We start from the raw sequence: 115343 nt of genomic DNA on the forward strand, positions 1-115343 counted from the left end.
GAAAACTTATTGATTTAACATCAATATTTCCCAATCAGGTTAATTTTAAAGTATAAGAACAATATCCCAATTAAAAGTAATTTTAACTGGTTAAAATACGTTTAAATTTATATAAGTTAAAATACAACTATATTTTAAAAATATAGACTGAAAATTAATCGAATAAGAGGCATTACAACATTGACAAATGTCAATATTCTCTTATTACTAAGTAATAAGGAGGTACTCTTATGTTTTATCGAAATTTATCTATAATTCATATAATTATATGTTTTTTCATAATTTTAATTCTTGAAAAAATATTATAATCAATAATATAGATTAAGAGAATTGAAATTGGTTTTTTATCTCTGCTAAATCCCCAATTTAGCACAGTCTAATCATTTTTTCCAATTTAATTCTCAAAATAATAATCATAACTATAAAAAAATAATTAAAAATAGAACTATGCTGTTATGATTATAAATTTATATTTATAATCCCCCAATAACAGCATTTTAATCGAATAAAAGATTTCACATCTTACAAACTATACGAAATTAAGCAAACACCTTTGGCTTTGCTTATTAATTAGTAGTCAATAATAATATATATAATTTCTGTTTAAACAAAAGAAAAATTGATAATACCTTAAAAAATTGCTTTAGATGTGAAATATTTAATTAAAATAGCTAAAAATAGAAAAAAGTAGATAATAATTTATCTATCATCTACTACAACATCTAATTTACCTGTAACAATGTCCATCATAAGACCATGAATTGGTACATCTGGAATAAGAGGATGATTTCTAATTTTTTCAACTGTGTCTATAACATTTTCCTCTTCATCTTCAAATCCGCCAATCCAAGATTTTAAATCAACTTTGTCAATTTCTTCTTGAGGGATTCCTCTCTCAATCATAGCATTTCTTAATTTTTCAGGGTCAGAACCAGCCATTCCACATTCAGTGTGGCCAATAACCAAAACTTCCTCAGCACCAAGTGAGAAAATTGCAGCAGCTATTGAACGAATAGCGTCCTCACCTACAATTGTATTTCCTGCATTTTTGATTATCTTAGCATCACCCCTTCCAATACCAAGTGCTGGTTCTAAAAATCCAGTTAATCTACAATCCATACAAGTTAAGATAGCTAACTTTTTTTGGGGATGGTGGGATAATTCCTCACCTTCAAATTCATCTACAAATTTCTTATTATTCTCCAAAATTTCATTAAGAATCATCATGAACGAAATCCACGGGACATTGCAGTAAGACCAGTACGTGAAATCTTTTTAATACCATATCCTTTTAAAAGGGATAGGAATGCATCTATCTTTTCAATGTCTCCGGTAATTTCAATAATTAAAGCTTCTTCACAAACATCTACAATTTTAGCTCTAAAGATGTTTACATACTGCATTATTTCTGCTCTAGCTTTTTCATTTGGAATATTAACTTTAACTAGACATAACTCTCTTTTAACAGCATTTTCAGTAATATCTTTTATTTTAATAACATCTACAAGCTTATTCAGTTGTTTTGTAACTTGCTCCAATAATTTTTGGTCTGCTTTAACAGTAATAATCATACGGGCCAATCCTTCAACTTCAGATTCTCCAACTGTAATACTGTCAATGTTAAAACCTCTTCTTGTAAATAGGCCAGCAACTTTTTGCAATACTCCCGGCTTATCTTCAACTAATGCATTTATAACATGATACTCTAAAGCCATTTAACTCACCTATACATCTTTTTCAAGTTTATATTCACCAATCATTTCATCAATAGCTGCACCTGGCGGCACCATAGGTAAAGTTTCATCTTTATCTATTATAACATCAAGCAAAATAGGTTCATTATCCTTAATAGCTGATTTTAATGCCTCTTTAGTTTCTCCAGGTTTTGTAATTCTGGTTGCATTAACTCCAAAACTTTCAGCTAATTTAACAAAATCAGGACTTGCTCCTAATTTAGTTTCAGAATATCTTCCATTATATAATAAGTTTTGCCATTGATAAACCATTCCAAGAGTCCTATTTTCTAAAACAACTGCAATAACAGGAATATCATAATCTCTAATAGTAGCCAACTCCTGACAAACCATTAAAAATCCTCCGTCACCGTTAATAGATACAACAGGATCTTCAGGACATGCTACTTTAGCACCAATAGCTGCAGGCAATCCGAATCCCATAGTTCCCAAACCCCCGGAAGATATGAATTTACGTGGCTTTTGAGTATCATAGAAATGAGCCGCCCACATTTGATTTTGACCTACATCAGTTGTTAAAATAGAATCAGGAGTTAAAACTTCACTGATTTCTCGTATAACACTTTGTGGTTTTAATGGAATATCATCATAAGTAACTCTAGGGAGACATTCTTTTTTACGTTCTATAAGAAGTTTAACCCATTTTTTTGCATCTTCATTACTTTCATAATCTTTTAAAACATTAATTAATGAAGATAAAACATTTTTAGCATCACCTACAATAGGCAAATCAACATCTACATTTTTACCTATTTCAGCAGGATCAATGTCTATATGGATAATTTTAGAATTAGGTGCAAAACTGTCTAATCTTCCTGTTGCCCTGTCTGAAAATCTTATACCTACAGCTATAATCAAATCACTATCATTTATTGAATCATTAGCTACTTTTCTTCCATGCATTCCAAGCATACCTAATGCCATATCATCTGTTTCATCAATAGCTCCTTTACCAAGTAATGATGTCATGACCGGAGCATTTATTAAATAAGATAATTCTTTTAACTCCTGTGAAGCATTAGCTAATATAACTCCTGCACCTGCAAGGATAATCGGTTTTTTAGATTCCCTTATCAAATCACGGGCTTTTCTAACTTGTTTAATGTTTCCTTTTAAAGTTGGATTATAACCTGGTGTTGAAATTAATGAATCATCAAAAGAATCCAATTCTCCTTCCTGAATTTCTTTTGGAACATCAATTAAAACCGGACCGGGCCTTCCACTTTCAGCTATTTCAAAGCTTGTTTTAACAATGGAAGGTATTAAATTAGGATCTTTTGGCTGGAAACTGTGTTTAGTAATAGGCATGGTAATTCCTATAATATCAGCTTCTTGAAAAGCGTCATTACCTATTAAATGTGTTGGTACTTGACCAGTAATAGCTATGATTGGAGAAGAATCCATATAAGCAGTAGCAATACCGGTTACAAGATTAGTTGCACCGGGGCCAGAAGTAGCCAAACACACACCCACTTTACCGGAAGCTCTTGCAAATCCATCTGCTGCATGAGCTGCACACTGTTCATGTCTAACCAATATATGATCCATGTCTGCATCATATAACATGTCATAAAACGGTATGGTTTGTCCTCCAGGATAACCAAAGATTGTATTTACCCCCATTCTTTTTAGGGATTCAATTATTGCTTCTCCGCCTCTCATTATAAAAACCTTAATTTTTTTTATTTAATAATTAAAGTTTATTAATGAAAATATATAAAAGTATCTTAGTTTTTTTAAGAAAAATAGTGAAAATTAAAATTTGAAAAAAAGTTATTTTAAAAAGTGATAAAGAACCGCTTTTTGTGCATGAAGTCTGTTTTCAGCTTCATCAAAGACCACTGATTGGGGACCGTCAATAACTTCACCGCTAACTTCCTGACCACGAATAGCCGGTAAGCAATGCATAAAAATAGCCCCATCATTAGCTAAACTCATTAAATCTGAATTAACTTGATAAGGTGCAAAATCTTTTTGTCTTTGTTCTGCTTCTTTTTCATCACCCATGCTTACCCAAACATCAGTATAGACTACATCCACATTATCAAGAGCGACTTTTAAATCAGAACTGATAGTAATTTCCTTATTATGATCTTTCGCTAATTTTTTAGCCGTATTAACAATGTCTTCGTTAGGTTCATAACCTTCAGGGCATGCTACAGACATATCCATTCCAACAAGAGGTGCCATTAAAAGCAAAGAATTACATACATTATTTCCGTCACCAACAAAACAAAGTTTTTTGCCTTCCAATTTACCTAAATGTTCCTTAATAGTTAACATATCAGCTAAAGCCTGACAGGGATGTTCCAAGTTAGTTAAACCACTGATAACCGGAACATCAGAATATTTAGCTAATTCCACAACATCATCATGTTCAATAGCACGTATCATTATTCCGTCTACAAAACGACTTAAAACTTTTGCAGTATCCGGAATAGGTTCTCCTCTACCCATTTGTAATTCTGAAGAGGATAAAAACAAAGCCTGACCACCTAACTGATACATACCTACATCAAAAGATACCCTAGTCCTTGTAGATGATTTTTGAAATATCATAGCTAATGATTTACCTGCTAAAGGTTTTTCTTCCATTTTTCCTTCTTTGAAATTTTTAGCTAATTCTAAAATATCCAGTACTTCATCTTTGATGTCACAAACAGACAATAAATTGCTCATAGTTTAACCCTTCTTTAATCTTAACAAAATAAAATATATATAATTATTATATATTAAAGTTTTCTATAGCATTTAATATAACAAACAGAAATAAAAGCATATTATAAAGCTAAAAGGATTTTTAAGGTTTAACTCTGAAAAATAAAGCGAAAGTTTTAAAAAAAGGATTGAAAAAGAATTTAAAAATCTTTTTTACCTATTTTTTAAAAAATAATAATCCTAAAATTTAATTTAGGATTTCTTTCATGTGTTCTACTCTTTTATTAACAAGGTCCGTAGTTCCCACATCACTTCTGTGATATACATTACCTTTTATACAAGCACATGCTTTTTCAGCTATTTTTTCAGCTTCTTCAATACTGTCACCATCAGCTACAATACCTAATGCCCTGGAACCTGAAAGGTGAATACCGTCATCTTCAAGACCGACTGCTGCATAAAATACTTTAGCTCCCAACTCTTCAATAGCTTTTTCATCCACTTCAATGAGTTCTCCGCCATGAGAAGTTTCCGGATATCCCTCAGGAACTATATATTTACATACACTAGCTTTGTCATTGAATTCCACTTTATCTAAACTGCCATCTACAATAGCCTGACATACATCCGTTAATGGAGTTTTAAGTAATGGTAAAACATTCATAGCTTCAGGATCTCCAAATCTTGCATTATATTCTATTAATTTAGGCCCATCTGCAGTTAACATGAACTGACCATAAAGAATTCCTTTATAAGGTTCTGCTTCTTTTGCAATAGCTTCCAAAGTAGCTTCCATTATTTTTACTGCTTTATCATAATCATCCTGAGATAAAAATGGTAATAATCCTCCTTTATCAGAGTAAGAACCCATTCCACCAGTAATTGCACCTACATCTCCTTCAAAAGCATGAGGATGATCCTGTGCTGCAGGCATTGGTGCAAGGTGGGTTCCATCACAAAAAGCCTGAATAGTAAATTCTTCACCGATTAACCTTTCTTCAATGATAACTTGAGTAAAGCCACCCATTGCATTGTCAATTACTTCTTTGGAATATTCTTTAGCTTCATGATTATCTTTTAAGTGGTCACCTACGATTTTAACTCCTTTTCCACCAGTTAAACCTACAGGTTTTACTACAACATCCCTGTCAAAGTCATCTAAAAATGCACTAACATCATCATAATTGTCAAATACTTTGTAAACAAGAGATCCTTCAATATTATAATCTTCAAATAATTTTCTCATGAAAGATTTGTCAGTTTCTATTCTGGCTGCACTTTGAGATGGTCCGACACAGCTAATTCCATTTTTTTCAAGTTCATCAACTATTCCTTTTCCTAAAGGAGCTTCAGGACCAATAAATGCTATGTCAATATTGTTATCCACAGCAAACTTGGCTACTTTTTCAATTTCTCCTTCATCACCTTGTGCAAATTCGGCTATTTTTGAAATGCCTGGATTTACTTTACTCATATAACAATATAACTCAACATCATCTTTAAGTGCATCAGCTATTGCATGTTCACGAGCACCAGTTCCAACTACTAAGACCTTCATAATAATTCACCAATTTCTTAATATATTATAAATTTATATAAATTGACATTAAAATATATTACCTATATTTTAAGGGGAAATCTAATGGAACTAAATAATAATATGAAAGATATTACCGGAGATCCTAAAAAAGCTGTTAAAAAACTGGCTTATCCTATTATAATAAGTATGCTTCTTATAATGAGCAATAATCTCATAGATAGTATTTGGGTTGCGGGATTAGGTCCCGGACCACTAGCTGCAATCGGTTTTGTAACTCCATTGTTTCTTATTTTAGTCGGAATTGGAACAGGCATTGGTGCAGGTGTAAATTCATTAATTTCCCGATATGTCGGAAGCAAAAATCAAACTAAAGCAAATGAGGCAGCTGTTCAGTCAGTAGTTTTAGGTATTATTGTTTCCATAATAGTTACAGTTATTTTTGTAGTGATTCTGGAACCGACACTTTACATTATGGGAGCTAAAGATGTATTTAGCTATGCAATTGACTATGGTAGGCCATTATTTATATTTTCAATTGTTACAATACTTCCGGTAGCTTATGCAGGAATATTCAGAGCTGAAGGAGATATTAAAAGAGCAACCCTTCCAATGTGTATTTCAGCTATTCTAAACATGATTTTAGACCCTATTTTTATTTATACTTTAAATTTAGGAATAAGTGGTGCGGCAATAGCTACATTACTTAGTATTTTTATTGAACTGCTGATAATTCTTTATTGGATGTTTATAAAAAAAGATACTTACTTCAAATACACATTTAAAAACTTTAAAATCAATTTAGGAATGTATAAAGAGATTTTAAATGTAGGAATCCCAGCAGGACTTGAAGAACTTCTAATGGCAGTTGTTGCAATTGCAGTTAATTTAATCTTTGAAATAGTTGGAGGAACATCAGCTGTAGCTACCTATACAATTGTAATGAGATTAATAAGTATTGCAATAATGCCAACTATCGGAATTGCAACTTCAACTATTACAGTTGTCGGAATAGCTTATGGAGCAAAGAATTATAAAAATATCAAAATAGCTACAAGATATTCAATTAAATTAGGACTTATATTTTCAATTGTAACTTCACTGATATTTATTGTATTTTCCAATCAAATTGCATTCCTCTTTTCATATTCTGCAAACAGCAGTTCACTTGCTCCAACAATCAGCTACATCTTAAATTTTGTATGGCTATTTATAATTCCAGTAGCTTTCGGTGCAACAGCGAGTTATGCATTCCAGGGAATGGGTAAAGGAATAACAAGTTTTCTTTTAACAATGCAAAGAGAGGCTATTTTAGTGATTATATTTACATTTATCCTTGGAATCTGCCTGTCATTAGGAGTTCATGGAGTTTATTACGGATTAGTTATCGGTAATGCTATCGGATCTGCTGTAGGACTTTTATGTATTGAAATATTTATTAGCCGCTTACTTAAAAAAGCAAATAGTTAATTGTATTTAACACCCCCCTCTACTCCCATTTTAACTTAGCTATATGGTAATCAAAATAATCCGTCAAATACCTGGCATAACTTATTTTTGGAAGATTTTTAAGTTCTGAAGCCATGGAAGACTTACTAAAATTAGTTTCCTTGCTATTTGCAACATAACCTACTTTATCACTACCTACATAGACAGCTATTGCATCCTTATCGTAAGAATTATCCGGTTCCTTAACTAATTTTAATTTCATTCCTTCTTTAAATTGTACCTGTTTTTGAAAAGAAGTCCCAACTATTGTAATTAAATCTTTTTTTGAGTGTTGATTAATAGTTATTAGTTGCCTTACTTTTTTTCTAGCTTCTGTCTCCCTTTTTTTTAGTAAATCATCATCAATATTTAGTTTTATTTCTTTTTTAATTTCTGTCCAGTATTTTCTTGGTGAATAATCATCTAATAATTCAAGTATTACCCAACCAGAATCAGGCACATAATTATATCTTCCAGGATATCTGCAAAAATACTTGGCATATGATACTTTTGGAAGATTTGTAAGCTCACTAACTGATGAATAACATATTTCATGACCCCCATTTTCTGAAACATAACCTATTTTCATGTCACCATAACATACGTTAATAAATCCGCTCTTTTCTTTTACCAATCTAAAAACTAAATCATTGGAATTAAACGTGCGGTCATATCCGCACATATGAACTAATTTATCCCTACCTTTCCTTTTTAAAATACCTTCATAACGTTTATCGGCAGCAACATCCTCCATGTCTCCCTTAATTTCGGATTTTAAAGACAATGCCCATTGTTTTAAATCATTTAATTCACTATAACTACCAATTTCATCAATAGCACTATTAACTAATCTCATAGCCTCTTTTAAATTATGATTAGCCCTTGTTTCAAACATTGCAGATTCTAATTTTTCGTCTGCACTGTACCTTATTGCCTCTAAATCCACATAAGGATCATCATATACCTCTTCATCACCTTCATCATATTCATCATATCCTCCATATTCAACCTCTCTGACTCCACCACAAGATCTGCATACATCTCCTTCATCAACCCAACTACCGCATCTTGGACAAATTCCCATTATATCACATCTTCAATTTTATCTATTAATCCATGTTTTTTCATCATCCAATATTGGAACTTCTATTTCATCACTATAGTGACCTTTTCCAAGAGCTAAAAGGTCTGCTTCTATGTGTGTAGGACATATGCATAAATCATATGCATAATGAATAAGATTTGCTGCACCACTATTTTTATTCCTATAAAAGAATTCGAAAAACTCCTCTTTTCCACTACCTATATTTAAACTAACATCTCCAAAACTATCTGCTTCATAATCAATTTCAGGAAATTCTCCCCTTATTATTTCTTCATAAACATCATCGTCATGTAATGCTATTATCGGATCATAGCCTTCCAGTTGTATGCAATACAGCCATCCTGTTTTTCCATCATCATTTTTGTACTTTATAGCTGAAGCAACAGTTGTATGAGGGCCACAACAATCGAAACATGTATCATATCCACATTTAACATCTTCAATAAAATATCTGCTCATTTTTGAATTTCTCCTTTTTTAATGTCTATGTATATAACTTGTGTATTTAATATATTTAAAATTTTCCATTACTTAATAGAATTGTTAATAGCCAATGTAAAAATAATTAAAAAAAAGTACAGATAATAAACCAATTCAGAATATATTTTTATAATGTAAAGATGTAAAAAGAATCTAAAAGCATTAAGAAGTGAAAATGGAATGTTTCTAATTGTTTGGAAAGTAATTTTTTTAAAAAAGGATAATCAAACAATTATAAATCAATTTTCCACTAACTGCCACAACATTTATATACTAACAGTTGCATATGCAAGAGTAATACTTGCACATGCAAGAGTCGAGGTGGAAAATGTCAGAAAATGCAAATGTGGAATTATTAAGAGGAGACCCAAAAAAAGCAATAAACAAATTAGCTTACCCAATTATAGGAAGTTTGCTTCTGGTGATGCTAAATAACATTATAGACAGTGTATGGGTTGCAGGTTTAGGTTCAGACCCTCTAGCTGCAATAGGTTATATTACTCCATTATTTATGATTTTAGTAGGAGTAGGAAATGGTATAGGAGCAGGGGCAAACTCTCTTATTTCAAGATTCATCGGAGCAAAGGATAAAAAAGGAGCAGACAGTGCAACAGCACATTCATTAATACTGAGTATAGTTATCTCAATAGCATTTATGGTAATTTTCCTTATAATTTTAGATCCTATATTAAAAATTATGGGAGCTGCTGAGGTATTGGATTACTGCAAACAATATGGAGTAGTACTGTTTATCTGGACTTTTGCATTAGTAATGCCTACAATCATCGGAGGAATATTTAGAGCAGAAGGAGATGTAAATAGAGCAACAATCCCCCTTGCAGTTACAGCTATTGCAAATATGATTTTAGACCCAATATTCATCTACACATTAAATCAAGGAATTGCCGGTGCAGCTATGGCAACAGGAATAGCTGGATTTATCGGTCTTTTAATGCAAATTTACTGGATTTATGTTAAAAAGAACACATACCTTTCATACTCTCTTAAAAACTTTAAAAACAATATGAAAATGTATTTGGATATTTTAACTGTAGGAATTCCAGCTAGTTTAGAACAGCTTATAATGTCTGTACTAGCTATTGTTGTTAACTTCTTACTAACTATCGTAGCTGGAACAACAGCAGTTGCAGTATATACAGCAGGCTGGAGAATTATTTCAGTTGGAATCATACCAGCAGTAGGAGTAGGAACAGCAGCAGTTACAGTAGCAGGAGTAGCTTATGGTGCTCGAAATTATGATAAAATAAAAACAACAGTAAGATATGCTGTTAAAATCGGATTTATCGTTTCATTAATTACATGTTTATTAATCCATTTCTTTGCCGGTCAAATTGCATATATATTCTCATATTCATCAACAAGTGCTGCATTAGCTCCATTAATCACAGATTTCTTAAAAATAATGTGCTTATTTGTATTGTTTGTACCATTTGGTGCAACTGCAGGAAATGTATTCCAGGGACTTGGAAAAGGAACAATCTCCCTTGTACTAACAACATTCAGAGAATTGATATTAGTTTTAATATTTGCATGTCTCCTAGGACTTGTATTTAATATGGGTGAAATTGGAGTGTATATTGGAATGCTTATAGGAGGACTAATCGGTTCCATAATAGCTTACGGAATTATTGAAATCTATGTCAAACGCCTAATCAGGAGAAATCAAAATGGGAATTGAAGACGAAAAAGACATTCCCACAATCCCCCTTGTTGGAACAATACACAGAAAATATGGGATATACATAAATAATAAAATGAAAAAGTACAATTTAAGTTTCGGACAGTACCCTCTTTTAATAAAACTTTATAAAGACGGACCATCTACACAACAGGGACTAGCTGTATTTTACCAGATTAATGAAAGTACTGTAACAAGAGCACTGAACAAACTAGAAGAAAAAGAATATATTGAAAAACACCCCAACTATGAAAACAAAAGAAAAAATTATGTCAAAGTTACTTCCAAAGGTGCCGAAATAGCTAAAGAAGTTATGGACTACGATGAACAGTGGGATAAAATTTGCAGTGAAAATTTAAGCGAAAAAGAGTTTGAAGAATTTAAAACCACACTTAAAAAAATATATTCAACTATAGTAAAAAGAGAAGAAAAATGAGTTTTTCAACTCATTTACATTTTTTGAGGAGCTGGAACTCCTAAAATATCTAAAGCATTTTTTAAAGTAGTTTTAGCTCTATCAACTAAAACAAGTCTTGTATCTTCTACATCTGAACCAATAACTTGTTCAGCTTTATAGAATTTATTAAATGCACCAGCTAAATCCTGACAATATTGTGTAATATTGTGAATCCTTTTTTTATTAGCACAGTCTTCAATAACCTGTGGAAATTTAGCTATTGTTCTAATTAAATCTTTTTCATTTTCATCAGGAACCCAATCATCAGCTACACTTAAAGAAGAGATGTCTTTACCGGATTTTTTAAGTAATTTGCATGCTCTTGCATGAGCATACTGAATAGAAGCACATCCTCGCTCAAAGCTTAATGCCTCATCCCATTTAAAGGTTAAGTGTTTTTCAGGGGATAATTTAGCTATAAAGAATCTGATAGCTCCAACACCAATATCTTCAGCCATAGGTTTAATTTCTTCATCAGTTAAATCAGGATTTCTGGATTTAATTTCATCAGCTGCTCTTTTTACAGCTTCATCAACCAGTTCATCTACTGAAACAAATACTCCTTTTCTTGTAGACATGGATCCTGAAGGAAGTGTAATAAATTCATAGAATATAACTTCCGGAGGAATTTCTCTTAAAATTTCTTTAAAGATTACATTAATCTGTTGAGCTGCTAATTTGTGGTCTGAACCTAAAATATCTAAAACCACATCCCCCTGAGTGGCTTTGTATCTGTGATAAGCTAAATCTCTTGTTGAGTAAAGTGAAGTACCGTCAGACCTTCTAAGTACAAATTCTTTTTCGATTTGGAAGCAGGTTAAATCAATATAAGTTACATCACCATATGAGACAAATCCTTCATGGTCAAAGTATTTAATCATATCATCCACTTCACCACTTCTTACAAACTGACCTTCCCATACAAAATCATCGTGATTTATATTGATTCTATGAAGTGTTTCCTTAATTCCTAAAAGACAGCTTTCAACTACTTCTTCGAATATTTTATTTAATTCAGGTTCTGCTCCACCTTCATATCTTTCAATCAGATTATCTACATGTGAAACTAAACTTTCATCTTCGTTTAATTTTTGATTGGCTTTGAAATATAATCTTCCAATCTTATGGTCGATTTTATCCCCTTCCTGATCTTCAATTTTTAAACCAAGTTCAGTAATTCCAAATACAATAATAGCTATCTGTCTTCCCATATCATTTACATAATACTGTGTTTCAACTTCCCTACCAGCTACTTTTAAAAGACGATTTAATGAATCACCAAAAATAGAATTCCTTACATGTCCAATATGTAACGGACCATTAGGATTAGCTGAAGTGTGTTCCAATATTATTTTTTCATCTGCCTTTGGAAGCTGACCATAATCTTTTCCGACATACTCTAAAAGCTTTTTAGAAAAAGCTGAGTAATCAATGAAAAAATTAACATATGGACCGATAGCTTCCACTTTTTCAAATATTTCGGGAATTTCAAGTTTTTCTACAATTTCAGAAGCTATAAGATTCGGAGCTTTTCTTAATTTTTTAGCAAGTGAAAATGCAATAGTACTAGCTAAATCTCCCATGTCCGGATTTGGGGGAAATTCCAATCTAAAATTCTTTTCATCTTCAACCTGAAAATTTTCTAAAGTATCATCTACTTCAAACTTGTCTAAAGCATCACTTATAGCATCAATCGCCTGTTTTTCTATCTCAAAATACATTAACTCACCTTTAAACTACAAACCTCTTAACCAAAGAGAAATATTTCCAATATATGGAATAACAATAGGATGGCCATCCCAAGTCAATACCCTTTCATTTATTTGATCTGCTGTTGCATAATATGGGTCAGGATGACTGTTATGGTCTCCTTTAATCATATAATACGTTGTCCCATTTATTTCTGTAATATTAATTACCCTATGAATTACAGGTTCATTATACCATGTTGCATCATAAACAACAATATCTCCTACCTGTACATCATTAGGATCAAATTCATGAATTCCTAAAAAATCAGCTTTTTCAACAGCTACAATATCTCCCCTATAGAAAACAGGTTCCATACTTCCTGAAACAACTACATTTAAGTGTTGGGCAGCTATTAAAACTACTGCAAGAATAACGATGTAAGATATGATTTCTTTATAATCTGTCACGCTAACACCTTAATAATTAAATATATATTAATAATTATAAATAATTTAGCTAAAACTTATAAAATATTTTTAAACATGAAATTGGATTGACGGTTAAATTACTGATAAAATAAAATAAAAAATAATGTCAAACAGATGACACTATCCTTTTTTCTTAAAAGCTACTTCCAAAGCCATTTCAATAGCTTCTGCAGTCTGTGTTAAGTCCTCCATAGTGTGAGCACTTGAAATAAAGTTACATTCAAACTGACTTGGAGGAATGAAAACCCCTTCTTTCAGTAATGCTCTGAAGTATCTCAAGAATCTTTTTGCATCAGAATTATGGGCATCTTCATTATTGTAAACTGGAGCAGGGTTGAAATATATCTGAAACATTGATCCGCAGCCTACAGGAGTAATATTATATCCCTGTTCATCAATTACTGATTGAATATTGCTTCTTAAAAAGTTTCCTTTTCTTTCCAAATCTTTGTAAAATTTATCATCAAGCTGTTTTAAGGTAGATATTCCTGCCTGAACAGAAATTGGATTACCGCTAAAAGTACCGGCCTGATAAACTGGACCGTTAGGGGCTATCAATTCCATTATTTCTTTTTTACCTGCAAAGGCACCCATAGGCAAACCACCACCTACAATTTTACCCATGGTAGTTAAATCAGGAGTTACACCATAATATTCCTGAGCACCACCTCTGGCTAATCTAAAACCTGTTATAACCTCATCAAATATTAATAAAATATTATTTTCTTCGGTGATTTTTCTTACAAATTCCAAAAATCCTTTTTTAGGTTCAATACATCCAATATTACCCATAACTACTTCCATAATAAGACATGCTATGTTATCTCCATCTTTTTGGATTAAATCACTTAAAGCTTCTTCATCATTGAAAGGTACAGAATAAGTGTTTTTAGCTGTATCAAGAGGAATTCCTTTAGTATCCGGAACACAAGCCTCACCAGGTTTTCCCTTAACCAATGTATAATCATGAGCGCCATGGTAAGCACCATCAAATTTAATGATTTTATCCTTACCAGTAAAACCACGGGCTAATCTAATAGCACTCATAGTAGCTTCCCCACCACTATTTACAAATCTTACCATTTCAGCACTAGGTATTCTGTCAACAACTTCTTTTGCTAAAATAATTTCATTTTCAGTTGGAGCGCCATAAGCAGAACCAATTGTTAATTGATTAGAAACTTCCCTAACTACTTTCGGATCTGCATGTCCAAGTATTAAAGGACCATAAGCCAAACAGTGGTCAATATACTTATTTCCATCAACATCATATATTTTTGAACCGCTAGCTTTTTTAACAAAAAAAGGATACGGTTCAAATGCACGAACTGGAGAACTAACTCCTCCAGGAATGAATTTTTTAGATTCTTGGAACAAATCTTTGGAAAACATATTATCACATTATAAATTTTGAATTAAAGAGTTTACACAGGCCACAGCTATTGGTGTTCCACCTTTAGGGCCTTCAACAATAATATTTGGAATATTTGAATTTCTCAAAGCTTCTTTTGAATCAGCAGCACCAACAAAACCAACAGGAACTCCAACAATAGCTTTAAGGTTCATTTCGCCTTTTTCATATAAGTCCATAGCTTCAAAAACAGCTGTTGGAGCATTACCAGAAACAACAATTCCTTCAAAATCATTTTCTGCAGCATACCTCATAGCAGCAGCAGCTCTTGTAATCTGATTTTCTTTAGCTATTTTTTTAACTTCCTCATTTTTAATAAAGCATTCAACTTCTCCATCATATTGAGTTATACCATATTTAACCATATTAATATCAGTTAAAATTGTTTCTTTATTCCTTAAAGAAGTCATAGCTGCTTCAACAAAATCAGCACTCATATGTACAAGTTTAGCATATTCTGGATCAGCTGTAGAGTGAACAATACGTTCAACAATATCTCTTTCAGCCGGAGCCAAATCTTTAATGTCATCACCAATAAGATTACGAATAATTTCCCTACTTTTAGTAGCTATATCATAACCCTGTTTAGTTGATGCACCCATAAACATCTGATTTTTCATAATATAATATATAATGTTAATATATTTATAATTTTAAAAATGCAATTATTTACCGTTAAAAATGTTATTTTAAGCTGTATGAATCAAATACTCCTATAAAACAATAATATTGCTTTTATTCTCTTAAAATGAAAATAAGCTTCACTTATATAATACTAAAAAGAATATATTTCTGATTCAGGTTTTTTAAAAAACAAATCATGTTACAATATTGTTTTGCTTAAACCAAAGTGATTGATTACAAGATTAATAATAGCTGTAGCTTTAAAATACTAGTAATATCTCTAAAAAACAAAGACGGTGATGAAGCTAAAAATATTATTGAAAATAAAATAAAAAATAAACCGGACTGAAATTGATAAACCTTGCATTATCACCATTAATGAGTTTTGAATGCACTATAGAAAAACAGCTAGAAAAAACTGTGCAGACACTAAATAAATTAATAAAATCAATACACCACAAGTCAGAATTTGTATTAGGCATAACTTGACTATTAGTAGATAAATTTATTGAAAATAAAGAAACACGAATAAAATTAAGCAATATACTAAGTGATAATATGAGATTATTAGAAGAATTTGGTCAGTCCAGATTTGAAGCTGGAGAAAAAAAGGCATAGAAAAAAATAAAGTAGAAACAGCTGAAAAATTATTAAAAAGAGATTTGCCAATGAAATTTGTATCAGAGATAACAGACATCCCAACAAGAGAATTAGAAACAATATACAAAAAGTAAGGTCATAATATGTTTACATTAGAAGAAGAATATGGAGAACAAAAATACAACGAAGGATTCGAAAAAGGAATAAAAGAATCCAGCTTTGAAATAGCTGAGGAACTGATAAAAAAAGAAATGGATTTATATGACGTATCCTATGTAACCAATATTGGAATGGCAACTCTTGGTGAACTAAAGGAATCCATGAAAAATAATAAATCATCTAAATTATCTGCAAAAAATGAATAGCTAAAATAATTCTATTTTATTTTTTAGATGCAGATAAACCTGCCAAATATCCTGTAGAAAATGCTATTTTGAGATTATATCCACCTGTAGGGCCGACAGGTTCTAAAACTTCACCTGCAAAATATAAATCTTCAGTTATTGTTGATTCCATAGTTTTAGGATTAATATTCTCAATAGCTATCCCACCTAAAGTAACATGACTTAAATCTTTATTGAAAGCGGATATTTCAAATTTAAAATTTTTTAAAGCTTCAACTAACTTATTTTTTTGTTTTTTATTAATTCTGCTTAATTGAGTTTCCCCTTCAATTTCAACAGATTCTAAAAAGAATGGAATAAAATTATTAGTTAAAAAGTATTTTAAGTAGTTTTTAATGTATGTTTTTCCTTTATCCTGAAAATCATTAGTGAATTTAGTTTTTAATTCTTCCTGATTAAAATCAGGGCATAAATCAACAGACAAGACTTCATCTAATTTAACATCAGCATTATCCAAAATATTATAATCCACATTTCTGGAAATTTCACTACTTATATTTAAAATTCCGGGACCTGTTAATCCAACATGACTTATTAGAACATTATCTTTAATTTTGAAGTTTTTATATTTTATAACAACATCATATAAGGTAATTCCTGCAATATCTGACAAGTCTTTTTTAGTTATTAAAGGAACCAGCCCATATTTAATATCTGTAACCGGATTATCTGTCAGACAATATCCGTCTCCTGCAGAACCTGTTTTTGGAAATGTAGCTCCCCCAGTAGCTATTATGACTTTTTTAGCAATAATGTCATTATTTATTACAAAATTATTTTCTTTTTTAATATCTGAAACTTTATAATTGTATTTTATAGTTATATCTTTTAAGTAATCTTTTAAAATAGCTAATATATCTTGAGATTTCTCAGTTTCTGGAAATACTCTATTATTATCTTCAATTATAAAATCAAGACCTCTGTTTCTAAATAAGTCCAGTAGCATTTCATTTGTAAAAGTGTAAAAAGAGTGTTTTAAAAAGTTTTTATCATGAAAAGAATTTAATAGCTTTTTAATTGGCTTTTCATTGGTTATATTGCATCTGCCTCCTCCAGTAATAAGAAGTTTATGACCTAAAGAGGAGTTTTTTTCAAGCAATACAACATTTGAATCTGCAGAAGCAGCTATTGCAGCCATTATTCCTGCAGGACCCCCGCCAATTACAGCTATATCAAATTCTTCCATAACAATCAAAATTTAAGGAGTTAATCTGTGTCTGTCTCTTGGGAAGAGAACTGTTTCACGAATATTTTCAACACCAGTAAGTACCATAGCTAATCTGTCAGCACCTACACCCCAGCCAGCGTGAGGAGGCATACCATATTCGAAAGCTTTTAAGTAGCTACCAAATGAAGCTACATTCAATCCTTTATCTTCAATTTGTTTTACTAAAACATCGTATTGGTGTACACGGGTAGCACCAGAAGATAATTCCAAGTTATTATACATTAAATCAAATGCATGTGCTTTAGTAGGATCTTTAGAATTAGGCATTACATAAAACGGTTTAATTTCAGAAGGCCATTCAGTTAAGAAGTAGAATCCTCCCATTACATCACCTAATGCTTTTTCACCTGCACGGGATAAATCTTCACCCCAGCTCATTTCAACATCTCTGGAGTTTACAATATCTACTGCTTCATCATAAGTTACAACAGGGAAAGGGCCGTCTGGAACAGGCATTTCATGTTCCAATATGTTTAATTCTTCTTTACAGTCTTCATTGATGTCAATAATAACCTGTTCAATCATATTGTTGAGTATTTTCATTACATCAACATCATCCATAAAAGAAGCTTCTGCATCAATAGAAACAGCTTCGTTTAAATGTCTTAAAGTATCATGTTCTTCAGCTCTGAAAATTTGGCCGATTTCAAATACCCTATCCATTCCACTAGACATCATCATCTGTTTGTATAATTGTGGAGATTGGCCTAAGAATGCTTCTTTTTCGAAATATGTAATTGGGAAAAGTTCAGTTCCTCCTTCAGTAGCAGAAGCTACAAGTTTTGGAGTGTTAATTTCCATAAATCCATTTTCATAGAAGAAATCCCTTACAGTATGGAACATTCTATTTTTAATTTTGAAAATAGCGCTGACATTATCTCTTCTTAAATCAATGAATCTTGAATCTAATCTTGTATCAATTTCAGCTTTAACTTTATCAGTAGGATCCATAGGAAGTGGCTGATTAGCTAAATTTAAAAGATTAATTTCTTTAGGAATAATTTCAACGCCAGTAGGTGCTTGGTTAGCTTCTTGAACTGTACCTTTAATAGCTACAACAGATTCTTTTCTAAGTTTTCTGATATCTTCAAGTATTTCTGCATCCACTTTTTTACTTGGTGCGGTAATTTGTACTTTACCTTCTCTATCTCTAATAATAACAAAGATGATTCCACCTAAATCACGGATTTCATGTACCCAACCCATGACGATGACATCTTGTCCAGTTAAATCAGGAGTAACATTTTTAGTATAATTTGTTCTTCTCCATTCGTTTAATAAACCTTGCATTGGTTCACCTCTAGGTTTTTTAAAAAAATAATTATAATAAAATTAAGTTTTCATTATATTAAGAAATTTAATTTTTATATTTAATAAAGTATTTGATTAACAGGCCAAAATCCATTTTTTATAAGTTAATTCAATAAAATCAGAAGCTCTAAAAAGATTAATTATCAAAAGTTACAGACTAAAATCAGCTAATAATTAATAAAAAAGAATATAAATCATGTATAAAATCAGTTAAATTATTAAACTTCATTAAATCATGAATAAATCAACAGATTAAATTATTCCCTTTTAAAATAAGTAACATAGCTTTTATTTATTATTAAATATTATATATTAAAATACTAAAGACTAAATTGTGTGATTAGATGAAAAGTGACAATATTAAAAAAGGAATTCAAAGAGCACCACATAGGTCTTTACTTAGAGCATGCGGTCTTGGAGATAATGATTTTGATAAACCTTTTATTGGAATAGCTAACAGTTTTACAGAAATTGTTCCCGGACATATTCATCTCAGAAAACTTGTTGAATTTGTAAAAGAAGGAATAATAGCTGCTGGAGGTATTCCATTTGAATTTAACACTATGGCTATTTGTGACGGAATAAGTATGAATCACGAAGGAATGAAATATTCCCTTCCTTCCAGAGAAATTATAGCTGCTACTGTTGAAAGTATGGCTAAAGGACATAGTTTTGACGGATTAGTACTTATGCCTAGCTGTGATAAAGTAGTTCCAGGTATGATTATGGGTGCAGCCAGAGTAAATGTTCCGGCAATCGTAGTTACCGGTGGGCCAATGGCTGCCGGACAATATAAAGGTAAAAATGCAGATTTGATTACTGTATTTGAAGCTGTCGGTCAGGAATCTGCAGGCAAAATATCAGAAGAGGAAGTTTACGAAATTGAAAAATGCGCCTGTCCAGGTGCAGGGAGCTGTTCCGGATTATTTACTGCAAATACTATGGCATGTGTAACAGAAACTTTAGGATTATCCCTGCCATTTTGTGCTACAACTCATGCAGCAGATAAAGCTAATGAAGAAATGGCTTACAATTCAGGTAAACAAATCATTAAATTAGTAGAAGCTGATTTGAAACCGTCAGACATTTTAACACAGGAAGCATTTAACAATGCAATTACAGTAGATATGGCTCTTGGCGGATCAAGTAACACTGCACTTCATATACCTGCAATAGCTAATGAAGTTGAAGGTGTTGAAGTTACTCTTGATTTATTTGACAAAATCAGCAGAGTAGTTCCCCATATTTGTCTAATTTCTCCAGCAGGTACAGATACAATGATGGACTTACATAAAGCTGGAGGAATTCCTGGAGTATTAAAAACACTTGGAGATAAAATTGATACATCTGCTGTTACTGTTACAACAAAAACATTAGGAGAAAACATTGAAGATGTTGAAGTTACAAATACTGATGTTATCCATCCGTTAGATAATCCTATACATAAAGATGGTGGAATAGCTATATTAAAAGGAAATATTGCACCTAACGGATCAGTTGTTAAAAAAGGTGCAGTTTCACCAGATTTAATGCATCTTAAAGGACCTGCAAAAGTATTTGATAGTGAAGAGGAAGTTACCCAAGCTATCTTTGATCATAAAGTAGAAGAGGGAGACATTTTAGTAATCAGATATGAAGGCCCTAAAGGCGGTCCCGGAATGAGGGAAATGTTAAATCCTACTTCTGCACTTGCAGGTATGGAAATCAAAGATGTAGGTCTTATTACAGATGGAAGATTCTCTGGAGGAACAAGGGGTCCCTGTATTGGACATGTATCACCTGAAGCAATGTCTGACGGTCCTATTGGAGCTATTGAAGATGGAGACATAATAGAAATTGATATTGAAAACAGATTTATAAATGTGGAATTGTCTGATGAGGAAATATCAAATAGATTAGCCAATAGAAAGAATCCAAAAAGAGATGTTGACGGATGGTTATCAATATACAGCAAAGTTGTTCAATCAGCAGATACTGGAGCTATATTGAGGTAATTTAGATGGAACTTTTAAGATATGATGATATTGATTTATCACAAACTGTTAAAAGATCAGAAGAAGATGTAAACAATGTTTTAGATGCTGTATCTGATATTCTAAAAAATGTCAGACAAAACAAAGATCAGGCATTGAAAGATTATACACAAAAATTCGACAAAGTCACAATAGATAATTTAAAAGTTACAGATGAAGAAATAAAAGAAGCTTATGATACAATAGATGATACTTTATTGGAAGCTCTAAAAAAAGCAGCTGCAAATATTGAAAAATTTCATAAAAAAGAAATTCCTGAAGAATGGAATATTGAAGTTAGGGAAGGAATAACTGCCGGACAGATTGTAAGGCCAATAAACAGTGTTGGATGTTATATTCCCGGAGGAAGAGCAGCTTATCCGTCTACAATTTTAATGACTGTAATTCCTGCAAAAATAGCTGGAGTTAAAAAAATTATCTGCTGTTCACCACCACAAAAAGACGGTAAAATAGGTAATGCAATTTTAGTAGCTGCTCATTTAGCTGGAGCAGATGAAATATATAAAGTAGGAGGAGCTCAGGCTATTGGAGCTATGGCTTATAGTACTGAAAGTGTCCCTAAAGTTGAAAAAATTGTAGGTCCTGGAAATATTTTCGTAACAGCTGCTAAAAAATTAGTATTTGGTCAAGTAGATATTGAGTTTCCAGCAGGACCATCTGAAGTGCTGATACTTGCAGATAAAACAGCTAATGCAGAATATATTGCTACAGACATATTATCACAAGCAGAACACGACCCTAAAGCGTCATGTTTTTTTGTAACAGATGATGAAAAATTAGCTGAAGATGTTTCAGAAATTGTAGATAAAAAAACCGAAGATGCTCCAAGATCTGAAATCATAAAAGAAGCTCTAGCTAACAGTGGAAAAATTATTCTTACTGAAAACTTTGAAGATGCAATATATGTTACAAATGAATATGCTCCGGAACACTTAGTTATTATGACAAAAGATGACGAAGGGGTATTAAGTAAAATAAATAATGCAGGATCAATATTCTTAGGCAAATATTCTCCGGTTGCATGTGGAGATTATGGATCCGGAACCAACCATGTTCTTCCAACTGGTGGAGGGGCTAAAATGTATTCCGGACTGTCTACAGAATCATTTATTAAAAAACCAACAGTTCAAAAAATCACACAAGAAGGTTTGGAAAAAATATCTAAGACCTGTATCCCAATAGCAGAATATGAAGGATTATTTGCACATGTTGACTCAATCAAAACCAGATTAAATAAATAGTCTGGTTTATTTTTTATTTTTCATATGCTTGCCAAAAGCATTAATTATAACTAATATATAATAATTAATCATGTCCACTTTACATAAGATGAAAGTTTTAACTGACTCTGCTCAGTATGATTTATGTGATTATGTAAATCATCAAAAATCATCACAAGTAAATCTGCCTGGAATATACCATGCTACAGGTCATAATGGATGTCAAATACCATTATTTAAAACACTGCTTACAAACAAATGTAAAAATGACTGTAAATACTGCATTAATCAGTCTAAAAGAACTTTCACCAGATTAGAGTTAAAACCTGAAGAACTAGCTAAAGCTTTTATGACATACTACAATAAAGGTCTTGTAAATGGTCTGTTTCTAAGTTCAGGTATTGCAGACAATGAAGATTCTACAATGGAAAAAACAATAGAAACCTGCAGATGTCTTAGAAAAGATTATGGTTACGATGATTATATACATCTAAAAATTGTTCCTGGAGCATCAAAAGATTCTATTAAAAGAGCTATGGCACTAGCTAATAGAGTCAGTATTAATATTGAAGCTGCTACACCAAGCGGTTTGGCTGAACTGTCATCTACAAAGGATTATAAAAAAGATATACTGAAAAGATTACATTGGATAGATTCACTGGAAAACAGTTCTACAACATATCCAAATTCTACTCATACTACACAGTTAATTATCGGTGCAAATAACGAAACAGACAGAGAAATTCTACATAGAATAGATAAAATATACAAAAATTCCAAATTGCATAGTGCATATTACAGTGGATTTACACCTATTGAAGGTACTGAATTTGAAAAAAAAGACAGCTGCAGTAGTCAAAGAGTAGGTAAGCTTTACAATGCAGACAGTTTATTAAATGATTATAATTACAAACTTAAAGAATTAGTATTTGAAGATGATGATAGATTATCCTTAGATACTGATCCTAAAATTTTAGCTGCAAATAATATGAATATATTTCCTGTAGAAATTAATAGTGCACCATTTATTGACCTGATAAGAGTTCCGGGCATTGGTGTAAAATCAGCTAAAAAAATAATTTCTATTAGAAAAAAATACAGATTTACAAAAAAAGAAGAATTGAAAAGATTAGGAATAGCTGTAAATAGAGCTGAAAAATACATTAAATTAGACGGAGAATATCAGCCTAGTTTAGATATCTTCGAATAATTCCCAAATCTCAGGATATTTTTTAGAAACTGCTTCATCAATTAAAACTGAAGCCTCTTTACTAATACTAAATTCAGGTTCTGTTTTTCTTAAATATCTAAATACTGCTGCAGATTGTGAAGACCATAAAGTAATTCTTGGATTTTTATCAACGATCTCTTTAACTTCAGCTACATTCTCTAAGATTTTTTCCTGTTCTTTTTGATCTTGTATGCTTTCTTCATCACTTTCACTGCCAGGTAAGTCTTCGGATGATGTTTCAATATCTTCAACTTCCTCTTGGTTGACATCCTCATCGCTATCCTCTTCCTCATTATCTATTTGTTGATTTTCATCTTCTTCTACAATATCTTCTTGATTATCTACAATATCTTCACCAGTTTCATCTTCTTCAGAAGTATCATCATCAAGAGATTTCGTATCTTCTACAATTTCCTCACTAGACTCCTCATTTTCAGCGGCTTCTTCTACAATTTCTTCATTAGATTCCTCATTTTCAGGACTTTCTTCTGCAGATTCTTCACTAGAAGAATCATCTTCATCAATATTTTCTACAATATCTTCACTAGATTCTTCTTGTTTTTCATCTTCACTTAACATGTCTTCCAGAGATACTGCAGAATTACTGTCAAAGTCTTCATCATAAAAATCAGGAATTAAAGAATCTAATCCTTTCCCTAAACCTGTTGATTTTTTAGCCATCTAATTACCTCCATCCCGTTCTATAATTTCTTTAGCTAAACTTAAATAAGCTTTTGTACCTGTACTTTCAGAATCATAAATTAAACAAGGTTTACCATAACTTGGAGCTTCAGCTAACCTGATATTTCTTGGAATCACTGTGTTAAATAATAGATTTGTACTTCCAAAATGATTCTTAAGTTCTTTGTAGACATCTTTACTAAGTCTTGTTCTTTTATCATATAATGTCAGAAGAATACCTTTAATCGGAACAGGTGTTCTAAGTCTTTTTTTAACTAAGTTAATAGTATTAATTAAATCAGCTACTCCTTCCAATGCATAATATTCTGCCTGAATAGGTATAAGTACACTGTCTGCTGCAACTAATGCATTAACTGTTATAACACCTAAAGAAGGAGGCAAATCAATAAAAATATAGTCAAACAAAGGAGGCAATTCCTTAAGAGTTTCCTTTAAAACAATATGATAATTTTCCTTTTTGCTTAATTCAACACCTGCTCCACTTAATGAAATATTACTTGGGATAATAAATAAATTTTTGATAAATGTAGGGATTGTTACTTTTTTAACACTTACATCCCCAATAATTGCATCATAAATTGTATTTTCTAATTTTGTTTTATCAATCCCAAAGCTGGTAGTTGCATTACCTTGAGGATCCATATCAATTACCAAAACAGTTTTACCCATTACAGCTAGTGAAGTTGCTGTATTAACTACAGTTGTAGTCTTTCCACAGCCTCCTTTTTGATTCATTACAGCTATTATTTCACTCATTAGTTAATTCTCCTTATAAATGATAAGTTTTAAGTTATTAGAAATAAGTTTTAAGTTATATCTTACAAGAGATAACTTCTAAGTTATTAGAAATAAGTTTTAACTTTTAAGAAATAACTTATAGGATATAACTTTTAAGAAATAAGTTAAAAGAGATAACTTTTAATTAATAACTTATACCTCATAACTTAAAAGAGATAAGTTTTAAGTTAAAAGGTTTAATGTATAAGTTATATTTTATAACTTCTATCTTATAAATTCTACGTTTTAAGGAATAAGTTATAAGTTAGATATTTTAAGTGATAACTTATAAAGAATAAGAAATAAGTTAATAGTTAGTAGTTATTAGTTATAAGTTTTTAGTTATAAGTTATAAATTATAAATAAAATGTAATTGAAAAAATTTATAAATCAACAAAACAAATATTACATGAAATTAATTTTGTCTTAATTCATTAGCATTATCCAAATTAGAAAATATAGCATTAAGTTTTGCTAAAAATTCAAGTAACTGTTCTTTAGAGTTATTATGCAACTCCATAATCAATAATAATTTTACAATACTAAAAAACAAAGATACATTCAGCATTATGTCTACAGAAGTTGTACATCTATTTTGGAGGCAATAGAATCAGCAGTTAGTTTAATGATAGGATATGGTGAATTTACTGTTCAAGTGAGAAATGATTTAAAACCTATGGATACTTGGCAATACTTCAGTTATCATCCATCTCTGATTCAAGATAGAACAAAAACCTTTTGTTTTAAAGATAATAATGGATATGAAGCATTTATTGAAGTTCCAGTTTTAAGTGATGGTAGATTAGACAGAGATAATGCTATTTATATTAACGGCAAAAATGGATAGAAATGAAACATATTCCTATTTTAAACATGACAAAATAGATGCATGGGATTATTTAGGATATAATGCTCTTAGATAATGGTGAATAAATATGAAAAATATAGAACTAAAATATCTCAAAATATTATATACTATGCTAATAATACAATATAGCTACATGATCATAATGAGATTATTTAACATAGATATAAACAATACATATACCAAGTTTATACTGATGATTCCATTCCTATCAATAACAATATTCACAATATATTTTAAAATTAAACCATTTAACAAAAAATATCAAAAATATAAGGAATACTGGTTGCTTTTAGAAAGTTTGTACTGTATACTATTCCAAACAGTATTTTACGGAATACTTTCAAATTAATAGAGTAGAGAATTAATCTCAACTCTATTTACTGTTTGGCATTTCACCAGAGAAGTAGTTTGCATAACCTTTTAAATCCAACATACCATGACCTGAAAAGTTAATAACAATGGTTTTTTCTTCTCCTGTTCGTCTGCATTTAATAGCTTCATCAATACCTGCTTTAATTGCATGAGTAGTTTCAGGTGCCGGAACAATTCCTTCACATTTGGCAAATTGAATTCCTGCATTAAATACATCTCTTTGATGAGCGGTTACAGGATTAATATATCCTTCATGTGCAAGTAATGAGATTTGTGGACACATTCCATGATATCTTAAACCTCCGGCATGTACAGAAGGTGCTACAAAGTCATGACCTAAGGTATACATTTTAAGAAGCGGAGTAAATCCATTGGAATCTCCAAAGTCATATTCATATTTACCTTCAGTTAATGTTGGACATGCACTTGGTTCTACTGCAATAAATTCAGTATCACTGTTTCCATCAAGTTTATCTTTGATAAACGGATATAAAGCACCTGCAAAGTTACTTCCTCCGCCAACACATGCAATCATAGTGTCCGGTTCTTCATTAGCTATTTCCAGCTGTGTTTTAAGTTCCTGACCGATGACAGTCTGATGTAACATTACATGATTCAACACACTGCCTAAAGTGTATTTTACATTGTCATTGTTGAGAGCTTCTTCCATTGCTTCTGAAATAGCTATTCCAAGTGATCCTACATGATCAGGATTTTCAGCTAATACTTTACGTCCAAATTCTGTATTTTCACTTGGGGAGGCAAATACTTCGCCACCATAAATATTCATTATGTTTTTTCTGTCCGGTTTTTGGTTAAATGATACTTTAACCATATATACAGTACAGTCCAAATCAAGTAATGAACAGGCAAGTGACAAGGCAGTTCCCCATTGTCCTGCACCTGTTTCTGTTGTTAATCTTTCAACACCTTCTTTTTTAGCAAAGTATGCCTGAGGAATTGCACTGTTTAATTTATGTGATCCTGTAGGAGAGGTATCTTCCCTTTTGTAATAGATTTTAGCAGGAGTGTTTAATTTTTCTTCAAGGCGCCTAGCTCTAAATAAAGGAGTTGGCCTTCCCATCTGCATGTATAATTCCCTTACTTTTTGTGGAATTTTAATATATCTTTCAGTTGCAAACTCTTGTTCCAGTGCTGCTTTTGTAAATGCTTTTTGCAAATCTCCAATCTGATCTTTTCCTTCACTGTTTTTTGGCATTGGAAGTTCGCAAGGTAAATCAGCGTTAATATTGTACCATTTTTTTGGCACATCTTCAGATGATAATACGATTTTATAATTCATATTAATAAATTAGTTAATGTACTATTTAAAACTTTAGTGTACAGTTTTGTACAATCAATATTTTAATAGAATAAAAACCTATTTAAAAATATGAAAATTTTAGCTATTGATGTTGGAACAGGGACTCAGGACATACTAATTTACAACGACGAAAAAGAGCTGGAAAACTCAATTAAATTAGTCTTACCTTCACCGCACCTATACATCTCCCAGCAGATTAAAGAAGTTGAAAATGACATTTACTTTGACGGAGAAATTATGGGTGGGGGAAAATTAAAAAGAAGCATTCTTGAACATATGGAAAAAGGTTACGATGTAGTAATGGAAGCAAAGTGTGCTAAAACAATAAGAGATGACTTGGAACAGGTAAAATCCTATGGAATTAAAATAGCCGATGAAAATAAAAGCTATGAAGGATATACTAAAATTCATTTAGGAGATATAAACATCAAAAAGTTATCTGAATTTGTATTAGGATATGATTTGGACTTTGATATAGATAAAATAGCTATTGCTGTTCAGGATCATGGATACAATGAGAATATGGGAGACAGGGACTTCAGATTTGAAAAAATCAGAGAAAAATTAAGTGAACCTGTAGAACCTGAAAGCTTTGGATTTAACGGAAATGTTCCTGATTACTACTCCAGAATGAAATCTGTAGAATCTGCTCTTAAAAAAGAAGGCATTGAAGAAACACCTCTTTTAATGGATACAAAATTTGCTTCAATAGCCGGAATGTGCTATGATGAAGAAGCTTTAAAATTAAACAGTTTTATAGCTATTGATATTGGAAACGGACATACTACTGCTGCATCAATAGAAAATGGTAAAATTCAGGGATTATTTGAACATCACACCTCTAACTTAACTGGTGAATCACTGGAAAATTACATCAACAGATTAGCCAGCGGAGAAATAACAAATGAAGAGATATATAATGATCATGGTCATGGAGCACATGTGCTAAATCCAATATCCAAATTAGAAAAAGTCATTGTTAGCGGCCCTAAACGAGAATTAATTGAAAAAACTAACCTTGACTGGCGTCATGCATGTCCCGGAGGAGATGTTATGATGACTGGAACTGTAGGATTAATCAAAACCATTGAATGGAATGAATAAAATGTATAAACTAGATTCTCATATACATTGCCAGTATTCTCCGGACTCTTCTACAAAAATAGATGATATAATAAAAAAATCTATTGAAGACAAAATTGATATCATAGCTATCAGTGATCATAATACAGTAGAAGGTTCTGAAATTGCAATTGAAAAAACAAAAAATATTGAGAATCTACTTGTAATTCCTTCAATTGAAATTTCATCTTCCAAAGGCCATATTCTTGGTTTTGGTTGTGAAGAAGCAGTTCCAAGAGATTTAGAGCCCGAAGAAACAATTGATAAAATACACGACCAGGGAGGATTAGCTATTATTCCCCATCCTTTTTGTTTTTACAGACACGGATTATTCTGTAAAAGCAATCCTGATGAACTGAATTTTGATGCTATAGAAACTAAAAATGCCCGTTTTATTGTTGGCTGGTGTAACTATAAAGCTAAAAAATTAGCTAATAAAAAAAATATACCCTCTTTAGGTGCAAGTGACTCTCATTATATTGATTTCTTAGGTGACTGTTATAGTTTAATTGACTGTGAATTAAATATTGACAGTGTTTTGAAATCTATTAAAAAAGGTCAAGTAGAAGCTCATGGAAAAGGAACTTCAAATATAAAATTATCAAAATATCTGTTTGACAAGCATATTCGTAAATTATATTAAAAAAAATAAAATGGATAAGAGTTATTCACTCTTTTTTACAATTTTTATTTCAATAGTTGAAACATTTGTTTTTTCACCGTTGTAAGTGTCTATCTGTTCTGTAGCAATACTAATATCTTCAACATCAGCGTTTGGGATAAACCCATTTCTAACAATTTCTGCAGTGTCTACAGCACGACTAATAGCTTTACCTCTTGCTTTAAGAGATACATGGTCTGCACCACCGTTAAATTGTGTCACTACCGCTAGAACATAGTTCATTACTGGTTTACTACCAATAAAGATAACATTTTCTTCCATAGTATCATGACTCCATATAGACTGTTATACAATTAAATGTATAATTTTTTTAACATATAAATATTGCTTTAGCTAATTTTTTTCCATCAATAGAATTTTATTAATAGAATCTAAAACAGCCAATATACTGGCCATTATCACATCATCATTAGTTGCCCTACCAGTTGATTTATTGCCTTCACCATCAGAAGAAATAACAAATACTTCAGCTAATGCATCAGTACCTCCAGTAATAGCTTCCAGATTGTATTCTTCAAGTTCAATATCCATTGTATCTTGAATTAATTCTCTTATAGCATTTATAGCTGCATCAACTGGACCTACACCAGTGCAGGATGTTTCTTTTAATTTTCCATTAATATTTAATTTAACAGTAGCTGTTGGTGATACAATAGCTCCAGACAATATTCCTAAACCTTCAAGTTTAATAGGAGTTTCTTTAGCACTGCTTATTTCAGTTATTGCAATAGCTCTTAAATCATCATCAGTAACTGTTTTACCTTTATCTCCCAGTGCTTTAATTTGATCAAATACATTTTGGAATTGTTCCTCTGTTAAATCAATATTATATTTTTCTAATTTAGCTTTTACTGCATTAGCTCCAGTGTGTTTTCCTAAAACTATTCTTCTTGAATGACCTACAAGTTCTGGAGAAATCGGTTCATAAGTTAAAGCATTATTTAACACTCCATGAACATGTATACCTGATTCATGTGCAAATGCATTAGCTCCAACAATAGGTTTGTTAACAGGCATTTTAATACCGGTAATACGTCCTACAAATTCAGATAAACTATATAATTGTGTTGTATCAATGTTTAAGTCAATGTTGTAAGCGGCATGAAGTGCAACAATAAGTTCTTCAAGAGAAGCATTACCTGTTCTTTCTCCCATACCATTAACTGTTACATGAGCCTGATCTGCTCCACATTCAATAGCAGTTAATGTATTTGCAGTAGCTAAACCGAAATCATTGTGAAAATGAACACTGATTGGAGTAGTGTATCTTTCCTTAAGATTAGTAATTAATTCTTTAGTTATAACTGGAATCAATACTCCAACAGTGTCTGGAACATTTAAAAAGTCTGCTCCTGCATCTACAACAGCATCATAAACATCAAATAAATAATCATGTTCTGTTCTTGTTGCATCTTCTGCAGAAAATTCAACAGTTAAACCATGATCTTTTGCATATTCAACAGATTCAACAGCTGTTTCAATGACTTTTTCTTTAGACATTTTAAGTTTATAGTCTCTGTGCAATGGAGAAGTGCCGATAAAAGTATGTATGTAGTCCAATCCGGAATCAAGAACAGCATCAATATCTTTTTGCACACTGCGAGCTAAACCTAAAACTGTAGCATTCAAACCTAATGAATTAAGTTCTTTTGCAGCTTTTCTTTCACCGTTTGAGGATACAGGAAAACCTGCTTCTATTTTATCTACACCAAGTTTATCAAGCTTTTGAGCAATTTGGATTTTTTCATCAACTGTTAGAGCAACTCCAGGGGCTTGTTCACCATCCCTGAGAGTTGTATCAAAAATATAAATCTTATCAGCAAGATTCATATTTTCCTTTTTTAATGTCTCGATATTTTTACCATACATAATTAAAACTTCCCATTTTAATGTAATTAGTAATTACTTCTTTTTAGATATTTAAAGTTTATCTTTTATTGTGTTTTTTTATGGTTTTAACTACAACAACAATCACAACTAAAATTACAACAAAAATAGCTAATGTATAATAAAGATATTCGCTAGCCGGAACTTCATTTTTATCCATGTTTAATGAATACACATGTCCACTATGATCTGCGAAGAATAGACTATTTCCATTAATAACAGGAGAGGAAGTTATTTCTGAATTAAATAATATAGTTCCGGGATTGTAAGTAAATTCCTCTTCACCAGTGTATTTATTTAAAACATAGCCAGTTCCATCATTGGAACCAAATGCAATTAAATCTTCTTTTATAGCGGGAGTTGACTGAACTGGAGCTCCAGTAGCATGACTCCATTTAAAAGTTCCGTCTCTTAAATCAAGACAGGTTAAATTACCTTCATCAGAACCGATATAAACATTATTATTATACTCATCAATACATGGAGAAGATTTAACTTTATTGTTTAAATCATAATCCCAGCATAAATCCCCGTTTGTTTCATTTAAAGCATAAAGGGAATCATCATCAGAACCTATTATAATTTTACCATATGCATATGATGGAGAAGAGTAAATTGCATCTCCTGTAGCATATTGCCAGGTTATATTTGTGTTATTTAAATTTATGCAGTAAACATTACCATTAGTTGAACCAACATAAAGAGATCCGTTAACAACAATCGGAGAAGATACTATTTCATCATCCCCTAAATCTGCTTCAAAAGTTTTATTACCGTCAGCTATGTTAAATCCATAAATATGCCCATTATCACAACCTACATAAACAGTATCGTTATCTACATAAGCTGCACCTTGAATAGATTCGTCAGAAGTATTATATTTCCATAAAATATCTTGTGATTCAATATCTATAGCTTTAAAACTTTGATTATTTCCTACAAATACTGTATTGTTACTTACTACAGGTGTTGCATTACTGTCTCCTTTTAAATTAAATGACCAGTCTTCAGTTCCATTTTCCATGTCAATTACTTTTAAAATACCTTCCTGTGAAACAACATATAAAAAGTCTCCATAGATTGCCGGTGAGCCTACAACTGGTGATTCCATATTAAAGGCCCATAAATTTGTAACAAAGTCAGAATTATCATCAACATATCCCGTGTGATTTAAATTACCCTGAAATGTGTTCCAATCAATATTTGCACCAGCTATTGGGCTGATACATAATATACAGATTATAAATCCGATTAATAATTTATTATATTTAGACATCTTTTTAACCTCCTTAAATATCTCTATTAAACCTTTTAACTCCAATGATAAAGAACAGTGCAGTAAATCCTAAAAGTATAACTAAATCTAACCATACATCACCTAAACTTTGACCTTTAATCATAACTCCCCTCATTGCATCGTTAAGATAAGTTAATGGGAAGATATAAGCTATTTTTTGTAAAATCCAGGGCATGGTTTCAATAGGATAAAATACTCCTGAAACAAACATCATAGGCATTGAAAACGGCATAGCTATTTGAGTATAGTCTTCCTGAGTATTTGTTCTTGCAGATAACATAATACCAAAACCAACAAAACACAGTGCTCCAAAGAAAAGAACAATAAATGTCTGTAAGATTCCTCCTTTAATACTTACATTAAACAATACAATAGCCATGAATATTAATATAAGAGCTCTAACTAATTCAACTATAAGTTTAGATGCAATTTTACCTCCAACTACAGTTGAAATTGATGTTGGAGTCATAAATAATCTAGCCAATTCACCGGTTTCACGTTCTCCTGCTATTGATGCACCCATACCCATCATACATGACATCATTACTGTCATTCCTAAAACTGCAGGAACTAAAAAGTCAATGTACTTGATATTTCCATATATTTTGTTAATATGCAGTGCAATATCATCTTTAAAATTATCAAATGTATGTCCAATTGAATTTGTAACATTTGCACTTTGGGTAGTGGTAGCTAATTCAGATTGATTAAGTGGACTTGTACTATTTTCCAACTCTTGTGATGAAGGATTAGAAACAATAGCATTAGATGCTTCCATATTTGATAATTTAGCAAATATTCCCTGAGTTACACTTTCCAATGTTGAAGAAGCCATCTGATCAGATGAATCCAAATACAGTGTAACTGCCTTTTGAGACACATTGCTGTCATAATTTTCCGGCAGTATAATTGCTGCTTTTACTTCTCCGCTATCAACCCGTTCTTTTGCATCATCAACATCATCCATAACCTCTACTACCTTATACTGATCTGTCGTTTTAATAGTATCCAATGTTACATCAGTTAAATCACCATGACTTTGAGAAACAACAACTACCGGCAGATCTGTCATGTCTCCACCCATACCATAACCAAATAATAAAATCATGATAATAGGGAAAACTAAAATTGAAATTAACCTTGGAGGATGTCTTTTTAAACTTAAAAGTTCTTTTTTAATCATCCATCCAAATTTTCTAAGCTCTATCATCTTCATTCACCTCAGCTGTTGCTTTAATAAATACATCTTCCAGAGACGGTTCCTGTGTAAATATTGATTTAACAACACCACCTGCCCCAATAATGTCTTTTAAAACATCATTAACAGCATCATCATCAAAATTATCAATTCTTAAATTAAAACGTCCGTTTTTAGCTACTTCAACACCATGTACCTTTGGATTAGATTGAATAGCTGAAATAATTGAATCATTAGTTTCTTTAAGTAAAAATGACATTTTCTTTAAGTTTAATGTTTCAATATCTTCTTTAGTTGATTTATTTACTTCATTTTCATTTGAAATATCTCTTAAAGTATCTTTCATTTTAATTTCATGCTCTTCTTTTTCTTCTTTTAAAAGAGAATCTTTAAGACCCTGTGGAGTATCATAAGCTACTAAATTACCAGTATTTATAATCCCTACATTATCACAAAGCATATCTACCTCATGCATGTCATGAGAACACAAAATAATTGTATTTCCTTCATCATTTAATTCACGAATCAAATCCCATAATGTTCTTTTGGTAGTAGGGTCAAGACCGATTGTTGGTTCATCTAAAAATAATATCTCCGGCCTGTGTACCAAACTAGCTACAAGAGATGCCTTTTGTTTTTGTCCACCGGACAATTGTCCAACTCTTTTATTTCTAGCATATTTAATATCTACCAATTCCATTAAATCTTCAATACGGTCGTATTTTTCATCAACTGGAACACCATAGTAATCAGCACACAATTCTGAATTTTCCTGAACTGTTAAATCCTTATATAAACTAACCTGTTGAGGAACCATACCTAACAAATTTCTTACTTCATTGGGATTTTTTTGAACATCATAACCTCCAACAGTAGCCTGACCTGAAGTAGGTTGAATTAAACAGGTAAGCATTTTAATTGTTGTGGTTTTTCCTGCTCCATTTGGACCAAGCAATCCAAAAATACTTTTTTCAGGAATTTCTAAATTTAAAGAATTAACAGCAGTGAAATTTTTATAAATCTTTGTAAGATTCTTAGTTTCAATTGCATTTTTCATCGTTTTCCACCTTATGCATTTCATTATCTGACATATCTTCAATAAAACTTAACCAAAGAGGATTATTAAGGAGGTAAGCAAACTCACTTTTAAAATTTTTAAGTAAACATTCCCCTTCTTCTGTAAGAGAGTAATACTTAACATTTTTATTGTTACTGACTCCCCATTCTCCTTCTATAATTCCAGTTTTTTCTAATTTCCTTAGAATCGGATAAATTTTACTTGAATTTGTTTTATTATACTCATTAGGATTACAAGAACTAAAAAATTCATCTAACTTCTTCATAATTCCATAACCATGGATTTTTTCTTTACTAATAATCCACAATATAATAATATGAGTTAAACCATTAGAACAATGCCTCATAATTTTTTTTGAAAGCTGATCAACATTTTTCTTACGTCTAAACATGGCCAACTCAAACCTCCTAGTTTTTATTTAAAAAAATTATATATGTTAAATTTTGATATATAACAAAATAACCTATATATAATTATAATATATAAAGTTAATCTTAAATCATGAAATTAGGTTTTACAACATTAGCAATGTTTACCCAACCAAATAGTGACATAATAGAAACTGCTAAAAAATATGAATTTGAAATGATAGAAATACTTGGAGAAGGCCCTTTTTTTAAAAATGACAATTTAGAATTTGCAAATACTGATTTGGAAATTTGTATACATGCCCCAACAGTTGATTTGAATATCGCCAGCCTAAACACAGGAATTAGAAAAGAAAGTATTAAGCAAATGAAAGATGCTCTGAATTATGGGAGTAAAATAAATGCAACTGCACTAACCCTACATCCAGGACAAATCGGAAGAAATGAAGAGAGAATAAGAAAATATGCACTGGAACTAGCTATTGAAAGCATTGGAGAACTTGTTGACTATTCAGACATTATTGTTTCCGTTGAAAATATGCCCGAACGATTTTCATTTTTAGGAAATAAAGTTGAAGAGCTTGAAAGAATACAAAATGAAACTGGCTGCGGCTTAACAGTTGATGTAGGTCATGGAAACACCTGTGGAAATTGTGAAGACTTTCTGGATTTAAAAAACATTAGCTACTGTCACTTAAATGACAATAATGGTATTAAAGACCAGCACATTACATTAGGTGAAGGAACTCTTGATTTAAACCTTCTTAAAAAAGTAGATAAAGGAATTATTGAGTTAAATAACTTTGACAATGTTTTAAAAAGTAAAGAAGTTATTAAAAATCTATTGAAATAACTTCTGAAATTTTCTGAATAACATAATCTGTTTTATTAATCAGCTTTGGAGAAACTTCTTCTTCCTGTTCAACAGTCAAAACAGATACATCAGCATTATTAAAAGCTAAAACATCATTAAGACCATCTCCAACCATCATTACTTTATATCCTCTATCTTTTAAACATCTGACAACTTTGCATTTGCCCTTTGGGGAAACAGTTCCAAAAGCATGCTTTTTATTAACATTTAAAATTTCGGCTAATTTGTTAATAGCTCCCTTTCTGTCTCCAGATGCAATATAAATTTCAATGCCTCTGGATTGTAAAATCTTAATCGTATCTGTGACTTCAGAAAACAGTTTCCCTGCAGAAGTAATAGTATAAGCTATTTTACTTTTATTAATGTCAATAATTACTGCAGATCCATTACAAAGTTCCATTTTAGGGATTTTTTCTTTTAAAATAGAAAAACCATCAGTAATATCACTAATAGTAGCCTGATTTTCATTTTCTAAAATATCACTAACTTCCTCTTTAGTAGTTTCACAGCTTGTAAAACTAACATCAAAATCGATATTATGCTGTTTAATTACATCTGAAATTAAAGTGTTGCTATCTAAATTCAAAAGACAGTTCGTATTAAACTGAAGAACTACAAGTGCTAATGAGTCCATAGAATCAATCAAATGAAGTGAATTAACATCAGTAAATAACTCTCCAGTTGAAACATCTTTAATAACCCTGTAACGTTCAAGTAAAGTTCCAGAATTATCAAACACAATAGCTTTTTTCATTTTGACCCCTCTTTAATTTTATTTAATTGCTTGTACACTATTTATAATTTTGTAAAAAAATATTCGTTTAGGCAAATATTATTTTAGTTTCTATTGGTATGTTAATTGGCATTTGTACATATTATAGGAATTTCATAAACTGAAACCTCTGTAAACCCTGTATGCAGTTTAGCTTCTCCATTAGCTATAGGCAGACAATTTTTAATCCAAGTTTGGTATTGATTGTAGGGCCAGAAATCAGTGTAATCATTATCAAATTAATCTACAAATTCTTATACTCAGGTAAAGAAGCTTCACTTAACTAAAATCAATCTTTAAATTACTCATAAATTAAATATAGGTCTTATCTACTTTTTTTAAAAAAATTATCAATAACTTATATAAACCTTAAAAAATAAAATATCACTTATTATATATTATTATGATTACTCAGGTGTTTTAATGAGTGTTATTGAAAAATTAAATTCCATTCAAAATAAAGAAATGACTGCTAAGGAGAATGTGGAAAACTTCATTAAAGTTATTGATGAAAAAAATGAAGAATTAAATATTTTCTTAGAAGTTAATAAAGAATCTGCTCTAAAACAAGCAGAAGCTATTGATAAAAAAATAGCTAACGGAGAAAAAGTTGGATTTTTATCTGGTTTAGTTTTTGGTATTAAAGCAAATATTAATGTTGAAGATTATATTATCTCTGCAGCTTCCAAAACACTGGATAATTACTTCGGAAGTTATAATGCAACTGTAATTGATAAAATATTAGCTGAAGACGGAATTATTCTCGGTATTACCAATATGGATGAATTTGCAGCTGGAAGTTCAACTGAAACTTCCTGTTTTGGACCTACACAAAACCCTGCAGCTCCTGGAAGAATCCCTGGAGGATCCAGTGGAGGAAGTGCTGCTGCAGTAGCTGCGGAAATGTGTGATATCGCTCTTGGTTCAGATACTGGAGGTTCAATCAGGAACCCTGCATCCCATTGTGGAGTTGTTGGATTTAAACCAACTTACGGTGCGGTATCAAGACAAGGTTTACTTGATTTATCAATGAGTTTAGACCAAATCGGACCATTAGCTAATGATACCAGTGGAATTGCACTTGCACTAAATGCAATATCCGATTATGATGAAACAGAATGTACAACCTTAAAAGGGGAAAGGTCAGATTTCACCAGCGTACTTGAAGAAAAATCTCTTGAAGGTATGAAAATAGCTGTTTGTAAAGAGTTTATTGATGTTACAGATGCTGAAATTAATGTTGCTGTAAACAAAGCTATTCATAAATTAGTTGAAGCTGGTGCTGAACTTGTAGAAGTAAGCTTTGATCATATTGACTTATGTCTTCCAACTTACTATTTAATCAACTATGTAGAATTCTTCTCAGCTACCAGAAAATATGACGGAAGAGATTACGGTTATAGAATAGAAAATGTTTGTGGAGAGGAAGTATTAAGAAGAATTGAAATAGGTTCTTATATTTCACAAAAAGAATACAGCGGAAAATTCTATAAAAAAGCTCTTCAAGCAAGATCACTTATTAGAGATGAAATCAATGCTATGTTGGAAAATGTTGATTTAATCGTAGGTCCTACTGTTCCTAAACTTCCTCACAAAATTGGTGATGAATTAACTCCTATGGAAATGTATGCCTACGATGTATTAACTGTAATAGCTAACCTTGCAGGAATTCCAGCTGGAAGTATTAAAGCTGGTGAAGTAGACGGTATTCCTGTTGGTTTACAAATTCAAGCTAAACCATTAGATGATTTGAAAATCATTAAGGCGATGAGTGTCTTTGAAAATGAAAATTAGTCCTAATAAATTATCATTTATTAGAATTATATTTTCTTTATTGCTTTTTTTTACAAAACCTTTATCTTACTTATTTTTCATTATATATCTAATCTGTAGCATCAGCGATGTACTGGATGGGTATGTTGCTCGCAAATACAACTTAGTTACTGATTTTGGAGCAAAATTAGACTCAATAGCAGACATGACAATGTTTTTATCATTAATAATAGTTTTATTGCCTGTTTTGAATTTTACACTTGAAATATATGTTTTAATTCTGATTATAGTAATACTAAAAATTGCATCTGCTATATATTGTTATATTAAATTTGAAAAATTATCAACAATTCATAGCTATCTCAATAAAATAACCGGATTACTAATAATTTTAATTCCAATTTTATTAATTTCAGCACCATCTGAAAATCTAATAGCAATTATCTGTATTATTGCAACAATTGCAGCTATTGAAGAATTTTTAATAATCCGATATTCACAGTATTTAGATATTAACTGTGAAAGTATTATAAAGCTTAAAATAAAATAATTACACGAGGTTTACTTATGAAAAAAATAGGACTCGTCTATGTAAAAGGAGCTGTTCCGGGATTTGAAGACTTTGGAAAATTACCTACAGATATTGTCAAATCAAACGGTTTGGTTAATGGTATTAAAGCTAGTGAAGAATTAGATGCATTAATTATACCTGGCGGAACTATCCTTGAATCAGAAGATATTAGCTGTGAATTAGCCAATGAAATAAAACAAATAGCTAAAGATGGAAAACCGATTGTTGGTGTTTGTGCAGGTTTTCAGTTATTAGCAAATCAGACAGATATCGGACGAAAATCAGAAGTTCCAATAATAAAAGAAGGTCTTGGCTTAATAGACATTGACTTTTCACCACTCATAAGCAGTGACCGTGTTAAAGCTAAAGTCTATGATAATTCTTTTATTACAAAAGGTCAAAATGAAGATGTTACAGGTTTCCACACACATACATACGGTAAAGCTGAAGGTGATGCCAAACCTTTATTTTACTCTCAGATTCAAAGAATGAACTATGGAGATGTAAATAAAAAATCCGAGTACAATATTTTCTCAGGAGCCTGTAACGATGAGGGAAATGTTATAGGAACTATGATTCATAATATTTTAGATGAAAACCCTATTATTAAAAATAATTTCCTGGATTACATTGATGCCTCCAGTGAAGATATCAAAAATATATCCAGTAAAAATAAGGAATTTAAAGCTAAAATAAACAAAGATTTAGGAGTGAATTCCGGATATAAAATAGAAACACTAGCTGAACCGTTTTTAAAATATAAAAATAATGGAAAAGGCCCTAAATTCTTAATGATTGGAAGTAATGGATCTGATTCCGGAAAAACATTTATTTTAACTGGACTGGCTGGAGCTCTAAGAAAAAGAGGATTGAAAGTGGCTCTTATGAAAGTAGGTCCTGATGCAAGAGATATTGTTCCTGGCCTGTATTTAACAAACGGGAAAATGGAAGATTACGGATCTATAAAAATCGGACACTTAGGCTGGATGGATATTAAACTAGCTATTGATAAATTAAACAAATCAGACTATGATATTGTATTAATTGAAGGAGTTATGAGTGTATTTACCGGACTGCTTAATGAAAAAGTTCCATACTCTGCAAGTGAAATAGCTATGTCATCTGATATTCCAATGCTGCTTATGTCTGGAGTTAATAAAGGAGGCATTGAATCTGCAGCCGTTGATTTAGTAGCACATGCAAATATGTTAAATAAACTTGGAGTTACAGTTGAAACAATACTTCTAAACAAAGTCTATAACCAAAATATATTTGAAAATGTAGTACCATATATCAAAAACAACACCCAAGTTAAAAATGTCTTAAATGTATCAAAATTAAAAATGAAAGGACGTGGATTTACTCCAGAAGTTGAAATTAGATACGATTTATTTTCAAAATATGCGCTGGAATGTGTTGAAGAAAATATTGATATAGAGACAATAGCTAGTATGGCTAAAAATGTAAGTTTTAACAGAATAGTTCCTTTTGAAGAAATAAAAAAGAAGGTGATATAAATGGCACTTAATTTAAGCCCGGAACAGGGAGTTAAACTAACAAAAAAAGATAGAGTTCATGTTGCAAAAAAAATTAAACAAGGATGGAAAACTAATTGTTTAATTCCAGATTATGATTTTGATGAAAACGGAGATATTCAGGTAATGTCTGATAAAAATCGCAGAGCCGTTAAAATCGTGAAAATAAAAGATGATGGAATATACATTGAAAAAGCTCTAAAATCTAAAAACCTTAGAATTCCTTGGGATAAAATAAGTTTAGTTAGCCCAACTAAAGAAATTAAAGATGGAATAAAAATAGATATGTATGATGGCAAATATGTCGTATTTAATGTTTATAATTCATATAAAATCCAACAAATTACCGAATACATCTTTAATTATATAAATGATAAAAAAATGAATAATCAAGCTATGTATAGCTAATTATTCTTCTAAATATTTTTCTATAATATCCTGACCTTTAAGTAAAACTAAGCCATTTTCATCAGCATATTTTTTAGCATCTTCTATTGAAGTTGCTCTACCAGTTTTACTATCCATCATTTCACAAACAACACAAACAGGGGTCACGCCAGCCATTTCACACATAGCTAAGCCAATTTCAGTATGTCCTCTTCTGTTTTTAACTAAACCTTCAGCTCCTCTTAAAAGACAAACATGCCCTGGAGATCTGAATGTTTTTCCAAAATCACCATATCTTTCTTCTTTTAACATGATAGCCATTTCACGAATAGTCATTGCCCTATCATGGTCTGTGACTCCAGTAAATGAATTTCTATGATTTACCCATATTGAAAATGAAGATCTCTCATCATATGGAATATCATTTGGAGCAAGTTCGGCTAAATTAGGGTATTTTGAAGTAGCTGCTTGCATAATATCTGTCATAAATGGTAAATTAATAGCATCACAGTATTCTGGTGCTAAACAATTACAGATTAAACCACCTGCATAATCTCTCATAGTAGCTATTGATTTTGGCCTAACAAATTCAGAAGCGATAATCATATCTACTTCTCCTTCTCTGTCATCATCATCATAAACTAAAATAAATTCACCATTTCTTAATGCCTCAAAACCCATTTCTAAATCAGTTTTACTCATAGTAACATCTCCTTAAATAGTGTAGAAACAGGGCTAAAAATAAAAAATAACTTTCTTATTCTCTTCCATCCGGACTATAACCGTCGGTTTTGGACTCTAACCAAATCAACACAAGATGTGCTCGTGGACTTATCTATTTAGAAACACCACCGGTGGAGAATTTCACTCCGCCCTGAGAATTGTACAATCAAATAATATATTAATTATAATATAAAAATATTTCTTTAAAATTCAATACTTACTCTATCCCCATCTTTAAGATTTAACTTATCTCTAAGCTTATCTTTAGCTATAAACTCCAAATAGTTTTCATCATGTGTAGTTTTAGCTGGAAATACAATAGCTCCTGTAATATCCTCATCTAATTTTGCTCTTATATATTTAACAGCTCCAAAACCTTCATCAGGCTTTATAATGTTCTTACATTCATCTTTTACTTTATTAATTTGAGGAAGATACTCTTCTGGAACTATAACATTTAAAGTTCCAGGATATGGACGAAATCCACAATTTTTCTCAAAATTATTAACATAAAAATCCTGTGATAAAAAATAAGCACCTTTTCCCAAACCAGTTGTAACTGTTCCTTCAATTTTCATTAAAAAACCTCCTATTATATTCAATGAAATACTATTTTATTTAAAAATATTACCCATACAATTAATTTAATTAAAAATAGCTATTTTAGAATAAATTTTAAACTACACTAACTATATCATTAAATACTAATTTTATAATTATTTATTAATATATTTGATGAATGTATATTTTTCACAGAATAGATTCTTTTTGAAAGTTAATTTAGAAGATAAATATTATATATTAATCAAGCATTTCCCATTCATTATATCCTAAATGTTTATATCTTGTATGACCATCAGGACCTACTTTAACATCACCTGTGTAAATCATTTCATTACTTTGTCTGCTGTAAAATGCCCCTGGATCACTTTCTTGTGATGAACTAGAATCACTTTGTGTTTCTTTGTTTATTGAATCAACTGATACTTCAGTTGATTGTGTTGTATTGTTAATTGGTTCTGTTGTTTGATTGTTTAAGTTTAGAGTTATTGCGATTCCTATTATTAATATACAAACAAATACAACAAGTTCTATAATTATTATTTTTTTCTTGTCCATAATTTTTATTATGTGTTTAAAATACATTATATATTTTTAGATTTTCATCAGTGCTGTTCAAAATGACAGTGTTTTTTCAACATAACTAAAATCAACAATTATCTTATTTTCAATATTCCACTTATGATAAAATGTAAAATAAGGGAGTGTCCGATAATTAATGAGTAATACTTTTATTCACTTGAAATCATAAGTTTTTATTTTTCAAAAGATTTCAACAAAATTTTTAAGTATTACTTATTTTAACCATTCATTGAATAATATTTAAACTATACTGCTTATTTGGTTGTTTAATCAAAGTTTCATCAAATATTATCAATTTATTTTTATTTTTAAGGTTAAAAATACAATACAGTATATGGCGAAAGTAATAATTCTTAATATTGCTTTAATTGAGCTATAAACATTTAATATTGCTTTATTTTTTGATAAAAAAGAGTTTTATTTATATGTGAAGGAATTTATATTTATTATACATACAACAACTTAAATTAACAAAAATAAATTCACTTCACAAACTAATTTTTTGTGAGTCATATAATTTATTTTTTTCGATTTTGAAAAAAAATATACGAGTTGGAGGAATTTATTTGCTAGAATCCGTTTTTAAACAGAAAAAACGGGTTGAAAAAAGTCTTATTAAAAATTAAACAAATGGAAGAAAATATTAAAGGAAATCAGCCTATTAGTATTGTTGACCCCGAAGCACATAGTATGCTTGATAAAAACAATAAATGGGGGATTTAATTATAATTTCCAATCAGGCGTTGATGACAAATATGGTATGATGGCTATTCACTACATTACGCAATCTCCAAGCGACAAAAAAGAGTTATTAGTGACTGTAAAAGAATTAAATGAAATATTACATAAAGAAAACTACACAATTGTAGTAGATTATGGATACTGGCATATAAAAAGTCTTAATGAAATTTATAATTCACCAACAACAATTGTAATACCTGATAAAGCATCAACGTCCCGTACAAAAGAAAAAAAACAATGAAAAGAAAGAAAATAATAAAAATCATAAAACAGACAAAAAAGAAAAATTTAGAAAACATAAATTCATTAAATACTGGAAAAACGACACATATATGTCCTAATGGCTCAATTTTAACAAGACAAAACAATAATATGCAAAATTGAGTCGAATATAAAGTTTATACAACAAATAACTGTTTAACATGTTCCAATCATGAGATTTGCGCATCAGAACCCAAAAGAAAAATCAAAGACCGATGTGACCACAAAATTGATGAAATCAAAAAAACATATTACTCAGAATGGGGTCAAAAAACTTATTCTGGAAGAGGTCCAAATGCTGAAGGAAACTTTGGAACATTACGAGAGTCCAGAAACTTCAGAGGAATTAAAACAAGAGGAATAAAAAGAGTAAATAACGAATTAACACGATATGCAATCACACACAATATTAAAAAAATACACAAACATATGGACGTTAAAGTGCTAAAATCCATTTTAAATTTAATAAAAAATAGAAAAAACAAAAAATAGAAAAATTGATATAAATATACTTGATAATTTAATAAGTAAATTCATAATTAAAGAAGAAAAAGTGGTGGATTTAGAAATAAATAAAAATTAAGGGAGATTTTAAAATCCAATAATTATCGGACACTCCCAAATAAATGATTTTTTTAAATTGCTTAAAAACAAATTTATTTTAACAATCAAATATAAATTTAAAAATAATATAAATTTTACAGGTAATGACTATGGAAACTAAAACAATTTCAACCGATGTTTTAATTATTGGTTCAGGAGGAGCTGGTTCAAGAGCAGCTATTGAAGTAGATAAAGCTGGTCTTAAAGGACTTATTGTTTCAAAAGGACTGACTTTTAGATCTGGATGTACTGGAATGGCTGAAGGAGGATATAATGCTGTTTTTAAAGCTGTCGATGCTGATGATTCAATAGAAGCACATATTGAAGATACCTTAAAGGGAGGCAGCTATCTCAATGATAAAAAACTTGTAGATGTACTTGTTCACGAATCCCCTGACAGACTAATTGATTTAGAAAATTATGGGGCAATCTTTGACCGCCAGGAATCTGGTAAAATAAATCAAAGACCATTTGGTGGACAGCAATACAGAAGAACCTGTTTTCAGGGAGACAGGACAGGTCATGAGCTAATGACTGCTCTTAAAGAAGAAATAATTAAAAGAGATATTCAAACTATTGAAGAGGTAATGGTTACATCTCTTGTTTTGGATGAAAGTTTAAGACAGGTTATAGGAGCTGTTGGACTAGATTTGGCAAACTCCCAAATAATCTATTTTAAAGCAAAAGCAGTTATACTGGCTAGTGGAGGAGCAGGCAATTTATATCCTATTACATCCAACACCATTCAGAAAAATGGTGACGGATTCATGCTTGCATGGAATGCAGGAGCTAATCTGATAGATATGGAACAGATTCAATTCCACCCAACAGGAATGGTAACTCCAGATTCCAAAAAAGGAGTTCTTGTAACTGAAGCTGTAAGAGCTGAAGGTGGAAAATTACTAAATAAAGATGGCGAACGCTTTATGAAAAAATATGCTCCTGAAAAAATGGAATTAGCTACCCGTGATGTTGTTGCAAGATCCATTTATCAGGAAATCATTGAAGGAAGAGGAAGCGAACATGGAGGAGTTTATTTAGACATTACACATCTTCCAGATGATTTAATTGATGAAAAATTAGAAACCATGGTTTTACAATTTAAAAATGTAGGTATTGATATTAAAAATGAAAAAATAGAAGTAGCTCCAACTGCACATCACTTTATGGGTGGTGTTAAAATCAAACCTGATTGCTCTACAAATGTAGCTAATTTATTTGCTGCAGGGGAAGTCTCTGGAGGAGTCCACGGAGCTAATCGTTTAGGTGGAAATGCACTGGCTGATACCCAAGTATTTGGAAAAAGAGCTGGTGAAAGTGCTGCGAAAGCTGCAAGTGAAACTGACTTTAAAGAAAATCCTGAAATGGTTCATGAAGAAAAAACAAGAATTGAAAGCCTAATTAAAGACGGTTCCATTAATCCTACAGAATTCAAAAACAATCTTAAACAGTTAATGTGGGAAAAAGTAGGAATTGTCAGAGACGAAAAAAATTTAAACGAAGCTTTAAGACAATTGCAAGAAATGAAAAAAGACTTAAATGATTTAAAAGTTGAAAATAAAGCTCAATATAATACAGAACTTGTAACTGCTCTTGAAGTAATAAACATGGTTGAAATAGCTATTTTAGTTGTAAAATCAGCAATATTACGTAGAGAAAGTAGAGGAGCTCATTTCAGATCTGATTTCCCTGAAAGCCATAATATCTGGAAAAGAAGCATTGTTTTAAACAAAAATAAAATAAAATTTGAAGCTAGATAAACTTATTTTCTAGCTTCTTTAAGCTCCTCAATAGCTTTTCTGGCTTTTTTATAAATTTCTTCTTCATCTAATGTAGTTAATTTTTTATTTTCCATTAAAATTTTACCATTACAGATAGTGGTATCTACATTATAACCATTTGCGGAGTAAATGATATTGGAACTTGTAGCTGAACTATCCGGCACCATATTAGCATTATTGGTATCAATTAAAATTAAATCTGCCTTTTTACCAACTTCAATTGATCCTATTTCCTGTTCAAGTCCTAAAACTTCTGCACCTCTGATAGTTCCCATAGCTAATGCTTCATTAGAAGTTAAAGCTTTAGGATTTAATAAATTAACTTTTTGAAGTAAGGAAGCTGTTCTTAACTCCTCAATCAAATCCAAATTATTATTTGATGATGCTCCATCTGTTCCAATTCCAACACAAATATCATTAGTGATTAAATCCTGAATTGGAGCTATACCTGAAGCTAATTTCATATTACTGCATGGATTATGTGAAATTTTAACATTGTTCCTTTTAATAATTTCAATTTCATTATGAGATAACCATACACTATGTGCAGCTACAACATCAGGACCTAAAAATCCTATTGAATCCAAGTATTCAAAGGGTCTTAAATCATGGGCTTCAAGTGAATCATTTATCTCTTTTTGAGTTTCACTAACATGAATATGAATTCCAGTATTATACTCATTAGCTAACCATCTTACATCTTCCAATAAATCCTTTGAAGCTGTATACGGAGAATGAGGTCCAAAAAATACTTTAATTCTTCCATCAGCCATTCCGTTGCATTTTTCAAATAATGCTATGTTTTCTTTAATTTCATGTTCTCTTTTTTCATCATCACCAAAATCAATCATACCATAAGATAAAACTGCTCTAATTCCTGATTCTTCAACAGCTTTTGCAACATCTTCCATGTAAAAGTACATGTCACTAAAAGTAGTTGTTCCGGACTTAATTAATTCAATAGCTCCTAAAAGAGCACCAATATAACAGTATTCAGATGTAAGATTTGCTTCCATTGGCCAGATATTATCATTTAACCATGAATCCAAACTTAAATCATCAGCTAATCCTCTAAACAAAGTCATTGATAAATGTGTATGAGTATTTACAAATCCTGGAAGTAATATTTTACCCTTACCATCAATAACCTTATCTACGTTACTTTCATCAATATCAGTATCAATTTCTGCGATTTTATCATTTTTTATTAAAAGAGAACCTTTTATTTCTTTAAAATCTGAAGGGTTTAAAATTAATGTGTCTTTAATTAAAATAGTATTATCAGTCATAATAACACCTAAAAAAAATAAAAAAAGTCAATTAAAATAACTATTCTAAATTTTTAATAGCTAATTTAATATCTTCTGGTTTGATAGTTTTACGTTTAGCGATTTTAGCAACATTATTTGCTTCAATTGCAACATTACGAGCTACTTCTTCAAGATATGCAGCTAATTCAGCTTTTGCATCTTCACTAACTCTTTCAGCACCAGTATCTTTAATAATCCTTGCGATAGGAGCTTTTGGTATTTCAGACATATATTTCACCTCAAACAGTTAATTTGTAACTTATGATAATTTTAAATTAATCTTAAGCTTAATATCATTATAATTTCTATTATATTTAAAGATTTTGTATTATTTGATAGTAAAAACTGAAAATATTAAAAAATATTAAGAATTTTAACACTTTAAAAAAGTATTAATAAAAAAAATAATATATCATATCACATAAATAAAATGAGAAGATTTAAAATGAAATTAAAAATTGCTGTACCTTCTAAAGGAAGAATTAGTGATCCTTCAATAGCTATCTTAGAGAAAGCTGGATTAGGATTAAAAGATAATGCTAATAGAAAATTAATTTCTGCTACTTTTAATAAAGATATTGATGTTATGTTTGCTCGTGCATCAGATATTCCGAAATTTGTTGAAGATGAAATTGTTGATATGGGAATAACTGGTGTAGACTTGATTAATGAAAGTGAAGCTAATGTTAAGGAATTAGTTGATTTATCTTTCGGACAAACAAAATTAGTTTTAGCATCACCGGAAGATTCCAATATAAATTCTATTGATGATTTAACATCAGATATGGTAGTAGCTACTGAATTTCCAACATTAACAAAAAAATACTTGGAAAAACATGATTTAACATCAAAAATAATAACATTAAGCGGTTCTACAGAAATCGCACCATTAATTGGAATAGCTGATTTAATTACTGATTTAACCAGTACTGGAACTACATTAAAAATGAATCATTTGAAAATTGTTGATGTAATTTTAGAAAGTACTATTAAACTTATTACTAATGACAATAGCTTTGAAAATAAAAAAGAGTTAGTTGAAGCCGTAAGTACAAGTATAAAGGGCGTAATTGAAGCTGAAAGGAAAAAACTTGTAATGATGAATGTTAAAAAAGAAAATTTAGATAATGTTAAAAAAGTTATGCCGGCAATGACAGGTCCGACAATTTCTGAAGTATTATCTAAAGAAGAAACTGTAGCTGTACAGGCAGTTATAGATGAAGATGTAGTATTCGAACTTGTTAACGATTTAAGAAATGCAGGTGCAAAAGATATTCTTGTCGTGCCAATTGAAAGGATTATATGAAAATAGCAATAATTTACTCAACATCCAGTGGAATAACAAAAAAGGCTGCAAAAATTTTATCAAATAAAATAAAAGCTAAAATTCAGCTAATTCCAATTGAAAAAGCTAAAACAGCCTGTTTGTTAAAATATGATTTTATCATATTAGCTGGATCATTATACCATGGAAAAGTCCAAGGAATCTTAAAAAGATACATATCCAGAAATATGGGAACATTGATGGAAAAACCGGTTGCTCTTTTTATGAACTGTGATGAAAAATCAAATACTAAAAGTCATCTGAACAAAACATTTTCAGAACAACTTGTTAAATCATCATTTATTTCTTCAAATTTTGGTTATGAAATAAATCCAGATGAAGGAAACTTTATAGATAAAATAAAAGCTAAAAAAACACTTTCCAGTGAAAATATTCCTGTATTGGATATGGATGAAATTGATAAATTTGCCAGTTATATTAATAATTTAATTGATAAAAGAATTGAATGAAATGGGTTGATTAAAATTTTTAAACTAAAAAGTATTATTTCAATAAAAGATTTTGAAAGAAAAGATATTGATTATATTCTGGATGAAGCATCAAAATTAGAAGATATAGCTAAATCAAAAGAATGTTGTGACGAATTAAAAGGTAAAATCCTTGGATTAATGTTTTTTGAACCATCTACAAGAACAAGATTATCATTTGAAACATCTATGAAACGTTTAGGCGGAAATTGCATAGGTATTGAAAGTACAAGATCATGTTCTGTTTCCAAAGGGGAAAGCATAGCTGATACTGCAAAAATGTTTGAAGGCTACAGCGATGCTTTAGTTATTAGACATGAATTGGAAGGTGTATCTAAATTTATATCAGATATTGTAGATGTTCCTGTGATAAATGCTGGAGATGGTGCTGGTCAACATCCTACTCAAACATTACTTGATTTATACACTATTAAAAAAGAAATAGGGCAGATTGATAATTTAAAAATAGCTTTGGTTGGAGATTTAAAATTTGGCCGTACAGTACATTCATTATCTAATGCATTAGGATTATATGACAATGTAGAACTTTATTTTGTTGCTCCTAAAGAATTAAAAATGCCTCAGGAAGTTTTACACGATTTAAACAAAAAGAATATCCCATATACTGAAGTTGATAGTATAGAAGAAATTATTGATAAAGTAGATGTTTTATATGTAACCAGAATTCAAAAAGAACGCTTTGGAGATTTGGATGAATATTTAAAAATAAAAGGAGCTTATATTGTTAATAAAAAAATGTTGGAAGGTAAGGATGTTATTGTTATGCACCCGTTACCAAGAATTGATGAAATAGCTACTGATTTAGATAATACTAAACATAATAAATATTTCAATCAGGCATTTAATGCTGTTCCAGTTAGAATGGCTATTTTAAAAACTTTAATAAAAAACAATCCCAAATGGAATCATATGGAATAAAGTGTTTTTTCAAGTAGATTAGTATCGCATTGAAGTGTTATAATATTAGTTCTTCCTTTTCCACGTCCACGTGATATAGTATTGGTTGAAATAATACCTAACATTTCAAGTTCATTTATAAAATCAAAAATTCTTCTGTATGTTACAGAATCTCCTTTTGATACTTCTTTATAAGTATCATATAATTTACCTGAAGTTATTTCCTCATTATTTTGAGTAAGTCTTAAAATAGCATCTAAAACTCTTTGTTGCTGAGTTGGTAAGGTTAAAATAATATCAGTGATTTTATTATGTTCAATTCTGTCTTTCGCTCTTCTTACATAATCACCAATGATTTTATCAGATTCTTCTTCATCAGCTATTTCTCCAGCAGTTCTAAGTAAATCCAGTGCATATCTTGCATCTCCTTCTTCTTTAGCTGCCATAGCTGAACATAACGGTATAACATCACTTTCAATTGTATCTTCTTTAAATGATAAATGAGCCCTTTCACTTAAAATATCAGCTAACTGATCAGCACCATAAGGTGGGAAAACAATTTCTTTATCCCTCAAACTGCTCATTACTCTAGGTGTTATAAATTGCTTAAATTCAACATAATTACTAATGGATAATATAGATACATTGTCAGTTCTTGTTAAAGTGTATAAAATTCCATCTCCGTCTTTACTAAGCAATATGTCAATTTCATCTAAAATAACAATTAAAATCAGTTTTTTTCCATATGCATTTCTTCTGAAAATGTCTCTGAAAGTATTAATAACTTCCCCTTTTGTCCAGCCTCTGTGAGGAACATTTCTTCCAAGTTTTTGACATAACTGTGCAATAACCTGATATTCTGTTGTGTAATCAGTACAACGAATATATTCAACTTTTATGAAAACATTCTTATTAGATGCTGCTTCATTTAGTTGTTCACGAGCAAATTTTGCTGCTGCTGTTTTTCCAGTTCCTGTTTTTCCGTAAATTGTAATATCAGATGGAGTAACATTATTTAATGCTTCAATCCAATATTTAGCTATTTGTGTTATCTGTTCTTTTCTGTGAGGTAAATTTTCAGGTAAAAACCTATGATCTAAAGGTTGTTTATCTTTAAAAACTGATTTTCCTACCTCCAAGTCATCAAATATATTTGCCATATGTTCACCATTCTTAAAAAGTAATAAAAGTAAAATAATCTTAAAAAATATGAAAAAATTATAAGTATTATTTCCAGTGTTAATATATGAAAACAGTGTTAAATAAAGGTTTGTATTACAAAATTGTATTGAGATAATAAATTTTCATTAAAAAATAAAAATTAAAGAAATTAAATAAATTAAAATTAACTGAAAAATGTTTAAAATAATTAAATTTATAAAAAATAGTCAATTAATAGCTTAAATAAAAATTAAAGTAAATAAAAATAGTTAAAATTAAAACATGAAAATTAACTATTTCAATTATAAAGACATATATTTCAAGTGAAAAAATAGTGATGAAAACAAAATTAACATAATTGTAAAATAATTTTATAATTTTTCAATTACAAAATAAAAGGCATATATTACTTATTTTTAAAAAATAAATGTTTTATATCAATTTTTTATAAAATAAATTAATTTAAAAATTTATTAAAAAATTATCATTTAAAAAAATAAGACTAAAACAATTTTTATTTCAAATTTAAAGAAGAAGTATTTCAATTGTAATATTTTCAGTATAATATAATATTTATCTGAGCATTTGAAAAATAAAACATATATTTCAAGTGAAAAAAAATTCAATAAGAGTTTTATCAAAAAAAATATAATGATTTAACATGAATAGTGAGAGATAAATTTCAACTGTAATGCAATTTTTAGTGCGAAGCAAAAATCAAGACATATGTTTCAAGTGAAAAAAAATTTTTAAGTTGGTTAAAATGATTATTTTTATAAAAAAAGAATGAAAAAGGCTTTATTTTCAATTTTAACTACAAAAAATTAAGATAAATTTCAAGTGTTTTTACAGATGAAATGCATGTCTTCATTCCTACAGAACCTTCGCAGAGCTTTCACTTGAAATTTATGTCTGTCTGTCTAAAATTTATGAAAAAATTATACAAACATACTATTTTCATTATGTGGTTTGGAAATATTAGTGTTTGAATTACCAAAAGCGTAATTTAATAACATTATACAATGTAATTTAGCTTTAAAAACACGTTTAATAGTTTTAAATAAAGCGTCTTTACTTAATCCATCTTCAAAGATATTATCAGTAACTACAAATTGCTGTAAAATATCCTGATCCACTTTCAATTCATAATCAACTAAAAATAAGTTTAAATTAGTACTTACATCAAATAAAAATTTATTTTTATCCTGAGGAGATGCATTTTGCATTAAATTAATATGTTCTGGTGCTACTTGTGTTGCACATCCAATAACAATAACATCTTTTTCTTTTGGTTTTACAACATCCATTATATTATCTTTAGGAAATTCAATGACAAAATGAAAATCTGCATTTTCATCTGCAGCTTTTTCTCTAAAGACACCTTCATCAGCTAACCAGTTTTTAACATCTTGTTCAATACTCATTTTTTCACCATGTTTAAAATTATAATAAAATATTTATTTATTTTAATATTATATATTAAATAATGTATTATACTTTTGATTTAATAAATAATTTCAATATATTTAATAATATTAATTTTTCATATAATATTTTAATATTTATATTATTTTCATTATTTTTAGCTATTTCTTTTGATATTACATATGGTGAACTTCCAACTAAAATTCATCCTGTTGTAATGATCGGATCTGTAATATCATTTTTCAAAATCAGATTTATTAAAATAAAAAATAGATGGTCAGGTTTGTTTTTAACAGCTGCTACCTGTATTGCTTCAAGTGTATCAGTGATTATATTAGTTTATTTATCTTCATTTAATGCATTTATATTTTTTATATTATTTACATTAATTTTATCATCTACTTTTTCTATTAAAATGCTGCTGGATACTGCTATTAATGTTGAAACAGATTTAAAAGAAGATATTGATAAAGCAAGACAGGCAGTTTCATATTTAGTCAGCAGGAACACTGATGAACTGACTGAAGAACACATTGTTTCAGCTACTATTGAAAGCTTAACAGAAAATATTACTGATTCATACATTTCACCTGTATTTTATTTCATGATTTTCAGTCTTGCTGGAATTTTTATACATTCCTATTTGCTTTTATTTATTTTAATTTTAATTCCATTTAATTACAGAATATTCAATACACTTGATGCAATGGTTGGTTATAAAACTGATGAACTGATTAATATTGGTTTTGTTCCAGCTAAAATAGATGATATTTTAAATTATATTCCATCAAGAATAGCTGGTTTATTTGTTGTTTTATCTGCATTTTGCCTGAGATTTGATTATAAAAACAGTTATAAAATATTGAAAAGAGATGCCAGAAACTGTCCAAGTCCAAACTCTGGTTTTACAATGGCTTCAGCTGCAGGAGCTTTAGATATACAATTAATTAAATTAGATACTTATATATTGGGAGACAATAATAAAAATATTGAAATAAATGATATAAGCAGTGCTGTTAAACTGTCAAAATTAACAATATTATTATTTACCCTTGCAATAATTTTATTTATAATTATATTATATGTGATATTATGAAAATAGCTATTATTTCTGTTTCAAAAAAAGGTTATGATTTATCTTTATTATTAAAAAAACATTTAGATAAAGATTCAACTATTATTAACACAGATATTTATTATAAAGATGTTAAAAATACTTTTAAAATATTATTCTATGAATATGATGCAATTATAGCTATTATGGCATCTGGAATTTTAATTAGAAGTATTGCACCATTAATCAAATCAAAAGTTTCAGATCCTGCTATTTTGAATATTGATGAAAATGCTAATTTTGTAATCAGCACATTATCAGGTCACTTAGGCGGAGCCAATAAACTGACATCAAAAGTAGCTGATATGTTAAATGCAACAGAAGTTATTACAACTGCAACTGATGTCAATAAAAAATTAGGTGTTGATGTAATAGCTAAAGATTTGTATTTGACAGTTAAAAATCCAAAAGAAATTGTATATTTCAATAAAGCTATTTTAAACAATGAAGAAATAATGTTCAGAGTCAACAGTAAAGAAAACTATGATTTTTTATTTGATTATTTAAATGATAATACACTTGAAATTGATGTTTCAATTGAATTTACTAGTTCCATAAATACAGATGAAATACATGTCTTATATAAAAATCATAAACTAATAATGAAAATTGAGGATATTGTTGTTGGTATTGGATGCAAACGAGGTAAATCCAAAGAAGATATTTTAATAGGTCTTAATAAGGCACTTGATGACTTGAATATTTCTAAAAACAGATTATCTAAATTGGCTTCAGGTGAAATTAAGAAAAATGAAAAAGGTATCTTGGATTTAAGTAAAATGTTAAATATTCCTGTTAATTTTGTTGAAATGGATAAATTGACTTTATTTAAATCAGATGATATACATGAATCAGAATTTGTAAAATCCAAATTTGGTGTCGGCAGTGTGTCTGAAGCTTCTGCTTTAATTACAGCAGGCTTTGATTCAAAATTAATTTATAAAAAAACAGCTTTTAATGGAGTTACAATAGCTTTAGCTATTTCTAAAAAAGATTAAAAAAAATTAGATAGATTCTAATTTGGAAAGAACTTCCCATATTAAAGTTCTTGCATGAACTGGTATGTTAGGATCATTACTAATTTCATCTAATTTAGTTAAAACAGTACTTATTTTTACAGATTGGTCCTGGGATTCATCTTTTAATAAAGTGTTGGATTCCTGTGCTGCTTCTCTTATGTTACGTGGAACTGAATTGTTCTCCATAATATATTCTAATATTTCTGATACTTCATCGATTGTTTGATTAGACATAAAATTTCCCCTCCAAAATAATATATATTTAAAAAATCAGTATGTTAAAGTTATATTATTATATTAATCTTTAAATATTTTTTGGTAAATTTCATTTTAGAAAAAAGTATATAAAATATGATAAACAATTATATAATTATGTCAGATATAAGTAAAACAACTATAAATATGCCAGTAGATTTGAAAAAAGAATTAAAAAAAATAGCTATTGATAAAGATACTTCTTTATCTGGTTTAATTTTAGATATTATAACTGATTATGTTGATTCTGGAAAAGAAAGTGAATCTTCACAAGAAGATTCATATTAAATCTTCAGTTGAATTTAACATATAAGTTATAAACTGTGTTTTAGCTGTTTCTTCAACGAAAGTTGCAAGTAAAGTAGCTTCTTTTAAACTGTCACCAACACATAAAACACCATGCTGTTTTAATATTAAAACATCTTCGTCACCGATAGCGTTTGAAGCATTTTTAGCTAGTTTCATACTTCCAGGAGTTTCATATTCAATGTCTTCTAAAAATGGTGTATTAATAGCTCCGAAACCTTCGTGTCTTTTAATTCTTTTTGAAGAAAATGCAAATCCTGTTGCATATGGTGAATGAGTATGGACAATTCCATTTACGTCGCTTCTTTTTTTATAAATTTCTAAATGAAGATCAACTTCAGAAGAAGGTTTGCCTTTTGTTAATAAATTACCTTCTAAATCCACTAATACAATATCTTCTTCATTTAAACCATATAATGATTTTAAAGTAGGTGTAATAGCAATCACATCACCATCTTCACCTTTAAATCTAGCACTAACATTTCCAGCTTTTCCGGCAACAAGTTTATTGTTATAAAGATAATCTGAAACATTAATAATTTCTTCAATATTTTTTTCCATTTTTTCACCTAAACTTAATATTATTTAAGTTGTTATTATTTATAAAAATTTTTAAATGAACTTTAAACATTTATATTGCCCTTTGTAAAGTACGGGAACTTCAGCAGGGGTTGGTTCAATATTATAAATTTTCTGGAATTCTGTTTGAGTCTGGAATGTTCCGGAGTTAATTAAATGAATGCCATTGAATTTTTTATGAGTATTAATATGAACATGTCCTGTATGGAAGACATCAGGAACTTCATCAATTACTAAGTAGTCTTCAAGTTCTGAAGCAAGAGGAGTTCTTTCTCCATAAATTGGAGCTAAATGTCTTTTTTTAAGTAATTCTTCCATTAATAAATCATTTTTCTCATGAGTAAACTCTTTAACTGCCATTACTAAATCATCAAAACTACGTCCGTGATAAATTAAGACATTAATACCGTCTAAAGATACAACACCAGGATTACTTATGAATTCTACATTATCAAGTTCATATAAAGCTTTTGCATACTCTTCAGGTACTGCAGGCTGAGGTTCTGCTACTCTTGATGCATCGTGGTTTCCCGGAGCAATAATTATTTTAATGTCACTTCTAATGTTTCCTAAGAATCTGGCAGCTTCATTGTATTGCTGAGTAATATCTTTAATAGCTAGTTCTTTTTCCTGATTTGGATATACACCAATACCATCTACAATATCTCCACCAATAACAAGATATTTAACACTTTCAGCTATTTTTACCTGTTCTTCATTTCCGAATTCACAGTTTATCCAATCTATAAATCTGGTAAATGCATCTTCTAAAAAGGTTAAACTTCCAATGTGAACATCAGATAAAAATACAATACTGAAATCCATTTCTTTTTTAGGTATTCTCATAACTCCCGGATTTATGATTTCATTTCCAATAGCTAAATCACCATTTTTATCAGCGAGAACACCAATAACTTCATCTTTAACTAGTTTTTCAGCTTCTTTAAAGACTTCCTCATTTTTATTTGAGAATAATATAGGAATAGTTCCAGTATCATCTTCAAATTCAATAAGTTTATGGCCATTTTTAGTGGATCTGATTTCCCTAACCATTAAAATAAGACTTAAATTGCTTTGACCTTCTTCAATATCTGCTACTTTTGTGTAATTTTTAAGTTCTGGTCTTTTAACTAAAATATTAGCTAGTTTTTCATATCTGCTTTGGAAATAAGCAATTAAGTTTTCAAGTTCTCCGCTGGTGTATGATTTTTTACTTGTATCCTGTATGATTTTAAAGTCATATTCAACATTGGTTTTGGTTAAATTCCTTTTAAATTTGATTTTTTTGTTTTCAACTGTTTCTAAAGCTTCTGCATTTTCTTTATTAACATATTTTTCTTTAACATCAGATTCTTTTTTAAAATCACTAATACTGGCTGTTTTTTTAGGTTTTTCTTTAGGTTTAGGTTCTGGAGTAGGTTTTTTAGTTTCCTTTTGTGTTAATTGAGGTCTTGTAGTTGATTTTTCAATTGTGCTATTTTCCATTATTTCATCAACAGTTTGACCGCTAACTGAAACTAAATCTTTAGATTTAAAATCACCTCCTTTTAATTTAACAATTAATGAAGATGTAAAATCTAGAGGATTTTCTGCTTCAATAACTTTTTTATAAGCCTCTGGTGATAGATTAATTCCCTTTTTTGCAAATTTTAATAAAATTTTATTAGTCATATTAATTAAAATTTTTATTTTCTATATTAATAAACTTTGAGAATTTGAACTTTGAATTTTCACGTTTATTAAAAATTTTTTTCTATTAATTAAATTTAGTAGTTACTTTTATTATACATTAGAAATATAGTTAAATCATTAATATTTCTGTTTTATACAGGGATAAAAAGTAATGTGATAAAATGGCAAAAGCACTTAGAATAATACTAGTCGTTGTACTATTTGTAGTATTTTTTGAAATAGGGCTCTTTAGTTCATATACTATAGTTGCTGCAGAAGCTCCTGACATTCAAGGATTAATAGATATGCAGATTTCAGAAATCACAGGTATTTTTAATTCTGAGAATGTTAATAATGTTTTAGTTAAAGATCCAAGTGTTGTAAACATCACTAATAAAAAGGATGTGGCTCAATCACTGGAGGATTTATCAAAGGTAGATGGAGTTAATGTAGATTCAATGAATGTCACAACTTATGATGACAAAGATAATGAAGAGTTAAATGTAACTATTGAAGCTTTAGGTTATGCATCACCATCTTCCAATTCTTCACAAATTGTAATTAGTCAGGACCCGTCATATAAGATTGTAGCTGAGGGTAATGCAACATTTAAGAGTGGAAATTTAGTTGTTGATGTTGATTCTATCACTATACAGTCTATTTTAAAATTATACTGAGCTGGTTATATGATTAATGTAATTGGAATTGGCCAAAATAGAGAGAACATGACTTTAGGAGCCATTAGAGCTATTGAAGAATCTGATGTTATTGTGGGATACAAAAAGTATGTAGCTCAAATTTCTGATTTAGTTTCTGATAAAGAAATTATAAAAAAAGGAATGGGTGATGAAATAGATAGGGCTCAACTAGCTATTGATAAAAGTTTAGCTGGTCAAACAGTTTCATTAATAAGTTCCGGAGATCCTGGTGTTTTTGGAATGGCAAATGTTTTGTACCAAATAATTAGCAAGTATGATGAGGATATTGAAGTTAAAATTTATCCTGGTGTATCTGCAGCTAATTATGCAGCAGATAAACTTGGAGCTCCTTTAAATGATTATGCAAATATTAGTTTAAGTAATATTTTAACTCCTTTATCTGAAATAGAAAAAAAATTAGAATTTGCCCTAAAAGCTAATTTAGTTATAGCAATTTACAATCCTATTAGTAAAACACGTAAAGAACCTTTTAGAAGGTTTGTAAAGACGGTTTTAAAAATTAAGGGTGAAAATGCATTAATCGGAATTGTAGATAGTACTTATGAACCTGCAAAAGAGACTATTGTCAAAATTAAGGATTTGACTGAAGATATGGTCAACATGTCTTGTACTTTAATTGTTGGAAATGATTTAACTTACATACAAGAAGATAAGTTAATTACTCCAAGAGGATATGTGATTAAGTCTAAAATACATCCTCTTTCTCATGATCATTATGAGAAGTTTTTAAATGGAGAAATTTCTCACGGACCAAATAGGGAATGTGAGTTTTATCCGTGTCATTATGACGGCCAGTACTGTGATTTTTGTTACTGTCCGTTTTACCCATGTGGAGACAGTTCAACTGGTGGACAATGGATAAAAGGCAAAAATGTTTGGAATTGTAAAGAATGCATGTGGGTTCATGAAAAGGAAGCTGTAGATTGCTTAAGAAAACCTTTAGAAGAACTTTTAGAGGAAACAGATGATTTAAAAACTAAGAAAAAAATGTTATTAAAACTTAGAAGAGCTTGTTTATTAAAAAATAATCCATATGATCTTTAGAGGTAATAAGAATGTCAATTAAAAATATTTTAATTGAAATGAAAAATATGTCGGAATTGATGGTTGATTTAGCTTATTCTGCTGTTTTATTTAATAGTAAAGATGCAGCTGAAGAAGTTTTGAAACTTGAAAATAAAGTAAATTCAATGAATTATGAAATTAAGAAAGAATCGTTAGTTGCAGCACGTTCTTATGAGGATGCTGAGAAATTAACTGCATTACTTGAAGTGGCTGAGGCTGCTGAAAGTATAGCTAATGCTGCTAAAGATTTAGCTGATTTGGTAATTACAGGATTCAAACCACATCCTGTATTTAAAATGGTCATGTCTGAATCTGATAAGATGATTGTTAGAGTTTCTGTAGAATTGGATTCAGATTTAGCTAATAAAACTTTAGGGGAATTGCTTTTAGTAAATCGTACCGGAATGAGAGTTATAGCTATTAGACGTGGAGATTCCTGGATATATGGTCCGGATAAAAATACATTGATACTTCCAGATGATACTTTACTTTTAAAAGGTACTGAAGCCGGTGCAGATCTTTTAGAAAAACTTGCATCTGGGGCATGTTCTCTAGAAGATATTTCTGATGAATTAGAAGAAGACGAAGATTAATTATTTTTATTTGAATAAACAAGTGGTTAAAAATGAGGAGGGGTAGTGATATTTATGAAACAGAAGATGATTCGACATCCTTATTCTACCTTTTCATCATTTTTAAAAGAACATGATAATATTTTAAAAGAAAGTCTTATAGCTTTATTAATTTGTGCCTGTGGTGATTTAATTGCAGGTGTAATTCTTGGAAAAATGAATATTTTTCTTGAAACTTTTCCGGGATTATTAGTTCTTATTCCTGGAGCTATAGGAATGAGAGGAAATATTTTTGGTTCTTTTGCCTCTAGATTATCTACTGCATTACATATTGGTATAATAGATCCTAAATTTAACCATTCTGAAGAGTTAATTAATAATATTTTCTCTTCATTTGTGTTAACTTTATTTTTATCTTTATTTTTAGCTATTATTGCTAAAGTTATCTGTGTAATATTTGGATTTCCATCAATGGATATTGTAGATTTTATTCTAATTAGTCTAATAGCTGGAATAATTTCCATAGCTATAATGCTTCCAGTTACTATGTTCATTTCATTTAGAAGTTTTGAACGTGGCTGGGATCCAGATAATGTTACAACTCCATTAGTTGCTGCTGTTGGTGATTTATTTACATTACCTGCTATTGTAGTAGCTATTTTTATAATTTCTGCTCTAAAATCAGTTGTATATTTAGAGTTAATAGTCTTTATGATAATAATTCCACTTGTATTATTTAGTTTTGTGTACTGTTATAATTATTCAGAGGAAAATAGAATAATTATAAGGCAATCTACACCAGTTTTACTAATCTGTTCTGTTTTAGGAGTATCTGCAGGAGGAATTCTTAACAGTTCACTTGAAACTTTACTTACAAATCCAAGCTTACTTACATTAGTGCCTTTATTTTCAGGAGAAAGTGGTGGTTTAGTAAGTATTTTATCAGCAAGACTATCTTCCGGTATACATTCTGGTCTTATAGAACCTCTTAAAAGACCTGAAGGTGAATCCATACATAATTTTGCAATTATAATATTATTGATGCTTGTAATGTATCCATTTATAGGAATTCTTGCAGAATCTTCATCAGTTTTATTAAAAGTAGTTGGTATAGGCTTTGATAAAATAATATTAATCAGTTCAATTGCAGGTTTTATTTTAATTCCAATTATGTTAATTTTAGTTTATTATATTTCTATTCTTTCATATAATAGAGGATATGACCCAGATAATATTTTAATTCCAATTTCAACAAGTGTTACAGATTCAATATCTAGCTTAATACTTATTTCAGTGTCATTAGTTATTACTGGAGCCATTTTTATCTAATACCATCCCTTTAAGATAAATTCACAATTATTTGTTCTAAAATAATCATAATTCAGTTTTGATTTATCAAAATCTTTTGGAACACAAACTAAAAGAGCTTTAACATCTTTTTTATTAAAATGGATAAACATTATTGAACTAAAATCTGTTATTGGAAATTCTAAGTTTATTCTATTGTTTAAATATATTTTATTACTTGTAACACTTTCTAAAGCAGGTAATTTTATTTTTGTATTGTCCATACTCCATCTTAAGTTATCTGTTGAATCTTTGTCAATTAACAGATAATAATCATTGCTTCTTAAGTAACTTCTATATATCTTGAAATAATTGCAGCTATAGTCATCTTTGTGATTATGATTACATTTTCCTTTTGTTTGAAAGTCTTTTACAACATATTTTTTATAAAAATCACATTTAATCATTCTATTTACACTGTAAACATTTTTCCCATCATCCTGCGAACCAATTTTTACACTTGAAATGCTGCTCTCTTTAGGTATGATTTCCATTGAAGTTTTAATTTTTGAATCAAAAATATTCTTATCAACCAATTTCTTATAATTTTTACCTAAAATTAAAAATTTATCATAAGAAATACTGTTTGGAATAATAGCTTCATTTTCATTTGAAATAGCTAATCCTGGCGTACCTATTAAATATTTTTCCCAGTTTGGAGTTCCAAGATTATTAATTAAATTATCAGCACTTTGAGAAAGCAGTAATTCAATATTTTCATTTTCTGCTGATGTAGCTAGTTTATCTAATGTAATTTCATTGAATTTAGCTGTTATGCCTATTATTAATAAAATAACAACTAATACAACGAATATTTCAGTTGAAATACTTCCCTTTTCATTCATTATACCAATACTCCATACTTGGTTCTATGAGCAACATCTAAAAATAGCTCAGTTGGATTTTCAGGATTTATTTTATGTCCTGGATATCTGTCATGAAATACAACATGATCTGAACCTGAAACAGAATATTCAACACCTACACAGTGTGGAACAATAAAAACTTCAAATCCGTAGTGCGGGCAGATTCCTTTTCCTTCAATTCTACATAAATAACAGCTGCCGTCAGCACTTTCGTGGAAATAACCATTTTTTAAGCAGTTTTGCAGAGTATTTCCGTCACCGTGATGAATATATGGATCATATGGACATTTCTTTATTGTTAAGGGACTGGTTGCACCTAAATAGCCTTCAGGTTTGTCAATGCCATGTGCAGTTAGATAGGCGGTTAAAGTAGCTCCATAATGAATTTTTTTATCATCATGCCAAATTCCACTATAGGGAGTTAAAATAGCATAGGGCAGGGGGTCTTTTAAGCCTTCAACAGATGTTATACTTTTTAAATTACCTGAAAATTTGTCTTTATTTTTTGAAAGAGTTAAATGTGTTGTAACTTCTAAATTAATAGGATCATCTGTGTTTTTGATAGATATGACATCAGAAGATATTGAAACACCATATTTTTTTTCATATTCCTTGTTTTTATCATCTAATTTTTTATTTAAAACTTTTTTAATTTCTCTTTCAGAATTGAAAATATGTTTTCCGTGATAAACTTCTTCTGTAACTTCAGCTATTGAATCACGAGATAAAACCTCTAAATTTCTATTATAATCATTAACAATATATTTGAGATTATCATTAGCTATTGAATCAGTATTTTCATTTTCTAAAGTATATATACTTGTTAAAACAAAAATTAGAATTAATATTAGAGAAGCTATTAAAATCACAGTTGTTCCAGTTATTATATTTCCTTTAGAGTCTATTTTTAAATATTTCATCACTTGAAATTTAACTTCCAATTTATAAATTACTTTTTCAAGTGCACCAATGTGAAAAAGTGAAAATGTGTTTTTTAATGGGAATTATAAAACATATCTAACAGATTTTATTTTGAAAAATAACTTAATTTCACAAACAATTAGATATAATAATTTTTCTTGTTTTATGAAACATAAATTTAAATATTAAATAACTGAAGGTGGTCTAATTGATTAAACGTAAATTTTATTTAGAAAAGATTGTTAAATTAATAGACACAGAAGATATTAAAGTTATAACTGGAGTTCGTCGTTGTGGTAAAACCGTTTTATTAAAACAAATTATCGATGAATTAGAAAACAGAGGAATATCTAGTGAAAATATTATTTATATGTCATTTGAATCTTCAAAATATAAAAATATTAGAAATGATGATGATTTAGATGAATTTATTTTTTCAAAGACAAATAATTTAAATGGGAAAATTTATTTATTATTTGATGAAATTCAGAAAGTAAAAAACTGGGAAGTTTCTCTAAATTCTTATAGAGTTGATTTGGAATGTGATATTTATATTACTGGATCTAATTTACAATTATTATTCGGAGAACTAGCTACTTTAATTTCTGGAAGATATATTTCAATAAATATGCTTCCATTTTCATTTAAAGAGTTAATTCAATATTATGATGAAATGCATGAAAACATTGATGAAATTCAATTATTTGAACAATATTTAAGTTATGGTGGATTTCCAGGTTATTAAATTATGAAAATGAAGAAAAAGAGAAATATTTACATGATTTATATTCTACTATTTGTTTTAAATGATATTTTATATAAAAATAAAGTAAAAGATTTAGATTTGCTTGAAATATTAATGGAATTCATGATTTCTAATATTGGTCAATTATTTTCAGCTAATTCTATTTCTAAATATATTAAAAATGAAAATCGTAAAACAACTCCTCATACAATAATTAATTATATGGATTATGCAAGAAATGCTTTTATTTTGTATCAAATTAAACGTGAAAATATTAAACAAAAAAGGAAGCTATTAATATCTGATAAATATTATCTTGTTGATCCTGGATTTTATTTTATTTTTAATGGGCCCACTCAAAGGAATTGGGGTCAGTTATTAGAAAATATCGTGTTTTTAGAATTAATAAGACAAGGATATTCAATAACAATAGGAAAAATCTAAGATTTGGAAGTAGATTTTGTTTGCAGGAGGGCTAATCAGATAAAATACATTCAGGTATCTCAATCTATTTTAGATGAAAATACTAGAAAAAGAGAGTTTAAATCATTAGAGAAAATATCTGACAGCTATCCGAAGTATGTTATATCAATGGATTCATTTGACTTTTCAGCTAATGGGATAATTCATCTTAATATAATTGATTTTTTAAAATCAGAAAATTTTTAATTAGTATTACATTATCTCTAAATTTTCAGTTTTAAGTATTAAAAAAAATACTTTTTTATATTATTGTGTAGATACTATACTGTAATAAAAAAATTTTTTAAATTAATGGAGGATTTGTATGTCAGATACTGTTAGAACATGGCGTCATATACAACAAAGATATAATCTTATAGGTTCCAAATGTAACACTTGTGGAGAATTATTCTTCCCATCTCGTGTAGTTTGTCCTAATTGTAGGAGGAAAGGAGATCTTGAACCTTTCCAATTCAGTGGTAAAGGAAAAATATTTACTTACTCTGTAATTAGGTCAGCTCCAGACGACTTTAAAAAAGTAGCACCTTATGCTGTTGCTGTAATTGAGTTAGAAGAAGGAGCTAAATTAACTGCACAACTTGTTGACTGTGATGTTGACAATCTTGAAATTGGAGACCCTGTTGAAATGGTCTTCAGAAAAATTAGAGAAGATGGTGAGGACGGAGTAATCTCCTATGGTTTCAAATTTAGAGTTACAAAATAAAATTGCAATTCTATTAGTAAGCCATGGAAGTAGTCTCCCTTTTGCAGAAACTACATTTAATGAGATTAAAGATAAATTTAACAAGGCTACTGGATTTGCTACGGAAGTAGGTTATATGAAAGTAGCCCAACCTTCCATTTCTGGAGCTGTTGAAAATTTAAAAAAAGAAGTTCCAGAACTTGAAAAAATAATAGCTATTCCTGTATTTTTAGCTCCTGGAATTCATACCAATATTGATATTCCAACTCTTTTAGGATTAAGTCCACTGGAAACTGATCCTAGATGCCCTGATGGTAATTATCCTGATGACCATTATTTATCTATTGCTGACGATGTTGATTTTAATGGAGATATTGAGTTATTACCAGCTATTGGCCCAGATGATGATCTTTTAGAAGTTATCAATAAAAGAATTAATGAAGCATTAGCTGACTCTGAGTTAAATGCTGATGCTAAAACAGGAATTTTATTAGTTTCCCATGGAAGCAGATTAAAATATAATAAAGAGTTTATAAGTGAAGTCTATAGGAAATTTAGCGAAACTACTGAATATCCATCTAATTTTGGATTTATGGAACTTGTAGAACCTAACATTCCGACTTCTATTAACAAGCTTATTAATGAGAATGAAATTGACAGATTAGTTGTTGTACCGGTGTTTATAGCTCCTGGAGTTCATACAACTTCTGATATTCCAACTATTTTGGGTTTAAAAGAGGCTGATTCCCATTCACATTCACATAGTCATGAACATGGTCATGAGCATCATCATCACCATCATCATGATTTGGAAGCAATTGATTTTGAAGGGGAAATTTTATATCCGGAACCTATTGGTTCAGATAATATTTTAATTGATATCTTAGTAAAAAATATGGAAAAAGCTTTATAGATTTTTCATATTTTTTAATTTAATTTTTTATGTGATTATAATGACTAGTGATTTATCTAAAACTGGAATTTTACTTTTAAGTCATGGTAGTAGGTTAGACCAAGGTAAAAAAGTAATTGAAGCATATACACAAATGTATAAAGAAGAATTCCCTGAAGCTATTGTTGAATATGGATTTATGGAAATGAGGGAACCGAATATTCCTCAAAGTATTAATAAATTAACTAATGGAAACGATTTGGAAAAAATCATTGTTGTCCCTGTATTTGTAGCTCATGGACTTCATACAAGAAGAGATATTCCAAAATTATTAGGAATTGAAAATGATTTTGATGAATCTGAAATATCTGGGGAACATCATGACCATGACCATGGACATCATCATCACCACCATCATGACCATGACCACGATCACGAAGAAGCATTTGATTTTGATGGTGAAATCGTTTTAACTGACCCTTTAGGTATTGATACTCGATTATATGAAATTATAAAAGACAGAGTATCTCAAAATTTATAATTCCTTAATCATCACCACTTTGGTGGTGGTGAACTACTTTTCATATTAAACATTTATATATTATAAAATGTATAATTTATATTACATTATTGAAAAAATAATGATATTTTTTGTGATATTATGAAGTTTAATAAAATATTTTTATTTACTTTAATATTATTAGCAGCTTTATCTTTTTCAGCTGTAAGTGCTGAATCTGTTGATGGTGATGATACTGTTGCTATAAATGATGCTAATAATGTTATTGTATCAGAACAAAGTTTTACAGATGTAATTAGCGCATCTGAACCTACTGTTTCAGATGATGTTAATCAAAATTCAAGTACTGGTGGGGATGTACCTGCTCCTTCTACTAATACTTCCACTGGCGATAATGGAACTGCTGGTGGCAATGGAACTAATTCCTCAACTCCTGAAAAAAATAGTACTATAATTTCTGAGGATATTTCATTATTCTATAAAAATGGTACTAAATTTTCTGCTATTTTCTTAGATGAAAACGGAAAAGCATTAGCTAATCAAAACATTACCTTTGTTATTAATGGTGTAGCTTATAATAAAACCACTGATGAAAACGGTACTGCTGATATTGGTATTAATCTTGCACCAGGTAGCTATGTTATAGAATCTAAAAATTTAGCTACTAATGAATCAGTTAAAAATAATGTAACTGTTATTTCAACAATTAATACAGCTAATGTTGTTAAATTATATAGAAATGGCACTCATTATTATGCTACTTTTGTAGATGGTCAAGGCAATGTTTTAGCTAATAAAACTGTTAAATTTAATATTAATGGTGTTTTCTATACTAAACCTACTGATGCAAATGGTACTGCTAGATTAAACATTTGGTTATATCCTGGTAAATACATATTAACTGCTTATAATCCAATTAATAATGAAGCAAAAGCATGTAATGTTACTGTTTTATCTACTATTAATGGAACTGACGTTACAAAATACTACAGAAATGATACTCATTATTCTGCAGTTATTGTAGATAGTAACGGTACTCCTGTAGCTAATAAAACTGTTAGATTAAACATTAATGGTGTTTTCTATAACAAAACCACTGATGAAAACGGTACTGTTAGACTAAATATTTGGTTACTTCCAGGTAATTATACTATAACTGTTTACAATCCAAGTAATGGGGAAGAAAACTCAAACAAAGTAATTGTTTTACCTAAACTTATTGCAAAAGACATGACTATGGATTATCAGGCTGGTAAAAATTACACAGTTAAAGTAGTAGATGGACAAGGAAAAGCTTTAGCTAACCAAACTGTTAAAATAAATATTAATGGTGTAATATATACTAAAACCACTGATGCAAATGGTATTGCTTATTTAGGTATTAGATTAAACCCAGGTAATTATGTATGTACTTCTTACTGGAATGATTCATTTGTTTCAACTAAAATTGTTGTAAATAAATTAACAGCTTCAATATCTATTTTAACTCCTACAGTTAAAAAAGGAGATTACTACAAAGCCAAAATTACAGATAAAAAATCTAACAATCCTATTGTAAATCAATTAGTTGTATTTATCTACAATGGAACTGCATATGGTGCATATTCTGATAATGAAGGTATTGCTAAAATTAAAATAGGTTTACCTGCTGGATCTTATCAATTAATCACTGGTATCCAAAGCAGTGAATGGTATCAAAATATTGCTGTATATAATACTCTTAAGGTTACAGCTTAATTAAGTGGGATTTTTCCCACAATTTTTACTTTTTTTTAACCTGATTTTTTTTAAAAACATTATTACTTCAAATTTCAAATAGTAAAATATATATGCCATCATTGTAAAATATATTTAACATAGTACTAAGTTATAATGTACTATTTGAAAAAGCAAGGATGATGCTATGAAATTTAAAAAAACATTTTTAATTTTATTATTCGCATTAACTATCTTTTCAATTTCTGCTGTAAGTGCTGAAGATGTTGATTCCAATAATACTTATGAAGTATCTTTAGATTCAGCCGAAATTTTAATGTCTGGAGAAATAACTGAAATGCCAGTTAAAGACACTCCAGTAGAACAAACAGGTATTATTTCAGAGAATATGACTAAACATTATGGAGATGATGCTCCGTTTTGTGCTAATTTCACGGATAAAAACGGCACTCCATTAGCTAATGAAACTGTAACTTTCACAATTAATAATGTAAGTTATAATAAAACTACAGATTCTGATGGTGTTGCTAAATTAAATATTACTTTAGAGTCTGGAAAATATATTATAGCTACTTACAATCCGTCTACTAATAAAACAGCAATCAACACTATAAATATTTTATCAGGTATTGAAGGTAAGGATATTACTAAATTCTGTAGAAATGGAACTCACTACATTGCTAAATTATACGATAAAACAGGTAAAGCATTAGTTAATCAAACAGTTCGTTTTAATATTCATGGAGTATTTTACAACCGAACTACTGATGAAAATGGAAGAGTTATATTAAATATTAGTCTGGATCCAGGCAAATATGTCATAACTGTTTATAATTTAGTCACTGGTGAACAGGCAGCAAATAATGTTACTGTATTATCAAGAATGACAATGGTTGATTTAGTTCAAAAATCTAAAGACATGATAATATATGTAAGGGATCATCACAGTGTCGGATGTTTGGTTACTGTTCTTGATGATTTGGGAAAACCTTTAGCTAATCAGAATGTAACATTAAATGTTAACGGAATAATTCAAAATAAAACCACAGGCGGAAACGGAACAGTTGAAGTATGGTTTGCTTTAAAAGAGTATAAAGAATATAATATTTGTACTGCAACTTCTGGAAACTTTTTTGTTTCACAAAAGCTTTTAACAAATAGGGCTTTTATTACAGGAGATGATTCAAAATATCAGCCATCTGCTGTGAATGCGGGTAAAATATAATTTTTTGAAAGTTATTTAACTTTCATTTCTTTTTTTTCTAAAAACTTATTTAATCTATAAAACTTATATTATTATTCATGACTTTAAAGGTCTCAGATATTGGTGAAAAGGAATTAATTAAGTATATTCTAGCTAATTGTAAAACTATAACTCCAGATGACACTGCAGTTACTCCAATAGCTAATACTAATTTAATTTCTACTTGTGATATGCTTATTCAATCAAAGCATTTTCCTGAAAACATGTCTTATTTTCAAATGGGTTTTAAAAGTGTAACTGTTAATGTCAGTGATTTGGCAGCTATGGGAGCTACTCCTTTAGGCTTTTTATTGTCAATAGCTCTTCCAAAAGACTTTGAAGTTGATAATTTTAAACAAATCATTAAAGGAGTCCTGAAAGCCTGCGAATATTATGATATTTCTTTAATTGGGGGAGATACTAATGAAGCCAATGAAATTATAATATCCGGAACTGCACTGGGTCTTTGTGATAGTCCATTAATGAAAAACACTTCTAAAAAAGGGGATCTGGTAGTTTTAACAGGTGAGATTGGACTTGCTGCTTTAGGTTTTCATTTGGAAGATAAGAACATATACACTAAAAAGGCTTTGGAACCAATAGCTAAGATTAAAGAGGGTATTAATATTAAAAATGCAGGTGGAACTTCAGCCACTGATATTACTGACGGGTTAGCTAGTGAACTTTATGAAATGAAAAGGGAAGATATTGGATTTATGATTTATGAAGACAAATTAAATGTTTCCAGTGAATTCAAGTCACTGGCTGCTGAGATGAATCTTGATTATCTTGATTTGCTTTTTCATGTTGGTGAAGATTTTGAACTTGTTTTTACAATAGATAGAAAGAATTTAGACAAGTTAGATTTTAATTATCAGGTTATTGGTGAAGTTACTGATTCCAAAAAGGTTGAAATTACATTAAGTGATTCTACAGTTAAAGAAATTACATCCAGAGGATATGATCATTATGTTAGTTAGCAGCAATCTTTTTAAGAAAAGTTCAAAGTCACGAAAAGTAAGATGTGAGATTTGCGCCAATTATTGTAAAATAGCTGATGGGTCTTATGGAATTTGTAAACAGCATAAAAACATTAATGGAGAGTTATTTGATGAAAGTTTTGGAGTAGTCTCTTCTTTAAATGCTGATCCTATTGAAAAAAAGCCGCTATATCATTTTTTACCTGGAACTTTAACATACTCTGTAGGTGGTTTTGGGTGTAATATGGGCTGTTTGCACTGTCAGAACTACATGATTTCACAGGAATTTGATAAAATTTCTGATAGGTTTAATATACTTCCAGAAACAATTGTGGAAAATGCAATTAATCAAGGTTGTAAGTCAATTGCATGGACCTATAATGAACCTACTATACATTTACCATTCAACAAAAAAACTTCACTGCTGGCTAAAAGGAAAAATCTTAAAATTGTCTATGTAAGTAACGGGTATATGTCTGATCAGTCTTTAAGCGAAATTTTAAATTTTGTTGATGCGTTCAATATAGACTTGAAATCCATGTCTCAAAATTTTTATAAAAAAATATGCAAGGCAGATTTAAACATTGTTTTAAATAACTTAAAAAGAATTTATGATGCAGATAAACACCTGGAAATTACAAATCTGCTTATAAATGGATATAATGATTCAACAGAAGAAATTACAAAATTAGCTAATTTCATTGCTGATAATCTAGGTTGTGATATTCCGCTGCATTTTTCAAGAGCATTTCCATACTATAAATTAAATGATATTTCACCGACAGCTGAAGATAAGTTATTTGAAGCTAAAAGAATAGCTGATGACTGCGGGCTTGAATATGTTTATATTGGAAATTTAGATTGTGATACAAATACTTACTGTCCTGATTGTGGTGAAATCCTTTTAAAAAGAAATAATTATTCTACAGAAGTTTTAAATAATGATAAAAAATGCATAAAATGTGGAAAAGAATTAAATATCAGGTTTTAATTCTTTTTTCTATAATTTGTTTAATGAATATAAGAATAGCTAACATATTTCCATAATAAAAGAATATGTACATTCTCTCCATTGACGGAATTGATGGAGTAAAACCAAACATTATTGTAGAGGCAAATCCAACAAACATTATACTGTATACTGGCCATAAAACACTTTTTTGATTTTTATAGATTATATATAATCCATATAGGAATGTCATAATAAAAATTCCATAAATTGTTAAGCTTAAAATCATTCTTTTTAAACTTATTGGAACATAACCGTAGCGAGTAATATTGGCATTCATTATTTGAAGAAGCATTAAGTTATCAGTTAGTGTAAGAATCCAAAATCCACTAGCTATTATAAATGGAATTAAAGATATCATTGCTTTTTTCTTATTTTTAGTAAGTAAATAAACACTTACTGCAATAATTCCCAGTAATATTAATGTTGTAAGATCACACCATGTAACACATCTGTTTATAATAGAGGATAGACCAATATTTAGTTTATTTAGTAAATTTAGCTGTAAATAATCATGAAACCATTTTAATTCTGAAATAAATCGTTTAGGAACTCCTGGACAGATAATAGTATTAATAATTCCTATAACTGCTGATAATCCTATTAAATAACATTTTTTATTGATTTCTGTTTTATAGTTAAACAGATAATACAGTACAAACAATCCGAGTAAAATAACAGCTAGCTGTTCGTTATTTACTGCAAACAGCAGACAAAGTACTGAAATTATATAAGCTAATATTCTTTTTATTTTGCCGGTATCATTTGCAGTATAATTTTTTAAAATATATATAGCCAGTAATCCGCTGAACAATGGCCAGGCATAATTAATACTAGTTGTAATAAATCCGGCTGAGCTTAAAGCATAATAACTTGAAAATATAAAGGATAAACACAATACGCAAGATAATGTAGCATAAAAACTCTTATTTTTACCGTCAATGAGTTTAAAAGTTAATATGCCAATAAACGTGAAAATTAAACTGTCTAAATACCACCAAAGTATAAGGGGCAATTGTAAAATATGACATAAAACATATTCAATCAGTGTTCTGGAGCTCCAGATATCATATCTTTCTGTAACAAAGCTTATAATATCTGATTCCTGAGGAATGGTATAAAAAAATAAGTCATCTGCTGATAATCCAATCGAATAGTGCCAATTCAATAAAATTAGAAATAAAAATAGAAAAGGTAATAAGAATAAATAATTCTTATACTTTTTAATATTCATAATTACTCTCCAAAACTAACTCTTTCAAATTTATCTAAGGTTTTTAAGGATTTGGTAGCATCCAAACCTATTTTTGTTGTTGTACCGTCACTTTGGGCTACTGGATCAAGAGATGAACCACGTACATTAGGAACAATCATTAAATCTCTGTCTCCTTTTACACGGGTAGCTATTGTATATTCAATATCCTGAGGATCAAACACGTCTACATCAGTGTCTACAACAACTGCATGTTTAAGTGAAGGATGTGCAGACAATGCAGCCATAATTGCATTTTTTCCGTCTCCTTCTGTTTGTTTGTTAATGGAAATAGCTGCATGTAACCAGCAACAACCTCCTTCTGTTAAAACAACATTTTCAACAGTTGGAACTGCATTTTTAACAGATTTGAAAATTCTAGGTTCCTGAGGAAGGCCCTGCAATAATTTATGTTCAAATCCAGCAGGTAGAATTCCATGATAATAAGGATTGTCCTTTTTAATATGCATTTTGCTTAAGCTGATAACTGGCTGATCACGAATAATATCATAAGTATCAGTTAAATCTACAAATGGACCTTCTGGTGTAGTTTCACTTACAGATATTTTACCTTCTAAAATAATGTCTGCCTGAGGAACTTCCAAGTCTCCGCATTTAATTAGGGTCAGTTCTCCATTTTTAAATGCATTAGCTACATCCATTTCATTGTAATCAATTGGAATTGAAGTTGTACTTGCAAGTAAAATTGCAGGATCCATTCCAATAGCAATTGCAATTTCCAGATCTTTGCCTAATTTTTGGGCTTTTTGGAAATAAGTGTAGAGATTTCTTGGAACAATCCTAATAGCTAATCTTTTATCATCTAAAACAAGCATTCTGTGAATTGATGCATTTTGAATGCCAGTTTCAGGGTCACGTGCAAATACTACGCCTGCAGTAATGTACTTTCCGCCGTCTCTTTTATAATGAGTTAAAATAGGTATTTTATCTAAATTAGCTTCTGTAGTGTTATAATCTGAAAAGTCAGTAAATTTATCTACTTTAATTGGATTATCACTAGCTTCTATGATTTTTTGAGTAATTTCACTTACTTCACAATTAATAGATTTAGCTATTTTTTCTCTTGTATTGCAGATTCCGGAAATAATTGGCAAATCATATCCTTTTACATTTTTTATAATAACAGTGTCTTTAGGATATTTCCTTAACTCTTTGGCTACTTCAAATTCACTTGAAAGCTCTGCTGTTATTTCAATAATGTTTTCATCTTTAATATCCATAATTATCCCTTATAAGTTGATTTTTTTATTTTTTAATTTTTCTAAAAGCTCTAAAAGAACAGGATTGTTAATAGAAAGTATTTCACCACTTAAAACAGCTGCATTCCGACCATTGTTAACACCAACAGTAGCTACAGGCACTCCAGGAGGCATATTTACAGTTGAAAGTAGGTAATTGTTTCCAAGTTCGTTTTCACATGGAACTCCAATAACCGGCTTTTCAGTAAGACCTACAAGACCTCCACTTACTTGAGAAGAATTGGAATTGATTCCAATAAATATTTTAGCATTTTTCATAGTGTTTACATATGCTCTGAATTTTTTGCCTGATCTGATTGGACAAATTACTTGCATATCATAAGGTATTTTAAGTCTGTCTAGTGTAACACTTACTTTTTTTCCAGTAATCAAATCAGTATGTCTTCCAACAATAATAACTACATCTGCATCTTTATTAATGCAGCTGCCTTTAAATTCTTCTGTAGATTCATTTAATTCAAGGTTTTTAATCCTTAAAAAGTCATTAGTAATATGTGGATTGTCTATTTTTTGAACAATTTCTTCATTGCTTCTAATAACTTTTTGCTTGTATTCCTCTTTTAGTTCTATTACTTTTCTGCGTATGTCCTCATCATAAAGTCCTAAGATTTGTGCAGCTAAAATAGCTCCGTTATCTCCCCTGTCAATTCCAACAGTAGCTACTGGAGAAGGATAAGGCATTTGGACTGAAGAATATAGTGCATCCAGTCCGCTAACTTTAACATCTACAGGAACTCCAATAACCGGTTTGTGAGTATATGCAGCTATTGCTCCTGGAAGGTGAGCAGCTAATCCTGCAATTCCAATAAATACTTTTATACCTGCATTGGTTCCCTGTACAACAAGTTCTCTTACAAGATCAGGTGTTCTATGTGCTGAAGCTATTTTCAAACTATATGGTATTTCAAGTTTTTCCAAAATCTTCATACTTTTTTCAGCGATAGCAATATCTGACCCACTTCCCAGAATTATCATTACTTTTGGTGTCATTTTAAAATACCTTCTAAAAAAATATTAATAATTGATATTTGTTTAATTTTATATTAAAAGTTATTTAATTTCAACTTCATAAGCAGTGTATTTATCTAAGTCTATTGGAAGCTTTTTAAGATTATATGTATCATGATTTAGAGTTATTTCATTATCATAATGTTTATAATTTATGAAAAAGACTTTACTTCCATGAGATATTTCATTTTGAATACCTGGGTCAGCTAAAACATCACTAATCTGATTAGCGGTAGTATTAAAATCTTTATCCTCTGTTACTGTCAGCATAAAATTATGGTCATCTGTCAGATAATAGGAATTCATCTCAAAGTACGGAACAAAAGCATCATAAATAATAAGATTTCCACTACCAAAGGTTTCTTCTAGTGACTGTATTTTATTGCTGTCATTAATTTGGTCGTTAATTTGAGTTTGTGTAAAATTAACACAGCCAACTGAAGCTACAAGTAAGATAATCACGAAAATTGGAATAAATATCTTTTTATTGCTGAAGTTTTTGCCAAGTAAAATACTTACTCCCAACCATAAACATCCTAAAACAGGTATTAAATAACGTGGATGAAAAACAGGTTTGATAATTAAAGATAAGATTATTCCGATAATCGGAACACAAACAGCAATTAAAATCCCGTAGGTGTCTTTTTTATCACTTTTAATTAGTAGAACAATAACTCCAATTAGAAGTAATAATCCTAAAACAGAAAATGCAGCTATCTGATTTGCATTAATAACCTGATTATCCGGTGATAAAACAAACCAGAAATATCCTAAAATCTTATTTAGTGTAATTGGAGCTATCCAGTAACTGCTGCTTACACTTGCAGCCTGTTGTTTTAGAATAATCAGCCATGGTGTAAAACTTAAAATAGCTATAATTGCTGATGTGAAGTATTTTTTAAGCTCATTTTTATTATTTCTAATTAAATCAGCAAGTAAAAATAAATAAATGACAAATGAAGCTACTGCTGAGAAATAATGTGTGTAAGCAGAAGCTATTGTTAGTAAAGTTAAAATTCCCCAGCTTTTCCATGTTGAGTTTTTATTTAAAATATCATAAGCATAAATAAAGCTTGCTGTTACAAAGAACAGTCCCCAGCTGTACATTCTTAATTCAACAGCAAAATTCATTAGCTGAGGCATGCTAACTATACAAAAAGCAAATAAACCTGCAGTTAAACATCCCCAATTTTTCCTAACTTTCGTTGCTGCTAGTACAAGTATTAAATAAAATGGAAGCAGTGAGGTGAATTTCCCTATTATAATCGGATTTATTCCGAAAAAGACTCCGATTTTATAGAATACTTTAAAAATCAGATAATAAAGTGGCGGGTGGACATCGAGAAAAGCAAAATTAATAAAATCATTAAATGGTGATTTAACCATTCCCAAAGAGTATATTTCATCATACCACATTCCTAATTTTGTAAATCCAATATAGGAAACATAAAGCAATGTAATTATGCTTATTATAAAAAGTATTTTTCCTAATTTGTCTTCTTTATTTAAATTTTTCATAATAATTTCCAACTTAAAGTTTTTTCCCATAAAACATAACTCTACGTGCTGTGAAATTCCAGAACATTACTATAATGGATGCTATAATTTTAGACCAGATGTAGTTTATATTTCCATAGTCTACAAATGCGTATAATAATATTTCAGTAAAAATAAGCCCGATAAAGCTGATTAAAATAAATAAATTGAAATCCAGAACCTTATTATTTCTGTCTGCCTGATTAAATACCCATGAAGTAGACATGTAATAATTAGCCAGCACTGATATAAAAAAAGCAATAGCTGCTGAAATTAAATAATTTTGTCCTAAAAAGTTAATTAATGATAAATAAATAATGAAATCTATTAAAAAAGATGCAGTTCCTACAAATAGGTATCTAAACATTTGTAAGAAAATGTTGTCAGTACTTTTTCTAAATAACTTATTAATTAATTTATCCATAGTTATAATCTTAATTTTAATTATTTAATAAGTTTTAGTTTTAATTTTGTTTACAGTGTCTGTGTTGTTGTAGCTGCTTGTTGTGATGTAGTTACCAGAATTTAACAAATAAAAATTATAATCATAAATAATTAATACTATTAGTCATAAAATCTTTATTATAATGAAAACTGCAGTTTTAATCCCCTGTTATAATGAGGAACTTACAATAAAAAAAGTTATTCTGGATTTTAAAAAAGCCTTACCTAAGGCAGATATTTATGTCTATGATAATAATTCAACAGATAATTCTTATGAAATAGCTAAAGACACAGGAGCTATTGTAAAAAGAGAATATAGGCAAGGTAAGGGAAATGTTGTAAGATCCATGTTTAGAGATATTGATGCGGACTGTTATATTTTAGTTGATGGTGATGATACCTATCCTGCTGAGGCATCAAAAGAAATAGAAGAGTTAATCTTATCTAAAAAAGCGGATATGGTAATTGGAGACAGGCTGTCCAGTACTTATTTTGAAGAAAACAAAAGAAGATTTCATAATTCAGGAAATAAACTGGTTAGAAAACTTATAAACACTATTTTTAACAGTGATATTTCAGATATCATGACCGGTATGAGGGGATTTAGCTATGAATTTGTTAAATCATTTCCTATTTCATCTAAAGAATTTGAAATTGAAACTGAAATGACTATTTTTGCCCTAAATCATAATTTTTTAATTAAGGAACTGCCAATAGAATATAGGGACAGAATGGATGGCAGTGAATCTAAATTAAATACTTTCAGCGATGGTTATAAGGTTATTAGCTTGCTTTTCGGACTTTTCAGAGATATAAGACCTTTGTTTTTCTTTTCTTTAGTAACATTAGTTCTTTTAATAATAGCTGGTCTGTACTTTTTCCCGATTTTAATTGATTTTTATAGAACCGGATTTGTGGAAAAGGTTCCTACACTTATTACTGTAGGAGTAGTAGCTATTGTAGCTGTTATTATATTTTTCACAGGTGTTGTTTTGCATGTTATTAGAAAACAGCATGATGAAAACTTTGAACATCATTTAAATTTAATAGCTCAAAATAAAAAAAGGTAAAATGTTAATATTTAACAGCTGTTGTTAACATTAACATTCCGGAAATAAAACTGATAGCTACAGTCAGTACTAAAAAGCTTAAAGTTTGTTTATCTATTTTTTTATTGCCTATTCCAAATATAAACGGTAAAAATATTAGCAACGGCATGAAGTAACGACTGAATACACCACTTGTTACATTTTCCCCTCCAACTGGAGACCATGTTAAGTATTGAATAGCCATTACACCACTATAGATTAAAATAATTATTAAAAATCCTTTAATACGTGTTTTTAAATTTAAATCTTTGAAATTACAATAAAATACACTAAATAAACAGAAGAATACAAAGTAAAGTCCTGCAAGAAGAGTTGATGAATATTCTCTTACACTATTTGAGAAATAAAAGAATCTGTCAATAACAGTTGGCAGTGCAGTACTGTAGATTTCACCAAATCTTTGAAGTGCAATTAACGGATTGGCCAGTAAGTAATCAATTTGACCACTTGCACTTACATTTCTTTGGATAAAATATTCTCCTCTCCAGGAATTAGCTAGTTGTGTTGTTGCATAGCTGCTCCAAGCAATTCCAATACCTAAAGCAACTAAAATACAAAGTTTAGATATGATATTTTGCTTTTTATCACTAAAATGGGTATTTGGAACCAGGAAAATCAATAGACTTAGAGCCAAGTAAGGAGTTTTAAGCAGTCCGCATAGAATTACAGCTATGTAAAATATTCCTAAATCTGTCCAGGTAATTTTAGGTGTTTTATAGAAATATAAGAAATAGCTGAATGCTAAAATAGCCAGTGCACTAAATAATCCGTCACAGCTTGTTGATGCAGCTTGATAAATAGCCAGCGGCAGCAGTGACACTATAAGCAATGGAAACTTAAACACTGGTGCTTTTTTAATAGCTATTGTAATTATTCCAGCATATAATAATAAATTAAAGAATCTTCCAAGCCATAACATCCAAATTGCATTTAAATCCAGACATTTTGCTAAAAATACTCCAAGACCCTGTGCCAAATAGGCATAAAATGGATTTTGAGCAAAAGCAGAGTTGAAATATGACGGAGTATAATTTATTTTCTCATCATCTACATGTGTATTAAATACATTTGCACCTGCATTGTCAAAAAATGAGGTTACACTTGCAATTGTTTTATAACCGTTTGCAGTTGTATTTGGGATTGGCACATAGCTGGTTGATAATTCTCCGGTTGATACTATTTCTGAGCGAACAAAATGCTCACTTTCATCAGATACATCATAGATTGGTGTTAAAAATAAACTTATTATTCCAAATATTATTATTAGCACCAGTGCGACTTTATGTAAATTTTCATTGTTTTTTGTATAATATGCAATGGAAAATATTCCTGCTATTAGCAATATACAAAACATAAGCACTTCAAATTCGGGATTTGAAAAGTTTGCCCTATATGTGAAATATATGCTGAATAAGCTTAATATTAAAGCATATATTCCAATGAAATATTTCTTATTTTCTAATTTAAACATTTTAATAACCTTTATTATATTAGCATTGATAATTGTATTCTATTTCTAGCTAAATCAACATCTAAAACCTTAACATCAACAATATCTCCGACACTTACAATATCCAGAGGGTGCTTTACAAATTTATCAGCCAGCTGTGAAATATGAACTAAACCGTCCTGATGAACTCCAATATCTACAAAAGCACCAAAATCAACAATATTTCTAACAGTTCCTTGCATAATCATGCCTTCTTCCAGATCATCTATTGATAAAACATTTTTTCTTAAAACAGGTTTTGGCATGTCTTCACGAGGATCTCTTCCAGGTTTTTTAAGTTCTTTAACAATATCCTGCAGGGTAATAACACCAACGTCTAACTGCTTAGATAATTCATCATAATTCAGGTTATCTAATTTTAAGTTATCTGAACCGATATCTGCCAAACTATATCTCAATTTATCTAAAAGTTTGACTGCAGCATCGTAAGATTCGGGATGTATTGTAGTGTTGTCTAAAGGATGTTCGGGATTGTCTATTTTTACAAATCCTGCACATTGCTCAAAAGTCTTTTTACCAAGTTTTTTAACATTTAAAAGTTCATTTCTATTGTTAAATTTACCGTTTTCTTCTCTATAGCTAATAATATTTTTAGCAGTTGATTTAGTAATTCCAGAAACATAATTAAGTAAGCTAGGTGAAGCAGTATTTAAATCAACACCAACTTCATTAACTGCTCTTTCAACGACTCCTCCTAAAGACTCGTTTAGCTGTTTCTGATTCATGTCATGCTGATACTGGCCAACACCAATAGATTTGGGGTCAATTTTAACAAGTTCAGCTAACGGGTCCTGCAGTCTTCTAGCTATTGAAACAGCACTGCGTTCCCCTTCATTAAAATCAGGAAATTCTTCATCAGCTAGTTTACTTGCAGAATAAACAGATGCACCAGCTTCATTAACAATAATGTACTCAACAGAAGTGTTTTTAATTATATCTGCCACTATTTCTTCAGATTCTCTTGAAGCAGTTCCATTTCCAATAGCTATTACATCAATATCATATTTTTTAATCAAATCAAGCACGACTTTCTTGGATTCTTTAACTTTATTTTGAGGTTCAGTCGGGTATATTAAGGATGTTTCTAAAACCTTACCTGTCGGATCAATAACAGCTAATTTGCAGCCTGTTCTGAAAGCGGGATCCCAGCCTAAAATAGTTTTTCCACTTAAAGGACTTTCCATAAGAAGCTGACTTAAATTTTTAGCAAAAACTTCAATGGATTTCTCTTCAGCCTTTTTAGTTAGATAACTTCTAATTTCCCGTTCAATAGCTGGTGAAATTAAACGTTTATAAGAATCTTTAATGGCTTCTGTAATGATTGGAGTAGTATAAGGATTGTGTTCAATCATTTCAGGAACTTTAGAGCAGTTTTTAAGAGTATGTCTTTTAAGATATTGAATGATATCATCTTCTTCAATATCAACTCTTCCTCTAATAATTCCTTCATTTTCTGCTCTGTTAATAGCTAATATCCTATGTGGGGGAATTTTAGATAGTTTTTCTGAATAATTAAAATAAATTTCATATTCTGAAGCTGATTCATCTTTAGTTTTAGCTTTAGTTTCAATTAATCCATTGTAAAAAGTGTTCTGTCTGATTTTTTTTCTGAAACCTGAATTATCAGAAATAATCTCAGCAATTATGTCCTGTGCTCCTTTAATAGCTTCCTGTGGTGTTTTAACATCACCGGTAACATAATTTTGAGCTATTTTAGAAACAGGTTCTTTAATTTCTTGAGCTAAAATAAGATTGGCCAATGGTTCCAGACCTTTTTCTTTAGCTATTGTTGCACGTGTTCTTTTTTTACTTTTATAAGGTCTGTATAAATCATCAAGCTCAACTAATGTTTGTGCATTAAGAATCTGATTTTTTAAGTTTTCATCTAACTTTCCTAAGCTATCGATTCGCTCAATGATTTTAGTTTTTTTATCTTCCAAATTTCTAAGATATTTAAGCCTTTCATCAAATTTTCTTAAAAGCTCATCATTTAAAGAGCCGGTAACATCCTTTCTGTATCTTGCAATAAAAGGAATAGTGTTACCATCATCAATTAACTTGATTACTTTGTTAACTTGCCATGATTCCAGGTTTAATTCTTTTTCGAGTGTTTTAGCTATCATTAAAATTACATTCCTATATATTACAAGAAATTATCTTTTTTTTAATTAATATAATTTCATCTTTTAAAAATTCATATTCAGAAAATTCTTCAAAAAATCGAAAAGTTTAAGTTGTTTATCTTCCAATATAGAATATGGAGCTTTTATATTGTCTTTATTCATATTAATATATTAGCTCCACTTAATATATTAAATTTACTATCTTATTTTAAAAAATAAAAGCCAAAAAAGCATTTAAAAAATTTTTTGAAATTAAAAATTCAAATCACCAAAGTCCTTGACAGAGCCAAATCAAAATTATTAAATTCCTGCAATAAATTTTGAGCTTATTTTAAAACTTTATTATATACTGAAAAGATACTATGATTTAATCAAAAACTTTATTATATACTGAAAAGATACTATGATTTAATTAAAACTTTATTATATACTGAAAAGTTAGTGGTGTAATAAATGGTTAAACGAGAATTATATATTGATAAAATCAGGCCTTTAATTGATAAGGATATAATTAAAGTTATAACTGGGATTAGAAGGTGTGGAAAATCCTATTTTTTAAATTTAATAGTTGAAGAACTTAAAAATAATGGGATTAAAGATGAAAATATAATTTTAATAAATTTGGAATCTATGAAATATAATTCTTTAAAAACAAAAGAAGAACTGGATGATGTTGTTTTAAATTTAACTAAAAATATTTCTGGCAGGTTTTATCTTCTTTTTGATGAAATACAAAATATTGAAAGATGGGAGAAAGCAATAACTGGTTATAAAGTTGATTTTAACTGTGATATTTACATTACTGGATCTAATTCTAAATTATTGTCTGGCGAACTTGCAACATTTTTAGCTGGAAGGTATATGGAAATAAAAATGTATCCTTTTTCATTTAATGAATTTTTAAGTTATAAAGGTGGTAACAATGAAATGGAACTGTTTCAAGAGTATTTTAAATACGGTGGAATGCCATTTACTTTAGAATTAAATTCTCAACAAAAAATAGATTATTTAAATGATATTTATAATTCCATTGTATTAAAGGATATAGTTGAAAAATATAAGTTAAGGGATGTTAATTTATTAAATAGACTAATTTTATACATATTGGACAATATTGGAAATCCTTTTTCAGTTACTGGTATTTCTAAGTATTTGAAACATTTTAATATAGGATTTTCAAATAATACTCTATATAATTATTTGCAATATTTGGAAAATGCATTAATAATCTCTAAATTGCCGCGAGAGGATATTCAAGGCAAAAAATTATTTAAACTATCTGAAAAGTATTATGTTACGGATCATGGTTTTGCAGCAGCACTGCTTGGTGAAAGACAGCAGAATATAGGTGGAATTTTAGAAAATATTGTTTATATTGAATTTTTAAGACATGGCTATGATGTTTCTGTTGGCAGAATTAAAAATTATGAAATTGATTTTATCTGCAGAAAAAACAAACGGAAAGTTTATGTTCAAGTTTGTTTCCAATTAAATTCACCTGAAACTCAAGAAAGAGAATTCAGACCTCTTAAATTAATTGATGATAATTTTGAAAAGATTGTTATAAGCATGGATGATTTTGATTTTTCCTGTGACGGGATTAAACATTTAAATATGATTAAGTTTTTAAAAGAATTTATCTAGGATGTGATATTATGGCAGATTTTGAAGAAGTTGTAAATACAAGACGCAGTATTCGTGAATATGACTCAAAGGAAGTGGAAGATGAAAAAATAGAAAAAATTCTTAAAGCAGCTATGCAGGCTCCTGGAAGCAGACTTAAAGCTGAGCCATGGGAATTCATTGTAGTTAAAAATAAGGAAACCCTTAAAAAAATAGGTGAAATAAAACCTAGAGTCACTGATGCTCCAGTAGCTATTGTACTTGTAGCCAATATTGAAAGAGCATTTTATAAAACAATGTGGCAGCAGGATATGAGTGCAGCAGCTGAAAATATGTTACTTGAAGCTTGCAATCTGGGTTTGGGAGGTCTTTGGAATGGAGTAGCTCCTGAAGAAGAACGTATGAATAAAATAGCTAAATTAGTAGGTATTAATGATGAAAATCTGAAAGTATTCTGTTTAATTACATTAGGCTATCCAAAAGAAGGTTTAAAAAACGAGTTTATGGATAAATTTGATGAGTCAAGAATTCACTATGAAAAATACTAAACATTTATACTATTTAAATAACATATGTATATAAAGTATTAAATTATTATAGGTGAATTTATTGTCTTGGCTTGTTGTGCTTCTTGTATTTTTATTAGCTGCATTTAAAACAGAAAAACCTAAAAAATATATGAAGGTTTCTGTTATTATTCCTGCATTTAACGAAGAAGAAACAGTAGCTAATGTTATTAAAGTTGTTAAAAAGGTGAAATATGTTGATGAAGTTATTGTAGTTAATGACGGATCAACAGACAGGACTGAATCAGAAGCTAAAAGTGCCGGGGCAATTGTAATTAACCATGAAGTAAACAGAGGTAAGGGGGAAGCTCTTACTACTGGTTATAAAAAATCTGACAGTGATATTATTGCATTTATCGATGCAGATATTCATAATTTAACTTCTAAAAAAGTAGATGCTATGATCAGGCCGATTTTAGAAGGCAAAACCGATATTACTAAAACTAAATTTGCAAGAGAAAGTGGCAGAGTAACAGAGTTAACTGCTAAACCTCTTTTAAACTTTTTTTTCCCGGAAATTTCATTTGAACAACCTTTAAGTGGGCAGTTTGCTGCAAAAAGGGCTGCTTTAAAAAAAATAGATTTTGAAAAAGATTATGGTGTTGATGTTGGTATTGTTATTGATGCTGATGTTTTAGGTATTTCTGTAGAGGAAGTGGATATTGGAGAAATTGAACATGACATGTCTCCATTATCTGATTTAAATTTAATGGCTAATGAAGTTGTAAGAACAATTATTGACCGTGCTAACAAGTATGGTCGTGTTGTAATGATTGATGAAATTGGTTACTTTATCAGAATGTCAATTGTAGGATTGTCCTTAATTATTTTAGGATTATTTGCAATATTTTTTGTAAAGCCTATTCCTTTAGCTGTAGGAGTTATTGTTTCTATTGTAGGTCTTATAATAGCTATCTGTTATATTATTAAAGTAATTATAAAGTCTGTTGTCATATATAGAAAAGCTCCAACAGGCAATTTAATTAAATCATTTATTAAAGTTCATTTTCCATTAATTATTTCAGTTATTATTCTGATTTTAATGATTTCAACATTTATTGGAGCAGCTACTTTTGAAGAAGGCACTATTTCTATTGAACCAAGTTCCAGAAATTTAATTATTTTTGCAGATGACAGCAACAATACAATTTCTGTAAGAGGTCCATATACTGTAGACTCTGCAATTGAAAATGAAACAGATGTAATTCGCATGCCATCAGATAGCTTACAGACATTAGGTATGAATTATGGTGACACTCTTGTTGTGAATGGTGTGCCTTATGTAATAAATGATACTCGAAATGGAGAAGGAGATATATTAAGACTTCCTATTGATGCTAAAAATACACTTAATCTGGAAGACGGTGATGTCCTGCAGGACAGCCGTTTAAGTCAAATCTTTGAAGGAACAGTAGTGCATCATATTTTCAACAAAGGCAATGTTAGTTTAGATGAGTCATACATCATATCTCCAAAAGGTGGGAATAGTTATTCCTACAGCATATATTTGGATAATGAATCAATAGCTAATTCAACAGCAATATTTGGAGATAATAGTACTTATGCTGTAGCTTTAAATCAGGAAGAAATAGGAACAATTGATTATCAGAATGCTTCATTTACAAATAATACTCAAAGCTTTTATTATGACGGTCATGTAATTGAAATTAAATTTGAAAATAGTACTGTTAATTCAATAAAACACATAACTAATATTAATCAGGGATTCTTTATTAATTTAAATTTATAAAAGTAAAAAAAGAAAGTTTATGATTTGTCATAAACTTTTACAGCTTCTTCAACATCATTATAAAGTCCAAGAGCTGCAAGAGCACCAACTTTTCCTTGGTCTCCTGTAACAGCTATTAAATCAATACCTAATTCTTTAGCTGTAGCTTCAGCAGTTTCAATATCCATCATTCCAGACTTGGTAGCTATTGAATACTGTCTTAATTTTTCAGGAATTTCTAATCCTTCTAAAACTGCAATTGCGGTTTTATCAGATAATGTATCTCTTTTAAGAATTTCTACAGTTCTTTTGATTAATTCTTCTTTTTTATCTTCAGGCACTGCAAAAGTTAATGCAATTGAAACGCAATTTTGTGTTTTGTGTGGGTTATGGGGATATAACTGAACAATAATGTGATCCAAATATTCAAATCCTTCATTTTTAAGTTCAACACCTAAATTATGAGCCATTGTCCAGGTAGCACCAGCATCTTTAATATCAGTATCATCGACACCAATAACTACTTTTTCAAGTTTAGGGGTAACTACTCTGGCTCTTCCTACTTTAGAACCTCCCCCTTCTTCAAGAAGTTCAATGTATTTAACACCTTCGCCCATTCCTCTACACATTCCAGCACCTACACCAGCTCCAGCAAGGCCTGCATGAGTTACTTTGACTTCATCTCCATCAACAATAATCTCATCAATTCCTGCTGCATTAAAACTAGCTTTTAAATCAAGTGGAGCACAACCTATATGGCATGAATAAACATGTTTGTTTCCATCTCTGTATGCAGAATCAATTAAATCACTGTTGTTTTTGTATTGGTAAAGTAACCAGTGTGATCCTGAAATACAAGGGTGGAATTCAACGATTTCGACTTTATCTCCATCTACCATTGTCAATACTTTTTGGTAGGGTGCAATCCAGGGGTCATTAAATTTTTCTTTTAACTGATCAGGTTTTAGAATTTCCATGTAATCATCTAAATTTCGTTTAATCTATCGCACATTTTAATAGCTGCTTCAACAGCTCTTTTACCGTAATCTACACGTTTGTGTGCATCTAATCTTGTCATACCTGGTCCGCTGATTCCTAAAGCTACTGGTTTTTCGTATTCTAAGGATAAGTCAGCTATTTTACGGGATGCATGCTGTGCTACAATTTGGTCGTGGTCTGTAGCTCCTTCAATTACTGCTCCAAGAGTGATTACTGCATCAATTTCATCTTTTTCAAGTAATTTTTTAATAGCTAATGCCATATCAAATACTCCAGGAACGGTTACTACCTGTGTAATTTCACAGTCTCTGGATTTAGCTTCTTCTTTAGCTAAACCTAACATCATCTGGGTAATGTCATAATTAAATTCAGCGACTACTGCGCCTATATTATATTTTGCCATTTTTAAGTCCTCCAATTAGATAACCATTAACATAAAACTTGCAACACCACTTAATACCATAATTAAGATGATAAAAAGTGCAGCTGCTCTTTTTTTATCGATTTTCATATTATTTTCCTCATTTAGATAATATTATAATTTAAGATTTTTATTATTATTTAAATTTTCTTTTAATTTTTCTTAACTTTTCAGTGGCCTTCCAACTATTTGAATTTAATATTTGGGAATTAATATTTTCTAATTCACTGATTTTATTTTCATATTCACTGTCTTTTCTAAACTCTTCTTGGCATACATCAATTAATTCGGATATTTTTTGGGTTAATTGTATTAGTCTTTGATGATAGTACTCTTCTGGATTAATGTCATTATTCAAAACATTATTTTCAATATTTAATTTGTCTTTTACAATATTTTCAATGGCTGTTTTTCCAGAATCAATATTGTTTAATTTGGATTTGTAATCAATATTTAAGTTGTCCATTACACTTTCAGATTCACAAACTCCCCAAATTGAACTTCCACTGCCTTTATAGTCGGAGATTTTTGAAGGCAGATAGGGATTAATTTTAAAATTGCCTTTTTGGCTGTCTTCAACAAGCAAAACATCAAATTTTGTTGTAAGGTTTAAAAATTCTAAAAAATCAACAGAAGGGTTTAAAATAGTTTTTTCATATATTTTTGAACTTAATACCTGTTGGAATAGAGTTATAGATGATGTAAATATGTGTAAACGAATTTTATTTCTTATATTTTCATTTAAACTATCAAATGCATTTATAAAGTCTTCAAAATGTCTATTGCTGTATATATCCCCGAAATATGCTAAATTTAAGTAGTTATTGTCTATATTATAGCTACTTTTAAAAGCATAGTAATATTTCATATCTAATGTGGGATGGGAGCTAATTTTAGCTTTTTTATTAACAATATCTTTAACATCATAGGGATTGGTGCTAATCATAACCTCTTTCTGATTTTTATTGGTAAAGATTATCTCATCACACAATAAAAAGGTTAAATACTCACAAATGCAGTTTATATCATCATTAACTGATAAATTCAGATTTAATTTTTCATTAATCCTTCCAATGTAGTCTTCATCCTCAATAGCTACACTTAATTTGTCTTTTCCGAAGGCGTAAATTAATGGATCTGAAAATTCTGCACGCCAATAGGTTTCAGGATGAGCTAATTTATATTCAATCGCTAAAAAATGTGAATGGACAAAATTGGCCCTACTGTAAATTTTATCATAGACTTCTGCATTGTCTAAAGTAGCCATTGATTTTTTTACAAAGTTTTTAATATTTTCCCAGCCAGTGGAAAAATTGCTTTCAATTACTATTTTATTTATTAAAAATTGATTAACAATATTTTCAAGTGTAAAATCTTTATCCAATTCATCCAGACTTCCACAAATAACATCTACATTTTTTTTCTCAGTTAAAATTCTTTTAGCTACTGTATTGCTTGTTGCAGTGTTTGTTGGGCTAAAAGCATAAGATATTATTAATTCTCTTTTAGGATTATCTAATTTGGAGATATCTTCATTTAAATATTTAAATGGGAAAAAATCAAAGTTATAACTATTTATATCTTCCAATACTTTTTTATAATCCTCAGGATGTTTTTCCAAGTATTGATTTATTTTAAAAACTTGTCCTCCAGTTAATGTTTTTAAAAAACTGGTGACTTCTATTTTTTTAGCTCTTTTTAAATTCTTATTAATTTCATTAATTACTTTTAAACGGTCTGTAACATTAAAATCATAAGATAAAGGCATTCTTGAAATAGAATTATCTCTTAGCAGACGATAATAATTGGCATCTTGGTTTTTATCAATTATGTAAAATTCAAAGTCATAATCTACATAAAGTTGAATATAATAGGCGATATCAACACCATTTTTTAAATCAGGATTAAAAGAGTATTTTTTTACAATATCAGTTGGAACTAATTTGTCTGTTGTAATTGTAAGCATTTCTCTTAAATTATCATAAGGATTTTTGAATAATCCTGATTTTTCTAATTTGGGAGTTAAATAAGAGTCTCTGACTTCACTGCTATTTTGATCAACATCATAAAAAGTTCCAATAACTATACGGTCTTTTTTAGCATATTCATACATTTTTTCAAAGTAATTATAGCTGATGTAGTCATCATCATCAATAAAAATAGTGTACTCTTTATTTATAAGTTCAATTCCATGATTTCGAGCATTAGATACTCCGGGGTCACTATAAGTTAAAATAATATTGATTTGAGGATTTTCCTCCTGGTATTTTTTAATAATGTCTGGTGTTGAATCTAATTCTCCGTTAACAATAAAAACAGCTTCAAAAAGATTTGGATTAATGGTTTGGTTAATTAAAGAATCCAATAATTTAGAAATAAAAGCTTCTCCCTTGTATGTTGGGATAATGGCACTTATGCCTTTTTCTAAATTAGATTCTTTAATCATATGATTTCCTCTTATAATGCATTTTTAACAGCTTGTGCCACTTCCATGGTAGTTGCACTGCCGCCTAAATCACCAGTTAAGGTTTTACCTTCACTTAATACTTTTAAAATAGCAGCATCAAATTTGTCAGCAGCATCATTTTCACCAAGATATCTAAGCATCATAATTGCTGAGAGCATCATAGCTATTGGATTTGCTTTTTGCTGACCTGCAATATCAGGTGCTGAACCATGAACAGGTTCAAATAAAGCACCATCTGCTCCAATATTTGCTGATGGAATTAAACCAAGTCCGCCAACAAGTCCTGCACCTTCATCAGATAAAATATCTCCAAATAAATTGGTAGTTACAACAACCTGGAATTCCTGAGGCTGTGTTACAAGATACATTGCTGTTGCATCAACGTAAAAGTCTTCAGTATCAATATCAGGATATTTTTCGCTGACTTCATAGAATATTTCTTTAAATAATCCGTCAGTTTTTTTAAGAACATTAGCTTTGTGAACTGCAGTAACTTTAGTTCTGTTGTTGTCCTTTGCATATTGGAAAGCATAATCAATAATACGTTCTTCAGCTTCTCTTGTAATAACACGTTTAGCTATTGCACCGTCTTCGGTTTCTTCTTCCTGGTCTGCAATGTATAATCCTTCTGTATTTTCCCTTACAATCATAAAGTCAACATTTTCAAATAATGATTTGGTGTTAGGATAAGATTTGACAGGTCTTAAGTTAGCAAACATTTTCATTTCCTGACGGATTTTTACAATAACGTCTGCTGCAGTTTCTCCGGCAGCTCCAAATAAACATGCATCAGAATCCCTTACAATATCGATAGTTTCCTGAGGAAGAGGTGTTCCATGTTCTTCATTGCATTCGTCACCTGCTATACCATAAATATAATCAAAATCAACATCTAATTCGTCTAAAACAGAGATTGTTGCTTCCATAACTTCTTTACCTATTCCATCACCGGGAATAACAGCTATCTGATATTTATTGTCTTTTTTGTTTGAGGTACTCAATTAAACCACCTTTTTCTAATATTTCTAACATAAATGGAGGTAATTTTTTAAATGTGATTGTTTCTCCATTTTCGGATGTTATAGTTCCTTTATCCATGTCTACTTCTATTTCTTCTCCATTTTCTACAAGTTTACTTATACATGGAGCTTCAAGAAGTGGAACTCCAACATTTGTAGCATTTCTGTAAAAGATTCTTGCAAATGATTCAGCTATTACTGCAGCTACTCCAACACCTTTTAAAGCTATTGGGGCATGTTCTCTGGAAGATCCGCATCCAAAGTTTTTGCCAGCTACAATAAAGTCACCTTTTTTGCATTTTTCATTAAATTTATCATCTAATCCTTCCATACAGTGTTGGGATAATCTTTCTTCATCTGTATAAATTAAATATCTTCCTGGAAGGATAATGTCAGTATCAATATCGTCTCCGAATTTCCAAACAGTTCCTTTCATATTCTCACTCCGGTGCAACAATTCTTCCTTCAATAGCTGAAGCAGCAGCTACTGCAGCAGAAGACAGGTAAACTTTTCCATCTGGACTTCCTTGTCTGCCTTTAAAGTTTCTGTTAGATGTGGAAAGGCTTACTTCTCCAGGTCCTATGATTCCGGTATGTCCTCCAAGACATGGACCGCAGCATGGAGCAGATACTAAAGCTCCTGCATCAACAAATATTTTAAGTAATCCTTCATCAAGTGCTTTAGAGTATACTTCTTTGGAAGCTGGAATAACTAACATTCTGGTTCCTTTAGCTACTTTTTTACCTTTTAATATTTTAGCAGCATCTCTTAAGTCACTAATCCTACCATTGGTACAGGATCCGAGGAATACTTGGTCAATTTCCTGATCCACTTCACTTACTGCTTTAACATTGTCTACATGGTGAGGACAGGCTACTTGCGGTTCCAACTCACTTACGTCAATATCAATAATATTAAGTGACGGAGCATCTAAGTCAGTTTTAAATACTTTATATGCTTTGTTGGAACGGCTTTCTACATAATCAATAGTTTTTTTATCAGGTTCTACTAAACCAGTTTTTCCACCCATTTCAATAGCCATATTTGTTAAAACCATTCTGTCAGAAATGCTCATATTTGAAACAGTTTCTCCTGCAAATTCACAGGCTTTATATGTTGAACCGTCAACGCCTACCTGACCGATAATATTTAAAATAACATCTTTAGCATAAACATTATCTTTTAATTCACCGGTGATTTCAAATCTGTTGGTTTCAGGTACTTTAAACCATAAATTACCTTCTGCAAATACCATAGCCATATCTGTAGAACCAATTCCTGTTGAAAACGCACCTAAAGCTCCATGAGTACAGGTATGTGAATCTGCACCAACAATAACTTCTCCAGGAACAACATGTCCTAATTCTGGAAGAATCTGATGGCAGACTCCTGCATTAACATCATAAAAGTTTTCAATTTTCTGTTCTTTAACAAATTTTCTCATTATAATATGATTGTTAGCTGAGTCGATAGAATCAGCTGGAACTTGATGATCGAATGGTATTACAATTTTTGACGGGTCCCAGACTTTAGTAGCACCAATTTTCTCAAAAGATTGTACTGAAAGAGGTCCGGTTAAATCATGAGTCATTGCAACATCAATATTGGCGATAACAATATCTCCAGCCTCAACTTCGTCTTTACCAGCTGCTTTAGCTAATATTTTTTCAGACATTGTTTTTGGCATATTTTTAAACCTCACATATTAATGATAAATATATAGATGCTTGTACTATATAAACTATTTTAGAATGGAGATTTGTTTATTTTTTTCAAAATTTCATTTTTATTGAATATTAAAAATAGAGTATAAGTTTTCCCATTGATTTGTTATATCTGTATTAGTATAAGGTATTCCGTCTAATTTTTCAACTAAAACATCACATTGCTTGCATAATTCTAAGTTTTTTCTGCTATTTTCTTTTTTATAGAGAATTTCACGTATTTCTTTAGCTTTTTTACCATTCCAAATATCTACAAGTTTTGCAGTGTTTAAATCTCCTAAAATAACTTTTCCAAAAGGATCACAACAGCATAATGGGACTTTACCGTCTGGTTGAACAACTATTTTGTTAAATGGTAATAAACAGGATGATTTTAAGGTTAAAATTTCATTTCTGTTGTCTGACTGCCCGCCTCTGCTTGTTAAAATTTGATTTTGAAGTCTTAAATCAATTAAAACTTTCTTTTTAAGTTCGGGATGTTGGATACAATAGTCAAAAATTTCTTTTACTGGTTCAATAAGTTGTATGTTATCATTATAGTTATCAATAACCATTAAATCCAAATTTTCGATTAAATCAAGAAATTTGTCTATTGTTAATAATGTACCATTTGTATATAGGTAAATATAGCTATTTGGAAGCTCTTTTCTAGCATATTCGGCATAATTATAGATTTCTTTATCAAGCAATGGTTCATTATTGGAATGGAGTGCAATAGCTCCATCATAATTAATTTCTTTTAGCTCTTTGATTATTTTTTCAAACAGTTCTTTAGGCATTTTTTTATATTCTCTAGGGTCTTGATTCTTGTTAACAGGACAAAAAGAGCATGTTCCGTTACATCTGTTAACAGTTTCAATTTCTATATTGTTAAATAATGGATTAGGAGTTGTTTTCATAAAATTATCAATTAAATTATAGATGTTCTGAAATATTTCTTCATCTTTTTGTATGGTTTTTAAATTATAATCTGTTTCTTCAGTATTTTCAACTTTTGAAACTTTTTTATTTGTTGATGGTTTTTTTAATTTATTTATTAATTTTTTAATATTGTTTGAAAACATAATCTTTAACCCCTTTTGTTTAATGCTTTTGTTTTTGAGGTATTTTTATTTTTTGTGGAATGTCGATTTATTAAAAACTTTAAATATTATGTATAATAAAATACTGTTCATGAATAACTCATTCTTTGGACGATTTAAAAAAAATGATAATCAGGTTATTGAAGAACAACCTCCAGTTTGGGAGGATAGGATTTTTTGGGTAGAAACCTTGCAAAAGATTGCATTTCCAGTATTAAACAATCTTAAAAAGGAGTCTCTTAAGAAAAACATGTCTATTGAATCATTTAGCTCTGAAAGCAATAAATTTGCTCATCTTGAGGCATTTTCAAATGTTTTTAATGGAATTGCGCCGTGGTTAGAATTGGGACCTGATGAATCTGAAGAAGGTAAAATTCGTGAAAAGTATATTGTATTAACTTTAAAAGCTATTAGTAATGCAGTAAATCCAAATAGTAAAGATTATATTCTTTTTACAGAGCCTAAACAATCTTTAATGAGCATGGCTTTATTTGCTCAAGGTTTAATTAGGTCCAAAACTCAAATATGGAATAATTTACCAATGGATGTTCAAGCTAGAGTTATTTACGAACTTAAAAATACAAGGATAATTGCACCATATGAAAATCACTGGCTGCTATTTACTTCTATGATTGAAGCTACTCTTTTAGAATTTACTGGTGAATGTGATAGGGAACGTTTAACTTATAGTATTCGTAAATTTAGAGATGAATGGTATCTTGGAGATGCAATTTATGCAGACGGTCCTGAATTTGATGTAAATTACTATAACAGTATTTTTATTCATCCTATGCTTAATGATATTTTAAAAGTAATGAGAAAATATGGTATTAACGAAGGAGAGTTATTGGATGTTCAATTAATGAGATCCAGCAGATATGCATCTCAATTAGAACGTATAATTTCTCCAGAAGGTACATACCCTCTTTTAGGAAAATCAATGGCTTATCGTACAGGAATTTTCCATTTATTAGCTCAAGCAGCATTATTTAAAATATTGCCAAGAAATATGGAAACATCACAGGTTAGGTCAGCTTTAACTAAAGTGTTAAGAACTCAATTTGGAGGCCATCAAAACTTTGACAATAATGGATGGTTAACTATTGGATTAAACGGTCGCCAAGCTGAAATTGCTGAAAAGGATATCAATACAGGCAGTCTTTATGGATGTTGTGCAATATTTTTACCTTTAGGTTTATCTTTCAATGATTCATTTTGGGTAGGTCCTTTTGAAGAATGGACTACTTTAAAAGCTTGGAATGGTAATCCAGTAGAACCTGATCAATCAATTGATTTTTAATTTTTCTTTTTTCTCTTTTTATTGTTTCTAAAATGTAAATAAGTTTCCGTAATTGTAAAGCTTAATGTCTTCAGGTACTTCTTTTATTATGTTTTTTGTGTCAAATATAATTGCTTTTTCCATGTTTTCTTTGATTAAATCGTAATCAAGATCTTTAAACTCATCATGGTCACATAATATTAAAATAAGGTTTGCATCTTTGGTAGACTGCTTTAAATCAACATATTCTTCATTAGCTACATGGGGATCACAGATGCTTATTTCATAGTTGTCTTCTTTTAATTTAGCTATTATCTCATATGCCGGACTTTCCCTGTCATCACCAGTGTTTCCTTTATATGCAACTCCTAAAACTGCTATTTTGCCATTTGGTGTTATTTTTTTAACATTTTCATATACAAATTCGGGCATTGAGTTGTTGGTGTCTCTGGCTAGTTTTATTATTTTTGCATATTCCGGTGCTTTTGAATAAATGAAATAAGGGTCAATAGCTAGGCAGTGTCCTCCAACTCCAGGTCCTGGTGAGTGCAGGTTTACTCTTGGATGTTTATTTGCCATTTCAATTACATCCAATGCATTTACTCCTATTTTAGTACATATTTTTGTAAGTTCATTAGCTAGTGCAATGTTAACGTCTCTAAAAGTATTTTCCATACATTTGGATAATTCTGCAGTTTTTGCTTCTGTTTTCATTAATGCACCTTCAACAAACTGACCATAAACTTCACTGGCTTTAATTGAGCATTCAGGGGTTATTCCACCTACAATACGATCATTATGTACTAATTCATACATGATTTTTCCTGGAAGGACTCTCTCAGGGCAATGGGCAAGGTATAAGTCTTTTCCTATTGTGTAACCGGCTTTTTCAAAAATAGGTTTAACATAATCATCCATAGACATTGGAGCTATTGTAGATTCAACAATTACAGTATTTCCTTTTTCCAAATAAGGAAGTATGGATTCACATGCACTGATAACATAACTTAAATCACATGTGTAATTTTCAGCAATGTATGGTGTTGGCACAGTTATTATAAATGCATCAGCTTTTACAGGTGTTGTTGAAGCAGAGTATACGCCTTTTTCAACAGCTTTTTTAATTATTTCACCAATTCCGGGTTCTTCAATATGAATTTTTCCCTGATTTAAAGTTTCAACAACCTTTTCATTAACATCTACTCCAACAACTTCACAGTGATTTTTAGTAAAAAGTGCAGCTGTTGGCAATCCGATGTAGCCTTGTCCAATAATACAAATTTTCATAAATAAAAAGCCCCTTTTATTTTTCAAATAATTAAATATATTATGTTTATTAATATAAATAATATTTAGTTTTTATTAAATAAAAATAGGGATAATTATGAAAGTTTTAATTACAGGATCTAATGGGATGTTAGGTCATGATTTGACAGATGTTTTAAATGACAAACATGAACTTATACTTACAACATCTAAAACATTGGACATTACTGATAAAGAGCATACAGTTGAATTTATAAAAGAAAATAAACCTGATATAGTTATAAATTCTGCAGCATACACCAATGTTGACGGATGTGAAGAAAACCAGGAACTGGCTTTCAGTGTAAATGGGGAAGGTGTAAGGAATTTGGCTATTGGATGCAGGGAAGCTGACTGTCCATTAGTCCATATCAGTACAGATTATGTTTTCAATGGCAAAAATGACACTCCATGGGTTGAAGATGATGAAATTGGTCCTATAAGTGTTTATGGAAAAAGTAAACTTGAAGGTGAAGAGGCTATTCAGGAAATACTCGATAAATTTTTTATTGTTCGTACAGCATGGTTATATGGAATTAATGGAGGCAATTTTCCAAAAACAATGCTGGAACTGGCTAAAACACATGATGAATTAACAGTAGTTTATGATGAAGTAGGAACTCCGACATACACTCTGGATTTAGCAGAAGCCATTGGAAAATTAATAGAAACTGATTATTATGGTATTTATCATATTACAAACTCCGGAAGCTGTTCATGGTGTGAATTTGCAAAATATATCTTTGAAGTAGCAGAAGTAGATGTAAAAGTCACTCCGGTAACAGCTAGTGAATTTGCAAGACCTGCACCAAGACCTAGCTATTCAGTTTTAAATAATAAAAGATGGGTTGATAATGGTTTTGAACCTTTAAGAAGCTATAAAGAAGCTATTAAAGATTATCTGTTTTGTTTAAAAAAAATAAAAGAGAATTAGTTAATTCTCTTATTCTATTTTTATTGTGTTTCCTGTTTGGAAGTCGTTCCAGTAGGAAGTTATGATGTATTCACCGGCCATCAGTCTGATTCCTAATTTGGCAATACCGTTATTGTCTGTGAGTTTGTGGTAAAATACTCCGTTTACATTAAATGATACATTTTGGTTAGCTATTGGTTTTCCCTGATTGTCTAATGTTTGTGCAGTGAAGCTGCTTCCGTCCAGGTATTTCATGTTTAAGTTTTTAGTAATTAATGTCGGCAATACATTGACTTTGTTTCCTATACTTAATCCGTCAACCATTGTGGTTATTATGTATTCTCCAGGTCTTAAAGAGATTCCCAGGCTTGCAATACCGTTTTCGTCTGTTTTTTTAGTGTAGAATACACCGTTGATGTTAAAGGTTACTTCCTTGTTTGCAGCTAATGATCCGTCTTTGTTGTAGATGGTTGTCTGGAATCTGGAATCGTTCAAGTAGTATTTTGTTAAATCATTTTGAACAATCAGTGATTTTACAGTAATATTATTACCTGACTGCTCACCAGTAACAAGGTTAATTGCTGTTATAACATATTTGCCGGGATTTAAGTTAATACCCATCATAGCTATTCCTTTATCATTGGTGGTTTTAGTGTAAAAGACACCATTGATATTAAACTGAATATCTTTGTTTTTAAGAGGATTGCCCTGTGAATCAGTAAATATGGCATAATACTGAGTATTGTTTCTAAACATTTTAACAACGTCCAATCCTTTAACTGTCGGTTCAATAGTAACTTTCGCCTGCTTGGTTATCGGAGTATAGTTTAATAATCCTTTAAAGTTAACAGTTACTGTGTATATTCCGCTGTCCAAGCTCAATCCTAAACTTACAACACCTTTTTCATCTGTTGTTTTAGTATAGGTTTTTCCGTTAATTGTTATTTCAATTGCAGCATCTCTTATAGGATTTCCCTGTTTATCAGTTAAAGTAGCTATAAATCTTGTACCGTCATGATAAGTCATTTTAACATCAGGAGCATTTAAAATAACATTATATTCAACAGATTTGATTTCAAAAGTTCCGTTGTCAGTAGCTCGAGAAATTTTATCAGTTCCTTTATATGTTGCAGAATATGTGTATTTGCCCTCTGGAAGTTTGTCAAAGCTTCTGGAACCAACACCATTAGTTATTACTATTTTATAGAACTCTTTATTAAGCTCTAAAGTTACATTACCTGTAATTGGTTTTCCGTCTTCTGTTTTAAGAGTTGCACTAAATATTATTTCATTTTCACCTATTTCAACATTAACTTTCAATATACTTCTTGTTTGATTTATTACAAGTATTTTAGTTGTATTTGAGCTTAAATAATTATTATCTCCATTATAATATGCATTTATGGTGTATGATCCACTTGTTAATGGTGAAATTAACCATGATGCATTACCGTTGCTGATGGTTTTATTTCTTGGTGAATATAATCCTAAAATCCTGAAAGTAACATTTCCAGTTGCATCATCATTAACTACAGCATATATTAGGATATTTTCTCCTTCTACAATTTCTGAAGTTATGATGGTAATGTTGGATTGTGCTTTGTTGATATTTACTTGGATGTTGTTTGCGGATCCTTGATAAATATTATCTCCATTGTATCTTGCAGTTATTGTTTGTAATCCTGCATTAATTTTATTAAATGTAGCTTTAGCAGTTCCGTTTATTAAGTTAGCGGTTATTTCTTGATTGTCTACTTTAAATGTTACGTTTCCTGTTGCACCGGGTGTAACTTTTGCAGTTACTGTTATTTCTTCACCGTAGATGGTGTTGTTTTTGTTAATTGTGATTTCTGTTTTTGATAAGGAGTTTTTAATATTGAATTCTAATGTTTTTGTATTATTTGTGTATTTGTCATCTCCTGAGTAAATTACTTTTAATGTATGTTTTCCTAATTCAAGATTAGGAATTTCTAATATTGCTTCTCCATTTTTAAGTGTTTTTACATAGGTTTTACCATCTAAAACAAATGTAATACTTCCAGTTGCAGTTTCTGGTAGTGTGACTTTAATTTCTTCTATTTCTCCTGCAAGTATGTCTTTAATATCTATGTTCATATTTGCAGGTTTTACTGTGATTGTGTTTTTTATTGCTGTTTTTCCATATATTGCGAGTATGGTGTATGTTCCTGCTTTAAGGTTTAATGGGAATTTACCAATTCCTTTGGAGTTTGTTTGTAAAGTATAGTTTTTGTTTTCTAATATGATTGTTATGAGTGCGTATTCGTATGGGTTTCCATCTAAATCTGTTATAAGTATTGTGTAGTTGGAGTTGTCTTGTTCTGATATGGTTAAGTTTTCACCAGTTAGTTTAACTTTACTTTCAAGTGTTATTGTAGTATTCCATGTTGCAGATTCATAGTAGTTATCGCCAGGATAGTATACGTATATGTAGTTGTTTCCTCTGGAATATTCAACGTTAAATACTGCTTTTCCATTGGTTAAGTTTAATTGGTAGAATTTATTATTAATATAAACGCCCACTGTACCGGTACAGTTGTTTGGTGTTGTGATTACTGTTATTGTACCTGTTAAATTAATTTCATCGTATGTTACATTAACTGTAATTTTTGATGGATTTCTAAGCACTTTAAATGATGTGGAAGCATTACATGGGGAATATTTGGAATCTCCAGGATAATAAACAGTTATATTATAAGTTCCGTTATTTAAATTGCTTAATGTAACATTGGTTATTGTGTCGTTTATAAATATTGTCTGATTTACTCCGTTTATGGATATTATAGCTTCTCCTCTCACATTTCCAGGATTTATTTTAATTGAAATAGTTGCATTTTCCCCTACTTTAACATCACTGGCATTAACAGTCATATTTGTCTCATAAGTTGTTACTTTAAATATCACTGTTGCTGTTGTAGATTCATATTCATCAGTTCCAATTAATTTCACTGTGAAGTTGTGTGTTCCTAATGCCATATTTCTAACTGGTATGGATGTGGTTCCACCATATAAATATAAATTTTGAGTTAATTTTCCGTCAATATATAATTGTGCAATTAATTTTACATTTTCAGGTGCTAATGTAGCTATTAATAAACCTGTTTCACCTATTTTAAAATCATCTAATACTAATTCTAATGTTGTTGGTATTTTATGGACAGTGAAATTATTTCTTGTAAAGATTTTGAAATAATCATCATCTCCTTCATAATTAATTTTAATAACATAATCTCCTACTTTAAGATTGCTTATGTTTATTTTTGCTTGTCCATTAACTAAATTCACATAATATTTCTTATTATTAATTACATAGGATATGTTTCCGGTTGGTTTGTGTAAATTAGAAACACCATTAACATTAATTGTAATAATTAAATCTTCCTTGTAAATAATGTCTTTTATGTCAAAGGTCATATTTGCATGTTCTTTTCCAATGTCTATTGTTGCATTGGTTGTCTGACCTTCACAATAAGCATAAACTGTATATTGTGTTTTTTTATCTGAAAAAGAATAATCTATAGTTGCACTACCATTTATTAATTCTTTAGTAATGTTAGTTGGAACTCCATTGATTAATGTGGTTATAGTGACATTTAATTTTGGTAGTAAGTCCCACTCATTAAAGATAGTGTCTTCATAATTTTTAATTGCAGTATTTAACTGTAGGGATACTTTGATTTTTGTTGTATCATTAATATCTACTGCAAAATATTCAGGATCAAAACGAAGTACAAAATAGTTATTAACTTTAATAATGCCTGATCCTACTCCAATTACATTATTGGAAAATATGTCATTATTTATTCCAAAATAATTATAAATAATATTGATTTTAGTAGTTTCACTATATATGAAACTATAGGGTACCCAGACAAGACTATCGCCACTACTAACAGGTTTAGGTAATGGGGGTGTATTTATAAATAAATTACATTTTATGGTGATTTCACCAGAATTATATATGCTTAAACTTCCAGTAGCTCCAGTTGTAAATTTCCCACCCCAATTTAATGGTTTATTAGCATCAAATATTGATTTTGTTATTGTAAGTTTTCCTTCATTAAAGAGAGCTCCATAGTAATATGATGGATAACCACTGTGTATAGGAAGGTTGTTATTTTTAAATAATGAGTTAGTTATTGTTCCTTCTCCAGTTTCACCATTATATACAATACCGGTTCCAGTATTATTGAATAATGTAATTGTATCTAATGTCATTACTCCATCATTAGATATTGCAACACCGTTACTTTTAGATGAAATATATTGTGAGTTACATTGTGTTATTGTAGAATTAGTCATGATTAATGTTCCATTATTATATATTCCTCCACCACGTGAGTAAGTATATACATAATAAGGGGTACTTTCTTCAATACTTTTTGTTTTTGATTTTGTAATAGTTATATTGTTTATATTTAAATTTCCAGAATTATATATTGATCCACCATATGCTCTAAGTGCTGTATTATTATTAAATTTAGAGTGGGTTATAATTCCAGTTCCTGTAGTGTATATTGATCCTCCATCATTTCCATTTACATTGTTAAAAATGGAATTGGTTACTTTCATGTATTTAGTGTTGTGTATTGCTCCTCCATCAAGTGTTGCTTTTGTTTGTATATATGATTGGTATATTGTTGTTGGGTTTATTTTTTGGTAATTTGTTGAGTTTACTGTTAATTTTACACTTTGTGAAGTTATGTTTTCAAATAATGTATTGGTTATTTCTAATTGTCCTTCGTTTTTAATAGCTCTTGTTTGTATATTTGTAAATTTAGCATTGTTTATTGTTGTTGTTCCTGTTTTGAGGTTATATATTATTCCATACCACATACTATTTTTTGTTATTTGTATTTCTGTTGGAAGTGTTATGTTATTAAAAACACTGTCAGTTATTTCTAATTGTCCTGTATTTTCTATTATTCCATTTTCAAGTGTTGTTTCTTGTGGAATGATTTTGGGATGGTAATATATAGGGCCAGTATCTTCAATTGTTGTGTTTGTTATTTTCAATGTTTTTGTGTTAGTTATTGCTTTTCCTATTATTGTTTTAAAAGTAGTGTTAATTATGTTTAAGTTTCCACTATTATCGATTACACAATTTGTAGTATTGGTAAATGTTAAATTTATTAAAGTTACCTGTGCATTTGAAGCTATTTTAAAAATGCTTTCTTGTTCTAATCCATTAAAAGTAGCATTATTACCTATTATTGTAATATTTTTATTTATACTTACAGTTTCTTTTAAATTAGATAATATGTTTATATTGGATAAATATATAGTATCTCCATTTTGAGCTAATTCTATTGCTTTTTGTATTGATTTTATAGAATTGGTCCAGGAACTATTAGAATGAATTCTATTATTTATATTAATGGAATTACTGGTTAAATTAGTTAGTTGTGTTGTCTGCAATTTATCGAAAGATAATACATTTGAATATACTCCAAATACAAATACTTTTAAACCAGTTTTATATTGTACATGGTATGGAAATGTAATATCACATGTGTAAATGTTTGCTTCATTACCATCGTAATATTTGTATGGTGGTATATTTTGCTGTCCTAAAATTAATTGGCCAATTTGAGTATTATTGTCATAAATCTTTAGTGCAGTATTATTAAAATATTTTTCGTCGCACAGAAGGTGACTTGTCATGTGAATGTTTAGTGTTATATTTCCAGTGGTGTTAAATGTAGTGGTATCATTAATGGTTAATGTAAGTTTTGTTCTATAACGGTTATCATTTCCGGTTATATAAATATTTTGTATTATCGGTTCATGTTCTTTATTCCCGATTATCATATTCTCTTGATTATATTCGTTTATTTCTATATTTTCATTCATATTTATTACTGTTTGATTATAAGGGTCTTGTATATCTTCTGTTGCATTTACAGTTGATATTGTTAATATTATTCCAATAATCAGTAGTATTAATATGATTCTTTTTTTAATCATGATTTTTTCACACTCCGTTTTTGAGTTTATTTAATACAATTTTCAGTTTTTATTTTATTTTTATTTATATTTATACTTTGTTTTTGAATTAAAATGAATAAGTTACCATAATTTTATTTTTATTTTGAATATTAGACAGTTAAATAATTTGTGGTTGTTTGGTTATTAGTTGTTTCAATATTTTTTTAATTCTTTTTAATATTTTTTAGTATTTTATTATTTCAATGAATATATAATTATTTTTAATTTATTTGTTAAATATATTTATTCAGTTTTTGCGAAAATAATTGAAAATATTTAAATATAAGTTATTAATTTATATACAATTGTGCTTGATAAAATATAATTAATATTTGAGTACATTTTAATGGAATTTTTAAATTAAATTCTTTTTTGGGTAAAAAATGAATTAATTATTAAAATTCCTTTAAAATTTGGTTATAAAAAACTAAGATTTAATTCGGAGGTAATGATTTAATGTTTAAGTCTAAGAAATTATTAATAATATCCTTATTATTAATATGTATTTTTAGTATAAGCATGGTTAGTGCTAGCGATGTTTCTGATACAGATGCTTGTGTCGATGAATCTGAAGTTAGTGTCTATACTTCCAATGTTGATGTTACATCAAGTTCTGATAGTGTAACACTAGTTGATAATTGGGCAGACTTAAAATCTAACTGTGAAAATGAAAATGGTAGTCAAAATATTAAATTAAATAATAATTTGGCTCCTGAAAGTCAAATTTTAATAAATCATAATGTGGTTATTACAGGTTCTACCGGTACATATATTGGTGGGAGTGACGAAAGTAATATAGCAACTTACAGCTATGTTCCTTTTTACACAACTGCGAGTAATGTTAATATAACCTTGAAGAACCTCAAATTCCAGAATTGTGGTGGAAATATTCTCATGCAATTTAATGGAAATGGTAATTACATATTAGATAACTGTAGTTTTTACAATGTAAATGCAACAAATTCTCATCAATCTGTTGTTTACTTAAACTTAGGTGAAGGAATTATTGAAAATTGTAATTTTACTAAATGTACTACAAGTTTTGGTACTGTTACTGTTCATAATGCTGCAAGTACTACAAATGTGCATATGGTTGTCCGTAATTGTAATTTTGAAGATAATTATGCAACAACTGAACCAGGTGCTATTAATAACTGTGGTCAATTAGAAGTTTATAATTCTAATTTCACACGTAATGGTGCATATTGGTGGGCTGGAGCAATTCATACTCATTATAGAGCAAACACTACTATTGTAGGTTCTATTTTTAAAGATAATGTTGCTGGATGGAATGGTGGAGCTTTATATACTTACAGTACTTTAAGTATATTTAATTCTACATTCATTGGTAATAATTGTACTACAAATAATGGTGGTGGAGCAATAGGTGCATATAATTATGGAAGTAACTTTGATATATTAATTGACAATTGTTATTTTGCGGATAATAATAATACCTGTAAAGATAATGGTAGAGGTGGAGCTATTTCTACTTTAGGTGCCGGTAAACTTCAAATATATAATACTAATTTCGTAAATAATGATGCAAAAATAGGAAGAACTATTGCAGTATACGGTTCTTCAAGTACTACTTTTATATTTGCTAATTCTCAGATTATTGATCCAAAAAAAGAAGATAATGGTACAATAGCTATTAATGGTGATGTTAATGTTTCTGTTACAAATGTCACTGTAACTTATGTTAATGAAACTGGTAATGAAACAAATGATACTAATGGAAGTACTGGTGGAAATTCCTCTGTTGTAGTTCCTAAGGAAAATGTAGATAAAAATACTCCTACTTGGAATGCTACTTTATCTGATAAGTTAGCTGGTACTCCAGTAATTGATATTGATGGAAATATTTATGTTCCTAATGGTCAATATGTATATTGTTATTATAGTAATGGTACTTTAAAATGGAATTTCACTACTCAATGGGGTTATTTCCATGAATTAGCTATTTATGATGGTCTTTTATTTGCTCCAGCATCTGGAGATACATTATATATTTTAAATATTAATGATGGAACTTTAGTTGCAAATTTCACAAATAATTATCAGGCTTCTAGTTATTTTGCTCCTGTATTTGGAGATGATGGAACAGTTTATATTTCAAGCGAATATGGGTATGGTAATGATAATAATCTTTGGATTGCTATGGTGAAATTTGGTGACACTGCTTCTGCAACAAATACTTATTATTATGCAGGTAGTATCTGTCAAATTGATAATGTGAATTATGGTACTCAAGCTTTACTTTCTGCTCCTGTTTTAGATGGTCAAGGTAATATTTGGGTAAATACTATTCGTGGGCTTATGTGTGTAAATCTTTCAAATGGTCAAACTATTGTGTCTAATATTACTGGAGTTATTGGTACTCCAATTGTAGGTAGTAATGGTGTAATTTATTATTTAGGTAATAATAGTAAAGTATATGCAAGAAATACTACTGGAGAGCTATGGAATGTAAATATTACTGGTACTTCTGGAACTACTTTAATAATTGATAATACTAATAGTACTTTATATACTGTAAGTGCTGAAGGAAACATATGTAAAATTGATATTAGTACTCATAACTCTCAAAAATGGTATAAGGATAGGGTTAATCCTGTTTCATCAGCTATTGCAGTGGTAGATAATGTTTTATATGTTGGTGATGATCAAGGTATTGTTTGGGCAATAATTGACGATAAGGTGTCTCCAGTTATTTGGGCTTTTAATGCGAGTTCTGCTATTGTTGGAGGCTTTGCAATAAATGGTAATACTATTTATGCTGGAAATTCTAATGGTACTTTTTATGCTTTACCTATTGCAGACACTTTTCAAAGTTTAGATGTTCAATCTTTACTTAAAAATAATATTATTATGGGTAGTGTATTATCTGCTGGTAATCAATCTGTTTTGGGCATAGATTATAAAGATATTTATGTTTCAACAAATGGTACTGGTGATGGGTTATCTAAAGATAACCCTACCACCCTCCAAAATGCAGCAGCTAGTTTAACTGATAATACTATAATTCATTTGGCTGATGGAATTTATACTATAAAAAAAACTGTGAATTTTTCTAAAACTAATATTACAATACAAGCAGATAACTATGGAAAAGCAGTAATAACAAACTTAAAACTGAGAGCATATTTTGAGTTTGGTGGAACTAATGGAGTTGTGAAAGGACTAGCTGTCAGATCTGCATATGCTGGGCCTTTTTCAATTAAAAAAGGAAATAATGTCACTGTTGATTCTTGTTTTTTTGAAAATTCTACATTGATTAAATCTGGTGGTATGAATATTATTGCTTCGGTACAAGATTCTGATTTAGTTAAATTTAATAATTGTAGTTTTAAAAATAATATAAGGGACATGTTGTTTTTTTTTGATTCTAAGAATATATATGTAACTAATTGTATTTTTCAAAATATGACTTGTACTGAGAAGATTCAGAGTAGTGGTGCTGGTGTTATAATGATATATGATTGTGATAAGTTTACAATAGATAATTGTACTTTTATAAACAATTCTATCTTATCAAATAGGAGTCTTATATCTGATATGGTTACGGGTACTATAAGTAATTGTGTTTTTCAAAATAATATCTGCCCATATGAGATTTATGTAACTGGGGAGTGTTATTTAGAAAATAATGTTTTTGAACATCCTATAGGTGCAAGTAAGGGTAAAATTCTTTCTGTAACTGATCTTGTGATTTTAGATAATGAAACTGTTGATTGTGCTGTTGGTGATATTGTTAATATTACTGCAACATTAAGATTATCCAATCAACCAATTGCAGATATTTATTCCTCTAATTTGAAATTTATCATTGATGGTGTTGAATATGCTGCTAAATATGCAAATGGTAAATATTATTATGAGTATAATGTAACTAAAGCTGATTTAATTTCTGTTAGTGCAGTTTGTAGTAATGTGCCATACGGGTTAGTTCATAATGCTACTTTGTATGCTAGATTAGTTTCTAATATTACATTAGAAAATATATCTGATATCAAGTATGGTGAAAGTATTACTTTAGTAGCTAATTTACCAAGTGAACTTACTGGAAATGTAACATTTACAATTAATGGTGAAAATTACACCACTACTATTAATAATGCTGTTGCTAGTGTAACTATCAATAATTTAGGTGCTGGAAAGTATAATGTATCTGCTAAATACTTAGGAGACCTTACTTATGGTACTAGTGTTTCTAATACAGTTTCATTTAATGTAAGTAAAATAGACTCTACTATGAATATTAATGTAAAAGATATTACTTTTGGCGAAATTGCAATTATAACTGCTAATTTACCTGTTAGTTCAACTGGAAATGTAACTTACATAATAAATAATAAAAATTACACTGCTAGTGTTAAAGATGGTGTTGCTAAATTGGAATTAGGTGATTTAACAAGTGGAACATATAAGATTGTTGCTAAGTATGCTGGTGATAATAATTACAACCCTTGTGAAAATAGTGCTTTATTTAAAGTAAATAAAATCGAATCCAGTTTAAAAATCACATTAAGTGAAGTCAAAGTAGGTGAGGATGTAATAATAACTGTTAATGCCCCAAGTGATGCTAGTGGTAGTATTGCTTTTGATGTTAATGGTAAAATTGAAACTGTAAGTTTAAAAAATGGAGTAGCTACTTTAACATTGCTAAATATAAGTGTTGGCCAATATAATGTTGGTGTAACTTATGCTGGTGATGATAACTATTTAGCAAGTAGTAATAGTACTTCATTTAAAGTAAATAAACTGGAATCTAATTTAATTATTGACATTAGTGAAGTTAAATTAGGTGAAGATGTAATAATAAATGTTAAAACACAAAAAGATGCAACTGGTACAGTAACTGTTACAATAAACAATATAAAAGAAGTTATAAGTTTAGTTAATGGATTAGCTAGTTATACATTATCAAAAGTAACTGCTGGAGTATATAATATTTCTGCAACTTACAGTGGTGATGATAAATATTTAGCAAGTAGTAATAGTACTTCTTTTGTTGTAGGTAAGTTTAATTCAACTGTATTGGTTAATGTTTCTAATATTCGTGTTGGTGATGAAGAAATTATTACAATTGTAGTGCCTAATGATGCTACTGGTGTTGTGGAAATTATTGTAAATGGTAAGAAGGAAACTTTAAATTTAACTGGTGGTGTTGCTAGTTTAGTTTTAGATGATTTAGTTGCTGGTAATTATAATGTTACTGTAAATTATAGTGGTGATGATAAATATTTAGCAAGTAGTAATAGTACTTCTTTTGTTGTTTCTAAAATTGATGATTATCAAATAATTGTTGCAACACCGGGTATTATTGCTGGTGAAAATGGAATTATCTATGTTTCCTTACCTGATGGAGCAACAGGAACAATAACTGTTAAAATAAACAATAAAACTTATGTTGTTAATGTTACTGGTGATGTAACAGAAATAGCTATTGATCCTTTAGAAGAAGGAGTAGTTATGATTACCACAACATATTCTGGTGATAATAAATATGCTTCTAAAGTGGAAAATGGTAATATAACTGTTGTTCATAATCCAAAAGTTAATTTGGATATTGAAAATATTACTATGATTTACAAAGATGGCACAAGATTAATAGCTAAATTAACTGATTATTTAGGTAATCCTATAGCTAATGCAACTGTGTACTTTACCATTAATGGTCAAACTTATAATAAAACAACTGATGCTAACGGTACTGCTTCAATGGGATTAAACTTAGTATCTAATATATACGAAGCTACTGTTTCTTATAAGGGTTCTGATAAATTTGATGCAGTTTCTAAAAACATCACTGTAACTATTAATCCAACTATTGTAGCTGATAATTTAGTTAAAATGTATCAGAACGCTACCAGATTCTATGCTAAATTCACTGACAGCACTGGAAAAGCACTGGCTAACACTCTTGTTAAATTTAACATTCATGGTGTATTCTACAATAAAACAACTGACAAAGACGGTGTAGCTGATTTAGGTATTATGTTAAGACCTGGATCCTACATTTTAACTGCTTACAACCCTGTAACCGGCGAAGAAAAAGGATTTAACATAACCGTAAAATCATTAATCATGCAAAACGATTTAACCAAATATTACTTAAATGCTTCTAAGTTCCAAGCAACTGTCTACAACAAAGACGGATCTTTAGCAGTAAATAAAGAAGTAACATTTAACATCAATGGTGTGTTCTATCACAAAAAAACAGATGAAAATGGTGTTGCAAGCTTAGGAATTGCTTTAAGACCAGGAAACTACACTATTACAACAATGTATGACGGATTGGATATTGGAAACAAAGTCACTGTCATGCCAACTTTAGTAACAAAAGATCTCTCTATGAAGTACCTTGACGGCAGCAATTTCACTGCTTTAACTTTAGATGGTCAAGGTAAGCCATTAGCTAACCAAAATGTATCATTTAACGTAAACGGTGTCTTCTATCACAAAGTTACTAATAAAGACGGTATTGCAAGCTTAGGAATCAGATTAATGAGCGGCGAATACATCATAACTTCCTACTGGAATGACTTCCAAACAGGAAACACAATAAAAATCAGTCCTTAAAGAGAATTCCCAATTCTCTTACTTTTTTTCTTTTTTTATACTTCTTTTATTTATAATCACAATTTTATTTTTAATAGGTATTTTAATTAATTAGAAAAAATATAATTTTAAACATTATAAAATTTATTAAAAGGGATTTTTATGAAAGGAATTGTACTTGCTGGAGGATCTGGAACTCGTTTGTATCCAATCACAAAAGCAATATCTAAACAGTTAGTACCTTTGTATGATAAACCAATGATTTATTATCCTATTTCTGTATTGATGCTTGCAGGAATCAAAGATATTCTAATAATATCTACTCCTAGAGATTTACCTATGTTTAAGGAACTTTTAGGTGATGGCAGTAGCTTAGGAATTAATTTCAGCTATGAAGTTCAAGAAGAACCTAACGGTCTTGCAGAAGCATTTATTGTTGGGGAAGATTTTATTGGTGATGATGATGTTGCTTTAATTTTGGGGGATAACATTTTCCATGGTCACAGATTTACTGAAATACTGGAAAGAGCAACCAAATTGGAAGAAGGAGCAGTAATATTTGGATATTATACAAACAATCCTGAAGCTTTCGGTGTAGTTGAGTTTGACGATGACTGGAATGTGCTTTCAGTTGAAGAAAAACCTGAAAAACCTAAATCTAATTATATAGTGCCGGGGCTTTATTTTTATGACAATGATGTAGTTGAAATAGCTAAGAATGTAAAACCTTCTGAAAGGGGAGAACTTGAAATCACTTCAGTTAATGAAGAATATCTCAATCGTGGAAAACTTAAAGTTGAACTTCTTGGAAGAGGAATGGCATGGTTGGATACTGGAACTCACACTGGTCTTTTAGAAGCATCTAATTTCATTGAAACCATACAAAAAAGACAGGGACTTTATATTGCATGTCTTGAAGAAATAGCGTATAATAAAGGTTATATTACTAAAGAAGAGCTTTTAAAAACCGCTGAAGAACTTAAAAAAACAGATTATGGACAATATTTATTTAATTTAGTTAAAGATGATTAATATGGGAAATTTTAAATTTACAAAAACTGATATTGAAGGAATGTTTGTAGTTGAACCTGCAGTCTATGGAGACAATCGAGGATACTTCATGGAAACATATAATGAAAAGGATTTCAAAGATGCAGGTTATGATTTAACTTTTGTACAGGATAACCAGTCACAGTCATTTAAAGGAGTACTTAGAGGACTTCACTTACAGTTAAAATATCCTCAGGGAAAATTAGTTAGGGTTATTAAAGGGGAAGTATTTGATGTTGGAGTAGACCTCAGAGCAGATTCACCAACTTATGGAAAATGGTATGGGGAAATATTGTCAGCTGAAAATAAAAAACAGTTATATATACCTCCTAAATTTGCTCATGGATTTGTAGTATTGTCTGATGAAGCTGAATTTGTATACAAATGTACTGAATTTTACCATGGTGAAGATGAAGGCGGAATTATGTGGAATGACCCGGACATAGCTGTTGAATGGCCATTAGACGGAATTGATGAAATCACATTATCTGATAAGGATAAAAAATGGAAAACTCTAAAGGAATCACAAATCAGGTATTAGGTGCATTATTATGACAAAAATATTAATTACTGGTGGGGCAGGGTTTATTGGAAGTAACTTTGTAAAATATATGATTGATAAGTATCCGGATTATGAATTTACTAATTTGGATGCCTTAACATACTGCGGTAACCTTGAAAACTTAAAAGATATTGAAGATAAGGACAATTATGCTTTTGTTAAAGGGGATATCAGAGATAAGGAAGTTGTCAATAAATTAGTTAAAGATTCTGATTATGTTATTAATTTTGCAGCTGAAAGCCATGTGGACAGAAGCATAAGCGATCCGGAAATATTTATCAAATCAAATGTTTTAGGAACTCAGGTATTGCTTAATGCTGCCAAGGAATATGGTGTGGAAAAATATGTGCAGATTTCTACTGATGAAGTTTATGGAACATTAGGGGAAACAGGTTATTTTACAGAAACTACTCCTTTACAACCTAACAGCCCTTATTCTGCTTCAAAAGCCAGTGCAGATTTGGTTGTAAGAGCATATTATGAAACATTTAACTTGCCGGTTAATATAACACGCTGCTCTAATAATTATGGTCCTTATCAGTTTCCGGAAAAATTAATTCCTTTAATGATTTCAAATGCTCTGGAAGATAAAAAATTACCGATTTATGGTGATGGTAAAAACATACGTGACTGGTTACATGTATATGACCATTGTACAGCAATAGATTTAGTTTTACATGACGGAAAACTTGGTGAAGTTTATAATATTGGGGGACATAACGAAAGACAAAACATTCAAATTGTAAAATTAATATTGGAAGCTTTAGGTAAAGATGAGTCCTTAATTGAGTTTGTAGATGACAGATTAGGTCATGACAGGCGTTATGCTATTGACTCAACTAAAATTAGGGAAAATCTCGGATGGGAGCCAAAATACACTTTTGAAACAGGTATTAAAGAAACTATCCAATGGTATTTGGACAATCCCGACTGGATGGGCCAGGTTAAAAGTGGAGAATATCAGGAATACTATAAAAAAATGTATCTTAAATAAGGTGGAAATTTGCCTCAAATTTCAGTAGTTGTACCGGTTTATAATGTGGAAAAATATCTCAGGGAGTGTTTGGATAGCTTAGCTAATCAGACATTTGAAGATTTTGAAGTAATCTGTGTAAATGACGGATCTGACGATTCTTCACCTGATATTTTAGAGGAATATGCATCTGAAGATGAAAGATTTAAAATAGTTTCTCAGGAAAATAAAGGATTAAGCGGTGCAAGAAATACTGGAATGAATTATATTAAAGGCAGATATCTGCTATTTTTAGATTCTGATGACTGGTTAGAGTTAAATGCTCTTGAATTATTATATAATCAGGCAAATAGTCTGGACTCTGAAATGGTGATTTTCCCATACAGATATTTTAATCAGGAAACTAAGGAATATGAGGAAAATGATTTTACAAAATTAAATATGTTTGATTCATCAGTTGACAATAAGAATTTTAACTATAAAAACATCCCTGAAATTGTATTTAGAATTCCTCATGAATCTATTAAATTATATGATGTCCAAACACTAGAGAAACTGGCTGTTAGATTTCCGGAAGGACTTAATTATGAAGATGCCTATTTCTTTTACAAAATCTTTTTTAAATTAAATAAAGTTTCAATTATCAGAACTCCAATTTATAATTACAGAATAAGAAATGATTCAATCTGCACAACAGGCACTGAAAAATCCTTTGATATATTTAAGATTTTAACTTCCATAGAAAATTTCTTAAAAGAAGATGAAATCTATGAAAGTTTTAAGGATGAATTTATTTTATTTGCAGTTATTAATCTCAAATTCGTTTATTTAAGATTGGATGAACGATTTAGAGACAGATATCTTGAAAAAATAAAGAAAAATTATGAATTTTTTTCCCTAAATCAGGTTAACAAGAATCATTTAGCTACCTGGCATTTTGATGACAGGGTATTTTATCAGGCAATAGATGTTTCAAACAATGGAATCGAGTTCGAATTAAATTATAAGAAATTGTACTATGAATTTTTAGCTAATCATTATGAAGGTGTAATAGAACAGTTGCGTCATGAAAATCAAGTTTTAGCACAAGAAAACAATGATTTAAAAGAACAGTCAGCTGATACTTCTATTAAAAGTAAATTTAAGAAAATCGTGAAATTATGAGTTATAAATTAAGTGTCATTATTCCTGTTTTCAATGCTGAGGATTATATTAAAGAATGTTTGGATTCTGTTGTTGACCAAAGCTTAGGAATAGACAATATTGAAGTTATAATAGTCAATGATAATTCCTGTGACAGTACGTTAGATATAATCAGCCAATATACTGATAAATATCCCTCTTTTAAATTAATTTCAAATAAAAGTAATCTGGGCCCCGGTGAAAGCAGAAATATGGCTCTTAAGGAAGTTAGCTCAGATTATGTAACTTACTTGGATGCAGATGATTTTATATCACAAAATGCATATGAAGATGCATTATCTAAAATAAATGAATTTAATGCAGATTTATTGATTTATAATTGGGAAACATACACTGGAAGCGATTATGTTGAACCGATAAATATCCACCAGCAAAATACGTTGGAAAATAAATTAATAACTGATATTAAGCAGAATCCTAAGCTATTTTTATCAACAGCTCCATGGAATAAGATTTATCATAGAAGCTTATTTAAATATCTGAAATTCTCCAAAGGTTTTTATGAAGACAATATTGTAGCTATTTTAGCTTTAATCAATGCTAAAAGGATATTTTTATCAAAAGATTCCATTTATTACTATAGAAAGAATTCCGATTCAACTACTGAAAACATTACAGTTGATAGTTCTATTCATCTTTCAAATTCAATAAAAGAAATATTTGATTTAAGATATGAATATCCTGAGTTTTTAAATGATCTTAAATTGCTTAACATTAATTTTATTTATGATATTCTATTTTGGACTTATTATTACAACTGGGCACTGGCTGATGAGCTTAAAATAATTAATAAACTTAAATCAGTTATTATTCCACTTAAAAAAGAAGACATTGACAGATTTAAACAACTTTTCCCAGATAAACTTAGCTATGAAAAGGATATTTTGGATTTGGATAAGTATGATGCTGAAACATTTTTAGCCAAATATAAATATTTTAACAGATTAAATAAAGTAAATTCACAAGCCAGTTTATATGTTGATACGGGAAAGGGGTTTAATGAATCTGATAAAGTAGCTATTGACTATTCGCCTTTAAAAAAGAATAATCTTGAATTCAGCCTGGAAAACTTTGGCAATATCTCTAAACTACGTTTTGACCCGCTGGAAGGCAGTTTTATTAAGTGTAGGATAACTAATAATTTACCGATAAGTGATGCAAATTGTGATAACTCAGTTGATGATGATTATCAAATATTTACTAATTTGGACCCTTGTTATGTTTTAGATGCTGATTTTAGTGATATTTCAAGTATTCAAATTAATTTTGATTTGGAAATCTTAACTAATAATGATATTGCTAATTTATTTAGACAAAAGGACAATATTATAAATGATTTGCAGGTAAAACCTAAAAAAAGGAAATTTAGCTTTTTCAATAAAAAGGAGTAATTTTCAATGTCTGATATTTCATATTCAAAATTTTTAATTAAATCCAAATTCAATCCAAAAAAAGCAAAAAAATACATGGAAAGCTATGATAAGATAATGGAATCAGGATTATTTGATAAAAATTATTATCTTAAGGCATATCCTCACATTGCTAAATCAGGAATGGATCCTTTAGTTCATTATTTATTTTATGGATATAAGGAAGATAAAAATCCTTCTGCTCAGTTTAATTTAAAAAGATATTTGGAAGAATATCCTGAAATTAAAAAAAAGGGTTTAAATCCTTTAGTTCATTATATTGACAATGATCATGAAGGTTTTACTTTAGAAGAAAATCCTTTTATTGCACGCAGAAAGAAAATATTGGATACCAACTCTTTATTTTTAGCTAATTATAGCTTTGATAGCGAACCTTTAGTTTCAATTATAATTTTAAACAGAAACGGTTTAGGACATTTGCAAAGATTATTTGCAGATTTTGATAAAAAAACAAATTATTCAAACTATGAAATTATTGTAGTGGATAATGCATCATGCGATGAGTCTGTTGAATATCTGCATTCCTTGGATTTGCCGGTTACAGTTATTGAAAACAGTGAAAATGTCAGCTTTTCA

At 29.8% G+C, this 115343-nt stretch carries 100 protein-coding genes, 1 pseudogene and 1 riboswitch (1 of these 102 running past the window's edge); of the genes and pseudogenes, 50 read left to right on the forward strand and 51 right to left on the reverse strand.

Going from position 1 to position 115343, the window contains the following annotated elements; translation table 11 throughout:
• Positions 1-699 precede the first annotated feature (699 nt).
• From ACMC9J_RS04520 to purD, 5 genes are all read right to left on the reverse strand, one after another.
• Positions 700-1227, reverse strand: coding sequence for a beta-class carbonic anhydrase (locus tag ACMC9J_RS04520; RefSeq protein ID WP_019265113.1), 528 nt, complete (start codon positions 1225-1227; stop codon positions 700-702).
• Complete coding sequence (ilvN, locus tag ACMC9J_RS04525) at positions 1224-1715, reverse strand: acetolactate synthase small subunit (protein WP_004032708.1); 492 nt, start codon at positions 1713-1715, stop codon at positions 1224-1226. Before ilvN ends, ACMC9J_RS04520 begins: the two co-directional genes overlap by 4 nt.
• A gap of 9 nt (positions 1716-1724) precedes the next feature.
• Positions 1725-3416 (reverse strand): acetolactate synthase large subunit, encoded by a 1692-nt coding sequence (locus tag ACMC9J_RS04530; protein WP_019265114.1) that lies wholly within the window; start codon positions 3414-3416, stop codon positions 1725-1727.
• A gap of 111 nt (positions 3417-3527) precedes the next feature.
• Entirely contained in the window at positions 3528-4433 is a 906-nt protein-coding gene (gene argF, locus ACMC9J_RS04535) for an ornithine carbamoyltransferase (protein WP_019265115.1), read from the reverse strand.
• 226 nt (positions 4434-4659) lie between these two features.
• Entirely contained in the window at positions 4660-5970 is a 1311-nt protein-coding gene (purD, locus tag ACMC9J_RS04540; RefSeq protein ID WP_427003616.1) for a phosphoribosylamine--glycine ligase, read from the reverse strand.
• Positions 5971-6054: 84 nt separating this feature from the next.
• Here purD and ACMC9J_RS04545 point away from each other — a divergent pair, with 84 nt between their 5' ends.
• Complete coding sequence (locus ACMC9J_RS04545) at positions 6055-7419, forward strand: MATE family efflux transporter (RefSeq protein WP_427003617.1); 1365 nt, start codon at positions 6055-6057, stop codon at positions 7417-7419.
• 19 nt (positions 7420-7438) lie between these two features.
• On the opposite strand, the gene ACMC9J_RS04550 is transcribed toward ACMC9J_RS04545, so the two are convergent.
• Together ACMC9J_RS04550 and ACMC9J_RS04555 are read right to left on the reverse strand one after the other, a co-directional pair.
• Positions 7439-8521 (reverse strand): HIRAN domain-containing protein, encoded by a 1083-nt coding sequence (locus ACMC9J_RS04550; protein ID WP_427003618.1) that lies wholly within the window; start codon positions 8519-8521, stop codon positions 7439-7441.
• An 18-nt stretch (positions 8522-8539) separates the two neighbouring features.
• Positions 8540-9001, reverse strand: a complete 462-nt coding sequence (locus ACMC9J_RS04555) for a hypothetical protein (RefSeq protein ID WP_295869845.1) — start codon at positions 8999-9001, stop codon at positions 8540-8542.
• A 349-nt stretch (positions 9002-9350) separates the two neighbouring features.
• Here ACMC9J_RS04555 and ACMC9J_RS04560 point away from each other — a divergent pair, with 349 nt between their 5' ends.
• Positions 9351-10721, forward strand: a complete 1371-nt coding sequence (locus ACMC9J_RS04560; RefSeq protein ID WP_304159187.1) for an MATE family efflux transporter — start codon at positions 9351-9353, stop codon at positions 10719-10721.
• The gene (locus ACMC9J_RS04565; RefSeq protein ID WP_427003619.1) at positions 10711-11157 is read left to right on the forward strand and encodes a MarR family winged helix-turn-helix transcriptional regulator; all 447 of its coding nucleotides are present in this window, start codon (positions 10711-10713) and stop codon (positions 11155-11157) included. Before ACMC9J_RS04560 ends, ACMC9J_RS04565 begins: the two co-directional genes overlap by 11 nt.
• A 14-nt stretch (positions 11158-11171) precedes the next feature.
• On the opposite strand, the gene argS is transcribed toward ACMC9J_RS04565, so the two are convergent.
• From argS to ACMC9J_RS04585, 4 genes are all read right to left on the reverse strand, one after another.
• Positions 11172-12899 carry an arginine--tRNA ligase gene (argS, locus tag ACMC9J_RS04570; protein WP_019266834.1) on the reverse strand — a complete coding sequence of 576 codons (1728 nt, stop codon included), beginning with the start codon at positions 12897-12899 and terminating at the stop codon, positions 11172-11174.
• 15 nt (positions 12900-12914) lie between these two features.
• Positions 12915-13337 carry a signal peptidase I gene (locus ACMC9J_RS04575; protein WP_004032699.1) on the reverse strand — a complete coding sequence of 141 codons (423 nt, stop codon included), beginning with the start codon at positions 13335-13337 and terminating at the stop codon, positions 12915-12917.
• 141 nt (positions 13338-13478) lie between these two features.
• Positions 13479-14750: a glutamate-1-semialdehyde 2,1-aminomutase gene (gene hemL / locus ACMC9J_RS04580; protein ID WP_094516611.1), complete on the reverse strand. Its 1272-nt coding sequence runs from the start codon at positions 14748-14750 to the stop codon at positions 13479-13481.
• Positions 14751-14759: 9 nt separating this feature from the next.
• Positions 14760-15389, reverse strand: coding sequence for a cobalt-precorrin-8 methylmutase (locus ACMC9J_RS04585; RefSeq protein ID WP_019266836.1), 630 nt, complete (start codon positions 15387-15389; stop codon positions 14760-14762).
• A gap of 747 nt (positions 15390-16136) precedes the next feature.
• Between ACMC9J_RS04585 and ACMC9J_RS04590 the strand changes: the two genes are divergently transcribed.
• A complete protein-coding gene (locus ACMC9J_RS04590) occupies positions 16137-16358 on the forward strand; it encodes a hypothetical protein (RefSeq protein ID WP_427003620.1) in 222 nt (73 codons plus the stop codon).
• Between the two features lie 16 nt (positions 16359-16374).
• Here the strand turns inward: ACMC9J_RS04590 and ACMC9J_RS04595 are convergent, their stop codons facing one another.
• Together ACMC9J_RS04595 and aspS are read right to left on the reverse strand one after the other, a co-directional pair.
• Positions 16375-17583: an NAD(P)/FAD-dependent oxidoreductase gene (locus ACMC9J_RS04595; protein WP_019266839.1), complete on the reverse strand. Its 1209-nt coding sequence runs from the start codon at positions 17581-17583 to the stop codon at positions 16375-16377.
• A 12-nt stretch (positions 17584-17595) separates the two neighbouring features.
• Positions 17596-18915, reverse strand: a complete 1320-nt coding sequence (gene aspS, locus ACMC9J_RS04600; RefSeq protein WP_019266840.1) for an aspartate--tRNA(Asn) ligase — start codon at positions 18913-18915, stop codon at positions 17596-17598.
• A 365-nt stretch (positions 18916-19280) separates the two neighbouring features.
• Between aspS and ilvD the strand changes: the two genes are divergently transcribed.
• The 3 genes from ilvD (at position 19281) to ACMC9J_RS04615 (ending at position 23399) form a co-directional block, all read left to right on the forward strand.
• Positions 19281-20930, forward strand: coding sequence for a dihydroxy-acid dehydratase (ilvD, locus tag ACMC9J_RS04605; protein WP_427002955.1), 1650 nt, complete (start codon positions 19281-19283; stop codon positions 20928-20930).
• A 5-nt stretch (positions 20931-20935) separates the two neighbouring features.
• Positions 20936-22210: a histidinol dehydrogenase gene (hisD, locus tag ACMC9J_RS04610; RefSeq protein ID WP_019265125.1), complete on the forward strand. Its 1275-nt coding sequence runs from the start codon at positions 20936-20938 to the stop codon at positions 22208-22210.
• A gap of 70 nt (positions 22211-22280) precedes the next feature.
• The gene (locus tag ACMC9J_RS04615; protein WP_019265126.1) at positions 22281-23399 is read left to right on the forward strand and encodes a radical SAM protein; all 1119 of its coding nucleotides are present in this window, start codon (positions 22281-22283) and stop codon (positions 23397-23399) included.
• Here the strand turns inward: ACMC9J_RS04615 and ACMC9J_RS04620 are convergent.
• Together ACMC9J_RS04620 and ACMC9J_RS04625 are read right to left on the reverse strand one after the other, a co-directional pair.
• Positions 23382-24101, reverse strand: a complete 720-nt coding sequence (locus ACMC9J_RS04620; protein WP_019266844.1) for a hypothetical protein — start codon at positions 24099-24101, stop codon at positions 23382-23384. The two genes, ACMC9J_RS04615 and ACMC9J_RS04620, sit on opposite strands and share 18 nt — an antisense overlap.
• Positions 24102-24878 (reverse strand): ParA family protein, encoded by a 777-nt coding sequence (locus ACMC9J_RS04625; RefSeq protein ID WP_019265128.1) that lies wholly within the window; start codon positions 24876-24878, stop codon positions 24102-24104.
• Positions 24879-25494: 616 nt separating this feature from the next.
• Between ACMC9J_RS04625 and ACMC9J_RS04630 the strand changes: the two genes are divergently transcribed.
• Together ACMC9J_RS04630 and ACMC9J_RS04635 are read left to right on the forward strand one after the other, a co-directional pair.
• Positions 25495-25746 (forward strand): hypothetical protein, encoded by a 252-nt coding sequence (locus tag ACMC9J_RS04630; protein ID WP_304160729.1) that lies wholly within the window; start codon positions 25495-25497, stop codon positions 25744-25746.
• An 88-nt stretch (positions 25747-25834) separates the two neighbouring features.
• Positions 25835-26116, forward strand: coding sequence for a hypothetical protein (locus ACMC9J_RS04635; protein ID WP_141562465.1), 282 nt, complete (start codon positions 25835-25837; stop codon positions 26114-26116).
• 24 nt (positions 26117-26140) lie between these two features.
• On the opposite strand, the gene ACMC9J_RS04640 is transcribed toward ACMC9J_RS04635, so the two are convergent.
• A complete protein-coding gene (locus ACMC9J_RS04640; protein ID WP_427002956.1) occupies positions 26141-27442 on the reverse strand; it encodes a TrpB-like pyridoxal phosphate-dependent enzyme in 1302 nt (433 codons plus the stop codon).
• Between the two features lie 90 nt (positions 27443-27532).
• Between ACMC9J_RS04640 and ACMC9J_RS04645 the strand changes: the two genes are divergently transcribed.
• Complete coding sequence (locus tag ACMC9J_RS04645; RefSeq protein WP_427002957.1) at positions 27533-28567, forward strand: DUF1786 domain-containing protein; 1035 nt, start codon at positions 27533-27535, stop codon at positions 28565-28567.
• On the forward strand, positions 28560-29228 hold the full coding sequence (locus ACMC9J_RS04650) for a PHP domain-containing protein (RefSeq protein ID WP_427002958.1): 669 nt from the start codon (positions 28560-28562) through the stop codon (positions 29226-29228). The genes ACMC9J_RS04645 and ACMC9J_RS04650 overlap by 8 nt, the downstream gene beginning before the upstream one ends.
• A gap of 21 nt (positions 29229-29249) precedes the next feature.
• Here the strand turns inward: ACMC9J_RS04650 and albA are convergent, their stop codons facing one another.
• The 6 genes from albA to ACMC9J_RS04680 form a co-directional block, all read right to left on the reverse strand.
• Positions 29250-29528, reverse strand: a complete 279-nt coding sequence (gene albA, locus ACMC9J_RS04655; RefSeq protein ID WP_004032678.1) for a DNA-binding protein Alba — start codon at positions 29526-29528, stop codon at positions 29250-29252.
• Positions 29529-29600: 72 nt separating this feature from the next.
• Positions 29601-31136, reverse strand: a complete 1536-nt coding sequence (locus tag ACMC9J_RS04660) for a 2-isopropylmalate synthase (RefSeq protein ID WP_019265133.1) — start codon at positions 31134-31136, stop codon at positions 29601-29603.
• Between the two features lie 58 nt (positions 31137-31194).
• Entirely contained in the window at positions 31195-32430 is a 1236-nt protein-coding gene (locus ACMC9J_RS04665; protein ID WP_427002959.1) for a PQQ-binding-like beta-propeller repeat protein, read from the reverse strand.
• Between the two features lie 13 nt (positions 32431-32443).
• Complete coding sequence (locus ACMC9J_RS04670; RefSeq protein ID WP_019266848.1) at positions 32444-33661, reverse strand: ABC transporter permease; 1218 nt, start codon at positions 33659-33661, stop codon at positions 32444-32446.
• Positions 33648-34706, reverse strand: a complete 1059-nt coding sequence (locus ACMC9J_RS04675; RefSeq protein ID WP_019265136.1) for an ATP-binding cassette domain-containing protein — start codon at positions 34704-34706, stop codon at positions 33648-33650. Before ACMC9J_RS04675 ends, ACMC9J_RS04670 begins: the two co-directional genes overlap by 14 nt.
• Positions 34690-35124: a PadR family transcriptional regulator gene (locus tag ACMC9J_RS04680; RefSeq protein ID WP_019265137.1), complete on the reverse strand. Its 435-nt coding sequence runs from the start codon at positions 35122-35124 to the stop codon at positions 34690-34692. The genes ACMC9J_RS04675 and ACMC9J_RS04680 overlap by 17 nt, the downstream gene beginning before the upstream one ends.
• Positions 35125-35228: 104 nt before the next feature.
• On the opposite strand from ACMC9J_RS04680, the gene ACMC9J_RS04685 reads away from it, so the two are divergent.
• Positions 35229-35948: a sugar phosphate isomerase/epimerase family protein gene (locus tag ACMC9J_RS04685; RefSeq protein ID WP_019265138.1), complete on the forward strand. Its 720-nt coding sequence runs from the start codon at positions 35229-35231 to the stop codon at positions 35946-35948.
• On the opposite strand, the gene ACMC9J_RS04690 is transcribed toward ACMC9J_RS04685, so the two are convergent.
• A complete protein-coding gene (locus ACMC9J_RS04690) occupies positions 35929-36723 on the reverse strand; it encodes an HAD-IC family P-type ATPase (protein WP_019265139.1) in 795 nt (264 codons plus the stop codon). The two genes, ACMC9J_RS04685 and ACMC9J_RS04690, sit on opposite strands and share 20 nt — an antisense overlap.
• A gap of 441 nt (positions 36724-37164) precedes the next feature.
• Between ACMC9J_RS04690 and gatA the strand changes: the two genes are divergently transcribed.
• Genes gatA through ACMC9J_RS04710 form a run of 4 tightly spaced genes read left to right on the forward strand, consistent with a single transcriptional unit; the run spans position 37165 to position 41028 of the window.
• On the forward strand, positions 37165-38535 hold the full coding sequence (gatA, locus tag ACMC9J_RS04695; RefSeq protein ID WP_019266850.1) for an Asp-tRNA(Asn)/Glu-tRNA(Gln) amidotransferase subunit GatA: 1371 nt from the start codon (positions 37165-37167) through the stop codon (positions 38533-38535).
• A complete protein-coding gene (locus ACMC9J_RS04700; RefSeq protein WP_019268032.1) occupies positions 38525-39064 on the forward strand; it encodes a CDP-alcohol phosphatidyltransferase family protein in 540 nt (179 codons plus the stop codon). Before gatA ends, ACMC9J_RS04700 begins: the two co-directional genes overlap by 11 nt.
• Positions 39065-39081: 17 nt before the next feature.
• The gene (locus tag ACMC9J_RS04705) at positions 39082-40602 is read left to right on the forward strand and encodes a glutamine amidotransferase-related protein (protein ID WP_427002960.1); all 1521 of its coding nucleotides are present in this window, start codon (positions 39082-39084) and stop codon (positions 40600-40602) included.
• Positions 40603-41028 carry a hypothetical protein gene (locus ACMC9J_RS04710; protein WP_427002961.1) on the forward strand — a complete coding sequence of 142 codons (426 nt, stop codon included), beginning with the start codon at positions 40603-40605 and terminating at the stop codon, positions 41026-41028.
• On the opposite strand, the gene ribB is transcribed toward ACMC9J_RS04710, so the two are convergent.
• From ribB to ACMC9J_RS04725, 3 genes are all read right to left on the reverse strand, one after another.
• Complete coding sequence (gene ribB, locus ACMC9J_RS04715; RefSeq protein WP_427002962.1) at positions 41029-41709, reverse strand: 3,4-dihydroxy-2-butanone-4-phosphate synthase; 681 nt, start codon at positions 41707-41709, stop codon at positions 41029-41031.
• A 53-nt stretch (positions 41710-41762) separates the two neighbouring features.
• Positions 41763-41893, reverse strand: a riboswitch (FMN riboswitch).
• A 40-nt stretch (positions 41894-41933) separates the two neighbouring features.
• Entirely contained in the window at positions 41934-42308 is a 375-nt protein-coding gene (locus ACMC9J_RS04720; RefSeq protein WP_004036128.1) for a DUF120 domain-containing protein, read from the reverse strand.
• A gap of 223 nt (positions 42309-42531) precedes the next feature.
• Positions 42532-42849, reverse strand: coding sequence for a hypothetical protein (locus ACMC9J_RS04725; RefSeq protein ID WP_238524051.1), 318 nt, complete (start codon positions 42847-42849; stop codon positions 42532-42534).
• Between the two features lie 718 nt (positions 42850-43567).
• Here ACMC9J_RS04725 and ACMC9J_RS04730 point away from each other — a divergent pair.
• The 3 genes from ACMC9J_RS04730 (at position 43568) to tfrA (ending at position 46238) form a co-directional block, all read left to right on the forward strand.
• Positions 43568-43855: a hypothetical protein gene (locus ACMC9J_RS04730; protein ID WP_304160725.1), complete on the forward strand. Its 288-nt coding sequence runs from the start codon at positions 43568-43570 to the stop codon at positions 43853-43855.
• 197 nt (positions 43856-44052) lie between these two features.
• Positions 44053-44367, forward strand: a complete 315-nt coding sequence (locus tag ACMC9J_RS04735; RefSeq protein WP_427003631.1) for a transposase — start codon at positions 44053-44055, stop codon at positions 44365-44367.
• Positions 44368-44588: 221 nt separating this feature from the next.
• A complete protein-coding gene (tfrA, locus tag ACMC9J_RS04740; protein ID WP_427002963.1) occupies positions 44589-46238 on the forward strand; it encodes a fumarate reductase (CoM/CoB) subunit TfrA in 1650 nt (549 codons plus the stop codon).
• A 2-nt stretch (positions 46239-46240) separates the two neighbouring features.
• Here tfrA and ACMC9J_RS04745 read toward each other — a convergent pair whose 3' ends face one another.
• Both ACMC9J_RS04745 and ACMC9J_RS04750 read right to left on the reverse strand, forming a co-directional pair.
• Positions 46241-47548, reverse strand: a complete 1308-nt coding sequence (locus tag ACMC9J_RS04745; protein WP_427002964.1) for an amidohydrolase family protein — start codon at positions 47546-47548, stop codon at positions 46241-46243.
• 40 nt (positions 47549-47588) lie between these two features.
• Positions 47589-47798 carry a histone family protein gene (locus tag ACMC9J_RS04750; RefSeq protein WP_019265148.1) on the reverse strand — a complete coding sequence of 70 codons (210 nt, stop codon included), beginning with the start codon at positions 47796-47798 and terminating at the stop codon, positions 47589-47591.
• A gap of 216 nt (positions 47799-48014) precedes the next feature.
• Here ACMC9J_RS04750 and hisG point away from each other — a divergent pair, with 216 nt between their 5' ends.
• From hisG to pyrB, 3 genes are read left to right on the forward strand one after another with little or no spacing between them, the layout of a single operon-like run.
• On the forward strand, positions 48015-48875 hold the full coding sequence (gene hisG, locus ACMC9J_RS04755) for an ATP phosphoribosyltransferase (RefSeq protein ID WP_049780215.1): 861 nt from the start codon (positions 48015-48017) through the stop codon (positions 48873-48875).
• Positions 48872-49363 carry a flavodoxin domain-containing protein gene (locus ACMC9J_RS04760; protein ID WP_019265150.1) on the forward strand — a complete coding sequence of 164 codons (492 nt, stop codon included), beginning with the start codon at positions 48872-48874 and terminating at the stop codon, positions 49361-49363. Before hisG ends, ACMC9J_RS04760 begins: the two co-directional genes overlap by 4 nt.
• A 6-nt stretch (positions 49364-49369) precedes the next feature.
• On the forward strand, positions 49370-50320 hold the full coding sequence (gene pyrB / locus ACMC9J_RS04765) for an aspartate carbamoyltransferase (protein WP_019268040.1): 951 nt from the start codon (positions 49370-49372) through the stop codon (positions 50318-50320).
• Here pyrB and ACMC9J_RS04770 read toward each other — a convergent pair.
• Positions 50308-51459 (reverse strand): Cdc6/Cdc18 family protein, encoded by a 1152-nt coding sequence (locus ACMC9J_RS04770; protein WP_019265152.1) that lies wholly within the window; start codon positions 51457-51459, stop codon positions 50308-50310. The two genes, pyrB and ACMC9J_RS04770, sit on opposite strands and share 13 nt — an antisense overlap.
• 939 nt (positions 51460-52398) lie before the next feature.
• Positions 52399-52884 (reverse strand): DUF2299 domain-containing protein, encoded by a 486-nt coding sequence (locus ACMC9J_RS04775; RefSeq protein ID WP_019265153.1) that lies wholly within the window; start codon positions 52882-52884, stop codon positions 52399-52401.
• A gap of 62 nt (positions 52885-52946) precedes the next feature.
• Here ACMC9J_RS04775 and ACMC9J_RS04780 point away from each other — a divergent pair, with 62 nt between their 5' ends.
• A complete protein-coding gene (locus ACMC9J_RS04780; protein WP_427002965.1) occupies positions 52947-53981 on the forward strand; it encodes a cobalamin biosynthesis protein in 1035 nt (344 codons plus the stop codon).
• Positions 53978-54997, forward strand: a complete 1020-nt coding sequence (locus ACMC9J_RS04785; protein ID WP_427002966.1) for a cobalt-precorrin 5A hydrolase — start codon at positions 53978-53980, stop codon at positions 54995-54997. Before ACMC9J_RS04780 ends, ACMC9J_RS04785 begins: the two co-directional genes overlap by 4 nt.
• 6 nt (positions 54998-55003) lie before the next feature.
• Here the strand turns inward: ACMC9J_RS04785 and ACMC9J_RS04790 are convergent, their stop codons facing one another.
• Positions 55004-55252: a UPF0147 family protein gene (locus ACMC9J_RS04790; RefSeq protein ID WP_019265156.1), complete on the reverse strand. Its 249-nt coding sequence runs from the start codon at positions 55250-55252 to the stop codon at positions 55004-55006.
• A 117-nt stretch (positions 55253-55369) separates the two neighbouring features.
• Between ACMC9J_RS04790 and ACMC9J_RS04795 the strand changes: the two genes are divergently transcribed.
• A complete protein-coding gene (locus ACMC9J_RS04795) occupies positions 55370-55561 on the forward strand; it encodes a hypothetical protein (RefSeq protein ID WP_019265870.1) in 192 nt (63 codons plus the stop codon).
• On the opposite strand, the gene ACMC9J_RS04800 is transcribed toward ACMC9J_RS04795, so the two are convergent.
• A complete protein-coding gene (locus tag ACMC9J_RS04800) occupies positions 55553-56140 on the reverse strand; it encodes a class II aldolase/adducin family protein (protein WP_019266863.1) in 588 nt (195 codons plus the stop codon). The two genes, ACMC9J_RS04795 and ACMC9J_RS04800, sit on opposite strands and share 9 nt — an antisense overlap.
• Positions 56141-56191: 51 nt before the next feature.
• On the reverse strand, positions 56192-57829 hold the full coding sequence (locus ACMC9J_RS04805; RefSeq protein ID WP_019265159.1) for a DNA-directed DNA polymerase II small subunit: 1638 nt from the start codon (positions 57827-57829) through the stop codon (positions 56192-56194).
• A 182-nt stretch (positions 57830-58011) separates the two neighbouring features.
• Between ACMC9J_RS04805 and ACMC9J_RS04810 the strand changes: the two genes are divergently transcribed.
• The 4 genes from ACMC9J_RS04810 to ACMC9J_RS04825 are packed head-to-tail and all read left to right on the forward strand — an operon-like array spanning position 58012 to position 61514.
• Positions 58012-58506 carry a hypothetical protein gene (locus ACMC9J_RS04810; protein ID WP_019265160.1) on the forward strand — a complete coding sequence of 165 codons (495 nt, stop codon included), beginning with the start codon at positions 58012-58014 and terminating at the stop codon, positions 58504-58506.
• Between the two features lie 9 nt (positions 58507-58515).
• Positions 58516-59592 (forward strand): precorrin-3B C(17)-methyltransferase, encoded by a 1077-nt coding sequence (gene cobJ, locus ACMC9J_RS04815; protein ID WP_019265161.1) that lies wholly within the window; start codon positions 58516-58518, stop codon positions 59590-59592.
• An 11-nt stretch (positions 59593-59603) separates the two neighbouring features.
• Positions 59604-60206 (forward strand): potassium channel family protein, encoded by a 603-nt coding sequence (locus ACMC9J_RS04820; protein WP_019265162.1) that lies wholly within the window; start codon positions 59604-59606, stop codon positions 60204-60206.
• A gap of 54 nt (positions 60207-60260) precedes the next feature.
• Positions 60261-61514: a magnesium transporter gene (locus ACMC9J_RS04825; RefSeq protein ID WP_019266866.1), complete on the forward strand. Its 1254-nt coding sequence runs from the start codon at positions 60261-60263 to the stop codon at positions 61512-61514.
• Here the strand turns inward: ACMC9J_RS04825 and ACMC9J_RS04830 are convergent.
• Positions 61511-62377: a hypothetical protein gene (locus ACMC9J_RS04830; protein WP_427002967.1), complete on the reverse strand. Its 867-nt coding sequence runs from the start codon at positions 62375-62377 to the stop codon at positions 61511-61513. The two genes, ACMC9J_RS04825 and ACMC9J_RS04830, sit on opposite strands and share 4 nt — an antisense overlap.
• Positions 62377-63318, reverse strand: coding sequence for a hypothetical protein (locus ACMC9J_RS04835; RefSeq protein WP_427002968.1), 942 nt, complete (start codon positions 63316-63318; stop codon positions 62377-62379). The genes ACMC9J_RS04830 and ACMC9J_RS04835 overlap by 1 nt, the downstream gene beginning before the upstream one ends.
• A gap of 209 nt (positions 63319-63527) precedes the next feature.
• Between ACMC9J_RS04835 and ACMC9J_RS04840 the strand changes: the two are divergent.
• From ACMC9J_RS04840 to amrS, 8 genes and pseudogenes are all read left to right on the forward strand, one after another.
• A pseudogene (locus ACMC9J_RS04840) lies at positions 63528-64733 on the forward strand (ATP-binding protein).
• A gap of 118 nt (positions 64734-64851) precedes the next feature.
• Positions 64852-65250, forward strand: a complete 399-nt coding sequence (locus tag ACMC9J_RS04845; RefSeq protein ID WP_004032642.1) for a Zn-ribbon domain-containing OB-fold protein — start codon at positions 64852-64854, stop codon at positions 65248-65250.
• A complete protein-coding gene (gene cfbA, locus ACMC9J_RS04850; RefSeq protein ID WP_427002969.1) occupies positions 65222-66142 on the forward strand; it encodes a sirohydrochlorin nickelochelatase in 921 nt (306 codons plus the stop codon). Before ACMC9J_RS04845 ends, cfbA (ACMC9J_RS04850) begins: the two co-directional genes overlap by 29 nt.
• A gap of 40 nt (positions 66143-66182) precedes the next feature.
• Positions 66183-66662 (forward strand): sirohydrochlorin nickelochelatase, encoded by a 480-nt coding sequence (gene cfbA, locus ACMC9J_RS04855; RefSeq protein WP_427002970.1) that lies wholly within the window; start codon positions 66183-66185, stop codon positions 66660-66662.
• Between the two features lie 120 nt (positions 66663-66782).
• Positions 66783-68378, forward strand: coding sequence for an adhesin (locus ACMC9J_RS04860; protein WP_427002971.1), 1596 nt, complete (start codon positions 66783-66785; stop codon positions 68376-68378).
• A gap of 166 nt (positions 68379-68544) precedes the next feature.
• Positions 68545-69582, forward strand: coding sequence for an Ig-like domain-containing protein (locus ACMC9J_RS04865; protein ID WP_019265172.1), 1038 nt, complete (start codon positions 68545-68547; stop codon positions 69580-69582).
• A gap of 77 nt (positions 69583-69659) precedes the next feature.
• Positions 69660-70580 carry a thiamine-phosphate kinase gene (thiL, locus tag ACMC9J_RS04870; protein ID WP_427002972.1) on the forward strand — a complete coding sequence of 307 codons (921 nt, stop codon included), beginning with the start codon at positions 69660-69662 and terminating at the stop codon, positions 70578-70580.
• Positions 70570-71571 carry an AmmeMemoRadiSam system radical SAM enzyme gene (amrS, locus tag ACMC9J_RS04875; RefSeq protein ID WP_304130456.1) on the forward strand — a complete coding sequence of 334 codons (1002 nt, stop codon included), beginning with the start codon at positions 70570-70572 and terminating at the stop codon, positions 71569-71571. The genes thiL and amrS overlap by 11 nt, the downstream gene beginning before the upstream one ends.
• On the opposite strand, the gene ACMC9J_RS04880 is transcribed toward amrS, so the two are convergent.
• Genes ACMC9J_RS04880 through ACMC9J_RS04900 form a run of 5 tightly spaced genes read right to left on the reverse strand, consistent with a single transcriptional unit; the run spans position 71561 to position 77089 of the window.
• The gene (locus ACMC9J_RS04880) at positions 71561-72823 is read right to left on the reverse strand and encodes a DUF6056 family protein (RefSeq protein ID WP_427002973.1); all 1263 of its coding nucleotides are present in this window, start codon (positions 72821-72823) and stop codon (positions 71561-71563) included. The two genes, amrS and ACMC9J_RS04880, sit on opposite strands and share 11 nt — an antisense overlap.
• A gap of 2 nt (positions 72824-72825) precedes the next feature.
• Positions 72826-74082, reverse strand: coding sequence for a UbiD family decarboxylase (locus tag ACMC9J_RS04885; protein ID WP_427002974.1), 1257 nt, complete (start codon positions 74080-74082; stop codon positions 72826-72828).
• Positions 74083-74091: 9 nt separating this feature from the next.
• Positions 74092-75111 carry a 5-(carboxyamino)imidazole ribonucleotide mutase gene (gene purE, locus ACMC9J_RS04890; protein ID WP_019265177.1) on the reverse strand — a complete coding sequence of 340 codons (1020 nt, stop codon included), beginning with the start codon at positions 75109-75111 and terminating at the stop codon, positions 74092-74094.
• Positions 75112-75171: 60 nt separating this feature from the next.
• A complete protein-coding gene (locus tag ACMC9J_RS04895) occupies positions 75172-76677 on the reverse strand; it encodes a glycosyltransferase family 39 protein (RefSeq protein ID WP_427002975.1) in 1506 nt (501 codons plus the stop codon).
• On the reverse strand, positions 76661-77089 hold the full coding sequence (locus ACMC9J_RS04900) for a GtrA family protein (RefSeq protein ID WP_004032629.1): 429 nt from the start codon (positions 77087-77089) through the stop codon (positions 76661-76663). The genes ACMC9J_RS04895 and ACMC9J_RS04900 overlap by 17 nt, the downstream gene beginning before the upstream one ends.
• A 163-nt stretch (positions 77090-77252) precedes the next feature.
• Between ACMC9J_RS04900 and ACMC9J_RS04905 the strand changes: the two genes are divergently transcribed.
• Positions 77253-78179: a glycosyltransferase family 2 protein gene (locus tag ACMC9J_RS04905; RefSeq protein ID WP_011954414.1), complete on the forward strand. Its 927-nt coding sequence runs from the start codon at positions 77253-77255 to the stop codon at positions 78177-78179.
• 4 nt (positions 78180-78183) lie between these two features.
• Here ACMC9J_RS04905 and ACMC9J_RS04910 read toward each other — a convergent pair whose 3' ends face one another.
• Complete coding sequence (locus ACMC9J_RS04910) at positions 78184-79689, reverse strand: DUF2142 domain-containing protein (RefSeq protein WP_427002976.1); 1506 nt, start codon at positions 79687-79689, stop codon at positions 78184-78186.
• Positions 79690-79703: 14 nt separating this feature from the next.
• Entirely contained in the window at positions 79704-81851 is a 2148-nt protein-coding gene (locus ACMC9J_RS04915; RefSeq protein ID WP_427002977.1) for a Tex family protein, read from the reverse strand.
• A 453-nt stretch (positions 81852-82304) separates the two neighbouring features.
• Here ACMC9J_RS04915 and ACMC9J_RS04920 point away from each other — a divergent pair, with 453 nt between their 5' ends.
• The 3 genes from ACMC9J_RS04920 to ACMC9J_RS04930 all read left to right on the forward strand — a co-directional run bounded on the left by ACMC9J_RS04920 (position 82305) and on the right by ACMC9J_RS04930 (position 85790).
• A complete protein-coding gene (locus ACMC9J_RS04920; RefSeq protein ID WP_004032623.1) occupies positions 82305-83495 on the forward strand; it encodes an ATP-binding protein in 1191 nt (396 codons plus the stop codon).
• An 11-nt stretch (positions 83496-83506) separates the two neighbouring features.
• A complete protein-coding gene (locus ACMC9J_RS04925; RefSeq protein WP_004032622.1) occupies positions 83507-84022 on the forward strand; it encodes a nitroreductase family protein in 516 nt (171 codons plus the stop codon).
• 61 nt (positions 84023-84083) lie between these two features.
• Entirely contained in the window at positions 84084-85790 is a 1707-nt protein-coding gene (locus ACMC9J_RS04930) for a glycosyltransferase (RefSeq protein ID WP_019265182.1), read from the forward strand.
• A gap of 17 nt (positions 85791-85807) precedes the next feature.
• Here ACMC9J_RS04930 and mmp11 read toward each other — a convergent pair whose 3' ends face one another.
• From mmp11 to ACMC9J_RS04965, 7 genes are all read right to left on the reverse strand, one after another.
• Positions 85808-86746, reverse strand: a complete 939-nt coding sequence (gene mmp11 / locus ACMC9J_RS04935; RefSeq protein ID WP_011954419.1) for a methanogenesis marker protein 11 — start codon at positions 86744-86746, stop codon at positions 85808-85810.
• Between the two features lie 8 nt (positions 86747-86754).
• Positions 86755-87171 (reverse strand): 6,7-dimethyl-8-ribityllumazine synthase, encoded by a 417-nt coding sequence (gene ribH / locus ACMC9J_RS04940; RefSeq protein WP_004032619.1) that lies wholly within the window; start codon positions 87169-87171, stop codon positions 86755-86757.
• 154 nt (positions 87172-87325) lie between these two features.
• Complete coding sequence (locus ACMC9J_RS04945) at positions 87326-89635, reverse strand: glycosyltransferase (RefSeq protein WP_427002978.1); 2310 nt, start codon at positions 89633-89635, stop codon at positions 87326-87328.
• Positions 89636-89646: 11 nt separating this feature from the next.
• A complete protein-coding gene (locus ACMC9J_RS04950) occupies positions 89647-90657 on the reverse strand; it encodes an isocitrate/isopropylmalate family dehydrogenase (RefSeq protein WP_004032617.1) in 1011 nt (336 codons plus the stop codon).
• Complete coding sequence (locus ACMC9J_RS04955) at positions 90629-91111, reverse strand: 3-isopropylmalate dehydratase small subunit (RefSeq protein WP_427002979.1); 483 nt, start codon at positions 91109-91111, stop codon at positions 90629-90631. The genes ACMC9J_RS04950 and ACMC9J_RS04955 overlap by 29 nt, the downstream gene beginning before the upstream one ends.
• Positions 91112-91115: 4 nt before the next feature.
• Complete coding sequence (gene hacA / locus ACMC9J_RS04960) at positions 91116-92363, reverse strand: homoaconitase large subunit (RefSeq protein ID WP_011954423.1); 1248 nt, start codon at positions 92361-92363, stop codon at positions 91116-91118.
• A 99-nt stretch (positions 92364-92462) separates the two neighbouring features.
• Positions 92463-93464: a radical SAM/SPASM domain-containing protein gene (locus ACMC9J_RS04965; protein WP_019268063.1), complete on the reverse strand. Its 1002-nt coding sequence runs from the start codon at positions 93462-93464 to the stop codon at positions 92463-92465.
• Between the two features lie 88 nt (positions 93465-93552).
• Here ACMC9J_RS04965 and ACMC9J_RS04970 point away from each other — a divergent pair, with 88 nt between their 5' ends.
• A complete protein-coding gene (locus ACMC9J_RS04970; protein ID WP_427003632.1) occupies positions 93553-94782 on the forward strand; it encodes a DUF2264 domain-containing protein in 1230 nt (409 codons plus the stop codon).
• 27 nt (positions 94783-94809) lie between these two features.
• On the opposite strand, the gene ACMC9J_RS04975 is transcribed toward ACMC9J_RS04970, so the two are convergent.
• Positions 94810-96048: a nucleotide sugar dehydrogenase gene (locus ACMC9J_RS04975; RefSeq protein ID WP_427002980.1), complete on the reverse strand. Its 1239-nt coding sequence runs from the start codon at positions 96046-96048 to the stop codon at positions 94810-94812.
• A gap of 97 nt (positions 96049-96145) precedes the next feature.
• Here ACMC9J_RS04975 and rfbD point away from each other — a divergent pair, with 97 nt between their 5' ends.
• Positions 96146-97000: a dTDP-4-dehydrorhamnose reductase gene (gene rfbD / locus ACMC9J_RS04980; protein WP_427002981.1), complete on the forward strand. Its 855-nt coding sequence runs from the start codon at positions 96146-96148 to the stop codon at positions 96998-97000.
• 9 nt (positions 97001-97009) lie between these two features.
• On the opposite strand, the gene ACMC9J_RS04985 is transcribed toward rfbD, so the two are convergent.
• Complete coding sequence (locus ACMC9J_RS04985; RefSeq protein WP_427002982.1) at positions 97010-102964, reverse strand: Ig-like domain repeat protein; 5955 nt, start codon at positions 102962-102964, stop codon at positions 97010-97012.
• Positions 102965-103441: 477 nt separating this feature from the next.
• Between ACMC9J_RS04985 and ACMC9J_RS04990 the strand changes: the two genes are divergently transcribed.
• The 7 genes from ACMC9J_RS04990 to ACMC9J_RS05020 all read left to right on the forward strand — a co-directional run.
• Entirely contained in the window at positions 103442-109570 is a 6129-nt protein-coding gene (locus ACMC9J_RS04990) for an Ig-like domain repeat protein (protein WP_427002983.1), read from the forward strand.
• Positions 109571-109711: 141 nt separating this feature from the next.
• Positions 109712-110581, forward strand: a complete 870-nt coding sequence (rfbA, locus tag ACMC9J_RS04995) for a glucose-1-phosphate thymidylyltransferase RfbA (protein ID WP_019265193.1) — start codon at positions 109712-109714, stop codon at positions 110579-110581.
• 1 nt (position 110582) lies between these two features.
• Positions 110583-111140, forward strand: a complete 558-nt coding sequence (gene rfbC / locus ACMC9J_RS05000; protein WP_019265194.1) for a dTDP-4-dehydrorhamnose 3,5-epimerase — start codon at positions 110583-110585, stop codon at positions 111138-111140.
• Between the two features lie 10 nt (positions 111141-111150).
• Positions 111151-112155: a dTDP-glucose 4,6-dehydratase gene (gene rfbB, locus ACMC9J_RS05005; RefSeq protein WP_019268097.1), complete on the forward strand. Its 1005-nt coding sequence runs from the start codon at positions 111151-111153 to the stop codon at positions 112153-112155.
• A 9-nt stretch (positions 112156-112164) separates the two neighbouring features.
• A complete protein-coding gene (locus ACMC9J_RS05010; protein ID WP_004032603.1) occupies positions 112165-113298 on the forward strand; it encodes a glycosyltransferase family 2 protein in 1134 nt (377 codons plus the stop codon).
• Entirely contained in the window at positions 113295-114728 is a 1434-nt protein-coding gene (locus ACMC9J_RS05015) for a glycosyltransferase family 2 protein (protein WP_004032602.1), read from the forward strand. The genes ACMC9J_RS05010 and ACMC9J_RS05015 overlap by 4 nt, the downstream gene beginning before the upstream one ends.
• 6 nt (positions 114729-114734) lie before the next feature.
• A protein-coding gene (locus ACMC9J_RS05020) for a glycosyltransferase family 2 protein (protein ID WP_427002984.1) crosses the window boundary here: on the forward strand, positions 114735-115343 show its 5' end (the start). The gene runs 930 nt beyond the window's last position; the window shows 609 of its 1539 coding nt (coding positions 1-609); its start codon is at positions 114735-114737; the stop codon falls past the right edge of the window.

The organism is Methanobrevibacter intestini, from assembly GCF_047402955.1.
GTDB lineage: Archaea > Methanobacteriota > Methanobacteria > Methanobacteriales > Methanobacteriaceae > Methanocatella > Methanocatella intestini.

What these genes read in the sequence shown, in the direction of transcription:
- ACMC9J_RS04520 (WP_019265113.1), bottom strand. Translation starts at nt 1,227, where the DNA reads ATGATGATTCTTAATGAAATTTTGGAGAATAATAAGAAATTTGTAGAT.
- ilvN (WP_004032708.1), bottom strand. Translation starts at nt 1,715, where the DNA reads ATGGCTTTAGAGTATCATGTTATAAATGCATTAGTTGAAGATAAGCCG.
- ACMC9J_RS04530 (WP_019265114.1), bottom strand. Translation starts at nt 3,416, where the DNA reads ATGAGAGGCGGAGAAGCAATAATTGAATCCCTAAAAAGAATGGGGGTA.
- argF (WP_019265115.1), bottom strand. Translation starts at nt 4,433, where the DNA reads ATGAGCAATTTATTGTCTGTTTGTGACATCAAAGATGAAGTACTGGAT.
- purD (WP_427003616.1), bottom strand. Translation starts at nt 5,970, where the DNA reads ATGAAGGTCTTAGTAGTTGGAACTGGTGCTCGTGAACATGCAATAGCT.
- ACMC9J_RS04545 (WP_427003617.1), top strand. Translation starts at nt 6,055, where the DNA reads ATGGAACTAAATAATAATATGAAAGATATTACCGGAGATCCTAAAAAA.
- ACMC9J_RS04550 (WP_427003618.1), bottom strand. Translation starts at nt 8,521, where the DNA reads ATGGGAATTTGTCCAAGATGCGGTAGTTGGGTTGATGAAGGAGATGTA.
- ACMC9J_RS04555 (WP_295869845.1), bottom strand. Translation starts at nt 9,001, where the DNA reads ATGAGCAGATATTTTATTGAAGATGTTAAATGTGGATATGATACATGT.
- ACMC9J_RS04560 (WP_304159187.1), top strand. Translation starts at nt 9,351, where the DNA reads ATGTCAGAAAATGCAAATGTGGAATTATTAAGAGGAGACCCAAAAAAA.
- ACMC9J_RS04565 (WP_427003619.1), top strand. Translation starts at nt 10,711, where the DNA reads ATGGGAATTGAAGACGAAAAAGACATTCCCACAATCCCCCTTGTTGGA.
- argS (WP_019266834.1), bottom strand. Translation starts at nt 12,899, where the DNA reads ATGTATTTTGAGATAGAAAAACAGGCGATTGATGCTATAAGTGATGCT.
- hemL (WP_094516611.1), bottom strand. Translation starts at nt 14,750, where the DNA reads ATGTTTTCCAAAGATTTGTTCCAAGAATCTAAAAAATTCATTCCTGGA.
- ACMC9J_RS04585 (WP_019266836.1), bottom strand. Translation starts at nt 15,389, where the DNA reads ATGAAAAATCAGATGTTTATGGGTGCATCAACTAAACAGGGTTATGAT.
- ACMC9J_RS04590 (WP_427003620.1), top strand. Translation starts at nt 16,137, where the DNA reads ATGTTTACATTAGAAGAAGAATATGGAGAACAAAAATACAACGAAGGA.
- ACMC9J_RS04595 (WP_019266839.1), bottom strand. Translation starts at nt 17,583, where the DNA reads ATGGAAGAATTTGATATAGCTGTAATTGGCGGGGGTCCTGCAGGAATA.
- aspS (WP_019266840.1), bottom strand. Translation starts at nt 18,915, where the DNA reads ATGCAAGGTTTATTAAACGAATGGAGAAGAACAAATTATACTAAAAAT.
- ilvD (WP_427002955.1), top strand. Translation starts at nt 19,281, where the DNA reads ATGAAAAGTGACAATATTAAAAAAGGAATTCAAAGAGCACCACATAGG.
- hisD (WP_019265125.1), top strand. Translation starts at nt 20,936, where the DNA reads ATGGAACTTTTAAGATATGATGATATTGATTTATCACAAACTGTTAAA.
- ACMC9J_RS04615 (WP_019265126.1), top strand. Translation starts at nt 22,281, where the DNA reads ATGTCCACTTTACATAAGATGAAAGTTTTAACTGACTCTGCTCAGTAT.
- ACMC9J_RS04620 (WP_019266844.1), bottom strand. Translation starts at nt 24,101, where the DNA reads ATGGCTAAAAAATCAACAGGTTTAGGGAAAGGATTAGATTCTTTAATT.
- ACMC9J_RS04625 (WP_019265128.1), bottom strand. Translation starts at nt 24,878, where the DNA reads ATGAGTGAAATAATAGCTGTAATGAATCAAAAAGGAGGCTGTGGAAAG.
- ACMC9J_RS04635 (WP_141562465.1), top strand. Translation starts at nt 25,835, where the DNA reads ATGAAAAATATAGAACTAAAATATCTCAAAATATTATATACTATGCTA.
- ACMC9J_RS04640 (WP_427002956.1), bottom strand. Translation starts at nt 27,442, where the DNA reads ATGAATTATAAAATCGTATTATCATCTGAAGATGTGCCAAAAAAATGG.
- ACMC9J_RS04645 (WP_427002957.1), top strand. Translation starts at nt 27,533, where the DNA reads ATGAAAATTTTAGCTATTGATGTTGGAACAGGGACTCAGGACATACTA.
- ACMC9J_RS04650 (WP_427002958.1), top strand. Translation starts at nt 28,560, where the DNA reads ATGAATAAAATGTATAAACTAGATTCTCATATACATTGCCAGTATTCT.
- albA (WP_004032678.1), bottom strand. Translation starts at nt 29,528, where the DNA reads ATGGAAGAAAATGTTATCTTTATTGGTAGTAAACCAGTAATGAACTAT.
- ACMC9J_RS04660 (WP_019265133.1), bottom strand. Translation starts at nt 31,136, where the DNA reads ATGTATGGTAAAAATATCGAGACATTAAAAAAGGAAAATATGAATCTT.
- ACMC9J_RS04665 (WP_427002959.1), bottom strand. Translation starts at nt 32,430, where the DNA reads ATGTCTAAATATAATAAATTATTAATCGGATTTATAATCTGTATATTA.
- ACMC9J_RS04670 (WP_019266848.1), bottom strand. Translation starts at nt 33,661, where the DNA reads ATGATAGAGCTTAGAAAATTTGGATGGATGATTAAAAAAGAACTTTTA.
- ACMC9J_RS04675 (WP_019265136.1), bottom strand. Translation starts at nt 34,706, where the DNA reads ATGAAAAATGCAATTGAAACTAAGAATCTTACAAAGATTTATAAAAAT.
- ACMC9J_RS04685 (WP_019265138.1), top strand. Translation starts at nt 35,229, where the DNA reads ATGAAATTAGGTTTTACAACATTAGCAATGTTTACCCAACCAAATAGT.
- ACMC9J_RS04690 (WP_019265139.1), bottom strand. Translation starts at nt 36,723, where the DNA reads ATGAAAAAAGCTATTGTGTTTGATAATTCTGGAACTTTACTTGAACGT.
- gatA (WP_019266850.1), top strand. Translation starts at nt 37,165, where the DNA reads ATGAGTGTTATTGAAAAATTAAATTCCATTCAAAATAAAGAAATGACT.
- ACMC9J_RS04700 (WP_019268032.1), top strand. Translation starts at nt 38,525, where the DNA reads ATGAAAATTAGTCCTAATAAATTATCATTTATTAGAATTATATTTTCT.
- ACMC9J_RS04705 (WP_427002960.1), top strand. Translation starts at nt 39,082, where the DNA reads ATGAAAAAAATAGGACTCGTCTATGTAAAAGGAGCTGTTCCGGGATTT.
- ACMC9J_RS04710 (WP_427002961.1), top strand. Translation starts at nt 40,603, where the DNA reads ATGGCACTTAATTTAAGCCCGGAACAGGGAGTTAAACTAACAAAAAAA.
- ribB (WP_427002962.1), bottom strand. Translation starts at nt 41,709, where the DNA reads ATGAGTAAAACTGATTTAGAAATGGGTTTTGAGGCATTAAGAAATGGT.
- ACMC9J_RS04720 (WP_004036128.1), bottom strand. Translation starts at nt 42,308, where the DNA reads ATGAAAATTGAAGGAACAGTTACAACTGGTTTGGGAAAAGGTGCTTAT.
- ACMC9J_RS04725 (WP_238524051.1), bottom strand. Translation starts at nt 42,849, where the DNA reads ATGGACAAGAAAAAAATAATAATTATAGAACTTGTTGTATTTGTTTGT.
- tfrA (WP_427002963.1), top strand. Translation starts at nt 44,589, where the DNA reads ATGGAAACTAAAACAATTTCAACCGATGTTTTAATTATTGGTTCAGGA.
- ACMC9J_RS04745 (WP_427002964.1), bottom strand. Translation starts at nt 47,548, where the DNA reads ATGACTGATAATACTATTTTAATTAAAGACACATTAATTTTAAACCCT.
- ACMC9J_RS04750 (WP_019265148.1), bottom strand. Translation starts at nt 47,798, where the DNA reads ATGTCTGAAATACCAAAAGCTCCTATCGCAAGGATTATTAAAGATACT.
- hisG (WP_049780215.1), top strand. Translation starts at nt 48,015, where the DNA reads ATGAAATTAAAAATTGCTGTACCTTCTAAAGGAAGAATTAGTGATCCT.
- ACMC9J_RS04760 (WP_019265150.1), top strand. Translation starts at nt 48,872, where the DNA reads ATGAAAATAGCAATAATTTACTCAACATCCAGTGGAATAACAAAAAAG.
- ACMC9J_RS04770 (WP_019265152.1), bottom strand. Translation starts at nt 51,459, where the DNA reads ATGGCAAATATATTTGATGACTTGGAGGTAGGAAAATCAGTTTTTAAA.
- ACMC9J_RS04775 (WP_019265153.1), bottom strand. Translation starts at nt 52,884, where the DNA reads ATGAGTATTGAACAAGATGTTAAAAACTGGTTAGCTGATGAAGGTGTC.
- ACMC9J_RS04780 (WP_427002965.1), top strand. Translation starts at nt 52,947, where the DNA reads ATGTATTATACTTTTGATTTAATAAATAATTTCAATATATTTAATAAT.
- ACMC9J_RS04785 (WP_427002966.1), top strand. Translation starts at nt 53,978, where the DNA reads ATGAAAATAGCTATTATTTCTGTTTCAAAAAAAGGTTATGATTTATCT.
- ACMC9J_RS04790 (WP_019265156.1), bottom strand. Translation starts at nt 55,252, where the DNA reads ATGTCTAATCAAACAATCGATGAAGTATCAGAAATATTAGAATATATT.
- ACMC9J_RS04795 (WP_019265870.1), top strand. Translation starts at nt 55,370, where the DNA reads ATGATAAACAATTATATAATTATGTCAGATATAAGTAAAACAACTATA.
- ACMC9J_RS04800 (WP_019266863.1), bottom strand. Translation starts at nt 56,140, where the DNA reads ATGGAAAAAAATATTGAAGAAATTATTAATGTTTCAGATTATCTTTAT.
- ACMC9J_RS04805 (WP_019265159.1), bottom strand. Translation starts at nt 57,829, where the DNA reads ATGACTAATAAAATTTTATTAAAATTTGCAAAAAAGGGAATTAATCTA.
- ACMC9J_RS04810 (WP_019265160.1), top strand. Translation starts at nt 58,012, where the DNA reads ATGGCAAAAGCACTTAGAATAATACTAGTCGTTGTACTATTTGTAGTA.
- cobJ (WP_019265161.1), top strand. Translation starts at nt 58,516, where the DNA reads ATGATTAATGTAATTGGAATTGGCCAAAATAGAGAGAACATGACTTTA.
- ACMC9J_RS04820 (WP_019265162.1), top strand. Translation starts at nt 59,604, where the DNA reads ATGTCAATTAAAAATATTTTAATTGAAATGAAAAATATGTCGGAATTG.
- ACMC9J_RS04825 (WP_019266866.1), top strand. Translation starts at nt 60,261, where the DNA reads ATGAAACAGAAGATGATTCGACATCCTTATTCTACCTTTTCATCATTT.
- ACMC9J_RS04830 (WP_427002967.1), bottom strand. Translation starts at nt 62,377, where the DNA reads ATGAATGAAAAGGGAAGTATTTCAACTGAAATATTCGTTGTATTAGTT.
- ACMC9J_RS04835 (WP_427002968.1), bottom strand. Translation starts at nt 63,318, where the DNA reads ATGAAATATTTAAAAATAGACTCTAAAGGAAATATAATAACTGGAACA.
- ACMC9J_RS04845 (WP_004032642.1), top strand. Translation starts at nt 64,852, where the DNA reads ATGTCAGATACTGTTAGAACATGGCGTCATATACAACAAAGATATAAT.
- cfbA (WP_427002969.1), top strand. Translation starts at nt 65,222, where the DNA reads ATGGTTTCAAATTTAGAGTTACAAAATAAAATTGCAATTCTATTAGTA.
- cfbA (WP_427002970.1), top strand. Translation starts at nt 66,183, where the DNA reads ATGACTAGTGATTTATCTAAAACTGGAATTTTACTTTTAAGTCATGGT.
- ACMC9J_RS04860 (WP_427002971.1), top strand. Translation starts at nt 66,783, where the DNA reads ATGAAGTTTAATAAAATATTTTTATTTACTTTAATATTATTAGCAGCT.
- ACMC9J_RS04865 (WP_019265172.1), top strand. Translation starts at nt 68,545, where the DNA reads ATGAAATTTAAAAAAACATTTTTAATTTTATTATTCGCATTAACTATC.
- thiL (WP_427002972.1), top strand. Translation starts at nt 69,660, where the DNA reads ATGACTTTAAAGGTCTCAGATATTGGTGAAAAGGAATTAATTAAGTAT.
- amrS (WP_304130456.1), top strand. Translation starts at nt 70,570, where the DNA reads ATGTTAGTTAGCAGCAATCTTTTTAAGAAAAGTTCAAAGTCACGAAAA.
- ACMC9J_RS04880 (WP_427002973.1), bottom strand. Translation starts at nt 72,823, where the DNA reads ATGAATATTAAAAAGTATAAGAATTATTTATTCTTATTACCTTTTCTA.
- ACMC9J_RS04885 (WP_427002974.1), bottom strand. Translation starts at nt 74,082, where the DNA reads ATGGATATTAAAGATGAAAACATTATTGAAATAACAGCAGAGCTTTCA.
- purE (WP_019265177.1), bottom strand. Translation starts at nt 75,111, where the DNA reads ATGACACCAAAAGTAATGATAATTCTGGGAAGTGGGTCAGATATTGCT.
- ACMC9J_RS04895 (WP_427002975.1), bottom strand. Translation starts at nt 76,677, where the DNA reads ATGGGAAAAAACTTTAAGTTGGAAATTATTATGAAAAATTTAAATAAA.
- ACMC9J_RS04900 (WP_004032629.1), bottom strand. Translation starts at nt 77,089, where the DNA reads ATGGATAAATTAATTAATAAGTTATTTAGAAAAAGTACTGACAACATT.
- ACMC9J_RS04905 (WP_011954414.1), top strand. Translation starts at nt 77,253, where the DNA reads ATGAAAACTGCAGTTTTAATCCCCTGTTATAATGAGGAACTTACAATA.
- ACMC9J_RS04910 (WP_427002976.1), bottom strand. Translation starts at nt 79,689, where the DNA reads ATGTTTAAATTAGAAAATAAGAAATATTTCATTGGAATATATGCTTTA.
- ACMC9J_RS04915 (WP_427002977.1), bottom strand. Translation starts at nt 81,851, where the DNA reads ATGATAGCTAAAACACTCGAAAAAGAATTAAACCTGGAATCATGGCAA.
- ACMC9J_RS04920 (WP_004032623.1), top strand. Translation starts at nt 82,305, where the DNA reads ATGGTTAAACGAGAATTATATATTGATAAAATCAGGCCTTTAATTGAT.
- ACMC9J_RS04925 (WP_004032622.1), top strand. Translation starts at nt 83,507, where the DNA reads ATGGCAGATTTTGAAGAAGTTGTAAATACAAGACGCAGTATTCGTGAA.
- mmp11 (WP_011954419.1), bottom strand. Translation starts at nt 86,746, where the DNA reads ATGGAAATTCTAAAACCTGATCAGTTAAAAGAAAAATTTAATGACCCC.
- ribH (WP_004032619.1), bottom strand. Translation starts at nt 87,171, where the DNA reads ATGGCAAAATATAATATAGGCGCAGTAGTCGCTGAATTTAATTATGAC.
- ACMC9J_RS04945 (WP_427002978.1), bottom strand. Translation starts at nt 89,635, where the DNA reads ATGATTAAAGAATCTAATTTAGAAAAAGGCATAAGTGCCATTATCCCA.
- ACMC9J_RS04955 (WP_427002979.1), bottom strand. Translation starts at nt 91,111, where the DNA reads ATGAAAGGAACTGTTTGGAAATTCGGAGACGATATTGATACTGACATT.
- hacA (WP_011954423.1), bottom strand. Translation starts at nt 92,363, where the DNA reads ATGCCAAAAACAATGTCTGAAAAAATATTAGCTAAAGCAGCTGGTAAA.
- ACMC9J_RS04965 (WP_019268063.1), bottom strand. Translation starts at nt 93,464, where the DNA reads ATGTTTTCAAACAATATTAAAAAATTAATAAATAAATTAAAAAAACCA.
- ACMC9J_RS04970 (WP_427003632.1), top strand. Translation starts at nt 93,553, where the DNA reads ATGTATAATAAAATACTGTTCATGAATAACTCATTCTTTGGACGATTT.
- ACMC9J_RS04975 (WP_427002980.1), bottom strand. Translation starts at nt 96,048, where the DNA reads ATGAAAATTTGTATTATTGGACAAGGCTACATCGGATTGCCAACAGCT.
- rfbD (WP_427002981.1), top strand. Translation starts at nt 96,146, where the DNA reads ATGAAAGTTTTAATTACAGGATCTAATGGGATGTTAGGTCATGATTTG.
- ACMC9J_RS04985 (WP_427002982.1), bottom strand. Translation starts at nt 102,964, where the DNA reads ATGATTAAAAAAAGAATCATATTAATACTACTGATTATTGGAATAATA.
- ACMC9J_RS04990 (WP_427002983.1), top strand. Translation starts at nt 103,442, where the DNA reads ATGTTTAAGTCTAAGAAATTATTAATAATATCCTTATTATTAATATGT.
- rfbA (WP_019265193.1), top strand. Translation starts at nt 109,712, where the DNA reads ATGAAAGGAATTGTACTTGCTGGAGGATCTGGAACTCGTTTGTATCCA.
- rfbC (WP_019265194.1), top strand. Translation starts at nt 110,583, where the DNA reads ATGGGAAATTTTAAATTTACAAAAACTGATATTGAAGGAATGTTTGTA.
- rfbB (WP_019268097.1), top strand. Translation starts at nt 111,151, where the DNA reads ATGACAAAAATATTAATTACTGGTGGGGCAGGGTTTATTGGAAGTAAC.
- ACMC9J_RS05015 (WP_004032602.1), top strand. Translation starts at nt 113,295, where the DNA reads ATGAGTTATAAATTAAGTGTCATTATTCCTGTTTTCAATGCTGAGGAT.